The organism is Pseudomonas sp. NPDC089406, from assembly GCF_044900265.1.
In the GTDB taxonomy this organism is placed as follows: domain Bacteria; phylum Pseudomonadota; class Gammaproteobacteria; order Pseudomonadales; family Pseudomonadaceae; genus Aquipseudomonas; species Aquipseudomonas fakonensis.
The window spans coordinates 128,763-241,219 of sequence record NZ_JBJDNC010000002.1 but is presented as its reverse complement, the minus strand read 5'-3'; the positions used below and the strand labels follow the sequence as shown (position 1 = coordinate 241,219).

At 64.5% G+C, this 112,457-nt stretch carries 97 protein-coding genes and 2 pseudogenes (2 of these 99 cut by a window edge); 54 read left to right on the top strand and 45 right to left on the bottom strand.

Annotation, left to right across the window (positions count from 1 at the left end):
• Both ACI2KK_RS02430 and ACI2KK_RS02425 read left to right on the top strand, forming a co-directional pair.
• A protein-coding gene (locus ACI2KK_RS02430) for a YcgN family cysteine cluster protein (RefSeq protein WP_404667738.1) crosses the window boundary here: on the top strand, positions 1-376 show its 3' portion. Its footprint begins 74 nt before the window's first position; the window shows 376 of its 450 coding nt (coding positions 75-450); its start codon lies off the left edge, out of view; the stop codon is at positions 374-376.
• A gap of 34 nt (positions 377-410) precedes the next feature.
• Complete coding sequence (locus ACI2KK_RS02425) at positions 411-1,619, top strand: hypothetical protein (RefSeq protein WP_404667737.1); 1,209 nt, start codon at positions 411-413, stop codon at positions 1,617-1,619.
• Positions 1,620-1,955: 336 nt separating this feature from the next.
• Here ACI2KK_RS02425 and ACI2KK_RS02420 read toward each other — a convergent pair whose 3' ends face one another.
• Positions 1,956-2,297 (bottom strand): DUF2892 domain-containing protein, encoded by a 342-nt coding sequence (locus tag ACI2KK_RS02420; protein ID WP_404667736.1) that lies wholly within the window; start codon positions 2,295-2,297, stop codon positions 1,956-1,958.
• 257 nt (positions 2,298-2,554) lie between these two features.
• On the opposite strand from ACI2KK_RS02420, the gene gabP reads away from it, so the two are divergent.
• Positions 2,555-3,952 (top strand): GABA permease, encoded by a 1,398-nt coding sequence (gene gabP / locus ACI2KK_RS02415; protein ID WP_404667735.1) that lies wholly within the window; start codon positions 2,555-2,557, stop codon positions 3,950-3,952.
• A 134-nt stretch (positions 3,953-4,086) separates the two neighbouring features.
• On the opposite strand, the gene ACI2KK_RS02410 is transcribed toward gabP, so the two are convergent.
• From ACI2KK_RS02410 to ACI2KK_RS02385, 6 genes are all read right to left on the bottom strand, one after another.
• Positions 4,087-5,127, bottom strand: coding sequence for a GlxA family transcriptional regulator (locus ACI2KK_RS02410; protein ID WP_404667734.1), 1,041 nt, complete (start codon positions 5,125-5,127; stop codon positions 4,087-4,089).
• Positions 5,128-5,189: 62 nt separating this feature from the next.
• Complete coding sequence (locus tag ACI2KK_RS02405) at positions 5,190-6,044, bottom strand: ABC transporter permease (protein ID WP_369987677.1); 855 nt, start codon at positions 6,042-6,044, stop codon at positions 5,190-5,192.
• A complete protein-coding gene (locus ACI2KK_RS02400; RefSeq protein ID WP_217886082.1) occupies positions 6,031-6,882 on the bottom strand; it encodes a proline/glycine betaine ABC transporter permease in 852 nt (283 codons plus the stop codon). Before ACI2KK_RS02400 ends, ACI2KK_RS02405 begins: the two co-directional genes overlap by 14 nt.
• The gene (locus tag ACI2KK_RS02395) at positions 6,879-7,973 is read right to left on the bottom strand and encodes a glycine betaine/L-proline ABC transporter ATP-binding protein (protein WP_404667733.1); all 1,095 of its coding nucleotides are present in this window, start codon (positions 7,971-7,973) and stop codon (positions 6,879-6,881) included. Before ACI2KK_RS02395 ends, ACI2KK_RS02400 begins: the two co-directional genes overlap by 4 nt.
• A gap of 77 nt (positions 7,974-8,050) precedes the next feature.
• Positions 8,051-8,908 carry a glycine betaine ABC transporter substrate-binding protein gene (locus tag ACI2KK_RS02390; protein ID WP_404667732.1) on the bottom strand — a complete coding sequence of 286 codons (858 nt, stop codon included), beginning with the start codon at positions 8,906-8,908 and terminating at the stop codon, positions 8,051-8,053.
• Positions 8,909-9,062: 154 nt separating this feature from the next.
• Positions 9,063-9,755, bottom strand: coding sequence for a GntR family transcriptional regulator (locus ACI2KK_RS02385; protein ID WP_404667731.1), 693 nt, complete (start codon positions 9,753-9,755; stop codon positions 9,063-9,065).
• A 418-nt stretch (positions 9,756-10,173) separates the two neighbouring features.
• Here ACI2KK_RS02385 and ACI2KK_RS02380 point away from each other — a divergent pair, with 418 nt between their 5' ends.
• From ACI2KK_RS02380 to ACI2KK_RS02360, 5 genes are all read left to right on the top strand, one after another.
• A complete protein-coding gene (locus ACI2KK_RS02380) occupies positions 10,174-10,896 on the top strand; it encodes a GntR family transcriptional regulator (protein ID WP_404667730.1) in 723 nt (240 codons plus the stop codon).
• A gap of 76 nt (positions 10,897-10,972) precedes the next feature.
• Entirely contained in the window at positions 10,973-12,292 is a 1,320-nt protein-coding gene (locus ACI2KK_RS02375; RefSeq protein ID WP_404667729.1) for an NAD(P)/FAD-dependent oxidoreductase, read from the top strand.
• 186 nt (positions 12,293-12,478) lie between these two features.
• Positions 12,479-13,807 (top strand): MFS transporter, encoded by a 1,329-nt coding sequence (locus ACI2KK_RS02370; protein ID WP_404667728.1) that lies wholly within the window; start codon positions 12,479-12,481, stop codon positions 13,805-13,807.
• Between the two features lie 71 nt (positions 13,808-13,878).
• Complete coding sequence (locus tag ACI2KK_RS02365) at positions 13,879-14,772, top strand: dihydrodipicolinate synthase family protein (protein ID WP_404667727.1); 894 nt, start codon at positions 13,879-13,881, stop codon at positions 14,770-14,772.
• A 13-nt stretch (positions 14,773-14,785) separates the two neighbouring features.
• Positions 14,786-16,276: an aldehyde dehydrogenase gene (locus ACI2KK_RS02360; protein WP_404667726.1), complete on the top strand. Its 1,491-nt coding sequence runs from the start codon at positions 14,786-14,788 to the stop codon at positions 16,274-16,276.
• 122 nt (positions 16,277-16,398) lie between these two features.
• Here ACI2KK_RS02360 and ACI2KK_RS02355 read toward each other — a convergent pair whose 3' ends face one another.
• Complete coding sequence (locus ACI2KK_RS02355) at positions 16,399-16,869, bottom strand: RNA methyltransferase (protein WP_167059483.1); 471 nt, start codon at positions 16,867-16,869, stop codon at positions 16,399-16,401.
• A gap of 261 nt (positions 16,870-17,130) precedes the next feature.
• On the opposite strand from ACI2KK_RS02355, the gene ACI2KK_RS02350 reads away from it, so the two are divergent.
• Positions 17,131-21,612, top strand: coding sequence for a beta strand repeat-containing protein (locus ACI2KK_RS02350; protein ID WP_404667725.1), 4,482 nt, complete (start codon positions 17,131-17,133; stop codon positions 21,610-21,612).
• A 166-nt stretch (positions 21,613-21,778) separates the two neighbouring features.
• Here ACI2KK_RS02350 and ACI2KK_RS02345 read toward each other — a convergent pair whose 3' ends face one another.
• A complete protein-coding gene (locus ACI2KK_RS02345; RefSeq protein WP_404667724.1) occupies positions 21,779-22,141 on the bottom strand; it encodes a YajD family HNH nuclease in 363 nt (120 codons plus the stop codon).
• A gap of 134 nt (positions 22,142-22,275) precedes the next feature.
• Between ACI2KK_RS02345 and ACI2KK_RS02340 the strand changes: the two genes are divergently transcribed.
• Complete coding sequence (locus ACI2KK_RS02340) at positions 22,276-22,557, top strand: hypothetical protein (RefSeq protein WP_404667723.1); 282 nt, start codon at positions 22,276-22,278, stop codon at positions 22,555-22,557.
• Between the two features lie 100 nt (positions 22,558-22,657).
• Here ACI2KK_RS02340 and ACI2KK_RS02335 read toward each other — a convergent pair whose 3' ends face one another.
• Positions 22,658-23,122 (bottom strand): cyclic nucleotide-binding domain-containing protein, encoded by a 465-nt coding sequence (locus tag ACI2KK_RS02335; RefSeq protein WP_404667722.1) that lies wholly within the window; start codon positions 23,120-23,122, stop codon positions 22,658-22,660.
• Positions 23,123-23,387: 265 nt separating this feature from the next.
• The gene (locus ACI2KK_RS02330) at positions 23,388-25,424 is read right to left on the bottom strand and encodes a S9 family peptidase (RefSeq protein ID WP_404667721.1); all 2,037 of its coding nucleotides are present in this window, start codon (positions 25,422-25,424) and stop codon (positions 23,388-23,390) included.
• A gap of 212 nt (positions 25,425-25,636) precedes the next feature.
• Between ACI2KK_RS02330 and ACI2KK_RS02325 the strand changes: the two genes are divergently transcribed.
• The 3 genes from ACI2KK_RS02325 to ACI2KK_RS02315 are packed head-to-tail and all read left to right on the top strand — an operon-like array spanning position 25,637 to position 27,466.
• The gene (locus ACI2KK_RS02325; RefSeq protein ID WP_404667720.1) at positions 25,637-26,146 is read left to right on the top strand and encodes an MFS transporter; all 510 of its coding nucleotides are present in this window, start codon (positions 25,637-25,639) and stop codon (positions 26,144-26,146) included.
• 15 nt (positions 26,147-26,161) lie between these two features.
• A complete protein-coding gene (locus tag ACI2KK_RS02320) occupies positions 26,162-26,944 on the top strand; it encodes a class II glutamine amidotransferase (protein ID WP_404667719.1) in 783 nt (260 codons plus the stop codon).
• A complete protein-coding gene (locus tag ACI2KK_RS02315; RefSeq protein ID WP_369987664.1) occupies positions 26,945-27,466 on the top strand; it encodes a DUF2937 family protein in 522 nt (173 codons plus the stop codon).
• 163 nt (positions 27,467-27,629) lie between these two features.
• On the opposite strand, the gene ACI2KK_RS02310 is transcribed toward ACI2KK_RS02315, so the two are convergent.
• The 3 genes from ACI2KK_RS02310 to ACI2KK_RS02300 form a co-directional block, all read right to left on the bottom strand.
• Positions 27,630-28,808, bottom strand: coding sequence for a VWA domain-containing protein (locus ACI2KK_RS02310; RefSeq protein WP_404667718.1), 1,179 nt, complete (start codon positions 28,806-28,808; stop codon positions 27,630-27,632).
• Positions 28,809-28,821: 13 nt separating this feature from the next.
• A complete protein-coding gene (locus ACI2KK_RS02305; RefSeq protein ID WP_217886067.1) occupies positions 28,822-29,667 on the bottom strand; it encodes a MoxR family ATPase in 846 nt (281 codons plus the stop codon).
• Positions 29,668-29,897: 230 nt separating this feature from the next.
• Complete coding sequence (locus ACI2KK_RS02300; protein WP_404667717.1) at positions 29,898-30,971, bottom strand: DUF748 domain-containing protein; 1,074 nt, start codon at positions 30,969-30,971, stop codon at positions 29,898-29,900.
• Between the two features lie 135 nt (positions 30,972-31,106).
• Here ACI2KK_RS02300 and cysK point away from each other — a divergent pair, with 135 nt between their 5' ends.
• Both cysK and ACI2KK_RS02290 read left to right on the top strand, forming a co-directional pair.
• Complete coding sequence (gene cysK / locus ACI2KK_RS02295; RefSeq protein WP_404667716.1) at positions 31,107-32,081, top strand: cysteine synthase A; 975 nt, start codon at positions 31,107-31,109, stop codon at positions 32,079-32,081.
• Positions 32,082-32,366: 285 nt separating this feature from the next.
• The gene (locus ACI2KK_RS02290; protein ID WP_404667715.1) at positions 32,367-33,302 is read left to right on the top strand and encodes an aspartyl/asparaginyl beta-hydroxylase domain-containing protein; all 936 of its coding nucleotides are present in this window, start codon (positions 32,367-32,369) and stop codon (positions 33,300-33,302) included.
• 103 nt (positions 33,303-33,405) lie between these two features.
• On the opposite strand, the gene ACI2KK_RS02285 is transcribed toward ACI2KK_RS02290, so the two are convergent.
• A complete protein-coding gene (locus ACI2KK_RS02285) occupies positions 33,406-33,564 on the bottom strand; it encodes a hypothetical protein (protein WP_404667714.1) in 159 nt (52 codons plus the stop codon).
• 169 nt (positions 33,565-33,733) lie between these two features.
• On the opposite strand from ACI2KK_RS02285, the gene ACI2KK_RS02280 reads away from it, so the two are divergent.
• Positions 33,734-34,615 carry a DMT family transporter gene (locus ACI2KK_RS02280; protein ID WP_404667713.1) on the top strand — a complete coding sequence of 294 codons (882 nt, stop codon included), beginning with the start codon at positions 33,734-33,736 and terminating at the stop codon, positions 34,613-34,615.
• Positions 34,616-34,749: 134 nt separating this feature from the next.
• Here ACI2KK_RS02280 and ACI2KK_RS02275 read toward each other — a convergent pair whose 3' ends face one another.
• On the bottom strand, positions 34,750-35,625 hold the full coding sequence (locus ACI2KK_RS02275; RefSeq protein WP_404667712.1) for a DMT family transporter: 876 nt from the start codon (positions 35,623-35,625) through the stop codon (positions 34,750-34,752).
• Between the two features lie 305 nt (positions 35,626-35,930).
• Between ACI2KK_RS02275 and aceK the strand changes: the two genes are divergently transcribed.
• Positions 35,931-37,646, top strand: a complete 1,716-nt coding sequence (gene aceK / locus ACI2KK_RS02270) for a bifunctional isocitrate dehydrogenase kinase/phosphatase (protein ID WP_404667711.1) — start codon at positions 35,931-35,933, stop codon at positions 37,644-37,646.
• A 245-nt stretch (positions 37,647-37,891) separates the two neighbouring features.
• On the opposite strand, the gene ACI2KK_RS02265 is transcribed toward aceK, so the two are convergent.
• The gene (locus ACI2KK_RS02265; protein ID WP_404667710.1) at positions 37,892-38,752 is read right to left on the bottom strand and encodes a DUF6279 family lipoprotein; all 861 of its coding nucleotides are present in this window, start codon (positions 38,750-38,752) and stop codon (positions 37,892-37,894) included.
• Between the two features lie 130 nt (positions 38,753-38,882).
• Between ACI2KK_RS02265 and ACI2KK_RS02260 the strand changes: the two genes are divergently transcribed.
• Positions 38,883-39,719 (top strand): S1 RNA-binding domain-containing protein, encoded by an 837-nt coding sequence (locus ACI2KK_RS02260; protein WP_217839807.1) that lies wholly within the window; start codon positions 38,883-38,885, stop codon positions 39,717-39,719.
• Here ACI2KK_RS02260 and ACI2KK_RS02255 read toward each other — a convergent pair whose 3' ends face one another.
• Both ACI2KK_RS02255 and ACI2KK_RS02250 read right to left on the bottom strand, forming a co-directional pair.
• Positions 39,720-40,100 (bottom strand): hypothetical protein, encoded by a 381-nt coding sequence (locus ACI2KK_RS02255; RefSeq protein ID WP_404667709.1) that lies wholly within the window; start codon positions 40,098-40,100, stop codon positions 39,720-39,722.
• A 136-nt stretch (positions 40,101-40,236) separates the two neighbouring features.
• On the bottom strand, positions 40,237-41,706 hold the full coding sequence (locus tag ACI2KK_RS02250; protein WP_404667708.1) for a nitrous oxide reductase family maturation protein NosD: 1,470 nt from the start codon (positions 41,704-41,706) through the stop codon (positions 40,237-40,239).
• A 243-nt stretch (positions 41,707-41,949) separates the two neighbouring features.
• Here ACI2KK_RS02250 and ACI2KK_RS02245 point away from each other — a divergent pair, with 243 nt between their 5' ends.
• The 3 genes from ACI2KK_RS02245 to def all read left to right on the top strand — a co-directional run bounded on the left by ACI2KK_RS02245 (position 41,950) and on the right by def (position 43,889).
• The gene (locus ACI2KK_RS02245) at positions 41,950-42,129 is read left to right on the top strand and encodes a CsbD family protein (protein WP_404667707.1); all 180 of its coding nucleotides are present in this window, start codon (positions 41,950-41,952) and stop codon (positions 42,127-42,129) included.
• 273 nt (positions 42,130-42,402) lie between these two features.
• A complete protein-coding gene (locus tag ACI2KK_RS02240) occupies positions 42,403-43,356 on the top strand; it encodes a YihY/virulence factor BrkB family protein (RefSeq protein ID WP_369987654.1) in 954 nt (317 codons plus the stop codon).
• A complete protein-coding gene (def, locus tag ACI2KK_RS02235; protein WP_404667706.1) occupies positions 43,353-43,889 on the top strand; it encodes a peptide deformylase in 537 nt (178 codons plus the stop codon). The genes ACI2KK_RS02240 and def overlap by 4 nt, the downstream gene beginning before the upstream one ends.
• On the opposite strand, the gene ACI2KK_RS02230 is transcribed toward def, so the two are convergent.
• Positions 43,844-44,212: a GNAT family N-acetyltransferase gene (locus ACI2KK_RS02230; protein ID WP_404667766.1), complete on the bottom strand. Its 369-nt coding sequence runs from the start codon at positions 44,210-44,212 to the stop codon at positions 43,844-43,846. The two genes, def and ACI2KK_RS02230, sit on opposite strands and share 46 nt — an antisense overlap.
• Before the next feature lie 371 nt (positions 44,213-44,583).
• Here ACI2KK_RS02230 and ACI2KK_RS02225 point away from each other — a divergent pair, with 371 nt between their 5' ends.
• Positions 44,584-44,841 carry a DUF2790 domain-containing protein gene (locus ACI2KK_RS02225; protein ID WP_404667705.1) on the top strand — a complete coding sequence of 86 codons (258 nt, stop codon included), beginning with the start codon at positions 44,584-44,586 and terminating at the stop codon, positions 44,839-44,841.
• A gap of 181 nt (positions 44,842-45,022) precedes the next feature.
• Here the strand turns inward: ACI2KK_RS02225 and ACI2KK_RS02220 are convergent, their stop codons facing one another.
• Entirely contained in the window at positions 45,023-46,375 is a 1,353-nt protein-coding gene (locus ACI2KK_RS02220) for a PLP-dependent aminotransferase family protein (RefSeq protein WP_404667704.1), read from the bottom strand.
• Between the two features lie 76 nt (positions 46,376-46,451).
• Here ACI2KK_RS02220 and ACI2KK_RS02215 point away from each other — a divergent pair, with 76 nt between their 5' ends.
• The 8 genes from ACI2KK_RS02215 to ACI2KK_RS02180 all read left to right on the top strand — a co-directional run bounded on the left by ACI2KK_RS02215 (position 46,452) and on the right by ACI2KK_RS02180 (position 51,466).
• On the top strand, positions 46,452-47,417 hold the full coding sequence (locus ACI2KK_RS02215) for a threonine dehydratase (protein ID WP_404667703.1): 966 nt from the start codon (positions 46,452-46,454) through the stop codon (positions 47,415-47,417).
• 48 nt (positions 47,418-47,465) lie between these two features.
• Positions 47,466-47,720 carry a type II toxin-antitoxin system HicA family toxin gene (locus ACI2KK_RS02210; protein ID WP_404667702.1) on the top strand — a complete coding sequence of 85 codons (255 nt, stop codon included), beginning with the start codon at positions 47,466-47,468 and terminating at the stop codon, positions 47,718-47,720.
• Positions 47,717-48,049 carry a type II toxin-antitoxin system HicB family antitoxin gene (locus ACI2KK_RS02205; protein WP_217839799.1) on the top strand — a complete coding sequence of 111 codons (333 nt, stop codon included), beginning with the start codon at positions 47,717-47,719 and terminating at the stop codon, positions 48,047-48,049. Before ACI2KK_RS02210 ends, ACI2KK_RS02205 begins: the two co-directional genes overlap by 4 nt.
• 59 nt (positions 48,050-48,108) lie before the next feature.
• On the top strand, positions 48,109-48,753 hold the full coding sequence (locus tag ACI2KK_RS02200; RefSeq protein ID WP_369987648.1) for a LysE family translocator: 645 nt from the start codon (positions 48,109-48,111) through the stop codon (positions 48,751-48,753).
• 43 nt (positions 48,754-48,796) lie between these two features.
• Positions 48,797-49,273 carry a GyrI-like domain-containing protein gene (locus ACI2KK_RS02195; protein ID WP_404667701.1) on the top strand — a complete coding sequence of 159 codons (477 nt, stop codon included), beginning with the start codon at positions 48,797-48,799 and terminating at the stop codon, positions 49,271-49,273.
• A gap of 103 nt (positions 49,274-49,376) precedes the next feature.
• Complete coding sequence (locus tag ACI2KK_RS02190) at positions 49,377-49,802, top strand: YybH family protein (protein ID WP_404667700.1); 426 nt, start codon at positions 49,377-49,379, stop codon at positions 49,800-49,802.
• Positions 49,803-49,844: 42 nt separating this feature from the next.
• On the top strand, positions 49,845-50,189 hold the full coding sequence (locus tag ACI2KK_RS02185) for a YciI family protein (RefSeq protein ID WP_217886041.1): 345 nt from the start codon (positions 49,845-49,847) through the stop codon (positions 50,187-50,189).
• A gap of 38 nt (positions 50,190-50,227) precedes the next feature.
• Positions 50,228-51,466 (top strand): RNA polymerase sigma factor, encoded by a 1,239-nt coding sequence (locus tag ACI2KK_RS02180; protein WP_404667699.1) that lies wholly within the window; start codon positions 50,228-50,230, stop codon positions 51,464-51,466.
• A 131-nt stretch (positions 51,467-51,597) separates the two neighbouring features.
• Here ACI2KK_RS02180 and ACI2KK_RS02175 read toward each other — a convergent pair whose 3' ends face one another.
• A complete protein-coding gene (locus ACI2KK_RS02175) occupies positions 51,598-52,068 on the bottom strand; it encodes a MaoC family dehydratase (RefSeq protein ID WP_217839787.1) in 471 nt (156 codons plus the stop codon).
• 34 nt (positions 52,069-52,102) lie between these two features.
• Positions 52,103-53,047, bottom strand: a complete 945-nt coding sequence (locus ACI2KK_RS02170) for a lysophospholipase (RefSeq protein ID WP_404667698.1) — start codon at positions 53,045-53,047, stop codon at positions 52,103-52,105.
• 213 nt (positions 53,048-53,260) lie between these two features.
• Here ACI2KK_RS02170 and fadD2 point away from each other — a divergent pair, with 213 nt between their 5' ends.
• Positions 53,261-54,949 carry a long-chain-fatty-acid--CoA ligase FadD2 gene (gene fadD2, locus ACI2KK_RS02165; RefSeq protein WP_404667697.1) on the top strand — a complete coding sequence of 563 codons (1,689 nt, stop codon included), beginning with the start codon at positions 53,261-53,263 and terminating at the stop codon, positions 54,947-54,949.
• A 345-nt stretch (positions 54,950-55,294) separates the two neighbouring features.
• The gene (gene fadD1, locus ACI2KK_RS02160) at positions 55,295-56,992 is read left to right on the top strand and encodes a long-chain-fatty-acid--CoA ligase FadD1 (RefSeq protein WP_404667696.1); all 1,698 of its coding nucleotides are present in this window, start codon (positions 55,295-55,297) and stop codon (positions 56,990-56,992) included.
• Between the two features lie 43 nt (positions 56,993-57,035).
• Here the strand turns inward: fadD1 and ACI2KK_RS02155 are convergent, their stop codons facing one another.
• The 6 genes from ACI2KK_RS02155 to ACI2KK_RS02130 form a co-directional block, all read right to left on the bottom strand.
• Positions 57,036-57,809 carry a hypothetical protein gene (locus tag ACI2KK_RS02155; RefSeq protein ID WP_404667695.1) on the bottom strand — a complete coding sequence of 258 codons (774 nt, stop codon included), beginning with the start codon at positions 57,807-57,809 and terminating at the stop codon, positions 57,036-57,038.
• A 12-nt stretch (positions 57,810-57,821) separates the two neighbouring features.
• Complete coding sequence (locus ACI2KK_RS02150; protein WP_404667694.1) at positions 57,822-58,541, bottom strand: hypothetical protein; 720 nt, start codon at positions 58,539-58,541, stop codon at positions 57,822-57,824.
• Between the two features lie 10 nt (positions 58,542-58,551).
• Positions 58,552-59,373, bottom strand: a complete 822-nt coding sequence (locus ACI2KK_RS02145; RefSeq protein ID WP_404667693.1) for a hypothetical protein — start codon at positions 59,371-59,373, stop codon at positions 58,552-58,554.
• Positions 59,374-59,505: 132 nt separating this feature from the next.
• The gene (locus ACI2KK_RS02140) at positions 59,506-60,813 is read right to left on the bottom strand and encodes an NAD(P)/FAD-dependent oxidoreductase (RefSeq protein WP_404667692.1); all 1,308 of its coding nucleotides are present in this window, start codon (positions 60,811-60,813) and stop codon (positions 59,506-59,508) included.
• A 27-nt stretch (positions 60,814-60,840) separates the two neighbouring features.
• A complete protein-coding gene (locus tag ACI2KK_RS02135) occupies positions 60,841-62,205 on the bottom strand; it encodes a glutamine synthetase family protein (protein WP_404667691.1) in 1,365 nt (454 codons plus the stop codon).
• Between the two features lie 89 nt (positions 62,206-62,294).
• On the bottom strand, positions 62,295-62,459 hold the full coding sequence (locus tag ACI2KK_RS02130; RefSeq protein ID WP_404667690.1) for a hypothetical protein: 165 nt from the start codon (positions 62,457-62,459) through the stop codon (positions 62,295-62,297).
• Between the two features lie 250 nt (positions 62,460-62,709).
• Between ACI2KK_RS02130 and hrpA the strand changes: the two genes are divergently transcribed.
• Positions 62,710-66,615, top strand: a complete 3,906-nt coding sequence (gene hrpA, locus ACI2KK_RS02125) for an ATP-dependent RNA helicase HrpA (protein WP_404667689.1) — start codon at positions 62,710-62,712, stop codon at positions 66,613-66,615.
• Positions 66,616-66,833: 218 nt separating this feature from the next.
• On the top strand, positions 66,834-67,955 hold the full coding sequence (locus ACI2KK_RS02120; RefSeq protein ID WP_404667688.1) for a beta-ketoacyl-ACP synthase III: 1,122 nt from the start codon (positions 66,834-66,836) through the stop codon (positions 67,953-67,955).
• A 177-nt stretch (positions 67,956-68,132) separates the two neighbouring features.
• Here ACI2KK_RS02120 and ACI2KK_RS02115 read toward each other — a convergent pair whose 3' ends face one another.
• A complete protein-coding gene (locus ACI2KK_RS02115; RefSeq protein ID WP_404667687.1) occupies positions 68,133-69,380 on the bottom strand; it encodes a putative porin in 1,248 nt (415 codons plus the stop codon).
• Between the two features lie 252 nt (positions 69,381-69,632).
• Here ACI2KK_RS02115 and ACI2KK_RS02110 point away from each other — a divergent pair, with 252 nt between their 5' ends.
• Positions 69,633-70,760, top strand: a complete 1,128-nt coding sequence (locus tag ACI2KK_RS02110) for a GNAT family N-acetyltransferase (protein WP_404667686.1) — start codon at positions 69,633-69,635, stop codon at positions 70,758-70,760.
• Positions 70,761-70,889: 129 nt separating this feature from the next.
• Here ACI2KK_RS02110 and ACI2KK_RS02105 read toward each other — a convergent pair whose 3' ends face one another.
• The 5 genes from ACI2KK_RS02105 to ACI2KK_RS02085 all read right to left on the bottom strand — a co-directional run bounded on the left by ACI2KK_RS02105 (position 70,890) and on the right by ACI2KK_RS02085 (position 76,804).
• Positions 70,890-72,515 carry a methyl-accepting chemotaxis protein gene (locus ACI2KK_RS02105; RefSeq protein ID WP_369987634.1) on the bottom strand — a complete coding sequence of 542 codons (1,626 nt, stop codon included), beginning with the start codon at positions 72,513-72,515 and terminating at the stop codon, positions 70,890-70,892.
• 91 nt (positions 72,516-72,606) lie between these two features.
• Positions 72,607-74,439 (bottom strand): ABC transporter ATP-binding protein, encoded by a 1,833-nt coding sequence (locus ACI2KK_RS02100; RefSeq protein ID WP_404667685.1) that lies wholly within the window; start codon positions 74,437-74,439, stop codon positions 72,607-72,609.
• A gap of 64 nt (positions 74,440-74,503) precedes the next feature.
• Positions 74,504-75,061 carry a peptidylprolyl isomerase gene (locus tag ACI2KK_RS02095; RefSeq protein ID WP_217839774.1) on the bottom strand — a complete coding sequence of 186 codons (558 nt, stop codon included), beginning with the start codon at positions 75,059-75,061 and terminating at the stop codon, positions 74,504-74,506.
• Positions 75,055-75,867, bottom strand: coding sequence for an alpha/beta fold hydrolase (locus ACI2KK_RS02090; protein WP_404667684.1), 813 nt, complete (start codon positions 75,865-75,867; stop codon positions 75,055-75,057). The genes ACI2KK_RS02095 and ACI2KK_RS02090 overlap by 7 nt, the downstream gene beginning before the upstream one ends.
• A 13-nt stretch (positions 75,868-75,880) precedes the next feature.
• Positions 75,881-76,804, bottom strand: a complete 924-nt coding sequence (locus tag ACI2KK_RS02085; RefSeq protein ID WP_217839772.1) for a LysR family transcriptional regulator — start codon at positions 76,802-76,804, stop codon at positions 75,881-75,883.
• A gap of 49 nt (positions 76,805-76,853) precedes the next feature.
• On the opposite strand from ACI2KK_RS02085, the gene ACI2KK_RS02080 reads away from it, so the two are divergent.
• The 3 genes from ACI2KK_RS02080 (at position 76,854) to ACI2KK_RS02070 (ending at position 79,012) form a co-directional block, all read left to right on the top strand.
• Positions 76,854-77,168, top strand: a complete 315-nt coding sequence (locus ACI2KK_RS02080) for a 3-phosphoglycerate kinase (protein ID WP_217839771.1) — start codon at positions 76,854-76,856, stop codon at positions 77,166-77,168.
• 110 nt (positions 77,169-77,278) lie between these two features.
• Positions 77,279-77,878: an FMN-dependent NADH-azoreductase gene (locus ACI2KK_RS02075; protein ID WP_404667683.1), complete on the top strand. Its 600-nt coding sequence runs from the start codon at positions 77,279-77,281 to the stop codon at positions 77,876-77,878.
• Positions 77,879-78,139: 261 nt separating this feature from the next.
• Positions 78,140-79,012 carry a carboxylate/amino acid/amine transporter gene (locus tag ACI2KK_RS02070; RefSeq protein ID WP_404667682.1) on the top strand — a complete coding sequence of 291 codons (873 nt, stop codon included), beginning with the start codon at positions 78,140-78,142 and terminating at the stop codon, positions 79,010-79,012.
• 54 nt (positions 79,013-79,066) lie between these two features.
• On the opposite strand, the gene ACI2KK_RS02065 is transcribed toward ACI2KK_RS02070, so the two are convergent.
• Positions 79,067-80,341, bottom strand: a complete 1,275-nt coding sequence (locus tag ACI2KK_RS02065; RefSeq protein ID WP_404667681.1) for a mechanosensitive ion channel family protein — start codon at positions 80,339-80,341, stop codon at positions 79,067-79,069.
• A gap of 105 nt (positions 80,342-80,446) precedes the next feature.
• Here ACI2KK_RS02065 and ACI2KK_RS02060 point away from each other — a divergent pair, with 105 nt between their 5' ends.
• The 3 genes from ACI2KK_RS02060 (at position 80,447) to ACI2KK_RS02050 (ending at position 82,507) form a co-directional block, all read left to right on the top strand.
• Positions 80,447-81,808, top strand: coding sequence for a DEAD/DEAH box helicase (locus tag ACI2KK_RS02060; RefSeq protein ID WP_404667680.1), 1,362 nt, complete (start codon positions 80,447-80,449; stop codon positions 81,806-81,808).
• A 197-nt stretch (positions 81,809-82,005) separates the two neighbouring features.
• The gene (locus ACI2KK_RS02055; RefSeq protein ID WP_404667679.1) at positions 82,006-82,287 is read left to right on the top strand and encodes a BrnT family toxin; all 282 of its coding nucleotides are present in this window, start codon (positions 82,006-82,008) and stop codon (positions 82,285-82,287) included.
• Positions 82,262-82,507 (top strand): BrnA antitoxin family protein, encoded by a 246-nt coding sequence (locus ACI2KK_RS02050; RefSeq protein WP_217886016.1) that lies wholly within the window; start codon positions 82,262-82,264, stop codon positions 82,505-82,507. The genes ACI2KK_RS02055 and ACI2KK_RS02050 overlap by 26 nt, the downstream gene beginning before the upstream one ends.
• A 6-nt stretch (positions 82,508-82,513) precedes the next feature.
• On the opposite strand, the gene ACI2KK_RS02045 is transcribed toward ACI2KK_RS02050, so the two are convergent.
• Positions 82,514-82,783, bottom strand: a complete 270-nt coding sequence (locus ACI2KK_RS02045; RefSeq protein ID WP_404667678.1) for a hypothetical protein — start codon at positions 82,781-82,783, stop codon at positions 82,514-82,516.
• 186 nt (positions 82,784-82,969) lie between these two features.
• Between ACI2KK_RS02045 and ACI2KK_RS02040 the strand changes: the two genes are divergently transcribed.
• The 5 genes from ACI2KK_RS02040 (at position 82,970) to ACI2KK_RS02020 (ending at position 87,498) form a co-directional block, all read left to right on the top strand.
• On the top strand, positions 82,970-83,734 hold the full coding sequence (locus ACI2KK_RS02040; RefSeq protein WP_404667677.1) for an SDR family NAD(P)-dependent oxidoreductase: 765 nt from the start codon (positions 82,970-82,972) through the stop codon (positions 83,732-83,734).
• A gap of 105 nt (positions 83,735-83,839) precedes the next feature.
• The gene (eutH, locus tag ACI2KK_RS02035; protein ID WP_404667676.1) at positions 83,840-85,072 is read left to right on the top strand and encodes an ethanolamine utilization protein EutH; all 1,233 of its coding nucleotides are present in this window, start codon (positions 83,840-83,842) and stop codon (positions 85,070-85,072) included.
• A gap of 76 nt (positions 85,073-85,148) precedes the next feature.
• Positions 85,149-85,952 (top strand): LuxR C-terminal-related transcriptional regulator, encoded by an 804-nt coding sequence (locus tag ACI2KK_RS02030; RefSeq protein ID WP_404667675.1) that lies wholly within the window; start codon positions 85,149-85,151, stop codon positions 85,950-85,952.
• 116 nt (positions 85,953-86,068) lie between these two features.
• The gene (locus tag ACI2KK_RS02025) at positions 86,069-86,473 is read left to right on the top strand and encodes a transcriptional regulator (RefSeq protein ID WP_404667674.1); all 405 of its coding nucleotides are present in this window, start codon (positions 86,069-86,071) and stop codon (positions 86,471-86,473) included.
• Positions 86,474-86,571: 98 nt separating this feature from the next.
• Positions 86,572-87,498 carry a DMT family transporter gene (locus ACI2KK_RS02020; protein WP_404667673.1) on the top strand — a complete coding sequence of 309 codons (927 nt, stop codon included), beginning with the start codon at positions 86,572-86,574 and terminating at the stop codon, positions 87,496-87,498.
• Between the two features lie 66 nt (positions 87,499-87,564).
• Here ACI2KK_RS02020 and ACI2KK_RS02015 read toward each other — a convergent pair whose 3' ends face one another.
• Positions 87,565-88,737 carry a YbfB/YjiJ family MFS transporter gene (locus ACI2KK_RS02015; protein ID WP_404667672.1) on the bottom strand — a complete coding sequence of 391 codons (1,173 nt, stop codon included), beginning with the start codon at positions 88,735-88,737 and terminating at the stop codon, positions 87,565-87,567.
• 105 nt (positions 88,738-88,842) lie between these two features.
• On the opposite strand from ACI2KK_RS02015, the gene ACI2KK_RS02010 reads away from it, so the two are divergent.
• Together ACI2KK_RS02010 and ACI2KK_RS02005 are read left to right on the top strand one after the other, a co-directional pair.
• A complete protein-coding gene (locus ACI2KK_RS02010; RefSeq protein WP_217886008.1) occupies positions 88,843-89,736 on the top strand; it encodes a putrescine utilization regulator PtrR in 894 nt (297 codons plus the stop codon).
• A 124-nt stretch (positions 89,737-89,860) separates the two neighbouring features.
• On the top strand, positions 89,861-89,989 hold the full coding sequence (locus ACI2KK_RS02005) for a PA1414 family protein (protein WP_404667671.1): 129 nt from the start codon (positions 89,861-89,863) through the stop codon (positions 89,987-89,989).
• Positions 89,990-90,141: 152 nt separating this feature from the next.
• Here ACI2KK_RS02005 and ACI2KK_RS02000 read toward each other — a convergent pair whose 3' ends face one another.
• Complete coding sequence (locus tag ACI2KK_RS02000; protein ID WP_404667670.1) at positions 90,142-91,521, bottom strand: sodium:solute symporter; 1,380 nt, start codon at positions 91,519-91,521, stop codon at positions 90,142-90,144.
• Positions 91,522-91,805: 284 nt separating this feature from the next.
• A complete protein-coding gene (speB, locus tag ACI2KK_RS01995) occupies positions 91,806-92,756 on the bottom strand; it encodes an agmatinase (protein ID WP_217839758.1) in 951 nt (316 codons plus the stop codon).
• A 226-nt stretch (positions 92,757-92,982) separates the two neighbouring features.
• On the opposite strand from speB, the gene ACI2KK_RS01990 reads away from it, so the two are divergent.
• The 4 genes and pseudogenes from ACI2KK_RS01990 (at position 92,983) to ACI2KK_RS01975 (ending at position 96,425) form a co-directional block, all read left to right on the top strand.
• Positions 92,983-93,876 carry a LysR family transcriptional regulator gene (locus ACI2KK_RS01990; RefSeq protein WP_217839757.1) on the top strand — a complete coding sequence of 298 codons (894 nt, stop codon included), beginning with the start codon at positions 92,983-92,985 and terminating at the stop codon, positions 93,874-93,876.
• Positions 93,877-93,963: 87 nt separating this feature from the next.
• Positions 93,964-94,308 (top strand): annotated as a pseudogene (locus ACI2KK_RS01985) (PAS domain-containing protein); the annotation flags it as partial.
• A 288-nt stretch (positions 94,309-94,596) separates the two neighbouring features.
• A pseudogene (locus tag ACI2KK_RS01980) lies at positions 94,597-95,571 on the top strand (methyl-accepting chemotaxis protein); the annotation flags it as partial.
• 254 nt (positions 95,572-95,825) lie between these two features.
• Positions 95,826-96,425 carry a tRNA-uridine aminocarboxypropyltransferase gene (locus tag ACI2KK_RS01975; RefSeq protein WP_404667669.1) on the top strand — a complete coding sequence of 200 codons (600 nt, stop codon included), beginning with the start codon at positions 95,826-95,828 and terminating at the stop codon, positions 96,423-96,425.
• 126 nt (positions 96,426-96,551) lie between these two features.
• Here ACI2KK_RS01975 and ACI2KK_RS01970 read toward each other — a convergent pair whose 3' ends face one another.
• From ACI2KK_RS01970 to ACI2KK_RS01960, 3 genes are all read right to left on the bottom strand, one after another.
• Positions 96,552-97,907, bottom strand: coding sequence for an HlyD family type I secretion periplasmic adaptor subunit (locus tag ACI2KK_RS01970; protein WP_404667668.1), 1,356 nt, complete (start codon positions 97,905-97,907; stop codon positions 96,552-96,554).
• A gap of 346 nt (positions 97,908-98,253) precedes the next feature.
• The gene (locus tag ACI2KK_RS01965) at positions 98,254-100,389 is read right to left on the bottom strand and encodes a type I secretion system permease/ATPase (RefSeq protein ID WP_404667765.1); all 2,136 of its coding nucleotides are present in this window, start codon (positions 100,387-100,389) and stop codon (positions 98,254-98,256) included.
• Positions 100,390-100,467: 78 nt separating this feature from the next.
• Positions 100,468-101,841, bottom strand: a complete 1,374-nt coding sequence (locus tag ACI2KK_RS01960) for a TolC family outer membrane protein (protein ID WP_217839753.1) — start codon at positions 101,839-101,841, stop codon at positions 100,468-100,470.
• A 488-nt stretch (positions 101,842-102,329) separates the two neighbouring features.
• Between ACI2KK_RS01960 and ACI2KK_RS01955 the strand changes: the two genes are divergently transcribed.
• Entirely contained in the window at positions 102,330-110,159 is a 7,830-nt protein-coding gene (locus ACI2KK_RS01955) for a retention module-containing protein (protein ID WP_404667667.1), read from the top strand.
• A gap of 116 nt (positions 110,160-110,275) precedes the next feature.
• Here the strand turns inward: ACI2KK_RS01955 and ACI2KK_RS01950 are convergent, their stop codons facing one another.
• Together ACI2KK_RS01950 and ACI2KK_RS01945 are read right to left on the bottom strand one after the other, a co-directional pair.
• Positions 110,276-110,635 (bottom strand): YbaN family protein, encoded by a 360-nt coding sequence (locus ACI2KK_RS01950; RefSeq protein ID WP_217886002.1) that lies wholly within the window; start codon positions 110,633-110,635, stop codon positions 110,276-110,278.
• Between the two features lie 8 nt (positions 110,636-110,643).
• Positions 110,644-111,231 (bottom strand): YecA family protein, encoded by a 588-nt coding sequence (locus ACI2KK_RS01945; RefSeq protein WP_217839750.1) that lies wholly within the window; start codon positions 111,229-111,231, stop codon positions 110,644-110,646.
• 244 nt (positions 111,232-111,475) lie between these two features.
• Here ACI2KK_RS01945 and recQ point away from each other — a divergent pair, with 244 nt between their 5' ends.
• A protein-coding gene (gene recQ / locus ACI2KK_RS01940; RefSeq protein WP_404667666.1) for a DNA helicase RecQ crosses the window boundary here: on the top strand, positions 111,476-112,457 show its start. 1,166 nt of this gene lie beyond the right edge of the window; the window shows 982 of its 2,148 coding nt (coding positions 1-982); it begins with the start codon at positions 111,476-111,478; its stop codon lies beyond the right edge, outside the window.

Genomic DNA, 112,457 nt, shown 5'->3' with positions numbered 1-112,457 from the left:
GTGCGACGGCTGCGGCCTGTGCTGCCTGCAAAAGCTCGAGGACGAAGAGGACAACGCCGTCTACTACACCAGCATCGCCTGCAAGTTGCTGGACCTGCAGACCTGCCAGTGCAGCGACTACCCCAACCGCTTCGAGCATGTGCCGGACTGCATCCAGTTAACGCCCGGCAAGGCCGACCAGTTCAAGTGGCTGCCGCCCACCTGCGGCTACCGCCTGGTCAGCGAGGGCAAGGACCTGCCGGCCTGGCACCACCTGGTCAGCGGCGACCGCAAGCAGGTGCATGAGCAGCGCATTTCCCGGTCGGGGCGCATGCTCAGCGAAAACGATGTGGATGAAGACGACTGGGAAGACCACCTGATTTTCCGCGCCGGCTGAAAATCTTCGCCTCTGGGGAACAAGGAGTTTCTGTATGCGTCGCCCGCTGTTGTTGCTTGTCGGCCTGCTGGCCAGTACCCAGGTACTGGCAAAGAAGGTCGACCTCGATTACCAGGTACGTTTGCTGCCGCAAAGCGGCCAGGCCGAGGTGCGCCTGACCCTGGCCGACGGCAGCGCGGTGCGCAGCCTGGACTTCGACCTGGGCAACGGCAACAGCTACAGCGACTTTTTGGCCGACGGCCAATGGCAGGTGCAGAACGGCCGTGGCCTGTGGCACCCGGCGCCGGGCAAGACCAGCCTGAGCTACCGCGTCCAGCTCGACCAGCAACCCGGCGGGGCGGCCCATGAAACCCGCATCACCGCACACTGGGCGCTGTTCCGTGGCGACCAGCTGGTGCCGCCGGCGCGCCTCGACCAGCAGGACGGCACCGAGCTGGTGTCGCGCCTGGCCTTTGATTTGCCTGCCGGCTGGAAAAGCGTTGAAACCGCCTGGCCGCGCATTGGCCGGCAGAAGTTTCGCATCGACGACGTATCACGCCTGTTCGACCGCCCCACCGGTTGGATGCTCGCCGGCAACCTCGGCAGCCGCCGCGCGCGCCTGGGGGAAACCGAAGTCACCGTGGCCGCACCGCAAGGGCAGGGCATGCGGCGCATGGACACCCTGACGCTGCTGACCTTCGTCTGGCCGCAACTGCAGGCGGTGTTCCCGCGCAACCCGCCCAAGCTGCTGATTGTCGGCGCCCGTGACGGCATGTGGCGCGGGGCGCTGGCCGGCAACAACTCGCTGTACCTGTACAGCGCAGGGCCGTTGATCGGTGAAAGCGGCAACAGCCCGCTGCTGCGCGAAGTCGTGCAGCAGTTCGCCCGGATCAACGACCGCGAGCGCAGTGACTGGCTGGGCGAAAGCTTCACCGAGTATTACGCCACCGAGTTGCTGCGCCGTGCAGGCGGTATCAGCGACGACCGCTACGCCACCTTGCAGGCGCGGCTGAACAAGCTCGGCGCCAAGGTCACCCAGCTCAAGGGCGCCAAGGCCGATGCCGCCCAGGTGGCCCGTGGCGTGCTGCTGCTGCAGGCGCTGGACCGCGAGATCCGCCTGCACACCCACGACAAGCGCTCGCTGGACGACGTGGCCCGGGCGCTGATGCGCCTGTCCAGCGTGAGCACCGACGAGTTCGTGCAGATCAGCGAGAACGTGCTCGGGCGCCAGTCCGAGGTGTTGCAGAGCAAGGTGTTGCGCTGAACACGGCTGCGGTGCGATCCCTGTAGGAAATCACCCAGCCCTTTGGGCTGCGCTGTCGCGCAGAGAATGGGGCACGAGCCAACCGCGGCCCCTGTGGGAGCGGGCTTGCCCGCGAACACCGGCGAAGCCGGTGCCAGACACCGCGTTGCCTGCTTCGCGGGCAAGCCCGCTCCCACAGGTCCCTGCTAAGTCAATGAGTTATGTGCAGTTCCATGAGGGCCGGCTTGTCGGCGATAGGGCCGGAGCAGGCAGTGCAGGGCACCGGCGTTGCCGGTGATCGCCGGCAAGCCGGCTCCTACAAGGGCAGCATAAGCCTGAAGATTACACGATCCCTGTTCAACCGCCCGCCAACGGATCCTTCCCGGTCACGGTCACCGCACGGGTGGCCGCCTCGGCACTGGCCTTGAGCGCCTTCAGCTCCCGCGCGCCGCGTTCGATGTCGCGGTGCAGGCGGTGATATTCGGCGCGGTGGCGCTGCCACCAGGCTTTGGTCGAGCAGCGCCCGCTCACGCCGCGGGCCAGGGCCAGGCCGCCGACGGCCACCTGCAGCATGCCCAGCAGGCCACCATGGCGCAGCCCCTTGCTGATCATCAGCGCGCCACCGGCCAGCGAACTCAGGCGTTCCAGGCCATGGACGTTGTGTTCGGGGGTGGCCTGGGAGGTAGGGATTTCGAACATCGCACGGTCTCCTGTGTGCATGGGTTATGCAGCTGACCCCGTCTTTACGCTGACTGTTCAATCCCCCTGCCGAGTGGCGCAACCGCTCTAGCATGACCTTTCTGGCCAACTGAGGGTCCGCCAGGGGCAACTTGGCCACCCGGGGCTGGACTAGTTTTGGCTGGCGCGAAGCCCTGGCTTGCCAGGTTTCGGCTGTATTTTTGCTGTGGCATCCCAGGCTTCGCGCCCTCCCATAACAAGTCCAAGAAGGGATCAGGATGACTAATTCAACTGCGGGTAGCGCCGGCAACCAGCTGGCGCAAGGTTTCAAGCCGCGGCATGTGACCATGCTGTCGATCGCCGGGGTGATCGGCGCCGGGCTGTTCGTCGGCTCCGGCCATGCCATCGCCGCTGCCGGCCCTGCGGCCATCGTCGCCTATGCCCTGGCCGGCACCCTGGTGGTGCTGGTGATGCGCATGCTCGGTGAAATGGCCGTGGCCAGCCCCGACACCGGCTCGTTCTCCACCTACGCCGACCGTGCCATCGGCCGCTGGGCCGGCTTCACCATCGGTTGGCTGTACTGGTGGTTCTGGGTGCTGGTGATCCCCATCGAGGCCATCGCCGCCGGGGTGGTGCTGAACAACTGGTTCCCGCACATCGAGCCCTGGTTCTTCGCCCTGGCCATGACCGTGGCACTGACCGCCACCAACCTGTTCAGCGTGGCCAAGTACGGCGAGTTCGAGTTCTGGTTCGCCATGCTCAAGGTGATCGCCATCGTCGCCTTCATCGGCCTGGGCGCCTTTGCCCTGGCCGGCGCCCTGCCTGATCGCCAGGTCAGCGGCCTGGCGCAGCTGATGGCCAGCCACGGCGGCTTCATGCCCAACGGCTGGACGGCGATCATCGGCGCCTTGCTCACCACCATGTTCAGCTACCTGGGCACGGAAGCGGTGACCATCGCTGCCTCTGAGTCCTCGGACCCGGCGCGCAACATCGCCAAGGCCACCCGCTCGGTGATCTGGCGCATCAGCGTGTTCTACCTGCTGTCGATTTTCGTGATCATCTCGGTGGTGCCATGGAACGACCCGCTGCTGCCGGTGCAGGGCTCGTACCAGCGGGCGCTGGAAATCATGCACATCCCCTATGCCAAGTTCCTGGTCGACATGGTGGTGCTGGTGGCGGTGGCCAGTTGCCTGAACTCGTCGATTTATATTTCCTCGCGCATGCTGTTCTCCCTGGCCAAGCGCGGTGATGCGCCGGCGGCCATCGGCCGAACCTCGAAAGTGGGTGTACCGCGGGCGGCGGTGGTCGGCAGCACGCTGATCGGCATGCTCACCACCATCGTCAACTACTTCGCACCGGCCGAGGTGTTCGGCTTCTTGCTGGCCAGTTCCGGCTCCATCGCCTTGCTGGTGTACCTGGCCATCGCGTTCTCGCAGCTGCGCATGCGTGCGGTGCTGGAGAAGCAGAACCAGCCTATTGCCTTCAAGATGTGGCTGTACCCCTACCTGACCTGGGCGGTGATCGGCTTCATCATCTTTGCCCTGGGGGTGATGTTCGTGATGCCGCAGCACCGGTTGGAGGTGTCGCTGACCATTGGGTTGGCGTTGGTGATTTTGCTGATCGGGGTGGTGAATCAGCGCAGGCACAAGCCGGTACCTGTGCTGGCGCAAGCCTGACCCGTGTAGGAGCGGCCTTGTGCCGCGAAAGGGCTGCGTAGCAGCCCCGGCGATCTTGCATGATGTCGAGATCTTTGGGGCCGCTGCGCGACCCTTTCGCGGCACAAGGCCGCTCCTACAGGTGGGCGCGCGGCTCAGAGGGTTTCGCGCTTGGGTGCCTTCACGCAGCCGAAGCGCTTTTCCCGCGATGGGCTGTAGCCGAAGAACGACGCATAGCACTTGCTGAAATGGCTGGCCGAGACAAACCCGCAGGCCACCGCCACATCCAGTATCGGCAAGTCCGAATACTGCAGCAGCCGACGGCTTTCGGTGATGCGCAGCTCCAGGTAGTAGCGCACCGGCGTGGTACCCAGCTGGTGCTGGAACAGCCGGCCGATCTGGCGCTTTGAGCGCCCGACATAGTCCGCCAGTTGATCCTGGCTCAGCGGCTCTTCCAGGTTGGCATTCATCAGGTTGATCGCCTCGCGCAAAGGCTCGCTGATATTCGTCTGCGGCGCGGCAGTGGTGCGCTTGTAGCGTGAGGCCTCGAACGCCAGGATCGCCCCGATGCCTTCGGCCAGACCCTGGCCGCGCAAACGCCCGAGCCATTCCAGCACCATGCTGAAGGCCCCGCCGGGGCTGGCCGCGCTGAGCCGGTCACCGTCCACCACGAAGCTGTCGGTGGACACCTGGCTGTGCCGGGCAATTTCGGCCACGGCGCCGCGGTGCTCGGGGTGTACCGCGCAGCGGTGGCCGTCGAGCAGCCCGGCCTGGCCGAGAAACCACGCCCCGTTCCACAGCCCGCCCAGGGCCACGCCCTTGCGCGCCAGGGCCTGCAGCAGGGTGGTCAGTTCGGGTGTGGCGGTCAGCGCGGTACGCAGCCCGCCACACACCACGAACAGGTCCAGCGGCTGCTCCAGGCTTTGTGGTGCGGCCCCGGCCGGGCAGATGACGATGCCCAGGTCGCTGCTCACCGAGCCGCCGTCGAGGGTAAAGGTAATGCTGCTGCAGGCCTGGGGCTGGATCAGGTTGGCGGTAACCAGGGTGTCCAGGGCCTGGGTGAAGGCTGGCAGCGAAAAGTGCTCCAGCAGCAGAAAGCCCACGCGCGCCTGTTGGCCGGTGGGCTGTGCTGCCTGGCTGGTGAACCGCGAGTTGTGCCCTTGCAGGGCATTGCTGAAATTTCGAGTCGGGAGCAACGGGTGTTTCTCTTGCATGCAGGTTGAAAGACGGCGGGCGATCCTGCCCGCCGGGTATGGGTTCAATGGGCGGGCAGGGCCCCCCGGCGACGTTCCAGCAGGCCACGGGACAGGCGGTCGAGCAGCAGCGCCACGGCAACGATCGCAAGGCCGGCGCGCAGGCCCAGGCCCATCTCCATGCGGGTCAGGCCGCGGGTCACTTCGGCGCCCAGGCCACCGGCGCCGACCAGCCCGGCCAGCACCACCATGGCCAGCGACAGCAAAATGCACTGGTTCAGGCCCACCAGCAGGGTGGGCAGGGCGCTGGGCAGTTCGATCTTGAGCAGAATGGTGGCCGGCTTGGCGCCGGTGGCCTGGCCCAGCTCCAGCAGGTCCTTGGGCACCTGGCGAAAGCCAAGGCTGGTCAGGCGCAACATCGGCGGGATGCCATAAATGACCGTGGCGATGATCGCCGGCACCTTGCCCAGGCTGAAGATGATCACCGCCGGTATCAGGTACACCCATGGCGGCACGGTCTGCATGATGTTCATCACCGGGCCTATGGCATTGTCGAAGCGCTTGACCCGTGCTGCCAGGATGCCCAGCGGGAAGGCGATGGCCACGGCGATCAGCACCGCCACCGACACCAGTGCGATGGTCTGCATCGAGGCGGCCCAGAAGCCGCTGATCCAGCAAAAGCCCAGCAGCACGCCGGCCAGCACGGCGTTGCGCAGGCTGATGAACACCGCGGTCAAGCCGCACACCACGGCGATCAGCGCCCAGGCCGGCGGCAGCAGCAGGGCGGCTTCGATCGCCCCGAGTACCGCTTCGACGAAGTGGCTGATGGCGACGAACAGGCCGTGCAGGTTGGCGTTGAGCCAGTCGAATACTGGCGCCAGGTAGGCCCCGGGCGAGACGTTCAGCTCAGTGAGATTCATGGCGGGCCTCCTGGGCGCTGCCGCTCTGGGCAAGGCGGTCGAGGATCAGGGTCAGCACCACGATGGCGATGGCGGCGTTGATCGAACGGGCGATGTCCAGGGTGCGGATGGCGTTGTAGATCACCTCGCCCAGCCCGCCGGAGCCGACGATGCCGGCGATCACCACCATGCCGAAGGCCATCATCAGGCTCTGGTTGATGCCGGTCATGATGCTCGGCAGGGCGAATGGCAGGCGGATCTTGACGAACTGCTGCCAGCCGGTGGTGCCACTGGCGTGGCCCAGTTCGATAAACACCTTGGGGGTCATGCGGATGCCCAGCGCAGTCAGGCGCAGCACCGGCGGCACGGCGACGATGAAGGTGGCTACCAGCGCGGTGCCGGCGCCAAAGCCGAGCAGGGCGATGGCCGGCAGCAGGTAGATGTACGGCGGCAGGGTCTGGATCAGGTCCAGCACCGGTTCGCTGATGCGGTACAGGGTGGGCGACAGGCCCGCCGCCACACCGCAGGGGATGCCCACCAGCAGCGCCAGGCTGGTGGCGGTGAGCACCAGGGCCAGGGTGCTCATGGTCTGCGGCCACAGGCCCATCACCGCGCACAGCAGCAGCGCGGCCAGGGTGCCGATGGCGAAGCGCCGCCCGGCCAGGCGCCAGGCCAGCAGGGCGAACAACAGCGCGGCGACGTAGAAGGGCGGCAGGCTCAGCACCCACAGCACCGCCTGGTACAGCGCCTTGAGCACGTCGTTCAGCGCATCGAAGATATGCGAGGCGTTGTCCGAGAGCCACATCAGGCCGTTGTCGACGGTGGCATCGAAGGCATCGGCAAAGTCGGACGGGTTCATGCCGAGCCCTCCCGTGGCGAGGGTACCGCGCGCAGCGGGGTTTCCGGCGGCACGCCCTGCACGGCGCGCAGCAGCGCGCGCTGGCTGATCACGCCGACCAGCGCACCGTTGTCGCGAATACCCACGGCGTCCTGGCCGGAGCGGATCAGCAGGTTGATCAGGGTGTCCAGGTCGCTGTCGGGGCTGGCGCACTCCAGGTGTTCGAGGTTTTCGCCACGGGCCGGCGGCTGCATGATCGAGTGGGCCTTGACCAGGTGCAGGCGCGAGATGCCGGCGACGAATTCGGCCACGTAATCGTCGGCCGGGCTGAGCACGATATCCTCGGCGGTGCCTTCCTGGATGATCACGCCATCTTTCATGATGGCGATGCGATCGCCGATGCGAATGGCTTCTTCGAGGTCATGGGTGATGAACACCGCCGACTTGCCCAGCGACTTGGTCAGCTCGCGGAACTCGTCCTGCAACTGGCGGCGGATCAGCGGGTCGAGGGCGCTGAAGGGCTCGTCCATGAGGATCACTTCGGGGTCCGAGGCGATGGCCCGGGCCAGGCCCACGCGCTGCTGCATGCCGCCGGACAGCTCTGCGGGGTAGCGGTTGGCCCAGTCGCTCAAACCGACCTTGGCCAGGGCGCGGCCGGCCACTTCATGGCGTTCGGCCTTGCCCACGCCTTGCACTTCAAGGCCGAAGGCTGCGTTTTCCAGCACCGAGCGGTGCGGCAGCAGGGCGACGCTCTGGAACACCATGCCGATATGTTTGGCGCGCACCTCGCGCAGGGCGGCGGCATCGAGCCGGGAAATATCCCGGCCCTTGACCAGCACCTCGCCGCTGGTGGGCGTGATCAGACGGTTGAGCAGGCGGATCAGGGTGGACTTGCCACTGCCGGACAGGCCCATGATGCAGAAGATCTCCCCGCGGCGAACCTGCAGGCTGACGTCACTGACGCCCACCACGCAGCCGTATTCCTGGAGGATCTGGGTTTTGCTCAGGCCGCGCTCGCGGTAGGCCTGCAGGGCGGCCGGCGCGCGGTCGCCGAAAATCTTCCAGACGCCGCGGCAATCGACCAGGGTTTCAACAGCATTATCGGTATTCATATGTGCACCCGAACCAGAGGTTTTCTGGTGTGTTCTTGTGTTCAAGTTCGGCAGTGGCAAAGGCAGTGATGCCTGAATCAGTACTTCTTCATGCTGGCCCAGCGTTTGAGCAGGTCGCCGTGACTGTCGGTCCAGTCCTTGATCGCCTGGTCCATGGTCTTGCCGTCGTTGACTGCCTGGTTGATGTCGCCAATGTCCTTGAGCGGCACGTAGACGCTGGCCAGCACTTCGCGGGCTTCGGCGTTGGCTTCGTTTGCGCTGAAGCCTTTCTGGCCGATCCAGTAGTAGGTTTGTGGCGGGGCGAAGATGCCTTTGGGGTCGGCGAGGAACTTGGTGTCGTACTTGATCGCCATCCAGGTCGGCTCCCACAGGGTCACGGCCACCCACTCCTTGCGGTCGACCGCCGATTTGAGCGCGGCAGTCATGGCCGCGGTGCTGCCCTCGACCAGGTTGAGCTTGAGGTCGTAGTCCTTCACCGCCTTGGCCGCTTCACCCATCAGGCCCGCACCGGGCTCGATGCCGATGATCTTGCCGCCGAACTTGTCGGCGTTGGCGTTGAGCTGCTCGACCGAATCGATGTTCACGTACTTGGGCACGGCGATGCCCTGGTACAGGCCGTGGGACACTGGAGAGATCTTCTCCAGGCGGTTTCGGTTCTTGTCCCAGTAGTCCTTGGCCACGTAGTTGATCTGCGAGGCGAGGATCTGCACATCGCCCTTGGTCAGCGCCGCGTAGGCGATGCCCCATTCGGAGAAGGTGGTCAGCTCGACCTTGTAGCCGGCGTTTTCCAGGGCCTTTTTGGTGATGCCGCTGATCGGCATGATGTCTTCCCAGGCCATGGTGCCCATCTTGATGACCTTCTCGTCGGCATGGGCCTGGCACAGCCCGAGGCCGACCATTGCCAATGCGCACAGCGCCTTGCGGATACGATTCATGTAGTGCTCCTTCGAGGTGTGGAAACGGGCGTTAGCGGCCCTTTGTTGTTGTCGTTGTCGAATTTCACCTGCGCGAATCCTCAGCCGGGCAAAACAGCCCGTCAGGGTTGCGTACTACTCAATCGGTATTGCACCGGGCACTGCCCGGGGGCCATCAACCGCCCTTGATGCTGGCGGCCAGGTCGTCCACCAACCCCTGGGGGGCGATGTACAGCTGCATGTTGCAGCGCGACAGTTCCCAGTGTTCGAACACCAGGTCGACCACCGCGCCTTCGTCGTGGCGGCCGAAGGCTTCGATGAAGCTGTCGTGGTGCGCCACGGCCAAGGCCAGGTCGCGTTCCATCTCGCTGTTGCGCGGGCGGAAAAACGTGTTGCCGATGCGCGCATGGTCGATCAGCAGGCGCCCCAGGCTCGGTTCGAGGTAGGGGTTGCCGGACATCTGGCCCATGATTTCGTGAAAGCGGTTGTTCTCCACCACCAGGGCGCGGGCGTCGTGCTCGGTGCTGGCGCGGCGAAAGCGCTCTTGCGTGGCACACAGCTCGCGCAACTGGCCGGGCTTGTAGTTGTGCACCGCCAGGCGGCCGATGGCGGCGTAGACCATCGGCGCCACCAAAAAGAAGTTGCGCAGCGTCGAGTGGTTCATCGGCGCCACCCGGGCGCCGCGGTGTTCCTGGATGTCCAGGTAGCCTTCACCGGCCAGGCGGCGGAACACTTCACGCACCGGGGTACGCGACAGGCCATAACGCGCGCTCAGGCCCAGTTCGTCGAGCAACTGGTCGGGGTCCAGCTCCATGGTCAGGATCTGGTGCTTCAAGTCTTCGTACAGGTCGTTCTTGCCGCTTCTCATGAAGACCCCCGTTGCGCTGGCAGTCGGAGTGATGGCTGTTGCGAAGCAGGTTGGCACGGGATCGGAGGGTGGTCAATCAGGTTGTATTCTTTGTGTATACCTAAAAAATTCAGCCAGAATACCCAGCGACCCAACAGATACATGGCTTTGCGCCGCTGAACTTGTCTGATTGTAGTACGCAAAACCGTCGCATTTGGACACGAGCCTGTCGTCAGCGGATAAGCGTCGCTTTACCGATATCGTTCCATGGTCGCGGGCACGGTCGCCGCTGTATGTGGTGAAATAGCCGCAGTCTCACAAAGGGCTTCTGCCCGGCTGAAACCGCTCATCGAAAAAGCTGTAGACACATTGTCTAACGCTCACCTATAGTCATTATACAAACAGTAGACACAAGCCAATGACAACTAAAAAGGCCGCCATGAAAGCCACTGCTGATGTCCACCCACTGACCGGCGATGTGCCGCTCGACCGCAAGGGCGTGCTCGCCGACGCGTTGCGCCGGCGCATCCTGAGCATGGAGCTGGCACCGGGCGCAGTGGTTGACGAACTGGCGCTTTGCGAAGAGTTCGGCCTGTCGCGGCCACCAGTGCGCGAGCTGCTGCGCCAGATCGCCGCCGAAGGCTACATCGAGCTGGAAACCAACCGCGCGCCCCGGGTGGCGGCGATGAACCACGACTCGCTGCACAGCTTCTTCCTGGCCGCGCCGCTGCTCTACGTGGCCACCACGCAACTGGCGGCAACCTACGCCACGGCTGCCGAGATCAAGGTGCTGAAGGCGATTCAGGAGCAATTCCGCCAGGCCATCGTCGAGCGCGACGTGGAAAACCGGGTGATCTACAACGACGCCTTCCACCTGGAAATCGGCAAGATGGCGCACAACGAGTACCTGATGCCGAGCCTGCGCCGGGTGCTGATCGACCACACCCGCCTGGGCACCATCTTCTACCGTCACCCGACCACCAGCGACATGCAGGCCGACCTTGAGCTGGCCTGCCTGCAACACGACCAGATGATCGAGGCGATCGAACGCCGCGACCCGGAAACCGCCGGGCGCCTGGTACGTGAACACATGGAACTGTCGCGCCGGCGCATGGCCGAGTACGCAGCGCCGCAAGGCATGGATGTGGCTTTGAACCTGTAGCACCGACGCTCTCCACCGCCCCTTGCTGCAAGGGGCAGGTGAGGAACAGACCTAACAACAATATCTGGTTCCTGAAATGACGAAGATCACCTCGTTGCCCGCCGATGACAGTACCTGCGGCTGGTACCACCTGAGCAAAGGCCGGCGCATCCAACCTGCGCACAGCGGCCATAGCCACGCCCGCTGGGTGGTGGTCGGCGCCGGCTTTACCGGCCTGGCTGCCGCACGCCAGCTGGCCGAGCACTTCCCGGACGAGCAGATCGTATTGCTCGAAGCCCAGGAAGTGGGCTTCGGCTCGTCAGGTCGCAACGCGGGCTTTGCCATCGACTTGCCCCACGATATTGGCGCCGACGACTACATCGGCGATATCGGCATCGCCAAGACCGTGCTCAAGCTCAACCTGAGCGGCCAGAACTTGCTCAAGCAGCTGGTCGAGCGCTACGCCATCGACTGCCAGATGAAGCACTGCGGCAAGTACCAGGCCGCCGTGGAGCCACGCGGCATCGCCGTGCTCGACGCCTACCGCCGCGGCCTCGACAAGCTCGGCCAGCCCTGGCAGATGATCGAGCAGAACGAGCTGCCCGAGCACATCGGCACGCACTTCTACCGCAAGGCCCTGTTCACCCCCGGCACCTCGTTGATCCAGCCTGCGGCGCTGGTCAAGGGCCTGGCCGACAGCCTGCCAACCAACGTCAGCCTGTACGAGAACACCCCGATCACTGAGGTGGAGTACGGCGCCAAGACCGTGCTCAAGCACGCCAACGGCTCGATCACCGCCGACAAGCTGCTGCTCACCACCAACGCCTTCGGCATGAGCTTTGGCTTTCTCAAGGGCCGCATGCTGCCGGTGTTCACCTACGCCAGCCTGACCCGGCCGATGACCACCGAGGAGCAGGCGCGCCTGGGCGGCAAGCCTTACTGGGGGCTGATTCCGGCCGACCCGTTCGGCACCACGGTGCGGCGCACCCCGGACAACCGCCTGCTGGTGCGCAACAGTTTCAGCTTCAACCCCGACGGGCGCGCCCAGAGCAAATACCTGGAGCGCTTTGCCCCACGCCACCGCGACTCGTTCGAGCGGCGCTTCCCGATGCTCTCGGGCATGCCGTTCGAATACACCTGGGGCGGGGCGCTGGCGATGTCGCGTAACCACCTGGGGTATTTCGGGCAGTTGGCGCCGAACGTCTACGGCGCCTTGTGCTGCAACGGCCTGGGGGTGACCCGCGGTACCGCCACCGGCAAGTTGCTGGCCGACTGGCTGGCCGGTGAAAAGAACGAGCTGATCGACTTTGTGCTGAATTCGCCGGGGCCGTGCGCCAACCCGCCGGCAGCGCTGACCTCACTGGGTTTGAACTTCAACTTGAAATGGGGCCAGTTCCGCGCCGGCAAAGAAAGTTAATTAAAGCAAGGCAGTAAAGGTAAGGAAGTATCGGCTGGGTATTGATGACCCGGCGCAAGCGTTCTATTGCGTGCTGTTTCTGTTCGAAGGGCAACTTCGAACTTCACGGGGCTGAAAGTCTATTTCGGCATCGCGGGTTCGTTCGCCCTGAAAACAGGCTGCGTTTGATGTTGGCTGGAGAAAACAATGACAACCACCCCTGTATCGATCGAAGATGTTCCGCTTAACCGCTTTCACCAATTTCTGACTATCCGTTCGGGCGGTGGCTCGTTTGTCGACGGTTATGTACTGAGCATCATCGGCGTGGCCATGGTGCAGATGGCCGCAGGCCTGTCCCTGAGCAGCTTCTGGCAGGGCATGATCGCAGCCTCGGCACTGATCGGGATTTTCTTCGGCGGCTTTTTCGGCGGTTGGCTGACCGACCGCTTCGGCCGCAAGCGCGTGTTCTTCGTGGGCCCGACCCTGTTCATCCTCGCCTCCTTGGCCCAGCTGTGGGTGGAGTCGGCGCTGGCGCTGTTCCTGTTGCGCTTTGTCATCGGCATTGCCGTGGGCATCGAGTACCCGGTGGCCACCTCGCTGCTGGTGGAATTCCTGCCCAAGAAGAACCGCGGCCCGCGCCTGGCCACCCTGACCGTGCTGTGGTTTGCCGGCGCCGCCACGGCCTACGTGGTGGGCGAGGCGCTGCTGCGCCATGGCGGTGACGATGCCTGGCGCCTGGTGCTGGCCAGCGCTGCGGTAATCGGTGCGATTCTGTTCATCATTCGCCTGGGCACCCCGGAGTCGCCGCGCTGGCTGCTCAGCAAGGGCCGTAGCCAAGAGGCCGAGCAGGTGATCAAGGCGGTGTACGGCGAGCAGTTCTCGCTGCGCAACCTGCCCGAAGAGCCCAAGACCCGCAAGCTGTCGTTCTTGAGCCTGCTGCACGCCGGCTACGGCAAGCGCATGCTGTTCGTCACCATGTTCTGGACCTGCTCGGTGATCCCGGTGTTCGCCGTCTACGCCTTCGCACCGAAAGTATTGGGCGCGCTCAACCTCAAGGGCGACTGGGCCTCCATCGGCTCGGTGGCGATCACCTTCCTGTTCGTGGTCGGCTGCATCATCGGCACCCGCCTTTTGAACACCCTTGGGCGGCGCACCACGCTGCTGCACAGCTTCTTCTGGTCGGGCCTGGCCCTGCTGGGTTTGGGCGCGTTCAGCAATGGCGCCGAGATGCTCATCCTGGTGCTGTTCGGCGCCTACGCGCTGTTCATCGGCGGCGCCCAGGTGCTGCAACTGGTCTACCCCAACGAACTGTTCCCCACCGAAATCCGCGCCTGCGCGGTGGGTGTGGGCACCTCGATGTCGCGTATCGGCGCGGCGGTGGGCACTTGGCTTGTGCCCATGGCGCTGGATAGCTACGGCATTGGCGCCACCATGTACGCCGCGGCGGTGGTGACATTCGTCGGTTTGGCGTTCTCCATTGCCCTGGCGCCGGAAACCCGCTCGCTGAACCTGCAACAAGCTGCTTCGCTGAATTGAGCCACCCTTGCCGGGGTGGCCCCGGCAAGTTCCGAAAACGAACAACTGCACAAGAAACAACGGAGATCCCCATGAAATTCGAAGGCATCTACACCCCGGCAATCACCCCCCTGGCCGCTGACGGCTCGATCGACAAGGCGGCCTTCGCCGAGGTGCTCGAGTACCTGGTGGAATCGAAGATCCACGGTGTGATCATCGGTGGCTCCACCGGCGAGTACTACGCCCACACCACCCAGGAGCGCATCGAACTGGCCGCCCAGGCCAAGGACGTGCTGAACGGCCGCCTGCCGCTGATCGTCGGCACCGGTGGCATCCGCACCGAAGACGCCGTGGCCTTCGCCAGCCACGCCAAGGAAATCAAGGCCGACGCGCTGCTGGTGGGCACCCCGCCGTACGCCCTGCCAACCCAGCAGGAAATCGCCCTGCACGTCAAAGCCGTGGATGCTGCCGCAGGCCTGCCGATCATGCTCTACAACTACCCAGGCCGCATGAGCGTGAGCATGGGCGAGGAGTTCTTCGACGCCGTGGCCGACGTGAAGAACATCGTCGCCATCAAGGAGAGTTCCGGTGACATGGCCCAGCTGCACCGCCTGGCCATCAAGCGCCCGAACATCCAGCTGTCCTGTGGCTGGGACGACCAGGCCCTGGAATTCTTCGCCTGGGGCGCGCAGAGCTGGGTGTGCGCCGGTTCCAACTTCATCCCGCGCGAACACGTAGCCCTGTATGAGGCCTGCGTGCTGGAGAAGAACTTCGACAAGGGCCGCAAGATCATGGCCGCGATGATGCCGCTGATGGACTTCCTCGAAGGTGGCAAGTTCGTCCAGGCGATCAAGAACGGCGTGGCCCTCAACGGCCTGAAAACCGGTGGCGTGCGCAAGCCGCTGTACGACCTCGACGCTGGCGAGAAAGAAGAACTCAAGCGCGTGGTCAGCGAACTCAAGGCCACCATCGCACAGATCAAATAAGGAGCCTGCAGACATGGCTGATTTGCTGAGCAAGGAACAATACGCGGCCATCGCCGCCGACCTGCAACTGCGCACCAAGGCGTTCATCGACGGTGAATTCCGCGATGCCATTTCGGGCAAGACCTTCGTCACCACCAACCCGGCGACCGGCGAAAAGCTCGCTGAAGTTGCCGCCTGTGATGTCAACGACGTCAACGTTGCCGTGGCTGCCGCCAAGCGCGTGTTCGAAGAAGGCACCTGGTCGAAGATGCAGCCGAACGACCGCAAGCACGTGCTGCAGAAGTTCGCCCAACTGCTCGAAGACAACGCCCACGAACTGGCGGTGCTGGAAGCGCTGGACAGCGGCAAGCCGGTCAGCGAGTGCCAGAACGTCGATGTGCCGGAAACCATCCACACCATTCGCTGGCACGCCGAGCTGATCGACAAGATCTACGACGCTACCGCCCCGACCGGCAATGCTGCCGTGACCATGGTGGTGCGTGAAGCCATCGGCGTGGTCGGCCTGGTGCTGCCGTGGAACTTCCCGCTGCTGATGCTGGCCTGGAAGATCGCCCCGTCGCTGGCCGCCGGTTGCTCGATCGTGGTCAAGCCGGCCAAGGAAACCACCCTCAGCGCCCTGCGCGTGGTGGAGCTGGCGCACCAGGCCGGCATTCCGCCAGGCGTGTTCAACCTGGTGCCTGGCGGTGGCCGTGAAGTGGGCGAGGCCATCGGCCGCCACATGGACATCCCGATGGTCAGCTTCACCGGCTCCACCGACACTGGCCGCCTGTTCCTCAAGTACGCTGCCGAGTCCAACCTCAAGCGCATCGTCCTGGAGCTGGGTGGCAAGAACCCGGCCGTGGTCATGAACGACTGTGAAGACCTGAACGAAGTCGCCGAGTTCGTCACCGCCGGTGCGTTCTGGAACATGGGCGAGAACTGCTCGGCGTCCTCGCGCCTGATCGTGCACAAGGATGTGAAGGACGAGCTGCTGAGCCTGATGGCCAAGCACCTCAAGGACTGGAAACTGGGCGACCCGATGGACCCGGACAACCGCCTGGGCGCGATGGTCAGCAAGTCGCACTTCGAGAAGGTCAAGTCGTACCTGGACTACGCCGCCGAGCACAAGCTCAACGTGGTGCAGGGCGGCCAGACCGAAGAAGGCCTGCGCGTGCAGCCGACCATCGTCGATGGCGTTACCCGCGACAACAAGCTGTTCGTCGAGGAGATCTTCGGGCCGATCCTGAGCGTGACCACGTTCGAGACCATCGACGAGGCCATTGAACTGGCCAACGACACCGTCTACGGCCTGGCGGCTTCGGCCTACACCGGCAGCCTGCGCAATGCGCTGCGTTTGTCGCGTGAGATCCGTGCCGGTGTGGTGACGGTCAACTGCTTCGGCGAGGGCGATGTCTCGACACCGTTCGGTGGTTACAAGGAGTCTGGCTTTGGTGGGCGTGACAAGTCGATCTGGGCCCACGACCAGTACACCGAGCTCAAGACCATCTGGATCAACGCCTCGTAATCCGGGCTGATTCCCTGTAGAAGCCGGCTTGCCGGCGATGGCGTCCGGCCAGGCAACCACGCTGCCTGGGCCGGCCTCATCGCCGGCAAGCCGGCTCCTACAAGGGGTCAAATACCGGCCTGCTACTTGAACTTCGGCCCCGAGCGGGTATTGAGCCCCTTGGCCATGCGGTCATACAGCACCACATTCACCGTCGCGGCCAGGTTCATGCAGCCCTGGGTCGGGATGTAGATGGTCTCTTCGCACCACCCCCGCACCTCTTCGCTCAGCGAGCCATCCTCTGGCCCGAAGATATAGATCGCCCGGTCCGGGTGGGTGTATTCAGGCAGCGGCCGCGCGCCGTCCACCAGTTCTACCGCCACCGGCGTGCAACCCAGCGGGATGATGCGCTGCAAATCGTCGATGCCGATCAGCGGGATGTCGTAGTGCACGCGCTTGGTGTCGGTGACGAAGTCACGGGCACGCTCGTAGCGCTTGCCGGTGTAGAACACCGAATTGACCCCATAGCAGCCCGCCGCCCGCATCACCGAGCCTACGTTTTCGGCAGATTTGGGGTTGAACAGGCCGATGCAGCTGTACCGTTTGTTCGCCACGAGTCGGGGCCCTTCGCAAAAAAGAGCGCGATTATACGGGCTTGCCGACCCCGGGGGCGACCGTCAGTCCTTCTTCGGCCGCGCGTCGTGGTAGCAGGCTATTGTCGGCACGCAGGTGAAGCCAAGCGGCGGCGTGGATTGCCACTGCATTCCACGGGTGGTGGCTTATTGATGGCGTCGGCCTTTTCTGATAGATACACCACACAATATGCCAGGGCACGTCTGTCGACTCTTTTGTCAAAACGTCCGTTGTTTTTGCGCATGGTCATCGCCAAAAACGCTCTGGGAAACGCTTGGAATGCAAGGAAATGGACTATGAGCATAACCACCAATATCCCAGGAAATTTGAAGGATTACAGTTTCAGCAAGGTCGGCAGCGACATCCTCATTCGTGAAATAAACAACCCGACCAATACCTACACAGCCAGCGGCGGCCTCAAGATCTCATTCGCCGACGCCAGCATTTCCACCATGGTCAGGGCGGGTAACACCTACATCTATGGCGATGAGACTGGCAACACCATCACCTGGGACGGCGATACGCTAGGTGCGGTCTATGGGGGGGCAGGCAATGACACGCTCATCAGTGGTGCGTTCGGTGATTCTCTAGACGGCCGGGATGGCAACGACACACTCTACGGCGGCTTGGGCAATGACTCCCTGCAAGGCGGTGCGGGCGATGACATCGTCTACGGCGACGAAGGCGATGACGTTATCCAGGGCGGTGTAGGCAATGACACCCTGTACGGCGGCGAAGGCAATGACAGCATGTGGGGCGACGAAGGTGATGACATCATCTACGGCGGTGCAGGGGATGACAAACTCTACAGCGGCGACGGCCTCTATGGTAATGACATCCTGGACGGCGGCGAAGGCAATGACTTCCTCAAAGGCGGCGTAGGCAATGACAAACTCTATGGCGGCGCAGGCGATGACTACCTCAACGGCGGGGCGGGTGACAACATCCTTGTCGGCGGCGCGGGCAACGACACCTATGTAGTCAACGGTGCCAACGAGCAGATCATCGAAAATGCCGGCGAAGGCACCGATCGCGTCGAGTCCTCGATCACCTGGGCCCTTGGCGACAATCTGGAAAACCTCACGCTTACCGGCAACAACGCCATCAACGGCACGGGTAACGCGCAGGACAACGTCATTATCGGCAATGATGCCGCCAATATCCTCATCGGCGGTGCAGGCGATGACACCCTTGACGGTGGCAACGGCGATGACTACCTCGATGGCGGGGTAGGCGCCGATATCATCAAGGGCGGCGCAGGCAATGACACCTACGTTGTCGACAACGTCAACGACCAGGTCAGCGAAAATGCCGACGAAGGCACCGATGCAGTCTATGCCTCAGTCACCTGGACGCTTGGCGACAACCTCGAAAACCTCACCCTGACTGGCGAAAACGCCATCAACGGTACCGGTAACGGGCTGGATAACATCATCACCGGCAACGATGCTGGCAACATCCTCAATGGCGGAGCAGGTGATGATTACCTCGACGGTGGTGCGGGTGCCGACACCCTTGTCGGCGGTACTGGCAATGATTCCTACGTTGTCGAGAACGCCCGCGACCAGATCATCGAGTTAGCCGATGAAGGCATCGACTCCGTTGAGTCATCAGTCAGCTGGACGCTTGGTGAAAATCTGGAACACCTCACCCTTGTGGGTGACCAGGCCATCAATGGCACGGGTAACGACCTGGACAATGTCATCTTTGGCAACGATGCCAGCAACACCCTCAGTGGCGGCGCAGGCAATGACATCCTTGATGGCGGCAAGGGCGCGGACAAGCTGATCGGCGGCGCAGGCGATGACGCCTACACCGTTGACCTGATCGTCAAAGGTAAAGGCGCGTCCGCGACCTTGGTGCTGGAAGATACAGTCACCGAAAACGTCAATGGCGGTGATGACACCCTGAAACTGCGTGTTGAAGGCGATGTGCTGGCTCAGCTCAAGGATGACCTGAAAACGGCCAAAACCAGTGTGGTGACCCTGGCTGCCAACCTGGAGCACCTCGACGCCAGTGGCACCGGTGATATCGCCCTCAACCTGGTTGGCCACAAGAACGCCAAGTCCCTGACCGGTAATGCCGGGGCCAACACCCTTGATGGCAAAGGCGGAGCAGCCGAGCTGGCCGGCCTCGCTGGCGATGACACCTATGTCATCAATACCCAGAGCGACCTGGCCCGTGTTGTCGAAAACGCCGGCGAAGGTAACGACACCTTGCAGGTCGTTTTCAAAAGTACTGCCGCCAAGGGCGAACGAACCGTCATCGACCTTGCAGATACCCACGTCGAGAACATCAACCTGACCGGTGCGGGCCTGTTCCAGTTGCTTGGTAACGAGGCCGATAACCGGCTGTCCGCCAACAGCTCGGGCACCGTGATGGCCGGGGGGCTGGGGGATGACACCTACGTGCTCAAGCACAAGGACGATGTGATCACTGAAAACGAAGGTGAAGGCAACGACACCGTCGAAACGTCGTTGTTGAGCATCGACCTGACGCTTGCCAAGTTTGCCAACGTGGAAAACGTCACCCTGAGCGGCAAGGCCGCCCTCAACGCTACCGGTAATGCTCAAGCCAACATCCTGATCGGCAACGATGGCAACAACACCCTCGACGGTGGCCTCAACAGCAGCGGTTTTGACACCTTGCGCGGCGGCAAGGGCAACGATACCTACGTGTTGCATAACGCCGGTGACGTGGTGGAAGAACTTGCCAATGAGGGCATCGATACCCTTGTCAGCAACACGCTCGACATAGAGCTTGCAGGCTACGCCAACGTCGAAAACGTCACCCTGACTGGCGGTCTCGACCTCAACGCCACTGGCAGTGATCTGGCCAATACCCTGATCGGTAACGAGGGCGCGAACAAGCTCGACGGCGGCAAGGGGGTGGACAAGTTGATCGGCGGCGCAGGCGATGACGCCTACACCGTTGACCTGATCGTCAAAGGCAAAGGCGCGTCCGCGACCTTGGTGCTGGAAGATACAGTCACCGAAAACGTCAATGGCGGTGATGACACCCTGAAACTGCGTGTTGAAGGCGATGTGCTGGCTCAGCTCAAGGATGACCTGAAAACGGCCAAAACCAGTGTGGTGACCCTGGCTGCCAACCTGGAGCACCTCGACGCCAGTGGCACCGGTGATATCGCCCTCAACCTGGTTGGCCACAAGAACGCCAAGTCCCTGACCGGTAATGCCGGGGCCAACACCCTTGATGGCAAAGGCGGTGCAGCCGAGCTGGCCGGCCTCGCTGGCGATGACACCTATGTCATCAATACCCAGAGCGACCTGGCCCGTGTTGTCGAAAACGCCGGCGAAGGTAACGACACCTTGCAGGTTGTTTTCAAAAGTACTGCCGCCAAGGGCGAACGAACCGTCATCGACCTTGCAGATACCCACGTCGAGAACATCAACCTGACCGGTGCGGGCCTGTTCCAGTTGCTTGGTAACGAGGCCGATAACCGGCTGTCCGCCAACAGCTCGGGCACCGTGATGGCCGGGGGGCTGGGGGATGACACCTACGTGCTCAAGCACAAGGACGATGTGATCACTGAAAACGAAGGTGAAGGCAACGACACCGTCGAAACGTCGTTGTTGAGCATCGACCTGGCGCTTGCCAAGTTTGCCAACGTGGAAAACGTCACCCTGAGCGGCAAGGCCGCCCTCAACGCTACTGGTAATGCTCAAGCCAACATCCTGATCGGCAACGATGGCAACAACACCCTCGACGGTGGCCTCAACAGCAGCGGTTTTGACACCTTGCGCGGCGGCAAGGGCAACGATACCTACGTGTTGCATAACGCCGGTGACGTGGTGGAAGAACTTGCCAATGAGGGCATCGATACCCTTGTCAGCAACACGCTCGACATAGAGCTTGCAGGCTACGCCAACGTCGAAAACGTCACCCTGACTGGCGGTCTCGACCTCAACGCCACTGGCAATGAGCTGGCCAATACCCTCTCGGGTAACGATGGCCGCAACATTCTTGACGGTGGCAGGGGCGTGGACAAGCTGATCGGCGGCAAGGGCGACGATACCTACGTGGTTGACCTGGTCACCAAGGGTAAACCCGGTAGCTACAGCGTCGCTCTCGAAGACAGCATCATCGAGAAAGCCGGCAAAGACGAAGGTGCTAACGACACCCTGCAATTGCGCGGTGAAGCAAACCTTGAGAAAGCCACTACCCTGACCCTGGCTGCCAACCTGGAGCATCTTGACGCCAGCCAGACAGGCAGCACCAAACTGAACCTGGCCGGCAACGCAGCGAACAATATCCTCACCGGTAACGCCGCCGACAACATCCTCAACGGCGGTGCTGGTAATGACACGTTGTACGGTGGCGATGGTGACGACATCCTGATTGGCGGTGCCGGAACCGACCACATGACAGGCGGTGCGGGCAAAGACATCTTCAAGTTCGCTTCGCTCATCGATCTGGGGCTTGCCGCCAAAGGCACCCAGGATGTCATTGAAGACTTCAGCAGAGCCGACGGTGACAAGATCGACTTTTCGGCACTCAAGGGTTTCACCTGGCTAGACCAGAACAACGACGGATTGCTCGGCAAAGCTGCCAAGCAGCTGTGGTGGGAAACCTTGAAGGATGACAACGGAAATGACTACGTCATGCTGCATGGCAGCACTGACAAGGATGCCGATGCAGAGTTTTCCATCCAGCTGGTCGGTATTTCCGACTTGAGCAAAGAGGACTTTATCGGATTGTTGTAACCCACCCCGACCGATGGCTGCCGAGCAAGCGGCCCGCACTTAAAAACCGGCAAACTTGCGTTTGCCGGTTTTTTTGTAAGTGTCCGATGGTTGTCTCTCGCACAGCCGTGGCTTGGCAACGCCAAAGAGTATTGAAGACTTCAATACTCGACGTTTCTTTTTGTGCTCACTTCTTCATCAGTTCAGCGAGCGCTGCGAATGGATTATGGGTTGCGACCGCGGCTTTGGGCGAGCTCAGGGATGATTCCGAGAAATACTGCTGGTCGGTGTAGCGCGAGTGTTCGTTGTCGTGGCAGTACAGGCACAGCAGCTCCCAGTTGGAGCCGTCCTGGGGGTTGTTGTCGTGGTTGTGGTCACGGTGGTGCACGGTCAGCTCCGACAGGCGCTTGCCGGAGAACTCGCGGGCGCAGCGGCCGCACACGTGGGGGTACATTTTCAGCGCCTTGTCGCGGTAACCCATTTCCTTGTCGCGCTTGGCGTCGGCGAGGATGCGGTCGAGGCGGGCGGTGGCGGCGGAGGGGGAGCTCATGGTGTTACCTTTTTGATTATCAGGCTTGAATGACGGTTATGCCCTTGAGTCTAGCGCGCCAGTGGCGTGGACGGACAGGCGAAAACGCCGGAGTCGGCATAGCCTGTAACCAGGTTCCCGACAGGAGGCTGCCGATGTTGCCTGCAATCCTCGCCGCGTTGCTGCTGGCGGCTGTGCCCATGGCCCAGGCCGCCGGCCAGCAGGTCCGGCCGCTCACCCCCGCGCCCGGTGCCCCGGGTACACCCACGCCCACGCCTTACCCGCAGATCACCCCCAGCACGCCGCCCAAGGCCGGCGCCGGCCAGCCAGGGGCACCGCTGTTGCCGCCGATGCCCGTGCCCGGGCCGCCGAAGGACCAGCCGTTGCCGGGGTTGCAGCCGGAGCCGGCCAAGCAACCCGAGCGAGCGCCCCTGTAGGAGCCGGCTTGCCGGCGATAGGGCCGGTGAAGGTTATGGATGGCACCGGCTGCGCCGGTGATCGCCGGCAAGCCGGCTCCTACAGTGGGAGTGTCAGGCTTTACGCCAGGCGTTGGCCATCTTGCATGCGCAAGCGCTTCGACAGCGTCACCGCCAGCGCGCGGATGATCCGCGCGGCTATGCGCGGCGCTTCGTTGAGCATCTTGTCCAGCGAGTCCTTGCCCAGGGTCAGCAACTGGCACTGGCTGGCCGCCACGCACGTAGCCGAGCGCCGCTCGCCGTCAAGCACGGCCATTTCACCGAACGCCCGGCCGCTGCGCAGGGTGGCGACTTCGCCTTGCGCGCCATGGCCGTCGGTCTTGCGTACCGACACCACGCCGTGGTGCAGGATGCACATGAAGGTACCGGCATCGCCTTCGCTGAAGATGGTTTGGCCTTCGTCGATGGTGCTCAGGCTGAAATAGCCGGCGGCGGTGAGAAAGTCGCCGGGCTGGAGGGTGTCGAACAGGCCGCAATCCATGAGCATGTCGCGGATTTCGGCGTGCAGGTGCAGTTCTTCTGGCATGGGTTGTTCTTCTTCGAATGTCTGGGAGGCACTGCAGGGCCCCTGTGGCAGCAACTGGCTTGTGCTGCCTGAACCGGCCTCATCGCCGGCAAGCCGGCTCCTACAGTGAAGCTCATGCAATCCCTGTGGGAGCGGGTTTACCCGCGAACACGGGCGAAGCCCGTGCCATCCACAGCGGCGTCTGCTTCGCGGGCAAGCCCGCTCCCACAGGGACTGCGTCACCTCAGCTCGGGTGACCGAAGCCTATGACAACGAAAAACCCGTTTTACACAACGCCCAGCTCATTGAAGACGAACGCGTACTCCAGTGCCACGTCGCGCAGCCCCTGGTAGCGCCCGCTCATGCCGCCGTGGCCGGCGCCCATCTCGGTCTTGAGCAGCAACAGGTGGTTGTCGGTCTTAAGGGTGCGCAGGCGCGCCACCCACTTGGCTGCTTCCCAGTACTGCACGCGGCTGTCGTTGTAGCCGGCGATCACCAGCATGGCCGGGTAGGGCTGGGCCTTGACGTTCTCGTACGGGGCGTAGGCCTTGATCCGCGCGTACACCTCGGGCTCCTCGGGGTTGCCCCATTCGTCGTACTCGGTGACGGTCAGCGGCAGCTCGGGGTCGAGCATGGTGTTGAGCACATCGACGAACGGCACCTCGGCGATGGCGCAACGGAACAGCTCGGGGCGCAGGTTGAGTACCGCGCCCATCAGCAGGCCGCCAGCGCTGCCGCCGCTGATGGCCAGGTGTTGGCTGTCGGTAACGCCGCTTTCGATCAAATGCTCGGCGCAGGCGATGAAGTCGTCGAAGCTGTTGTGCTTGTGCTCCTGCTTGCCGGCCCGGTACCAGGCTTCGCCCAGCTCGCCGCCGCCGCGCACATGCGCGATGGCAAAGGCCACGCCGCGCTCCAGCAGGCTCAGGCGGGCGTGGGAGAACCATGGGTCGAGGCTCTCGCCGTAGGCGCCGTAGCCGTACAGATAAAGCGGTACGCGCTTGCCCAGGTCGCTGCGGCGGCGCACCAGGCTGATCGGCACCCGGGTGCCGTCCTTGGCCTGTGCCCAAAGACGCTCGCTGACGTAGTCGTCGGCATCGAAGGCGCCGAGCACCGGGGTTTGCTTGAGCACCTGCTGCGCGCCCGTGGCCAGGTCCAGCTGGCGCACCTGGGCCGGGCGGTTGAGCGCCTCATAGCGCAGGCGGATGCGCGTGCTGGCGAACTCCAGGCTGTCCTGTACGTACAGGCTGTAGGCGGCGTCGGGCAGTTCGACCCGGTAAGGCGCCAGGCCCTCGGGGCGTACCTCGATGATCGGCAGGCCGCCTTCGCGCAGGCTCAGGGTCAGTGCCGAGGCGTTCAGGCTCAGGCCCTCGAGCATCACATCATCGCGGTGCGCCACCAGCACCTGCCAGTCGTCGCGGGTCGGTATCGCACTGGCGGGGGCGTGGTACAGGGCGAAGTTGATGCCTTGCTGGTTGCTGCGGATGAACCAGTGCCACTGGCCGTCGAGCTGGCCGTGGTCGGGGAAGTATTCATGGCCTTCGACCCGTGGTGCCAGGCAGGCAAAGGCGGCCTGCGGGGTGGCGGCGTCGAGCACCCAGGCTTCGCTGGTGGTCTTGCTGTTGAGCAGCAGCACCAATTGGCGCTCGGAGCTTGCCCGGTAGCAGTGCAGGAAGAAGCGCCCGTCGGGCTCTTCGAACACGGTGCTGGCGCCGGTTTCGCCGAGGGTGTGGCGGCGCAGGCGCCAGGGGCGGTGGGTGTCGTCCAGTTCGGCAAAAAACAGCGTCTGGTTGTCGTTGGCCCAGGTCATGCTGCCGTCGCAGTCGTCGAAGGGCAGGGTGGTCAGGGCGCCGCTGGCCAAATCTTTTACGTACAGGGTGTAGACCTCGTCGCCGCTGGTGTCGAGGCTGTAGGCCAGCAGGCGGTGGTCGGGGCTTATGTTGAACGCGCCCAGCGACAGGAAGCCGCCGTTGGCCAGGGCGTTAGGGTCGAGCAGCAGCTCTTCGCGGCTTTGGTCGACGCTGTTGCTGTCGTCGGCCGGGCGCGGGCAGCGGTAGTGGCGCGGGTATTCGTCGCCGGCGGTGGTGCGGGTGTAGTAGAGGTACGGGCCCCAGGGCGAGGGCAGCGACAGGTCGGTTTCGAGGATGCGGCCCTTGATCTCTTCGAACAGCTGTTCGCGCAAGGGCGCCTGGTCGGCCAGGCAGGCTTGCTGGTAGGCGTTTTCCTGTTCCAGGTAGGCCAGTACTTCGGGGGTGTCGCGTTGTTGCAGCCAGGCGTAGGGGTCGTTGCCGGGGGCCTGGTGGGCGATGGGGGGCTTGATGGGCATTCGCTGTCTCATGATTGGGGGCAGCCTGTGCCGGCCTCATCGCGGGCAAGCCCGCTCCTACAGGGGGTCAGTGCTATCGAGGCCTGTGCAATCCTGTGGGAGCGGGCTTGCCCGCGAATGGGGCCGGCGCGGTCCTGAACGGGTATAGGGGGCGCCTGCGCCGGTAAAAGTGTTTATCATAGGCGTCTCTTTGCCTGGCTTGCACGAACACCATGACCGAACACGACTATCTGTTGGCCTGGGGCCTATACGCCGTCGCCGCCCTGGGTTGCCTGCTGGTGGCTTTCAAGTTCACCGGCTGGATGTGGCGCTGGCTGCGCGAGCCGCTGCGGGTGATCGTCGCCGTGCTGTTGCTCAGCCCGACCATCGTCGACCCGGTCAAGGAAAGCTTCGCCCCGGCCATCGCCATCACCGCGCTGGACGTTGCTTTCAAGGTGGGCAACAACGCCTGGCGCGCCGCCTCCGACCTTGCCATGTACGGCATGTTCGCCTTCGCCCTTTACATTGTCTTCGTGCTGATTCGCTGGCCGCTGGAAAAACGCGCCCGCGAGCGCCGCGCACTGCGTGAAGCCGCCGCCAAGCGCCAGACCCAGGAAGACGACGAAGTGATGGTCGACGCCCCGGTGGCCGCCGCGCGGCAGGACCGCTACCGCGAAGAACCTGCTGCCGAGCCGGTACGCCGCAGCGGCCCCGGCCAGGGCCGGGTCGAACCCCGTCTGTAACCAGGAGCCGCGAACATGTGCGAACTGCTGGGCATGAGCGCCAACGTCCCCACCGACATCGTCTTCAGCTTCACCGGCCTGATGCAGCGCGGTGGCCGCACCGGCCCGCACCGTGACGGCTGGGGCATCGGCTTCTACGAAGGGCGCGGCCTGCGCCTGTTCCAGGACCCGGCGGCGAGCAGCGAGTCGGAGGTGGCCAACCTGGTGCAACGCTACCCGATCAAGAGCGAAGTGGTCATCGGCCATATCCGCCAGGCCAACGTCGGCAAGGTCTGCCTGTCCAACACCCACCCGTTCGTGCGCGAGCTGTGGGGCCGCAACTGGTGCTTTGCGCACAACGGCCAGCTGGGCCAGTTCAGCGGCCTGCGTACCTTCTACCGGCCGATTGGCGACACCGACAGCGAAGCGGCCTTCTGCGACTTGCTCAACCGCATTCGTGAAGCCTTCCCCGAGCCTGTGGAGGCCGAGCAACTGCTGCCGGTGCTGGTCGAGGCCTGCGCCGAATACCGCGGCAAGGGCGTGTTCAACTGCCTGCTCAGCGACGGCGACTGGCTGTTCTGCTTCTGCTCGACCAAGCTGGTGCACATTACCCGCCGCGCGCCGTTTGGCGCCGCACGGCTCAAGGATGTCGACCTGATCGTCGACTTTCACACGCAAACAACCCCCAACGACGTGGTCACGGTGATCGCCACCGAGGCGTTGACCGAAAACGAGACCTGGAACCGCTACGAGCCCGGCCAATGGGCGCTGTGGCGCCATGGCGAGTGCGTCGCCCACGGGCAAAGCCAAGGACGCTGAATGTTCAGAAGTTACCTGCGGTTGCTGTTGTTCACCTTCGGCCTGCTGGCTGGTATTCAGGTGCCTGGGCTGGTCAATGACTACAGCCAGCGGGTCGAGGCGCATTTGCTCGAGTCGCGCCAGGCGCTCGATGGCTTCAAGCAGACCGCCCAGCGCTTCTTCAACGGCGACCTGCAGGCGCTGGTGCGGCATTACCGCAGCAGTGACGACCCGGTGTTCAACAGCGATGCCAACAGCATCGACAGCCTGCTGATCCGCAACCAGCTGCTGGAGCACGAGTGGCAGGCGCTGCAAGGCTCGTGGTTTGGTCGCACCTGGCATGTGCTGGTGCAGCCGGAGCCGGCGCTGCGTGAAGAGACGCTAAAGGGCTACAGCTACCAGGTGCTGCTGGTGCCCGAGGCGATTGGTTGGGGCGTGGGTGCCGGCTTTGTGCTGGCGTTCGTGGTCGAAAGCCTGTTGCTGGTGATTGGCTGGGTGGTGCTGGGCGGGCGGCGCAAGGCCGTCAAAGAGAGCTGGCGCTAAAAGTATCGGATGCAACGCGGCCTGTGTAGGAGCGGCCTTGTGTCGCGAAAGGGTCGCGCAGCGGCCCCAGATTCTTTGCATCATGCAAGACGGTCGGGGCCGCTGCGCAGCCCTTTCGCGACACAAGGCCGCTCCTACCAAGGCGAGTGGTGCACCGGCCTGACTACTTGGACAGATACCTCATGCCGTCCTCCAACCCCTGCAAGGTCAGCGGGAACATCCGGTCCTCGATCAAGTCCCGCACCAGGTGGGTGGAGGCTGTGTAATCCCAGGTTTGCCTGGGGTACGGGTTGATCCAGATGATCTTTTTGAATTTCTCCATGAAGCGCTGCATCCACACATAGCCGGCTTCTTCGTTCCAGTGCTCGACGCTGCCGCCCGGCTGGGTGATCTCGTAGGGCGCCATGGCCGCGTCGCCGACGAACACCACCTTGTAGTCATCGCCGTACTTGTGCAGCAAGTCGAAGGTGGAGTACCGCTCCGAGGTGCGGCGCAGGTTGTTCTTCCACACCGACTCATAGATGAAGTTGTGGAAGTAGTAGTACTCCAGGTGCTTGAACTCGGTCTTGCAGGCCGAGAACAGCTCTTCGCACACCTTCACGTGGGCGTCCATCGAGCCGCCGATGTCGAACAGCAACAGCAGCTTCACCGTATTGCGCCGCTCGGGGCGCATCTGGATGTTCAGCAAACCTGCGTCACGCGCGGTGTGGTCGATGGTGCCGTCGATGTCCAGCTCTTCGGCTGCGCCTTCGCGGGCGAACTTGCGCAGCCGGCGCAGGGCCAGCTTGATGTTGCGCGTGCCCAGTTCGACCTGGTCGTCGAGGTTCTTGTACTCGCGCTGGTCCCACACCTTCACCGCCTTGCCCTGGCGCTTGCCGGCCTCGCCCACGCGGATCCCCTCGGGGTTGAAACCGCCGGAGCCGAACGGGCTGGTGCCGCCGGTGCCGATCCACTTGTTGCCGCCGGCGTGGCGTTCCTTTTGCTCTTCGAGGCGCTTTTTGAACTCTTCGATGAGTTTGTCCAGCCCGCCCAGGGATTGGATCTGCGCGCGTTCCTCGTCGCTCAGCGAGCGTTCGAACTCCTTGCGCAGCCATTCGTCGGGGATCAGCGCCTCGATATGCCGGTCGAGGTTTTCAAGGCCCTTGAAGTAGGCGGCAAAAGCCCGGTCGAACTTGTCGAAGTGGCGTTCGTCCTTCACCAGGATGGCGCGGGCGAGGTAGTAGAACTCGTCCATGTCGGCAAACACCACGCGCTTTTGCAGGGCGTGGTGCAGGTCGAGCAGCTCGCGCACCGACACCGGCACCTTGGCCGCGCGCATTTCATTGAACAGGTTGAGCAGCATGGCCCGGCTCCTGTCAGCGGTTGCCGCGCCGGCTCATGAAGGCCAGGCGCTCGAGCAACTGCACGTCCTGTTCGTTCTTCACCAGGGCGCCGGCCAGTGGCGGAATGGCCTTGGTCGGGTCGCGTTCGCGCAGCACCGCCTCGCCGATATTGTCGGCCATCAGCAGTTTCAGCCAGTCGACCAGCTCGGAGGTGGAGGGCTTTTTCTTCAGGCCCGGCACCTTGCGCACGTCGAAGAACACGTCCAGCGCCTCGCTGACCAGCGACTGGCTGATGTTGGGGTAGTGCACGTCGACGATCTGCTGCAGGGTGTTGCGGTCGGGGAAGGCGATGTAGTGGAAGAAGCAGCGGCGCAGGAAGGCGTCGGGCAGCTCTTTTTCGTTGTTGGAGGTGATGATGATGATCGGGCGCTGTTTGGCCTTGATGGTCTCGTCGATTTCGTAGACGTAGAACTCCATCTTGTCGAGTTCCTGCAACAGGTCGTTAGGGAACTCGATGTCGGCCTTGTCGATTTCGTCGATCAGCAGGATCACCCGCTCATCGGCCTCGAAGGCCTCCCACAGCTTGCCCTTTTTCAGGTAGTTGCGTACGTCGTGGACCTTGTCCACGCCCAGTTGCGAGTCGCGCAGGCGGCTGACCGCGTCGTACTCGTACAGGCCCTGGTGGGCCTTGGTGGTGGACTTGATGTGCCAGGTGATCAGGCGCGCGCCGAAGGAAGCCGCCAGCTGTTCGGCGAGCATGGTCTTGCCGGTGCCCGGCTCGCCCTTGACCAGCAGCGGGCGTTCCAGGGTGATGGCCGCGTTCACCGCCAGTTTCAGGTCGTCTGTGGCGACGTAGTCGCGGGTGCCTTCGAACTTCATGAAGCGATCCTCAGAGGTAGGCCTGTGCGGGCCCTTTCGCGGGTAAACCCGCTCCCACAGGTATTGCGCCGCTTCAAGCGAATGCACCGTACCTGTGGGAGCGGGTTTACCCGCGAAGGGGCCCGCACAGACGACACGATATTCAAGATTTCAAACGACTATAACGTGCGGTTCGGCGACTGAAAACGCAGACCGGGTATTCAGTCCCTGAATGGCCCGTCACCCGCGCTTCAGTCGGAATCAGGCTTGGGCTGCTCATAGCGTGCATTGAACGCCTGGATGAACCCGTTGCGCAGGATCTGCAAAAACGCCTCGAAGGCGCTGATATCCTGCTGGTGCACGCTGCCGCTGAGCTCTACGCGGGTGGCGAACTGGTTCTTGCGCTGGTTCTTCAGCACGGTCTCGCTGGCCCCCACCAGCGCCTCCCACACCGAACGCAAGATGCCTTTGTTGCGGTTCTCGACGTCCTGCTGCCAGTTGAACACGTCCACATCCCGCAGCAGCGGCTTGATATAGCCATTGAGCCGGCCGTCCAGCGCATCGGCTTCGATCACCAGGTCACCGTGCCCGGCATTGAAGTCGAACTTGCCATAGGCGCTGGCAAAGTCGTTGAGCCGGCGCAGCTCGATGCCGGTGGCGCGCAGGCGGAACTGAAAGTCGTCGAAGTCGCTGAACGGGTCGAAGGTTGCGCTGCTTTCGACCCGGGCATCGCCCAACAGCACGGCGGTGGCGTCGAAGCTGGCGTCGCGCCGGCCCTTCGGGTCGCGCACGTTGGTCAGGTTGCGGATGCTGGCGTCCAGCTGGGTGGCCTTGAGATTGACCGGCGGCTGCGAGGTGAAGTTGCGAAAGCTCAGGGTGCCTTGTTCGATGCGTACTTCATCGAGGGTGATGGGTACCAGCTTTTCCAATTGCTGGCGCCAGTCGGTGCCCTGGCCGGTCTGGGAGTCCTGCTGGTTGCCGCCGTCGACGAAGTTGAGTTGTGGCTGCGCGAAGATGACCTTGGCCACCACCGCGTGGTCGTACCACAGCGAATGCCAGCTCACCGACAGGTCGATCAGCGGCGCGTCCAGCAGCGGCACCGGCACCTTGCCGGTCACCTTGACGATTTTCAGGCCGTTGATCTTGTAGGCCCCGCGCCACCAGGCCAGGTCCACGTCGGCCACCTGGCCGTGGTAGTCGCCCATGCTGGCAAGTTTGTCGTTCAGATAGTCGCGCACCAGGTACGGCAGCGCCAGGTGCAGCGCCACCAGCAGCACCAGCAGGCTGCCCAGGGTGATCAGCGGCCAGCGGTAGCGGGCTTTCATCGGTGCGTTCTCCGCGCCAGGGTGAGCGGTTGACCGCAGGTGGCGTCGGCGAGTTCGAACGGGCTTTACGCACCTGTGCTGCAGGCTTAACCTTTCGTATTCAGTTGCATCACTCGAACCCCCAAGGACCCTGCCATGAGCCGTATCTACGCAGACAACGCCCACTCCATCGGCAACACGCCGCTGGTGCAGATCAACCGCATCGCCCCGCGCGGGGTGACCATCCTGGCCAAGATCGAAGGGCGCAACCCGGGCTACTCGGTCAAATGCCGGATCGGCGCGAACATGGTCTGGGACGCCGAAAGCAGCGGCAAGCTCAAGCCGGGCATGACCATCGTCGAGCCCACCTCGGGCAACACCGGCATTGGCCTGGCCTTCGTCGCCGCCGCCCGTGGTTACAAGCTGATGCTGACCATGCCGGCCTCGATGAGCCTGGAGCGGCGCAAGGTGCTCAAGGCCCTGGGCGCTGAACTGGTGCTGACCGAGCCTGCCAAGGGCATGAAGGGCGCCATCGAGAAGGCCAACGAGATCGTCGCCTCGGACCCTGCCCAGTACTTCCTGCCGGGCCAGTTTGAAAACCCGGCCAACCCGGCCATTCACGAAAAGACCACCGGCCCGGAAATCTGGAATGACACCGACGGCGCGGTGGACGTGCTGGTGGCTGGCGTGGGTACCGGCGGTACCATTACCGGCGTGTCGCGCTACATCAAGCACACCCAGGGCAAGTCGATCCTGTCGGTGGCGGTGGAGCCGGCAAGCTCGCCGCTGATCAGCCAGACCCTGGCCGGCGCAGAGCTCACGCCCAGCCCGCACAAGATCCAGGGCATTGGCGCAGGTTTTGTGCCGAAGAACCTCGACCTGTCGATCGTCGACCAGGTGGAGACGGTGACCGATGAAGAGTCCAAGGCCATGGCCATCCGCCTGATGCAGGAGGAGGGGATTCTGTGTGGTATTTCCTGCGGCGCGGCCATGGCGGTGGCGGTACGCCTGGCCGAGAAGCCGGAGATGCAGGGCAAGACCATCGTGGTGATTTTGCCGGACTCCGGCGAGCGCTACCTGTCGAGCATGCTGTTCAGCGACCTGTTCAGCGAGCAGGAAACCCAGCAGTAACCCTGTAGGAGCCGGCTTGCCGGCGATCACCGGCGCAGCCGGTGCCCTGTACCGGGTTGCCTGCTTCGCGGTGGTCCGGCACTCCGGAAACCCGCTCCCACAGAAAAGCCGGGCAGTGGTTTCGATCAGTCCTCACCGCTGATCCGGCGCAATATCCCTTCCTGCCGTTTATTGCACAATCTGTGACTAAAGCCTTGCGCCCCCGGTGGTTTGTCCCGGGGGCGGATGGGTTTATGATGTCCGGCTATCCGGGGATGGCCTGATTTCCCCTCCAAGGAGTGTTGCATGACCTTTTCCTTCGTCGCCAAGGCCGGTGTGCTGCTGGTGTTCATCGCCAGCGTGCTGTTCGTGCACCTGCGCGGCAAGGCGCGCCTGCCGGTGCTGCGCCAGTTCGTCAACCATTCGGCGCTGTTCGCCCCGTACAACGCGCTGATGTACCTGTTCTCGGGTGTGCCGTCCAAGCCCTACCTCGACCGCCAGCGCTTCCCCGAGCTGGACGTGCTCAAGGATAACTGGCAAACCATCCGCGAGGAGGCCATGCGCCTGTTCGACGAGGGCTACATCCGCGCCGCAGAAAAAGACAACGACGCAGGCTTTGGCTCGTTCTTCAAGAAGGGCTGGAAGCGCTTTTACCTGAAGTGGTACGACAAACCGCTGCCCTCGGCCGAAGCGCTGTGCCCGAAAACTGTCGAGCTGGTCAGCAGCATCCCCAACGTCAAGGGCGCGATGTTCGCCCTGTTGCCCGGCGGCAGCCACCTGAACCCGCACCGCGACCCGTTCGCCGGTTCCCTGCGTTACCACCTGGGCCTGACCACGCCGAACTCCGATGCCTGCCGCATCTACGTCGACGGCCAGCCCTACGCCTGGCGTGACGGTGAGGATGTGATGTTCGATGAAACCTACGTGCACTGGGTGAAGAACGAGACCGACGTCACCCGGGTGATCCTGTTCTGCGACGTCGAGCGCCCGCTCAACAGCCCGCTGATGACCCGCATCAACCGCCAGGTCAGCGCCTTCCTTGGCCGCGCCACCGCGCCGCAGAACACCGACGACGAGCGCGTGGGCGGGATCAACCAGGCCTATGCCTGGAGCAAGCGCTTCAGCAATGTCATCAGCGCGCGGGTGAAAACCTTCAAGCGCGCGAACCCCAAGGCCTACCGCGTGCTGCGGCCGGTGCTGGCGGTGGTGGTGGCTTACTTGTTGTACCGTTGGTTGTTCTGATTCGGTTGTAGTCTGCCCCGGCCTCATCGCCAGCAAGCCGGCTCCTACAGATTATGCACTTCCCCTGTAGGAGCCGGCTTGCCGGCGATGAGGCCCTGACAGGCTATTGCCGGATCCTGGATTCACCGTTATATTCCGAAACATTCCACTTCCCCTGAAGACCCACCCAATGCCAGCCACGCCAACCACCACCGCTTTTGCCCTTGCGCCAGTCGCGGGCATGGTCGTGCGCGGCAGCCAGCAGCCGGTCTTCATCAGTCACTATCCACCACCTGTCAGTGGCGTCGTAGGCGGCGTAGCTCCGCCTCCTTGCGTGGTCGTGCTGGGCTGAGCCCATTCACACCCGCAACCTACTGAACACGGTCGGCTATCCCTTCATTACGCGATAGATCCGCCCGTACGGCTTTCCTTGCCCATACAGGTGGCAATACATGTCTGTCTTCAACAAAGCATCCGTGGCCTCGGCGGCCACCACCAGCCTGTTCGTCCTGCTGTGGAGCAGCGGCGCGATCGTCTCCAAGCTTGGCCTGGCCCAGGCCAGCCCGTTCGCCTTCCTGCTGCTGCGCTCGGCGCTGGCGCTCAGCGGCCTGCTGCTGATCGGCCCGTTGCTGGGGCTGCGCTGGCCGCGCAGCCGTGGCGCGATTCTGCGGGCCCTGGGCACCGGCTGCGTGCTGCTGGGGGCCTACCAGATCTTCTACCTGCTGGCGCTCAATACCCATGTCACGCCGGGCGTGATGGCCACGGTGATGGGCGTGCAACCGATCCTTACCGTGGTGCTGATGGAGCGCCAGCGCTCATGGAGCCGGCTGTTCGGCCTGGCGCTGGGGCTCGGCGGGCTGGTGATGGTGGTGTACCAGGGCATCAACCTGGGCGGCGTGTCGCTGGCCGGCATGCTGTTCGCCCTGCTGGCGCTGGCCAGCATGACCGCAGGTTCCATCCTGCAAAAGCGCATCACCGACAACCCCATGGGCACCTTGCCGCTGCAATACCTTGCAGGCTTTGCCATGTGCGCGGTGTTTGCCCCGTTGCAGCCGCTGCAGGTGCAGTGGAGCGCCAGCTTCGTTGGCGCGCTGCTGTGGATGGGGCTGGTGGTGTCGTTGCTGGCGACCCTGCTGCTGTACCGGTTGATCGCCCGGGGCAACCTGGTCAATGTCACCAGCCTGTTCTACCTGGTGCCGGCGGTGACCGCGGTGATGGACTTCATCATCTTCGGTAACCGCCTGGCGCCGCTGAGCCTGCTGGGGATGGGGTTGATCGTGGTGGGGTTGTTGTTTGTGTTCCGTAAGCCGGCATTGAAGCCTGCCCAGGCCTGAAGGGCCTCTGTAGGAGCGGCCTTGTGTCGCGAAAGGACCGCAACGCGGTCCCACGGTCCATGCGTTGACGCAGAATCGGCGGGGCCGCTTTGCGGCCTTTTCGCGACACAAGGCCGCTCCTACACGACGGCGTTTCACTGCCGAGCGGGGCGCAACACCAGCCACAACGCCACACCAATCAGCACCCCGCCATACAGGTGCGCCATCGACAGCGGCTCGTCCAGCAGCCACGCCCCCCACAACACGCCGAACGCCGGGATCAGGAAGGTCACGGTGCTGGCCTTGACCGGGCCGATTTCGGCCAGCAGGCGGAAGTACAGGATGTAGGCAAAGGACGTGCACACCAGGCCCAGGCCCAGCAGCGACGCCCACACCTGCCAGCCGCCCCAGCTGGCAGGTGGCTGGGCCAGGGCGCTCCAGGCGAACAGCGGGGTCAGCAGCAAGGTGGCGCCGAGAATGCTGCCCAGTGCCGACAGGCGGCTGTCCAGCCCGCTGACCCAGCGCCGGGCAAGAAAACCGGCAAAGCCGTAGCAGGTGGTCGCTGCCAGGCACGCCAGGGCGCCCTGCAGCAGGGCCCAGTCCAGCGCCACGGGGCCGGCACCGCTGAGAATGCCGACGCCGAACAGGCCGAGGAAGATGCCGCACAGCTTGGGCAGGGTCATGGCTTCGCGGAAGAACAAGGCGCCGATCAGTACGCCCATCAGCGGCGTGGTGGCGTTGAAGATCGCCGAGTAGCCGGCCGGCAGTACCTGGGCGGCCACCGAATAGAAGGTCGCGGGGATGCCTGAGTTGATCATGCCCAGCACCAGGCAGGCGCCGAGCTTGCCCTGAAAGTCCCAGCGCACCCGCGCGGCGGCGAGGATTGCCACCAGCCCCAGGCAGGCGATCGACACCCGGAAGAACGCTGTGGGCACGGTGCCGAGTTCCGGGGCGATGATGCGCATGAACAGGAAACTCGCGCCCCAGACAGCGGCAAGGGTCAGCAGGCGGGCAAGGGCGATGGGGCTCACGGTGGTCTCCGGCGGTAGGGCAGGGGCGCGAGTGTACGTGAGGGAACGGGGGGATTCTTGTGCTTTCTTGCGGTGTATCACCCTACCGGCCCTATCGCGGGGCAAGCCCGCTCCCACATGGACCGCATGGCCTTAACGTCTGCGCGGTACCTGTAGGAGCCGGCTTGCCGGCGATGGGGCCGCTACGGGAAGCACAAGACAGTCTGCCTCGCATCGATCCGTGGGAGCGGGCTTGCCCCGCGATAGGGCCGAAACCCCTGCAGGCGGCTAAGCTCTGTGACTTACCCTGCATCGAGGCTTCGCGCATGACCCCCACCTGGCCCGCCGCCGATATCGCGCGGATGATCCTCGACGGCTTCGACGACTACCGCGAGCACTTCAGGTGTATCACCCTGGGCGCCCGCGAGCGCTTCGAACAGGCGCGCTGGCAAGACATCCAGCAGGCTGCGGCGGCGCGCATCAACCTGTACGAAGAACAGGTCGTCGAGGCGCGCGACCGGCTGCGCCAGGGTTTCGAGGCGCAGGTGCTGCTGGACGTCGAGCAATGGCCGCTGGTGAAGAACGCCTACATTCGCCTGATCGACCCGCGGCTGGACGATGAACTGTCGGAAACCTGGTACAACTCGCTGTTCTGCAGCCTGTTCAGCCATGACCTGATCAACGACGGCTGCATGTTCATCCACACCACCCGGCCATCGATGCGCGGCCGCGAGCGCGCTGCGCAAACCCGCACCTATCGCCCGGATGGCGGGCTTGACGGGCTGCTCAGGGCGGTTTTTGCCGATTACGTATTCGGCACGCCGTTCGCTGACCTGGAGGGCGACCTGGCCCGGCTGCAAGCGCAACTGCGTGAGTGCCTGCCGGACTGGGTGTGCAAGGACCCAACCCTGGCCCTGGAACTGTTCACCCCGGTGCTGTACCGCAACAAGGGCGCTTATCTTGTGGGCCGGTTGTACAACAGCGACGAGCAGTGGCCGCTGGTGATCCCGTTGCTGCACCGCGAGGGCCATGGCATCGAGGCCGACGCGCTGATCACCGATGAGGCCGAGGTGTCGATCATCTTCTCCTTCACCCGCTCGTACTTCATGGTCGATGTGCCGGTGCCGGCGGAGTTCGTCAACTTCCTCAAACGCATTCTGCCGGGCAAGCACATCGCCGAGCTGTACACCTCCATCGGCTTCTACAAGCATGGCAAGTCGGAGTTCTACCGTGCACTGATCAACCACCTGGCCGGCAGCGACGACCGCTTCGTCATGGCCCCGGGGGTGCGCGGTATGGTGATGAGCGTGTTCACCCTGCCGGGCTTCAACACCGTATTCAAGATCATCAAGGACCGCTTCTCGCCATCGAAGACGGTCGACCGGGCCACGGTGATCGAGAAATACCGCCTGGTGAAAAGCGTCGACCGTGTCGGGCGCATGGCCGATACCCAGGAGTTCGCCGATTTTCGCTTCCCGTTAGCCAAGTTCGAGCCCGAATGCCTGGCCGAGCTGCTGGAGGTGGCACCGTCCACAGTGGCGCTGGAGGGCGACACGGTGTTGATCCGCCACTGCTGGACCGAGCGGCGCATGACCCCGCTCAACCTATACCTGGAGCACGCCAGCGAAGCCCAGGTACTGGAGGCGCTTGAGGACTACGGGCTGGCGATCAAGCAACTGGCAGCGGCCAACATATTCCCCGGCGACATGCTGCTGAAAAACTTCGGCGTCACCCGCCATGGCCGGGTGGTGTTCTACGACTATGACGAGATCAGCTACCTGACCGAGGTGAACTTTCGCCATATTCCGCCGCCGCGCTACCCCGAGGACGAGATGTCTGGCGAGCCTTGGTATTCGATCGGGCCCCTAGACGTGTTCCCCGAGGAATTCCCGCCGTTCTTGTTTGCCGATATCGGCCAGCGGCGGCTGTTCAGCCGATTACATGGCGAGCTTTACGATGCCGATTATTGGCAGGGGCTGCAGGGGGCGATCCGGTCGGGGAAGGTGATCGATGTGTTTCCGTATCGGCGCAAGGGGCGTTAGGTAAAGCCCGAATGCGCTGGCGCGGAGTGTGGGAACAACTGTCTTGTCCAATTTTTGAAGGCAGACGCGCGCCCTGTGGGAGCGGGTGTACCGGAGTGCCGGACCACCGCGAAGCAGGCGACGCGATAGCTGGCACCGGCTCCGCCGGTGTTCGCGGGTAAACCCGCTCCCACAGGGATCGCATTACCTTCAGGTCCATGCCATCCCTGTAGGAGCCGGCTTGCCGGCGATGAGGCCAGTAGCCTTTACCCCTTCAGGCACTTCAACTCGCTGAAATCCGTACGCACCTTGCCCAGCCGCTGCTGCAACAACGCCTTCTGCTGCGGGCTGCTCTGCTTCATCAGGTCCACCAGCAGGCTGCGCGCCTGCTGCTCGGTGTTCTGGAAGGCCACCTTGTACTCCGGCGTCCACAGGCTTTCCTTGCGTTGCAGCAGTTGCGCCAGGCGTGGCTCGAAGCTTGGCGATGCGCGCTGGTCCATCACCAGCACCAGTTGCTGCTGCCAGTGGGCGCGGTTGGCGATCCACTGGCGGTTCTGGTCGCCCAGGGCCTGGCTCCAGCTCATCACCCGCAGGCGCTGTTGGGCGTTGAGCTCGCCCAGCCACGGCTCCAGGCGCTTTTGCATGCGCGTGGCGCGCTGTTCGACCTGTTTGGCCAGCGGCGTGTCGACGTATTCCTTCTGCCGTTCGGCAATGTCATCGCGAAACGCCTGGCGCATCTCGGCCACCTGGCTGTCGTTCATGCCGCGCAGCAGTTCGGTGGCGGAGGGGGTGATTTCTTCGGCGACCCGGCCGATGGCCTGGCGGGCCTCGTCGGTGCGCTGCTGCAGGGCCTGGTCGGTGACCGCGTCGTTGGCCACCATCAGGCGGACGCGGTCGAGCCAGTCGAGGTAGCCGGGTAGCTGGGTTTTGCAGTGCCAGGCCAGGTGCTCCTTCAGCCGTTCGTCGAGCAGGCTTTTTTGCTGGCGGTTCATGGCCAGGTAGTCGCCCAGCGACCAGGGCACCAGGCGGTCGAGATTGCGGTAGGCCAGGTCGATGCGGCTGCAGGCGCCGAGCGCCAGGGCGATGGCTAGAAAAGTGAGCAGGGTTTTGATCAGGCGTAGGGGCATGAGCGATTCCTTGCAAAAGCTTGCCAGGCGGTAGACGCAAGGTGGGCGTGGCGGTTCCGGCAGATGTGCCCGCAGGCGGGCGAACGGGTCAGGTGTTAGAATAGCCGCCTTGTCTTGAGGATCTTCACAAATGGCTCTGCTTGGGCGTTACAACAGTTTGCAAATCGTGAAACACGTGGAATTCGGCCTGTACCTGGACGGCGGTGCCGACGGCGAAATCCTGCTGCCACGGCGCTACTTCCCCAAGGATGCCGAGCTTGAGCTGGACGATTGGCTGAACGTGTTCATATACCTGGACAGCGAAGACCAGCTGATCGCCACCACCGAAAAACCCAAGATGCAGGTGGGCGAGTTCGCCAGCCTCAAGGTCAAGGACATCAACGGCGCAGGCATTTTCCTCGACTGGGGCCTGTCCAAGGACCTACTGATGCCCTATTCGGAAGAGTCGCGGCCGCTGAAGATCGGCGACTATTGCGTGGTACACGCGTACCTCGACAAGCGCACCCGGCGTATCACCGCTACCGCCAAGCTGGACCGCTATCTGGACACCACGCCTGCCGACTACAAGCCCGGCCAGCCGGTGGAACTGCTGGTGGCCGGCGAGACGCCGATGGGCTTCAAGGCCATCATCAACAACCGCCACTGGGGCCTGATCCACAAGAACGAGGTGTTCAAGTTCCTGCGTTCGGGCATGCACGAGAAGGGCTTCATCAAGGAAGTGCGTCACGACGGCAAGATCGCCCTGAGCCTGCAGCCGGTGGGCCAGGCCTTGGCCGACGGCCTGCACGAGCAGATCATGCAGCGCCTGGAAGCCGCCGGTGGGGTGCTGCCGGTGTGCGACAAGAGCGACCCGGCGGTGATCAGCCAGATGTTCAACGTCAGCAAGGGCAACTTCAAGAAGGCGATTGGCGCGTTGTTCAAGCAGGGCAAGATCGTCATCCATGACGACCGCATCGAGCGGGCCTGATCAGGCCTGCACGAAGGTACGGAAATCCAGCTGCTCGCCGCCCGGGCGGGTGTCGCGCAGCAGTGAGTCGCGGTCGGCGCTCAGGGCCAGGCTGATGGTCGAGCGGCGCTTGCCGGGGTTGCGCACTTCCATCTGCTCCTGATGAGCCCGCAGGAAGTTGACCGGCACCTTCAAGTGCTGCAACGCGTCGGTTTCGGGCGTGTGCAGCAGCAGGTTGACCCAGTCGGGCTGGCCCTTGCGCAGCAAGGCTACGGGGACTTCGAACCACCACAGGTTGCGCTTCTTGTCGAGAATCGCGAACAGGGTGTTGGCACTGGAGAGCACCGGGTTGGCCAGGGCCAGGTTACGGCGGGCGATGGCACTGGGTTTGTCGAGTTTCATGCAGGTTCCTGCGGGTTGACGCCAGAAAGGCCTGACATTGTGCGGCTGAGCTCATCGCGGGGCAAGCCCGCTCCCACAGGTTGCAGGCGGCGCGATCCCTGTAGGAGCCGGCTTGCCGGCGATAGGGCCATAAGCCTCAACGACGAAGCGGCTGGCTAAGCTCCGAGGTCGCCCCATCCACGCGGGTTACCGTCGCGGTAAAGCTCTGCAACCCACCCACCTGCTCCAGCAACTGGGCAAACCGCGCCTGCCCCTGGGCATCGCTGTTCACCAGCACCTCACCCAGGTACTGCTCGGCCTCGCGCCCTTCAGCGGCCGCATTGCCGAACAACTCCACCCGCAACAGGCTCGACGCAGGCCCCTGCACCTCGCCACGCAGCACATTGCCCGCAAACCCGGTCAGCTTCGGTGGCTGCTGGTTGTGGTTGGGCAACGGCTGGCACGGCTTGGGCTCGCCCTTGGCGTCACAGATGATCGCCTGGTCCTTCTTTGGCAAGTCCGCCCCGACACCCCGCGAGCCCACATACAGCGCATGGGCCTGGGCCGGCACGCCGAACACGATGGCGCCGGTACGCTGGCCCGGTACGCACGAGCCCCCGGCCTGGCAGCGGAGGATGTCCTGGCTGTTGCCCCAGATACGGTTGGCGGTGAGGCGCGTGGCGGTGGTGTCGGGTTCCGGGCGCAGGGCCACGCCGATGCGGTTGCCGTGGATCAGGTTGCCATCGAGGATATTGCCCTCGCCGGTGACGCTGACGCCGATGGAGTTGCCGCTGAAGGTGTTGGCGGCCAGGTAGTTGCGCTTGCCCCAGTTGATCTGCAGGCCGTCGGAATAGTTCTCGAAACGGTTGCGTACCACGCTGTTGTCGTTGCCCAGCAGAATCTCGATGCCTTGCGACGGCTCGGGGTTGGCGGGCGTTGAGCGGAACAGGTTGTCGGCCACCAGGTTGAACGCCGCGCCGCGGGTCAGCTCCAGGCCGTCGCCGTTGTCCAGCAACTGGTTGCGCAGCACCTTGTTGTTGTTCGTGGTGGTGGCGGTGGGGTTGCCGGCGCCGTCGTCGCCGGTGAGCATGATGCCTGCGCCGCCCTTGTTGGCGGTGATGCGGTTGTCTTCGATGACGTTGTTGCTGGCGCGGTTGAGCAAGATGCCGATGCAGAAGTTACGCACCTCCAGGCCCTGGATATGCACGCCCTGGGTGTCGCGCAGCACCAGGCCGGGGTGGGTGGTGGTGCGCACGTTGGTGCCGAACTGCCCGGGCACGGCGCCAGGGCAGGTGCGCACGCCTTCATCCTTGATGTAGCCGCTGCCATCGATGGCCACGTACTGGCCGTCGCGGGCCCAGGGCTGGCCGCTCAGGCTGACCGGGCCCTTGATTTCGGGCAGCGCGCGGGTGGGTTTGATCACGTAGGGCGGCTTGCCCACTGCGGCGATCTCGATGCGGTAATGGCCGGGGTTCTGGTTGCTGGTCTCGATGGCCCAGCGCAGGGTGCCGGGCTGGCCGTCGTCGGCGTAGCGCTCGACGGTGAGGGTTTGTACGGGGTTTGCGGCGGCAAGGGCGGGCAAGGGGAGCAGCGGCAGCAGGGCTGCCAGCGCAGGCATCAGGCGCATGGTGCGGGTTTCCACTGACTGTTTGTTGTTATGTGGCGCGCCTCGGGCGGGCGGCCTGTCTGGGCGCGATTCTAGGGCAAGGGCAGGCCGGGGCGGCATGCCGGGCGGCGATTCGGTGCGATATTCGCCCGCTGTTTGCCGTTCGGCTGATGGCAACGCAAGCCATTGAAACTCTGGCGAGTGGCGGCGGGTCGATCTGTTGTCGACACGATTCCCCGTGTCTTTCTTGCAAGGAGACATCCCATGAGTGGCACCAAGGACAAAGCGAAGGGCCTGGCCAACGAGGCCGTGGGCAATATCAAGCAAGGCGTCGGTAAAGCGACCGGCAATGACAAACTGCGCGCCGAAGGCAAGGCCCAGGAGCTCAAGGGCGAGGCGCAACAGGCCGTGGGCAAGGTCAAGGATGCCGTGAAAAAGCCCTGATTGGCTGTGGCTCCTGCAACCCGAGACCTTGTGGGAGCAACTGTCTTGTGCTGCATGCCCCGGCCTCATCGCCGGCAAGCCGGCTCCTACAGGTACGGCACTGGCCTGAAGCTTATGCCAACCCTGTGGGAGCGGGCTTCATGCAGGGCTTTTCTTTACCTGCACACTGAGCAGTCACACTTGCCGCGCGGTCTATTAGACTTGTTGCCATAGACAAGGCCTTCCCGTGGAGTCGGCCAGCCCCTCGATGATCAAGCGGCGAAAGGAGACGCTATGATTTTCCCCGACCTGCGCGGCCTGCCCCTGCACCGTGTGCTGGTGCGCACCGTCAAGGAATTCCTCGACGACGAGATGTCCACCTACGCCTCCGCGCTGGCCTACCAGATGCTGTTCTCGCTGTTCCCCTTCCTGCTGTTTCTGATTGCCCTGATCGGTTTTTTGCACCTGCCGGACTTCTTCTCCTGGCTGCGCCTGCAATCCGAACTGGTGCTGCCGCCCCAGGCTCTGGAGCAGGTGAACCCGGTGATCGACCAGTTGCAGCAGTCCAAGGGCGGCTTGCTGTCGGTGGGTATCGTCATCGCCCTGTGGACCGCCTCGGCCGGCGTGCGCCTGATGATGAGCGCGATGAACGCCGCCTATGACGTGCCCGAAGGGCGCCCGGTGTGGAAGCGCATCCCGCTGTCGGTGGTGTACACCATCGGCATCGCCGGCATGCTGCTGGCCGCCGCCGCGCTGATGGTACTCGGGCCCCAGGTGATGGAGTGGATTGCCGGGCAGGTGGGCTTGCAGGAGGCGGTGGTCACCTTGTGGACCGTGCTGCGCTGGCCGGCGATCATCATCCTGATGATGGTGGCGGTGGCGCTGATCTACTACGTGATGCCCGACGTGAAGCAGAAATTTCGCTTTATCACCCCAGGCTCGGTGCTGGCGGTGGTGGTGTGGATCATCGCCTCGCTGGGCTTTGCCTACTACGTGAAAACCTTCGCCGACTACAACGCCATGTACGGCAGCATCGGCGCGATCATCGTGCTGCTGCTGTATTTCTACATCTCGGCCGCGGTACTGTTGCTGGGCGCGGAGATGAACGCCGTGATCGAGCACATGTCGGCCGAGGGCAAGAACCCCGGCGAGAAGGATTTCAGCGGCGAGCAGCCGCAAGAGACCATCACCGTGCTTGGCCACGAACACCCCGCAGACCCCCAGCCCCGTGAGCCGAACCCGCAATGATCCGTGAAATCCTCAAGATGGGCGATGAACGCTTGCTGCGCATCGCCCCGCCCGTACCGGCGCACATGCTCGGTACAGCAGAGCTGCAACAGCTGATCGACGACATGTTCGAAACCATGGCCCATGTGGGCGGGGTGGGCCTTGCCGCGCCGCAGATCGGCATCGACCTGCAACTGGTGATTTTCGGTTTCGAGCGTAGCGAGCGTTACCCCGACGCCGAGCCGGTGCCGCGCACCATCTTGCTCAACCCGGTGATCACGCCGCTGGCCACCGAGGTGGAGGATGGCTGGGAGGGTTGCCTGTCGGTGCCCGGCCTGCGTGGGGTGGTGCCGCGCTACAAGCACATCAGCTATTCAGGCCTGGACCCCCAGGGCAACCCCATCGACCGCTTTGCCGACGGCTTCCATGCGCGGGTGGTGCAGCACGAGTGCGACCATTTGATCGGCCGGCTGTACCCGTCACGCATCCAGGACTTCAGCAAGTTCGGCTACACCGAGGTGCTGTTCCCCGGGCTGGATGTGGCGGACGACTGACCGCGCACCAGGGCGACCAATGGCTTGCTGCGCTGGTAGCGCGCCAGGCGCGAGGCCAGGGCTTCTGGCAGTTGTTCGGCGTTGCTGAACCCTATGCGAGCATAGAAAGGTGCCAGTTGCGGATCGCAGAACAACCACACCGGCCCCGGGGTGGCCTGTAATGCCGCTTCGATCAACTGCGAGCCCACCCGCTGCCCGCGCTGCGAGGGCGCGACGAATAGCCCGGTCAGCCAGTGGCCGCTGGCTACAGGCACCAGGTTCATCCCGCCGACGATCTCACCGCTGCGAGCCACCCACTGCACACCCTCGCCAGCGGCACGCATGCGTGAGCCATGCTGGCGGTAAAACTGGTCGAGCAGGCGGCGCTGTAACCCAGGCAGCAAAGTAAAAGTCAGCAAGGCGTGCGTGTTCCTCTATCGCCGATCTCTCGGCCTTGCGCTGCGCGGTCTACAGCAAACGGGGGGCGTGGGAGCGGGCTTTGTCGCAGATTGTTGCAATTACGGCAAGGGTGAATATCTGACTTCGGGGTTCAACTATTCCGGGCGAGGCGTAGACTTTTCCTCATCCCCCGGCAGTACGACAAAGCGGGATCGGTACTTCGTGCCATCGGTTGTTGCCGATGACAACTTCTCCGCGCCAATGACGGCATCAGAAGTCACTCGATCAGCGTGATACACCTTCAAGGTCGCAACCCATGAAAGCCCTACTGATTCTTGCATTGGTCGGTATGTCCTCGTTCGCCCTCGCCGAAGAGGCCCAGCCCGCCAGCAGCCAGCCTGTGGTCCAGCAGTACGACTACTCCACCAACCTCGACATCAAGCGCGTGATCCACCTGTCGACCATCCCCAACGTCTGCGAAGTGGTGCCCGCCACCATGACCTACGAAGACCACCAGGGCCAGGTGCATACCCTGCAGTACCGGGCCATGGGTGAGGGGTGCCAGCAAGGGTAACTGGCCTTGCCGATCGGTCTCTGTAGGAGCCGGCTTGCCGGCGATGGCGCCGGGCCTGGAAATGATGTTGCCCGTTCGGGCCTCATCGCCGGCAAGCCGGCTCCTACAGATACGGCGCTGACCTGACGCTCATGCAATCCCTGTGGGAGGCGCGCCGGCAAGGCCGCCCACAGGGCGCGCGTTACAGGGCGTCACGCACGATGTGCAGTGCCTGCTTCAACTGCGCACGGCTTGCCGCCGCTGACAGGCTGACCCGCAGCGCCTGCGGGGTGTGCGTGCCCACCGCGAACACGCTTGCCGGCACCACCTCCACCCCGTGCTCGCGACAGGCCGCCACCACCTGCTCGGCATCCCCGGGCGTCGCCACCCAGGCATGGGGCGACGGCCCGCCATCACTTACCAATGCTGCGCCCAGCACAGCGCGCGCCAAGCGCCAGCGCTCGGCAATTTCCTGGCGCTGCCAGGCCAGCCGTCGCGCCGCAGTACCATCGGCGATCCACTGGCAGGCGATGCGCAGGTTCAGCGGCGACACCGGCCAGTGAGTGGCCTGGGCATGCGGGTCGATGCGTGCCAACAGTGGCGGCCGGGCAACGATCCAGCCCAGGCGCAGGCCGGCAGCCACGGTCTTGGACAGGCTGCTGACCAGCACGCCGCGCCCTTCGAGCAGCGGGTAGAGCGGCGGCTGGTCGGTCAGGGCGCCGTATACATCGTCCTCGATCACCAGCAGCTCATGGCGCCGGACCACCTCGGCCAGGGCCTGGCGGCGGGCTTCGTCCATGCACGTACCCGTTGGGTTGTGCAGGGTTGGCGTGGTCACCAGCACCCGTGCGCCGCTGGCACGTACCATGCGGTCCAGCTCGTCCGGGCGCAGGCCGTAGCGATCCAGGGCCACGCCGTGCACCGGCAGGTGCAACTGGCGGCAGGCGGCCTTGATGCCGGGGGCGGTCAGCGCCTCCACCAGCACCGCATCGCCGGCCTGGCACAGCGACTGCAACACCGTTACCAGTGCCTGCTGGGCGCCGCCGCTCAAGGCCAGTTCGTCCGGGGTCAGTGCAAGGCCGCGGTCGGCCAGCCAGCGCGCGCCGTGCACCCGCCCCAGCAGCAATTGCTGCGGGCCCAGGTAATGGTCGAGCAGGGCGCTGTCACCTTGGGCCAGCAATGCCTGCAGGCTGTCGGCCAGGTCGCGATTGTGCAGGTCGACGACCGGCACGTTGGTCGACAGGTCTATCATCGCTTGCGCGCCGCCCTGGCGTTTCAGGCGGAACAGCGTGGCCTCCTTGCTGCCCGCCAGCACATAGGTGCCGCGGCCCACTTCACCGGCCACCAGGTGCCGTGCTGCTGCCTCCCGGTAAGCCTGCTGGGTGGTGCTGGGGTTCAGCCCCAGCGCCCAGGCCAGGCGCCGCTGCGGCGGCAGGCGTTCGCCGACCTTCAGTTCGCCGCGTTCGATGGCCACGGCAATGGCATCGACCAGGGCCAGGTAGCGGGGTTGGCCGTCGTCGGCCAGGGCTGGAGTCCACACGAAATTGCCACCCATGCAATATAACCTTTGGCCCATACAATGCCCGGCCCTTAGCATCGGTTCAACCTCGTACCCATAAAGGATGACCGCCATGTTCGACCTGCCCGCCCTGCGTGAAGCTGCCGCCTTCGTCCACCAGCACGTGCCGCCGACCCCGCAGCACGCCTGGCCGCTGCTGGCCGAGCGGCTGGGTTGCCAGGTGTGGGTCAAGCACGAGAACCACGCGCCCACCGGGGCGTTCAAGGTACGTGGCGGGCTGGTCTACGTGCGTTCGCTGCTGGCTGGCAGCGAGGTGCCGCGCGGGTTGGTCACCGCCACCCGCGGCAACCACGGCCAGAGCATGGCCCTGGCCGCGCGCCAGGCCGGGCTGCCATTGGTGATCGTGGTGCCCGAAGGCAACTCGCGGGAAAAGAACGCCGCCATGCGTGCCCTGGGCGCGGAACTGGTGGAGCACGGTGTGGACTTTGACGTGGCGCGCGAAGAAGCGGCCCGGCTGGCCGAGGCACGTGGCTACGCCATGGTGCCGTCGTTCCACCCCGAATTGGTGCGCGGCGTGGCCACCTATGCCCTGGAGCTGTTCGGCGCGGTGGCCGACCTTGATTGCGTGTATGTACCGATCGGCATGGGCTCGGGCATCTGCGGGCTGATCCAGGCGCGCAACCTGCTGGGCCTGCGCACGGAAATCGTCGGGGTGGTGTCCGCTGCCGCCGACGCCTATGCGCAAAGCTTCGCCCAGGGCCGTATCGTCACCACCGCCACGGCCGACACCTTCGCCGACGGCATGGCCTGCCGCGTGCCGCACCCCGAGGCCTTTGCCCTGGTGCGCGAACATGCCGCGCGCATCGTGCGGGTAACCGACGCAGAGGTGGCCGCCGCCATGCGCCTGTACCACGAAACCACCCACAACACCGCCGAAGGGGCGGGGGCTGCGGCGCTGGCCGCGTTACTGCAGGAGCGCGAGCGCCAGGCTGGGCGGCGAGTGGCGGTGGTGCTCAGCGGGGCGAATGTGGACCGGGCGGTGTATGCGCGAGTGTTGGCCGGGGAAGAAAAATCCTGAATGAATCTGTAGCAGGTTCCTGCTATCTTTATTTGATAGCATTTTTCGATGAACACACGATACCGGAAGATACTGGACAACATCTTCAGAACGCCGACCACGGCATCACTGCCTTTCGCCGAAATCGAAGTGCTGGTGCTGCACCTGGGCGGCGAGGTGCTCGAGCGCCAGGGCTCAAGGGTAAAGCTTGTGCTCGGCGGGCAATGCTGGCGTTGCCATCGCCCCCACCCTGGCAAGGAAGCCAGGCGGTATCAGATTGAAGAAGCCCGCGAGTTCTTGCTGCGGGCGGGAGTCCGACCATGAGTTGCATGCGCTACAACGGCTATGCCGCCCGCATCGAGTACGATGCACGGGATGATATTTTCGTCGGCCGGGTATTGGGCCTGCGTGACATCATCAGTTTCCACGCCAGCTCCGTGCCAGAGCTGCACCAGGCGTTCCGCGAGGCCCTGGACGATTACCTGGCCGACTGCGCCGAGCAAGGCATCACCCCGGAAAAGCCCGCCTCGGGCAAGGTCATGCTGCGCATTCGCCCAGAGGTCCACGCGGCGGCGAGCGTCGCCGCCAAGGCGGCCGGCAAGAGCCTGAACCAGTGGGCCGACGAGGTATTCGAGCAGGCCTCGATGGCCTGACCTGGCACGTTACAAGCGGTGCACGACGCGCCGTCCTTCCCATTCGACATGAGTCCGCAATGCCCTTTTCCAACGGTTTTCTCCTCAGCCTGTCCCTGTGTCTGGACATCGGTATCGCCAACATCGCCATGATCACCCTGGCCATGCAACGCGGCTTTCTGCAGGGCTTCTGGCTGGGCCTGGGCACCTGTGTCGGCGACCTGGTGTACGCCATAGCCGCGCTGGCCGGCATGACCGTACTGCTGCAGTTCGAGAGCGTGCGTTGGGCCTTGTGGCTGGGCGGCTCGGCGCTGCTGGTGTGGTTTGCGCTGAAGATGCTGCTGGCGGCCTGGCGCGGCGGCAAGCTTGAAAGCCGCAGCGAGGTGGTGGTCGAGTCAGGCTGGCGCGAGTTCTTGCGCGGCATCTTCCTGGCCATGTCGTCACCCACCGCCATCTTGTGGTTTGCCGCAGTGGGCGGGGTGCTGATCTCCCGCTCCGGTGGCGGCAGCCTGGGGGATGCCGGGCTGTTTCTGGCCGGCTTCTTCGCCGCCGGGCTGCTGTGGTGCGTATCGCTGTGCGGTATCGCCAGCCATGGCGGGCGACTGCTCGGGGAGCGCCTGCTGACCTGGTCGTACCTGCTGTCGGCGGCGATCTTCTGCTACTTCGCGGTGTACGTGATCGTGTCCGGGTACCGCGAATTCATTCTGGCCAGCCCTGTGGTGTAGGCTAGGCTCTCGGCTCGATAATCTGCCATAGAGGCCATGCACCATGAGCAGCAGCGCCATTGCGCCCTCCCGTTACGAAGACGGCCGAACCCTGACCCTGGTCGGCTTCGCCGAACGCTTCAACATGGCCGACCTCAGCGGCTTGCCGCGCCTGTGGCAGCGCTTCGGCCCGCATATCGGCCAGGTGCCGGGCGCCCATGGGCATGACAGCTATGGGGTGTGCTACAACCCTGACGATCAGGGCGGCTTCGACTACCTGGCCGGGGTCGAAGTAAGCACTGCCGCCAGCCTGCCCGAGGGCTTCAGCCAGCTGACCCTGGCCCCGCAACATTACGCCGTGTTCGAGCACCATGGCAGCCTGCAGGGCCTGCCGGGCACCTTCAATGCCATCTTCCAGCAGTGGCTGCCGGCCTCGGGCGAGCAGCAGGCCAATGCTGCGCTGTTCGAGCGTTACCCGGCAGGTTTCGACCCTGTCGACCCGCAGGCGGTGATGGAAATCTGGCTGCCGCTGGCACGCTGAAAAAATTCCGGCCGTTGTCGATCTGCCCGGCTACCGTTCGACCAGAAGTGAAAGCGGCGCCCATTGCGCCGCCCGACCTTTGACCCCGTTCGGAGAACCCGCCATGAACAGCGCCGCCGAAAACGAAATTCGCCAACTGATCGATCACTGGATGCAGGCCGTGCGCGAGCGCGACGTGGAGCGCATCGTCGCCCCCTACGCCGACGACATCCTCGCCTTCGATGCCATCCAGGCCCTGCAATTCAAGGGCAAGGCCGCCTACCGCGCGCACTGGGAAATGTGCATGGGCATGTGCACCGGGCCCATGGTGTTCGAGCTGGCCGAACTCACCGTGCATGCCGACGGCGACCTGGCCCTGGCCCATTGGCTCAACCGTTGCGGCCCGGGCGATGACGAAAGCCAGTGCGGCTTCATGCGCGCGACCGTCGGCTACCGGCGCAGCGCCGGGCAGTGGCAGGTGATCCACGAGCACTGGTCGGCGCCGTTCGACATGCAGACGCAAAAGGCCCTGTTCGACCTCAAACCCTGAACCACGGCAACCGCCCATCGCCCACCGCGCCTGGAGACGATCATGAAATACCTGTGCCTGGTCTATTGTGAGGAAGCGCTGCTGCACAGCCTGCCCGACAGCCCTGAAGACGCCGAGTGCATGGCTTACGCCGAAACGGTCCACGGCTCCGGGCGCATGCTCGCCGCCGAGGCGCTCAAGCCGGTGCAGACCGCCACCACGGTGCGGGTGCGCGCCGGGCGCATGAGCCTGACCGACGGCCCGTTCGCCGAGACCAAGGAGCAACTGGCCGGCTTTTATCTGGTAGAAGCCCGCGACCTCAACGAGGCGCTGAACATCGCCAGGGGCATCCCGGCGGCGCGGGTGGGCAGCGTCGAGGTGCGCCCGGTGCGTGAACTGCAACCCTGACGGAGCTTGGCGATGAAGCGAAGCGGTGCGGGTGACTGATGGCCAGTGCCGAGCAGGTACGGGCAGAGGTGGACGCCGTCTATCGCCGCGAGTCCCGGCGCATTCTGGCAACCTTGATTCGGCTGCTGGGGGACTTCGACCTGGCCGAGGAGGCGATGCACGATGCGTTCTTCGTGGCTGTGCAGCAGTGGCAGCGCGACGGCATCCCCGACAACCCCAGGGCCTGGCTGGTGTCGGCCGGGCGCTTCAAGGCCATCGACGCCTTGCGCCGGCGTATCCGCTTCGACCGCTCCCAGGCCGACCTGATCCTGCTGCTCGAAGGCCAGTCGCAGGACCCGGCCGACGAAGAGCTGCTGGCCGATGACCGCCTGCGGCTGATCTTCACCTGCTGCCACCCGGCCCTGGCCGCCGATGCCCAGGTGCCGCTGACCCTGCGCGAGGTCTGCGACCTCACCACCGAGCAGATCGCCCGGGCGTTTTTGCAAAGCCCTGCGACCATCGCCCAGCGCATCGTCAGGGCCAAGGCCAAGATTCGCGATGCCGGCATCCCCTACCAGGTGCCCGAACAGCGCGAACTGCCCGAGCGGCTGGAAAGCGTGCTGCGGGTCATCTATCTGGTGTTCAACGAAGGCTATTCGGCGTCGGCGGGCGAGGCGGTGGTCACCCAGGCGCTCACCGATGAGGCGATTCGCCTGGGCCGCCTGCTGGCGCAATTGCTGCCGGATGCCGAGGTGCTTGGGTTGTTGGCGCTGATGCTGTTGCAAGCATCGCGGCAGAACGCGCGCAGCGACAGCGAGGGCGAATTGGTGGTGCTGGACGAGCAGGACCGCAGCCTGTGGGACCGGGCGCAGATCGAGGAAGGCTGCCAGTTGGTGCAGCAGGCGTTGCGCAGCGGCGAAATCGGCCCCTACAGCGTGCAGGCGGCGATTGCTGCGGTGCATGCCGAGGCGCCCAGTGCCCAGGCTACGGACTGGGGTGAGATCGTTGGTTTGTATGAGCTGCTGCTAGGGCACTGGCCGTCGCCGGTGGTCGAGCTCAACCGGGCGGTGGCGCTGTCGCGGCGTGACGGGGCGACGGCGGGGTTGCAGGCGGTAGAGGCGATTCTGGCGCGGGGCGAGCTTGGCGATTACCACCTGGCCCATGCGGCGCGGGCCGAGCTGCATCGGCAGTTGGGCAATGTGCAGCAGGCGCGGGAGGCCTGGCAGCAGGCGCTGGGGCTGACCCGGCAGGGGCCGGAGCGGCGGCATATCGAGCGCTGTCTGCGGCGGCTTGGTTGATCGGCGCATCGCGGGGGCTGGTGCTGGCTGTACTGGCCTCATCGCCGGCAAGCCGGCTCCTACAGGGACCGCATCGCCGTTGAATGCGGCGAAGGGCCTGTAGGAGCCGGCTTGCCGGCGATGGCGGTCGGTCAGCTGGCGACGAAATTCGGCGGGCTGACCAGCTCGACGGTCTGCTGCTTGCGTGGCGCGAGGATCTCGGCCTCACCCTGGACCACCAGCTCGTCGTTCTGGTTGTACACATTGGTGGCGATGCGCACCTTGAACTTGGGCAGCTTTTCGAGAATTTCCAGGCGCACGGTCAGGGTGTCGCCGATCTTCACCGGCTTCTGGAAGCTCATCTGCTGGCCCAGGTAGATGGTGCCGGGGCCTGGCAGGGTGCAGGCCACTGCGGCGCTGATCAGCGCGCCGCTGAACATGCCGTGGGCGATACGTTCGCGGAACATGCTCTTGGCGGCGAACTCGGCATCCAGGTGCACCGGGTTGTGGTCACCGGACATCGCGGCGAACAGCTGGATGTCGCGCTCTTCAACGGACTTCTTGTATTCGGCCTTCTGGCCGACTTCGAGGGCTTCGTAAGGCGTGTTGGTGACCTGGGTCATCGAGGCTTCCTTGGAGGGGCGAGGAGGGCGCCTATCATTCACTGCGGGCAGGGCGGCCAAGGGCCAGCGCCTGTTCCAGCCAGCCGATGATGTCGGCGGTCACCTCGTCGCGATGGGTTTCGTTGAGCACTTCGTGCCGTGCGCCGGGGTACAGGCGCAACTGCACGTGGCGGTTGCCGGTCGCGCGCAAGGCGTCGGCCAGATGGGTGAGACGCTTGCCGGCACTCACCGGATCACATTCGCCGCCAATTACCAGCAGCGGCAGGTTCGGGTCGACCTGCGCCAGCAGCCGGGGCTGGCTGATTTGCGCCAGGCCCAGCAGCAGGTCGAGCCACAGCTGGTTGCTGCAGCGAAAGCCGCACAGCGGGTCGGCGACGTACTTGTCCACCTCGGCCGGGTCGCGGCTGAGCCAGTCGAAGGCGGTGCGGTTGGGCTTGAAGGCCTTGTTGAACGAGCCGAACGACAGCCAGTCGATCAGCGCACTCTTGCCCAGCGGGCCCTGGCGCCAGGCTTCCAGCCGGGCGATCTGCCGGGCGCTGCGGTACAGCAAAGCCGGTTGATAGTTGGAGCCGCTGAGAATCGCCCCCTGCAGGCTGGCACTGTGGTGCAGCAGGTAGGCCTGGGCGATGTAGCTGCCCATGCTGTGGCCGAACAAAAATAGCGGCGTGCCCGGGAACTGCTGGCCGATGTGCTGGGCCAGCACGCCCAGGTCGTTGACCACGGCATTCCAGCCATTGTGCGTGGCGAACAGGCCCAGGCTGCCCAGCTCGGCGGTGCGCCCGTGGCCACGTTGGTCGTGGGCGACCAGGGCGAAGCCGGCCGCGTTCAGGGCATGGCCCAGGCGCTGGTAGCGCCCGGCATGCTCGGCCATGCCATGGGCCAGCAGCACCACGGCCTTGACCGGCGTGGCCGGCAGCCATTGGTGCACGTACAGGCTGCAATGCTCGCTGGCAGGCAGCCAGAAGGCGTCATGGGGCATGGCGGGTCCTTCGCGGGGGTTGGTTCAACAGTGTATGCACAAAGCGCCAGATTGCAGGAAGGGCACAAATAAGATTCACAATGTTAATGGCGGCACTTGGCGTATTTGCCACCACCTGCCGAGCTGCTAACGTCCGCTGCTGTAGGAGCCGGCTTGCCGGCGATCGAGGGCATTGCCCTCGCAAGGACTCTCCAGGCAGAGGAACAACAATAAATGCAAGCCGAATTCTGGAACGACAAGCGCCCACCGGGCGTCCCCAGTACCCTCGACATGACCGCCTACCAGTCGGTGGTCGAGGTCTTCGAACGCTCATGCAAGCGTTTCGCCGACCGCCCGGCCTTCAGCAACCTGGGGGTCACCCTCAGCTACGCCGAGCTCGAGCGCCACTCGGCGGCCTTCGCCGCCTGGCTGCAGCAGCACACCGACCTCAAGCCGGGTGACCGCATCGCGGTGCAGATGCCCAACGTGCTGCAGTACCCCATCGCCGTGTTCGGTGCAATGCGCGCGGGGTTGGTAGTGGTCAACACCAACCCGCTGTACACCGAGCGCGAGATGCGCCACCAGTTCAAGGACTCCGGTGCCCGCGCGCTGGTGTACCTGAACATGTTCGGCAGCCGCGTGCAGGCGGTGCTGGCCGACACCGGCATCGACTATCTGATCGAGGCGAAGATGGGCGACCTGCTGCCCGCCGCCAAGGGCTGGCTGGTCAACACCGTGGTCGACAAGGTGAAGAAAATGGTGCCGGCCTACCGCCTGCCCCAGGCGGTGTCGTTCAAGCAGGTGCTGCGCCAGGGCCGCGGGCAGGCGCACCAGGCGGTGCCGCAGGCGCTGGATGACGTTGCCGTGCTGCAGTACACCGGCGGCACCACCGGCCTTGCCAAGGGCGCCATGCTCACCCACGGCAACCTGGTAGCCAACATGCTGCAGGTGCTGGCCTGCTTTGCCCAGCACGGGCCCGACGGCCAGCCGCTGATCAAGGAAGGGCAGGAGGTGATGATCGCGCCGCTGCCGCTGTACCACATCTACGCGTTCACCGCGAACTGCATGTGCATGATGGTCACCGGCAACCACAACGTGCTGATCACCAACCCGCGGGACATTCCGGGCTTCATCAAGGAGCTGGGCAAGTGGCGTTTCTCGGCGTTGCTGGGGCTCAACACGCTGTTCGTCGCGCTGATGGACAACCCCGGCTTCAAGGCGCTGGATTTCTCGGCCTTGAAGGTCACCAACTCCGGCGGCACCGCGCTGGTGAAGGCCACTGCCGAGCGCTGGGAGGCGCTGACGGGCTGCCGTATCGTCGAGGGCTACGGCCTTACCGAAACCTCGCCTGTGGCCAGCACCAACCCTTACGGCAAGCTGGCGCGCCTGGGGACCGTGGGCATTCCGGTGGTGGGCACGGCGTTCAAGGTGGTCGACGACGAGGGCAACGAGCAGCCGCTGGGCGAGCGTGGCGAGCTGTGCATCCAGGGCCCGCAGGTGATGAAGGGCTACTGGCAGCAGCCCGAGGCCACGGCCCAGGCGCTGGACGCCGAGGGCTGGTTCAAGACCGGCGACATCGCCATCATCGACCCGGACGGCTTCACCCGCATCGTCGACCGCAAGAAGGACATGATCATCGTCTCGGGCTTCAACGTGTACCCCAATGAAATCGAGGACGTGGTGATGAACCACCCGCAGGTGGCCAGTTGCGCGGCCATCGGCGTGCCGGACGAGCGCGCCGGCGAGGCGGTCAAGCTGTTCGTGGTGGCGCGGGCGGGCGGGGTGAGCGTGGAGGAGCTCAAGGCCTACTGCAAGGCCAACTTCACCGGCTACAAGGTGCCCAAGTACATCGTGCTGCGTGATTCGCTGCCGATGACCCCGGTGGGCAAGATCCTGCGCCGCGAGCTGCGCGATATCGCATAAACACGCCCCTGTAGGAGCCGGCTTGCCGGCGATGAGGCCCGATCAGGCAACGATGTTTGCACATCAGGCCCCATCGCCGCCAAGCCGGCTCCTACAGAGGCTCTATTTCGGACCTTTCAGCCAGTTACGCGACATTTTGGTTAAATACTCTAAAAATGACTTATATATTTCTTTGAGTCATTTTTGTGACCATTCGGCCTGTTTCGGCCTCTAGGCGACCCCTGGCAAAGCTGTTACTCTCGGCGCGCTTTCTGAGGATCCGGTTTGCAATGAGCCGGGCTTCCATATCAATAATAAGCGCATCGACGCGTACCGAATTCGCTGTTGCTGAAGGAGCGGGCTTCCATGATCGAACATTTTTGGAAGGATAAGTACCCAGCCGGGATCACGGCGGACATCAATCCTGACGAATTCCCCAATATCCAGGCCGTACTCAAGCAATCCTGCCAACGTTTTGCCGACAAACCTGCCTTTAGCAACCTGGGCAAGACCATCACCTACGGTGAACTGTACACGCTGTCCGGCGCTTTCGCCGCCTGGCTGCAGCAGCATACCGACCTCAAGCCTGGCGATCGCATCGCCGTGCAACTGCCCAACGTCCTGCAATACCCTGTCGCCGTGTTCGGTGCCATGCGTGCCGGTCTGATCGTGGTCAACACCAACCCGCTGTACACCGCGCGGGAAATGGAACACCAGTTCAACGACTCTGGCGCCAAGGCACTGGTGTGCCTGGCCAACATGGCCCACCTGGCAGAAAAGGTAGTACCCAAGACCCAGGTCAAGCACGTCATTGTCACCGAAGTGGCCGACTTGCTGCCACCGCTCAAGCGCCTGCTGATCAACAGCGTGATCAAGTACGTGAAGAAGATGGTGCCAGCCTACAACCTGCCCAACGCCGTGCGTTTCAATGATGCGCTGGCCCTGGGCAAGGGCGGGGCGGTCACCGAGGCCAACCCGCAGGCCAACGACGTGGCGGTGCTGCAGTACACCGGCGGCACCACCGGGGTGGCCAAGGGCGCCATGCTCACCCACCGCAACCTGGTGGCCAACATGCTGCAGTGCCGCGCACTGATGGGCGCCAACCTGCACGAAGGCTGCGAGATTCTGATCACCCCGCTGCCGCTGTACCACATCTATGCGTTCACCTTCCATTGCATGGCCATGATGCTGATCGGCAACCACAACGTGCTGATCAGCAACCCGCGCGACCTGCCGGCCATGGTCAAGGAACTGGGCAAGTGGAAGTTCAGCGGCTTCGTCGGCCTGAACACCTTGTTCGTTGCCCTGTGCAACAACGAGGGGTTCCGCAGCCTGGACTTCTCCTCGCTGAAAATCACCTTGTCCGGCGGCATGGCCCTGCAATTGAGCGTGGCCGAGCGCTGGAAGGCGGTCACCGGCTGCGCCATCTGCGAAGGCTACGGCATGACCGAGACCAGCCCGGTGGCGGCGGTCAACCCGGCCGAAGCCAACCAGGTCGGCACCATCGGTATTCCGGTGCCTTCGACGCTGTGCAAGGTCATCGACGACAACGGCCAGGAACTGCCCCTGGGCGAAGTCGGCGAGCTGTGCGTGAAGGGCCCGCAGGTGATGAAGGGCTACTGGCAGCGTGAAGACGCCACCGCCGAGATTCTCGACAGCAATGGCTGGCTGAAGACCGGTGACATCGCGCTGATCCAGCCGGACGGCTACATGCGCATCGTCGACCGCAAGAAGGACATGATCCTGGTGTCGGGCTTCAACGTGTACCCGAACGAGCTCGAAGACGTGCTCGCCGCCTTGCCGGGCGTGCTGCAGTGCGCCGCCATCGGCGTACCGGATGAAAAGTCCGGCGAGGTGATCAAGGTGTTCATCGTGGTCAAGCCGGGCATGACCCTGACCAAGGAGCAGGTGATGGAGCACATGCGCGCCAACGTCACCGGCTACAAGGTGCCCAAGGCCATCGAGTTCCGCGACGCGCTGCCGACCACCAACGTCGGCAAGATCCTGCGCCGCGAACTGCGTGACGAAGAGCTGAAGAAGCAGGGCCTCAAGCAAACTGCTTGAGCCCAGGGCAGGCTGTGACAGTACAGGTCACAGCCTGCCGCTTTCAGCCAGCCTGACAATCGTCCGTGGTGAACGACGCCCTGCTGTGATCGAGCACGTCGAGTTTTTCCGCGACGGCTTCGGCCGTCACGGCCTGCAGTTCGTCCTCGAGCCTGGCCATGCTTTCGTCGACCAGCATCTTCACCAGTTCGCGCTGCTGGGTGCTTTCTACGGCCCGGTACAGCTGAGAGCGTTGCATCAGCGCCAAGGACGTTTCAAGGGCGATGGTGTGGCGCTCGAGCACTTCGCTCTTGCGCCATGCCTGGTTCAGGGTCAGGCGCAAGGCCTGCATTTCGACGATCATCGCCTGCAACTTGGGCTTCTCGATCGCCCCTATGATCGCCGCCTTCACTGCCTCGGCGGCTGCTCCGGCCACTAACTGCCCGGTCAGGGCGCCCAAGGGTAGCCAGGCGGGTACCGTCAGCAAGCGCACCATCGAAGGCAGGGCTTTGCCCATCAACCCCGCGACCGCACGGGCGGCAGTGGTGATGACGTATTTGACGGTGTGCTTGGCGCCTTGCTTGCAACACCAGGTGAACAGTTCGTTGGTGTGTGGCAGGTCGCTCTTGTCGAGCTTGCGGAATTTTTCGGGTGCGTCGATCACCGGCAGGTGCAGTTGCTCCTGCAACAACTGGATCACCCGTTGGGCAACGGTTTCGGTGTGCTGGGCGACGCGCGTCAGGTTCAAGAAGTACTGGTTGCTGTCATGGGCCAGTTCGACGATGCGCTGGGTTCTTGCCGGGTTGTCGGGGTAGATCAACTGCGGTTGTGCTTTCATGGCATTTCTCGCCTAGGCGTAGTTATCTTCATGGGTCCAGGCCGAGCGGCGCTCGTCCAGCACCTGCAGCCAGTCCAGGGTCTGTCGGCTGGCCTGCTCCATCGTCTGCAGTTCGAGGCTGTCAATGTAGCTGCGGATGACCTGTTCGCTTGTGACCTGCGCAGGCGACGGCCCCAGCGACGCGATTGTGCGCAACTGGATCGAGGCGAAGCTCTTGGTGTTGAGCAGGTCGTCAGTGGCGCGGCGCAGCGTGCGCCAGGCGCACGCCAGGCGCAGCCGGTCGCGGCGCAGCCGGCCAATCTGTTTGCGCAACTCCTCGCGAACGCTCGCACCGTCGAATGCTGCCGGGATCAGTCCGAAGTAATCGCGGATGTCGAACCACGGCTTGTTCGGTGTTTTTTCGAACAGGTCCAGCCCGGCCAGGCCAGCCTCTTGCTGGCGCCCGACTTCGAAGGCGAGTGCCAGCCGAACGTGCGCCTCCAGATCCTGTATACGCTCGGTGAGGTAAGCCGGGGCCTCGAAGCACTGCTGCGTGTTACCGACGAGGCACCAGCCAACGTAGCTTTGCGCGTCGTTGTGCAGGTCTTTCAGGCCTTGGCTGGCTTTGCCCAACTCTGCGTAGACAATGCGCAGCGAACTGACGAAAAAACGGCAGTCCAGTGCCAACTGGGCCTGGCGCTCTGCCCGGTAGGGGTTGTCTGGGTACAGCAGGTCCTGAAACAGGCCGGACATGATGGATGCCTCAGATTTTTACAACGTCGGGGCTGTCGGTTTTGTGCAGCACCAAGCTGGTGTCCGGCTTACCGTCTTCGTTGAGCCATGAACCACGCGTGCTATCGATTTGCGCCAGCGCTGCGATGACTGCCTCGTCGTTGATCTCAGCGATCTTGTTCTGCGCCTCGATGATGAATTCCTCGGTGAAGGTTTCCAGCATGCTGTTCTTGACGTCATCGCTGAGCGCCATCTTTTTCAGGAAACGCACCTGGGTATCGTAGGCTGCAGCCATGCCGGTGAGTACGGCGATCAGTACATCGTTGACCATTTCGGCACGCTTGAGCTGAAAGCGCGGGGTGCTCATATCCTTGATCGCTTGTTGCATCTTGTCTCGCACCAGCGCGCCGTTAACGGCGTCGATCGCAGCCTCGAACACCAGGCTGATAACCAATGCCGCACCCATGCTGCTGCCGAAGCGGCGGATGTTGAACCATTTAGGTGCCTTGAACACGCTGCCCAGTTCCTCGGCAGTGATCTTCCCTGCTTCAAGCTGAGCACGTGCGAATGTCTGCATGAAGACCCGGTCGACCAGCGCACTGCCGATGATGCTGGCAATACCCGGCGCCGCACTGACGTACCAGGCCTTGGTCAGGTCCAACCTTTCGAACTGTACGGGTTTGCCAACAGAGCCGAAGGCATTCTTGAACGACTCGTTGACCTTGGCCATTGCGCTTTCGAGCAAGACTTTCTGGTTCAGCAGGGCGTTGGAGGAGTGAACGCAGTCGCTGCCCAGATCGGTTACGCGCTTGGTACGGTTTTCGTTATCGGGATACATCAGTGCTTCGAACATGCTTCGTGCTCCGGTTCCGTGGATGAATAACGCTCTGAAGAACCATCGGCGCGCACGGGCCGAGCTTTAGGGGTAGGTGATATTATTTTGCCTTCATCCCGACCGGTGGCACTTACGCTCGCGGGCCTCGCCTCAACGCAGTTTCTCGAGCATCTGGTAATACCACATCCCCGCCGCCAACAGCGGATTGCCCAGCAAGTCGCCCATCGGCACCTTGATGTGCTTGCAGCCGGCAAAGGTGTCGAACTTCTCCAGCGTGCCGGTCAGTGCCTCGGCCATGATCTCGCCCATGATGTGGCTGGTGGCGATGCCGTGCCCGGAATACCCCTGGCAGTACCAGACGTTGTCCGACAGCTTGCCCAACTGCGGGATGCGGTTGACCACGATGCCCATGGCGCAGCTCCACTGGAACTCGATCGGCACGCCCTTGAGCGCCGGGAAGGTGCGCTCGATGCACGGGCGCAGCTCGGCTTCGATGTCCCGCGAATCACGCCCTGAGTAGTTGGCGCCGCCGCCGAACAGCAGGCGTTTGTCGGCGGTCAGGCGGTAGTAGTCGAGGACGAACCGGCAGTCGTAGACGGCCAGGTCTTGCGGGTTGATCTGCGTGGCCAGCTCGCCCAGTGGCGCGGTGGTGACGATGCCGCCCATGGCCGGGAAGATCTTGCCCTTGAGCTGGCGCTTTTCCAGCTTGTGGTACACATCGCCCGCCAGCATCACCTGGCGTGCCTCGATCCGCCCCTGGGCGGTGACCACCGCCGGGCGCGGGCCGTGGAAGATCTCCAGTACCTCAGAGTTTTCGAAGATCAGCGCCCCCAGATCGGCCGCCGCACGGGCTTCGCCCAGGCACAGGTTGAGCGGGTGCAGGTGCAGGTTGCGCAGGTTCTTCAGTGCGCCCAGGTACAGCGGGCTTTGCAGGTGCTCGGACATGGCGGCGCGGTCGAGCAGTTGTACCTGCTCGCCCATGCCGCGGCGCTGGGCCTCGGCTTCGAAGGCGCGCAGTTCGGTCAGGTGCGCAGGTTTCATCGCCGCGTGCAGGTGGCCGTGCTTGAGGTCGCAGTCGATGCCGTAGCGGGCCACGCGCTGCTCGATGATCTGGTGGCCGCGCCAGCGCAGGTGCCAGATGAAATCGTCCACCTCGCTACCGAGCCGCTCGCGCATTTGCGTGCGCATGGCCTCGTCGCCCGACAGGCTGCCGGTCACCTGCCCGCCATTGCGCCCGCTGGCGCCCCAGCCGATGCGGTTGGTTTCGACGATGGCCACCTTCAGGCCGCGCTCGGCCAGCTCCACTGCGGTGGCGACGCCGGTAAAGCCTCCGCCGATGATCGCCACGTCCACCTGCACTGTGCCCTTGAGGGTGGGGTACTCGGTGCGGTCGTTGAGGGTGGCGCTGTAGTAGGACGGCGCGCGCTGGGCGGGCCCGGTGTTGACTGCTGCGTTCATGGGTATTCCTTGTTGTAATTCGGGGGCTCAGGCCTGGTGCAGGTACCAGCGCCAGTCCTGCTCGCTGACTTCGGCCATGAACTGGCGGTACTCGGCGCGCTTGACCTTCAGGTACACGCCGACGAAGGCCTCGCCGAGCATTTCGCGGGCCCAGGCCGAACGCTCCAGGGCGTCGAGGGTGGTCAGCCAGTCGGTGGGCAGGTGCTCGGTGGCCTGGGCATAGCCGTTGCCTTGCACGGGCGCGCCGGGGTCGAGTTGCTGGCGAATGCCGGCATGGCTGGCGGCCAGAATGGCGGCAGCGGCCAGGTAGGGGTTGGCGTCGGCGCCGCAGATGCGGTGCTCCACATGCCGGCTGGCGGCCGGCCCGCCCGGCACGCGCAGGCTCACGGTGCGGTTGTCCACGCCCCAGGTCGGCGCCAGCGGCGCGTAGCTGTTGGCCTGGAAGCGCCGGTACGAGTTGGCGTTGGGGCAGAACAGCAGCAGCGACTCGCGCAAGTGCTGCAGCATGCCGCCCACCGCCTGGCGCAGCAGCGGCGTGCCGGCCGGGTCGCTGCTGGCGAACAGGTTGTTGCCGTCGGCATCGGCCAGGCTCAGGTGTATGTGCATGCCGGTGCCGGCCAAATGGTCGAACGGCTTGGCCATGAAACAGGCCTGCATGCCGTGGGCATGGGCCACGCCCTTGACCAGGCGCTTGTAGCGCACGGCCTGGTCCATGGCCAGCAGGGCGTCGCCGTGCTCCAGGGTGATCTCCACCTGGCCCGGGGCGTATTCGGAAATCGCCGTGCGCGCCGGGATGCCTTGCGCCTTGCAGGCGGCGTACAGGTCGGCGAGGAACGGCTCGATCTGCTCCAGCTCGCGCAACCCGTACACCTGGGTGCTGCGCGGTCGGCCGCCGTCGTTGTCCAGTGCTGGCTGCGGGTGGCCATGGGCGTTGCGCTTCTGGTCGAGCAGGTAGAACTCCAGCTCGCAGGCCATCACCGGGTGGTAGCCATCGGCCTTGAGCGCCTCGATCACTCGCAGCAGCACGTGGCGCGGGTCGGCGACGCTGGCCGGCAGGCCTTCTGTGGGGTGCATGCTCACCTGCAGCGCGGCGGTCGGCACCCGGCGCCATGGCAGGCGCACCAGGCTGGCGTCCAGCGGGTAGGCGCGGCAGTCGATGTCGCCGACGTCCCACACCAGGCCGGAGTTCTCCACATCGTCGCCGTTCAGGGTCAGGCCGAGGATGGTGCTGGGCAGTGGCCGGCCGCTGTCGTACACCGCCAGCAGCTCGTCGCGGTGCAGCAGCTTGCCGCGGGGCACGCCATTGGCGTCGAGGATGAACAGCTCGATCAGTTCGATATCGGGGTTGTCGGCCAGAAAACGTCGGGCCTGCTCTGCTGGGGCAAAGTGCATGTTGATTCGCTCGCGCCCACGGGCGCACGGGACCGCCCTGGTTGAGGTTGCGGTCGGACTGATTGGGCCGGCGCCGGGGCCGGTGGGTTTCAGTGCTGGGCGGGCGAGGTGTCCGGTGGGCGTGCGTGGCGGCAGTGCCACAGGGCCCAGAAGGCGAGGATGATGTGCACCAGCGGGTTCTCGCCGGCGCGGGTCCGGGCCTTCGGTAGCGAAGGGCGCGAGTGCGGTGGGGCGATGGGCTGGGCGGGGGTCATGCCTTTGATACTCGCATGCGCTGTAAGGTTGATTAAAGCAGTGAATGGCAACCTTCACATCGGGCTTGGCTAAACATTTGTGCTGCCCTTACCGGCCTTATCGCCGGCAAGCCGGCTCCTACAGGGACGGCACGACATTCACCCCTGCGGGCGGTACAGGCGGCACCAAGCCGGCAAATCTGCGACAATCGCAGCCCATACCAATGCCGATCATGTACAAGCAGGCCCACCTGCATCACTAAAAAGCCCCATGACAGACCACGCCATCGACCAACTGCTGAACAACCTCGACCACGCCATGATTGCCGACCGCCATCGCCTGCGCCGGCAATTGCACGAACTGCGCAAGCGCCCGGACGAGGCCAAGCTCGCGCAGTGGGTGGAAAAGGTCCAGGCCTCCTTCGCCCAGGTCACCGCGCGCCAGCAGAGCGTGCCGAACATCCGTTACGACGACAGCCTGCCGATTGCGGCCAAGCGTGACGAGATCAAAAAAGCCCTGGCCGAACACCAGGTACTGGTGATCGCCGGCGAAACCGGCTCGGGCAAGACCACCCAGTTGCCAAAGATCTGCCTGGAGCTTGGCCGTGGCAGCCACGGCCTGATCGCCCACACGCAACCGCGGCGTATCGCTGCGCGCAGCGTGGCGGCGCGGGTTGCCGAAGAACTGGGCACGCCGCTGGGGGCACTGGTGGGCTACCAGGTGCGCTTCGAAGACCAAAGCGATTCGAACACCCTGGTCAAGCTGATGACCGACGGCATCCTGCTGGCCGAAACCCAGCACGACCGCTTTCTCGAACGCTACGACACGATCATCGTCGACGAGGCCCACGAGCGCAGCCTGAACATCGACTTCTTGCTCGGCTACCTCAAGACCCTGCTGCACCGGCGCCCCGAGCTCAAGCTGATCATCACCTCGGCGACCATCGACCTGGAGCGCTTCTCCAAGCACTTCGACGGCGCGCCGATCATCGAGGTGTCGGGCCGTACCTACCCGGTGGACACCTGGTACCGCCCGCTGACCCGCGAGCAGGACGAGGAGGGCAACCAGGTCGAGGACGATATCTCCGTCGACCAGGCGATCCTCGCCACCCTGGACGAAATCGCCCACCACGAGCGCAGCCAAGGCAAGGGCCCGGGCGATGTGCTGGTGTTCCTGCCCGGCGAGCGCGAGATTCGCGACGCGGCAGACATGCTGCGCAAGGCGCAATTGCGTCACACCGAGATCTTGCCGCTGTATGCGCGCCTGACCCCGGCCGAGCAGCAGAAGATCTTCCAGTCCCACAGCGGCCGGCGGGTGGTATTGGCGACCAACGTTGCCGAAACCTCGCTGACCGTGCCGGGCATCCGCTACGTGATCGACAGTGGTACCGCGCGCATCAGCCGCTACAGCTACCGCGCCAAGGTGCAGCGCCTGCCCATCGAGGCGGTGTCGCAGGCCAGCGCCAACCAGCGTAAGGGCCGTTGCGGCCGGGTCGAGCCGGGCATCTGCATCCGCCTGTACAGCGAGGACGACTTCAACGGGCGCCCGGCGTTCACCGACCCGGAGATCCTGCGCACCAACCTGGCGGCGGTGATCCTGCAGATGCTGCACCTGCGCCTGGGCGCCATCGATGCCTTCCCGTTCATCGAGCCGCCGGATGGCAAGGCTATCAGCGACGGCTTCAACCTGCTGCAGGAGCTGTCGGCGGTCAACCGCGAAAACCAGCTCACCCCGCTGGGCCGCCAGCTGGCACGCCTGCCGATCGACCCGCGCATGGGCCGCATGCTGCTCGAAGGCGCGCGCCAGGGCAGCCTGCAGGAAGTGCTGATCGTCGCCAGTGCCCTGTCGGTGCAAGACCCCCGCGAGCGCCCGCCGGAGCGCCAGCAGGCCGCCGACCAGGCCCATGCGCAATGGAAGGACGTCGACTCGGACTTCGCCGCCCTGGTGAACCTGTGGCGCGGCTTCGAGGAACAGCGCCAGGCGCTGACCGCCAGCCCCCTGCGCAACTGGTGCCGCAAGAACTTCCTCAACTACCTGCGCCTGCGCGAATGGCGCGATGCGCACCGCCAGCTGTCGCTGATCTGCCGCGAGCTGCAACTGGCGGTCAATAAAGAGCCGTGCGACTACCTGCGCATGCACAAGGCCATCCTCAGCGGCCTGCTCAGCCAGATCGGCCAAAAGACTGAAGAAGGCGACTACCAGGGCGCGCGCCAGCGCAGGTTCTGGGTGCACCCTTCGTCGGGCATCGGCCGCAAGCGCCCGCAGTGGGTGATGACCGCAGAACTGGTGGAAACCACCAAGCTGTACGCGCGCATGGTGGCGAAAATCGAACCGGACTGGATCGAGCCGCTGGCCGGCCACCTGATCAAGAAAAATCACTTCGAGCCGCACTGGGAGAAGAAGCGCGGCCAGGTGGTGGCTTACGAGCAGATCACCCTGTACGGGCTGATCCTGGTGGGCCGCCGCCCGGTGCACTATGGCCCGATCGACCCGGCTACCTCCCGCGAGCTGTTCATCCGCGAGGCTCTGGTGGGCGGTGAAATCCAGTCCCGGGCCAAGTGCCTGGCAGCCAACAAACGCCTGCTCGAACAGCTCGACGAACTGGAAGCCAAGGCGCGCCGGCGCGACATCCTCGCCGATGAAGAAACCCTGTACGCCTTCTACGAGGCGCGCCTGCCCGAAGAGATCCACCAGACCGCGACCTTCGACAGCTGGTACCGCACCACCAGCCAGAAAGACGCCAATCTGCTGATCATGCGCGAAGAAGACGTGCTGGCCCGCGAGGCCAGCGAGGTCACCGCCGCGCAGTATCCCGACCACCTGCAGGTGGGCGAGCTGCGCCTGTCGCTGAGCTACCACTTCGAGCCCAACCACCCGCGCGACGGCGTGACCGTGCGGGTACCGGCCCCACTGTTGCCGAACCTGCCGGGCGAGCGCCTGGAATGGCTGGTGCCGGGGCTGCTGGAGGCCAAGTGCATCGCCCTGGTGCGCAACCTGCCCAAGGCCCTGCGCAAGAACTTCGTGCCGGTGCCGGACTTCGTCAAGGCGGCGCTGTCGCGCATGAGTTTCGCCCAGGGCGCGCTGCCCCAGGCCCTGGGCCAGGAACTGCTGCGCATGACCGGCGCGCGGGTGTCCGACGAGGCCTGGGCCGAAGCCGCCTCGCTGGTAGAAGGGCACCTGCGGATGAACATCGAGGTGGTCGACGGCCAGGGCAAGTTCCTGGGTGAAGGCCGTGACCTGGCCGAGCTGACCGCACGCTTTGCTGCCGCCAGCCAGGCAGCGCTGGCGATGCCGCGCAGCGAAAAGGCCGACCAGCCGGTGCAGGCCAAGGCCTTCACCGAGGTGGCGCAGACCGCCCAGCAGAAGATCGCCGGGCTGTCGATGACCGTCTACCCGGCACTGGTCGAAGAAAACGGCACGGTGCGCGAGGGGCGTTTCTCCACCCAGGCCGAGGCCGAATTCCAGCACCGCCGCGCCTTGCAGCGCCTGCTGCTGCAACAGCTGGCGGAGCCGGCCAAGTTTCTGCGCAGCAAGCTGCCGGGGCTGACCGAGCTGGGCCTGCTGTACCGCGAGCTGGGCCGGGTCGATGCGTTGGTCGAAGACATTCTGCTGGCCAGCCTGGACAGCTGCGTGCTGGAAGGTGAAGACCCGCTGCCGCGCGACGGCGCCGGCCTGGCTTCGCTGGCCGAGCGCAAGCGCGGCGACTGGGCTGAACATGCCGAGCGCCTGGCCCGCCTTACGCTTGAAGTGCTCAAGCTGTGGCATGGCCTGCAAAAGCGCTTCAAGGGCAAGATCGACCTTAGCCAGGCCGTGGCGCTGAACGATATCAAGCAGCAACTGGCCAACCTGGTGTACCCGGGCTTTGTGCGCGAAACCCCGGGCACCTGGCTCAAGGAGCTGCCGCGCTACCTTAAAGCAGTGGAACTGCGCCTGGAGAAACTTGGCTCGCAGGTGCAGAAGGACCGGGTGTGGAGCGCCGAGCTGAACAACTGCTGGGCGCAATACAAGGCCCGCGCCGACAAGCATGCCCAGGAGGGCAAGCGTGACGAGCAACTGGCCCTGTACCGCTGGCTGCTGGAGGAATACCGGGTGTCGTTGTTCGCCCAGCAGTTGGGCACCAAGGTGGCGGTTTCCGACAAACGCCTGAGCAAGCAGTGGAGTCAGGTGGAAGCCTAACGCCCTCGACTTGTGGCAAACTTGGCGGAATTTGGGCCGCTTTGCGGCCCATCGCAGGCAAGCCTGCTCCTACAGTGGAAACGCGTATTCATGTAGGAGCAGGCTTGCCTGCGATCGAGGGCAAAGCCCTCGCCTTTGAGTTGGCACCAAGGTGCCATTATGTTGCCCTTTTCCCGGCCAGCGCCGCGTGGCGATGGCCTCTGACCAGAGGAACGACCGTGCATAACGTCGTGATCAGCGGCACCGGCCTGTATACCCCGGCCCAAAGTATCTCCAACGAAGAACTGGTGGCCTCCTTCAACACCTGGTCGCAGCAGTTCAACCAGGACAACGCCGCCGCCATCGAGCGCGGCGAAATCGAAGCGGCGCCGCTGTCCGATGCGGCCTTCATTGAAAAAGCCTCGGGCATCAAGAGCCGCTTCGTCATGGACAAGGCCGGCATCCTCGACCCGCAGCGCATGAAGCCGCGCCTGCCCGAGCGCGGCAACGACGAGCAATCGATCCTCTGCGAAATGGGCGTGGCTGCCGCCCGCCAGGCTCTGGAGCGCGCTGGCCGCACCGCCGCCGATGTCGACGGCGTGCTGGTGGCTTGCTCCAACCTGCAGCGCCCGTACCCGGCCATCGCCATCGAAGTACAGCAGGCGCTGGGCATCGAAGGCTTTGCCTTCGACATGAACGTGGCCTGCTCGTCGGCCACCTTCGGCATCCAGACCGCCGCTAACAGCGTGCAGCTGGGCCAGGCCCGTTCGGTGCTGGTGGTCAGCCCGGAGATCTGCACCGGCCACCTGAATTTCCGCGACCGCGACAGCCACTTCATCTTCGGTGACGCCGCCACTGCCGTGCTGGTGGAGCGCGCTGATCTTGCCACCTCCAAGCACCAGTTCGACATTGTCAGCACCAAGCTGGCGACGGTGTTCTCCAACAACATCCGCAACAACTTCGGCTTCCTCAACCGCGCGGCGGAGGAAGGCGAAGGTGCCCGCGACAAGCTGTTCGTGCAAGAAGGCCGCAAGGTGTTCAAGGAAGTCTGCCCGATGGTCGCCAAACTGATCGACGAGCACCTGGGCGAGAACGATTTGCAGGCGTCGGACGTCAAGCGCTTCTGGCTGCACCAGGCCAACCTCAGCATGAACCACCTGATCGTCAAGAAGCTGCTGGGGCGTGAGGTGAATGAAGAAGAGGCACCGGTGATCCTGGACCGTTACGCCAACACCAGTTCGGCAGGTTCGGTAATTGCCTTCCACCTGTACCAGGATGACCTGGCCGAAGGCTCGGTGGCGGTGCTCAGCTCGTTCGGGGCGGGGTATTCGATTGGTAGCGTGATTCTGCGCAAGCACTGACGTTTTTCGGCGCCTGGTCGGGCCTCATCGCCGGCAAGCCGGCTCCTACAGACGGACGCGATTCCTGTAGGAGCCGGCTTGCCGGCGATTGCTTTTCAGGCGTGCAAAAAAAAAGGCAGGAAATGCTGGATGGGGTCAGCATTTCCTGCCTCAGAGTGAAGCAGAGGAGGGTGTTGCTTAGAACTTGGCTTCCAGATCCAGCTGCAGCGTGTCGACGTCGGCATCGCTGTTCGGCAGGTTGGAGTAGTCGGTCTTGGCCATCAGGTAGGCCGCGCCCAACGAGAAGTTCTTGTCGATTTCGTAACCGACCTTGAACTTGTGGCCGCGCGAGCCGGTGAAGCCGTTGCCGAAGTCGGAGTCGGTGAACAGGCTCACCACAGCGTTACGCTGCACGTCGCGGTAGTTGTAGTCCAGGCTCCAGGCGCCGAGCTTGGTCTTCACACCAGCCAGCCAGGCTTTGTCCTTGCCATCGGTGCTCTCGGTGTTCTTGACCATCTGGCCGTAGGCCGACAGCGGGATGGCGAAGCCGGTGAAGTCGATCTGACCGAAGCCTTCAACCAGGTTGAATTCGTTGGTGGTGTTACCCAGCGAACGCAGCAGGGTCGATTCCTTGTCGTTGTCGTAGCCGTAGATGCTGCCGCCGACGGTGACTTTCACAGTGTCGGCTGCGTTGAACTTGGCGCCCAACTGAGCGTGGTACAGCTGTGCGTCGTGCTTGTACTGCACGCCGTCGCCGTCGACGTTGTCCTGCAGGGTGTACTGACCGGCGCTACCGAATACTTCGGCTGGGCCCAGGTTGGTCTTGTAGGTGAGCGCCACGCCTTCTGGGTTGATGTCGCTATCCCAGATGATGTCGCCCATGCTCACCCAGGGCTGCGCCATCTTGCCGCCGATGATGTGCAGGTTCGGGACGGCGGTCGGGTGCCAGTCCAGGTAGGCCAGGTCGACCCACAGGTTCTTCTTGTCGAAGTAGTTCTCCAGGCTCACGTTGGTGGAACGACGATCACCGTTGTTGCCGCCAGTGGCGATACGAATGCCAGCGTCTACTTGCGGGTTGATCTCGCTGTAGAAACCAACGCGGGCACGTACGCGCTGACGGTCCTGGTTCTTGCTGTTGTTGTTCGGGTCTTCAACGTTGACGTCTTCGTAACGCAGGCGCACATCACCCTTGATCTGGGTCTTGGCGGCCCATGCCACTTTCTGTTCGAAGGAGCTCATGCGGTCGGACTGAGCTTTTTGAGCGGCCTTTTCCTTGGTTTCTGCTGCCAGGTCGCCTTGCAGTTCGGTGTACTGCGCCTGGTTGATCGAGCCGTTGGCGCGGAGCATTTCGAGCAGCTTGGCGTCGACCGCGGCACTGGCCGGAGTACTCAGAGCCAGCATCATGCCGGTGAGGCTCACTCCGGTAAGTGTGGAAACAAGACGCATAACGTTCTCCCTGTTGGAAAGGTTGGGGGAGGCTAAAGCGCTCGCCCCCGAGTTGGCATGTCTTCGGAAAGGGCCTGAATAGACAGGTTCTGGGGTTTCGGAAAACAGGCGCAAGTATTGCGGGGGTGGATGACAGAATAATGTCTAAACAGTGGCACTGCGGTTAAGAAAGGGGGTAGTAAACGGGCTGTCATTTGAGTGTCTGGCGCGCTTTGGCAATACTGGCGTTCTTCTTTCAAGCGAGCCGCCACCGTGATCAGCCTGCACAGCATTGCCCACCTGCGCGACCTGCCGGCCAGCACCTGGGATGCCCTGGTGCCTGAGGGCCAGCCGTTTTTGCGCCATGCCTTCCTCTGCGCCATGGAGGACAGTGGCAGCGTCACCCCGAACACCGGCTGGGCGGCCGAACACCTGGTGCTGGAGCGTGACGGCCAGGTGCGTGCGTTGCTGCCGGCCTACCGCAAATGGCATTCGTTCGGCGAGTACGTGTTCGACCATGGCTGGGCCGACGCCTGCGAGCGTGCCGGCATCGCCTACTACCCCAAGCTGCTGGGGGCGGTGCCGTTCAGCCCGGTCAGCGGGCCGCGCCTGCTGTGCGACGACCCGGCCGACGGCCTGTTGCTGTTGCAGGCCATGCCTGAATACCTGGGCAAGGGCGGGTTGTCCGGCGCCCATATCAACTTCACCGACAGCGCGCTGGATGACGCCATAGCCGGCCTGCCCGGCTGGATGGAGCGGCTGGGTTGCCAGTTCCATTGGCAAAACCGTGGCTACCGGGACTTTCAGGATTTTCTCGATACCCTCAGCTCGCGCAAGCGCAAGCAGATGCGCAAGGAGCGCGAGCAGGTGGCGGGACAGGGCATCGACTTCGCCTGGTACCGGGGGGACGAGCTGAGCGAGGCGCAGTGGGACTTCGTTTACCTGTGCTACGCCAACACCTATGCCGTACGCCGCCGCGCGCCCTACCTCACCCGCGAGTTCTTCAGCCTGCTGGCCGAGCGCATGCCCGAGGCGCTGCGGGTGGTGATTGCCAGTCAGCACGGGCGCGAGGTGGCCATGGCCTTGAGCCTGGTGGGCGGTGACAGTTTGTATGGCCGCTACTGGGGCTGCCTGGACGAATTCGACCGGCTGCATTTTGAAACCTGCTTCTACCAGGGCATGGACTTTGCCATCGCCGAGGGCCTGCAGCGCTTTGACGCCGGGGCGCAGGGCGAGCACAAGCTGATCCGCGGCTTTGAGCCGGTGATCACGCGCTCATGGCATTACCTGCTGCACCCGGGGCTGCGCCGGGCAGTGGAGGATTTTCTGGCGCAAGAGCGGGAGGGAGTGCGGGCGTATGCCGAGCAGGCGTGCACGGCGTTGCCCTATCGCAAGGGCTGAGTCCCATCGATGCACCCTGTAGGAGCCGGCTTGCCGGCGATAGGGCCATAAGCCACAGCACAGCCCTGAAGCCAGGTTTGCAGGCCTGGCCTCATCGCCGGCAAGCCGGCTCCTACAGGGGATGTGTGGCTACAGCGTGAAGCGCTTCACCAGCCCGTTCAGCCCGCTGGCCAGGCGCGACAGCTCCTGGCTCGAGGCGTTGGTCTGCTGCGCCCCGGTGGCGCTTTGCACCGACAGGTCGCGGATGTTGGTGAGGTTGCGGTCCACCTCGCGGGCCACCTGGGCCTGCTCTTCGGCGGCGCTGGCGATGACCAGGTTGCGCTCGTACATCTCGCTGATCCCCGAGGTGATTTCCTGCAGGGCGTGCCCGGCGCTCTGGGCCAGTTCCTGGGTGTTGCGTGCCCGGCTGCTGCTGGTTTGCATGGCGCTCAGCGCCTGGCTGGCGCCGGTGCGCATCAGGGTGACCATCTGCTCGATTTCCTGGGTGGAGTTCTGCGTGCGGTGCGCCAGTGCGCGTACCTCGTCGGCGACCACGGCAAAGCCGCGCCCGGACTCGCCGGCACGGGCAGCCTCGATGGCGGCGTTGAGCGCCAGCAGGTTGGTCTGCTCGGCGATGGCGCGGATCACGTCCAGCACCTTGCCCACTTCCTGGGACTGCTCGGCCAACTGCTCCACCAGCGACGCCGAGGCGGTGACTTCTTCGGCCAGGTCGCTGATGGCCTCGATGGTCTGCGACACCCGGGCCTGGCCCTGTTGCGCCGATTGGGTGGAAGCTCGCGAGGCTTCGGATGTGGACACGGCATTGCGCGCCACTTCATCCACCGCCGCGCTCATTTCGTTGACTGCGGTGGCGGCCTGCTCGATTTCGTCGTGCTGGCGGGTGATGCCGCGCCCGGCCTCTTCGGTGACCGCGTGCAGCTCTTCGGAGGCGGCGGCCAACTGAGTGGACGAGCCGGAGATTTCGCGCAAGGTGTCGCGCAGGCGGTCGCGCATCTGCGCCAGCGAGTGCTGCAACTGGCTCACTTCGTCATTGCCGCTGGCGACGATGGCGTTGCTGAGGTTGCCTTCGGCCACCTGTTTGGCCGCCAGTACCGCGTCTTTGAGCGGTTGCACGATACTGCGGGTAAGCAGCCAGGCCAGCGCCACGGTGAACAGTGCAGCCAGCAGGATCACGCCGATGACGATGGCACGGGATTGCTCGTAGCGTTCGGCCGACAGGTTGCCCTCACGCTCGATGCCCTTGCCGTACAGGTCGCCCAGCTCGGCCAGCTGCGCGCCGGTGCCGTCGACCACCGGCTTCATGTCCACCAGCACCAGCTTGTGCAGGGCTGCGGTGTCGCCGCGCCGGGCCAGGGCGAAGGAGTCGGCCATGCCTTTCTGGTACACCGCGAAATCGCGCTGGAACTGCTGGTAAATGCGGGTTTCTTCCGGGGTGTCGATGAACGCCTCGTAGTCCTTGATGTTCTGCATCAGGACCTTGTTGCGGGCATCGTACTGGCCGACGTAGGTGTCGACGTTGGCCGGGTTCGGGTCCAGCGCCACACGTAGCGAGATGGTGCGGATGCGCAGCATGTTCTCGCGGATGGTGTCGACGATGCGGATGCTCGGCACCCAGTCCTTCTCCATGGCCGTGGCCGAGTCGCGGATGTCCTCCATCTTGGCGAGGGAGAACAGGCCCAGCAGGGCCACCATCAGTGCGATGCATGCAAACCCCGATGTAGCCCGGGGCGCGATACTCCATTGGCGTAAAAGCATTACCACCTCGCCGGCCCTTCAGGGCCATTTAGTTGTTGTACGACAACTGGTTATCGGCGAGGCGGGCGTTGGCTTGAGGGGGAGAAAGGGGTCAATCTACGCCGACGAAACCGCCGGTCTGGTGGTGCCACAAACGTGCATAGAGCCCACGCTGGGCGAGCAGTTCGGCGTGGCTGCCGCTTTCGACGATATGGCCTTTGTCCAGCACCACCAGGCGGTCCATGCGGGCGATGGTGGACAGGCGGTGGGCGATGGCGATCACCGTCTTGCCCTGCATCAGGGTTTCGAGGCTCTCCTGGATGGCGGCTTCGACCTCCGAGTCCAGCGCCGAGGTGGCTTCGTCCATGATCAGGATCGGCGCGTTCTTCAGCAGCACCCGGGCGATGGCGATGCGCTGGCGCTGGCCGCCCGACAGCTTGACCCCGCGTTCACCCACATGGGCATCGAAGCCGGTACGGCCCTGGGCGTCGGACAACTGTGGGATGAACTCGTCGGCGCGGGCCCGGCGCACCGCCTCCCAGACTTCCTCTTCGCTGGCATCGGGGCGCCCGTACAACAGGTTGTCGCGGATAGAACGGTGCAGCAGCGAAGTGTCCTGGGTGATCATGCCGATCTGCGCGCGCAGGCTGGCCTGGTTGACCTCGGCGATGTTCTGCCCGTCGATCAGGATGCGCCCGCTGTCAACGTCGTACAGGCGCAGCAGCAGGTTGACCAGGGTCGACTTGCCGGCGCCGGACGGGCCGATCAGGCCGATCTTCTCGCCGGGGCGGATGTCCAGGTTCAGCGCATCGATCACCTTGCTGCCCTTGCCGTAGTGGAAATCGACATGCTCGAAGTGCACGGCGCCACGGCTGACCTTGAGTGGCTGCGCGTTGGGCTTGTCGCTGACGGTGACCGGCTGGGCGATGGTCTGCAGGCCGTCCTGGACCATGCCGATGTTCTCGAAGATGCCGTTGACCACCCACATGATCCAGCCCGACATGTTGACGATGCGGATCACCAGGCCGGTGGCCAGGGCGATGGCGCCGACGCTGATCAGCGACTGGCTCCACAGCCACAGGGCAAGGCCGGTGGTACTGACCACCAGCAGGCCGTTGAGGGTGGTGATGACCACGTCCATGCTGGTGACCACCCGCGCGGCCAGCTGGGTTTTTTCGGTCTGCTCGCGAATGGCTTCGCGGGCGTAGTGCTGTTCATGGTCGGTGTGGGCGAACAGCTTGAGGGTGGCGATGTTGGTGTAGCCATCGACGATGCGCCCCATCAGCTTGGAGCGGGCGTCGGACGAAACCACCGAACGCTCCTTCACCCGGGGTACGAAGTAGTACAGCGAGGCGATGTAGCAGCCGATCCACACCAGCAGCGGCAGCATCAGCCGCCAGTCGGCCTCGGCGAACAGCACCAGCGAGCTGATGGCGTAGATCAGTACGTGCCACAGCGCGTCGACCGCCTGCACCGCCGAATCGCGCAGCGAGTTGCCGGTTTGCATGATGCGCTGGGCAATACGCCCGGCGAAGTCGCTCTGGAAGAAGTTCAGGCTCTGCTTGAGCACGTAGGTGTGGTTTTGCCAGCGGATCAGGCTGGTCATGCCGGGGCTGATGGTCTGGTGCACCAGCAGGTCGTGCAGGCCGAAGAACAGTGGCCGCAGCAGCAGGACCACCACCAGCATCCAGGCCAGCTCGCCGGCGTGGTCGCTGAAGAAGTTGGCGTTGGGGGTGCCCTGGGCCAGGTCGATGATGCGGCTCAGGTAGCTGAACATCGCCACCTCGATCAGCGAGGCGAACAGCCCGACGATCAGCAGGGCGAGAAAGCTCGGCCAGACCTGGCGCAGGTAATAGATATAGAAGGGCCAGACTTTGCCAGGGGGCGCCTCGGTGGGCGCCTCGCGGAAGATGTCGATCAACTGCTCGAAACGACGGTACAGCATGGGTTTGCAAACTCCTGTTTCATCCGACCCTCAGGCGGTTTCACGTCCCTGTGAAGCCTTGCGGTCAGTCGATGCGTTTGGCTGACTTGATGAACACCGGGTCGGCCGGTACGTCACGCATGCCCTTTTTCACGGTAGTGGGCGAGTTGACGATCTGGTCGACCACTTCCATGCCCTTGGTAACCTTGCCGAACACCGCATAGCCACGGTCGCGGCCCGGGTTGAGGAAGTCGTTGTCGGCCACGTTGATGAAGAACTGGCTGGTGGCCGAGTTCGGGTCGGAGGTACGGGCCATGGACAACGTGCCGCGGGTGTTCTGCAGGCCATTGCTGGCCTCGTTGCGGATCGGGTCCTGGGTAGGCTTTTGCACCATCTGCTCGGTGAAGCCGCCGCCCTGGACCATGAAGCCCGGGATCACCCGGTGGAAGATCGTATTGTTGTAGAAACCGCTGTCGACGTATGCCAGGAAATTCTTCGTACTGATCGGCGCCTTTTCCGCGTTCAGTTCGATCTCGACCTGGCCGAAGCTGGTATCGAGCAGCACGTGCGGGGTCTTGTCGGAGGCCATGACGCTGGTGGCGAAGGCGACCGAGCAGGCGGTGAGCAGGAGTTTTTTCAGCATGGGCTCAAAGATCCTTGAGGGGTGGAAGCGGCTGCGAGGAACTGCAGCACGGTGAGGTTGAAGACCTCGGGTTGGTCCAGGGGCGTAGCGTGCCGCGAATCGTCGATCACCGCCAGCCTGGCGTTGGGCATCAGCGCCACGTAGCGCTCTTTCAGTTGTATCGGTGTGTAATCATGGTCGGCCGCCACCACCAGCGTGGGACAGCGGATCTGCCCGATGCGTTCCTGCACGCCCCAGTCGACGATGGCGTCGAAGCTTTTCAAATACGCACGCTTGTCGTTGCGCGCCCAGCGCTCGGCCATCTTGCGCCGCAGTTCGGCCTGTTCAGGCTTGGGGAACAGCCTTGCAGCCAGGCCCTTGCCCACGGTCTCGACGCTGAGCAGGCGCGCCAGGCCCCAGCGCTTGAGCCACCACAGCCAGTCGCTGCGCGTGCGGCGCTTGACTTCGGGGGCGCTGTTGACGATGCACAGGCTGCGCAGCCAGGTGGGGTGGTCGACGGCGAACTGAAAGCCGACCATGCCGCCCATGGACAGGCCGACGAAGTGCACGGGGCCGGTGCCCAGGTGGTAGAGCAGGGCCAGCAGGTCCTGGCTGAAGGTCTTGATGCGGTAGCCCTTGCGCGGCTTGGAGGACTGGCCGTGGCCGCGGATGTCCATGAGGATCACCCGGTAGTGGCGGGCGAATTCATTGATCTGCAGTTCCCAGTCCTGGCTGCTCGAGCCCAGCCCGTGCAGCAGCACCAGGGGTTCGCCCTGGCCGTGCACCTCGTAATGCAACTGGCATCCGTCGTGTTCGAAACAGGCCATGGGCGCGGTCCTCTCAGGCTTGCGGGGGGGCTGCGAAGGGCACGTCCAGCGGTGCGGTGTCGAAGTTGCGCAGCAGGTCGATGAGGATCTGCGTGGCCGGGCCCAGGGTCTTTTCCTTGCTCGAATAAAGGTAGAACAGCGGGTGGCGGCTGCCACCCTGATCCAGCGGCAGGGGCTTTAGCACGCCATCGCTCAGCTCACGCTCGATCATGTGCCGGGGCAGCCAGGCAAAGCCCAGGCCGCTGCTGACGAAGGTCGCAGCGGTGCCCAGGCTGCCGACGGTCCAGCGCTGTTCGGCGCCCAGCCAGCCGACGTCGCGTGGCTGCGCGCGGCCAGAGTCGCGGATCACCACCTGCAGCTGGCTTTCCAGGTCCTGGAAGGTCAGCTCGCGGCCCAGGCGGTGCAGGCTGTGTTCGGGGTGGGCGACGGCGACGAACTCCACGGCACTGAGCTCGGCCCCCAGGTAGCCACCGATGCTGTAGCTGCTGATGGCAAGGTCAGCGATACCTTCGTGCATCACTTCTTCCACGCCAGAGAGCACTTCTTCACGCAGGCGCACCCGGCAGCCGCGGCTTTGCGGCATGAACGCGGCCAGCGCACGCACCAGGCGGGCGCTGGGGTAGGCGGCGTCGACCACCAGGCGCACCTCGGCCTCCCAGCCCTGCTCCATGTGGTGGGCCAGGTCTTCGAGCTGGCTGGCCTGCTTGACCAGGTGCCGCGAGCGGCGCAGCAGCACATTACCCGCTTCGGTTAGCACCGCCTTGCGCCCGTCGATGCGCAGCAGCGGCACCCCCAGCTGCTCCTGCATGCGTGCCACGGTGTAGCTCACCGACGACTGCGAGCGGTGCAGCGCCTCGGCGGCCTGGGCGAACCCGCCATGGTCGACCACTGCCTGCAGGGTTCGCCACTGATCCAGGGTTACGCGCGGCGCTTTCATCTATGGCTCCTGTTGTCCTAAGCTGCGCTCTTCTCAAGGAGAGCGCGCTATGAAGAAATGTTGTGTGGCCTTGCTGCTGTGCCTGCCCTTCACGGCCATGGCCTACCCCATCGATGTGCAAAAGCAGGTGGACGGTGTAAAGCTGGACTACACCGCCTACGACACGGCCTATGACATTGGTGCGATCACCCTGAACAACTACGGCCAGGTGCCGGCGGCGTGCCGGGTGAGCTTTCGCAACGGCCCCGAGGCCCCGCGGGTGCGCCGGGTCAACGTGCCGGCCGGCAAAAGCGTGGATGTGACCGCCAAGTTCAACCGGCAGATCATCAAGCTGCGCATCGACCTGGACTGCAAAGCGGAATAAACGGATAAATCGATAGATTGATCCCACTTTTTACGCTTTTTTATCGATAGGTCAACATTTAATCTCACCTCCATCGAATCGCAACCCTTTACCGCCGATGGAGGCACCCCATGTCCCGCGTACTGATCATCGAAAGCAGCGCCCGCCAGCAGGATTCCGTTTCCCGTCAACTGACCCGCGACTTCATCGAGCAGTGGCAGGCCGCTCACCCGGCTGATCAGATCACCGTCCGCGACCTGGCCGTCAACCCGGTGCCGCACCTGGACGCCAACCTGCTCGGTGGCTGGATGAAGCCTGAAGAACAGCGTAGCGCCGCAGAGCTCGAAGCCCTGGCCCGTTCCAACGAACTCACCGATGAACTGCTGGCCGCCGACGTGCTGGTGATGGCCGCACCGATGTACAACTTCACCATCCCCAGCACCCTCAAGGCCTGGCTGGACCACGTGCTGCGCGCCGGCATCACCTTCAAGTACACCCCCACCGGGCCGCAGGGCCTGCTGGCCGGCAAGCGCGCCATCGTGCTGACCGCCCGTGGCGGCATCCACGCCGGTGCCACCAGCGACCACCAGGAACCCTACCTGCGCCAGGTGATGGCCTTCATCGGTATTCATGACGTGGACTTCATCCACGCCGAAGGCCTGAACATGAGCGGCGACTTCCACGAGAAGGGCCTGAACCAGGCCAAGGCCAAGCTGGCCGCGGTGGCCTGAGGCTCCCCGAATTCCCAACCCTGACACCTCTTTGCTCCTTGGGTGTACCTGCCCGGCCTTCATGGCCGGGCTTTTTTATGGCTGTACCGGCCCCATCGCCGGCAAGCCGGCTCCTACAGGAACAGCGCGAGCTCGAAGCAAGCGCTTTACCTGTAGGAGCCGGCTTGCCGGCGATGAGGCCAGCACAGCCTTACATTCCTCATGGTTGAACTGCCCGAACCCACCCGCTAAGGTCGCCGCCTTGATTCACGAGAGGCAACCATGGGCTACCTGATAATCGTCGCGCTGATCCAGGCGTTTTCCTTCAACCTGATCGGTGAGTACCTGGCCGGCCAGGTCGACAGCTACTTCGCCGTGCTGGCCCGGGTGGTGCTGGCGCTGCTGGTGTTCCTGCCGCTGACCCGCTGGCGCCAGGTCGAGCCGCGCTTCATGCGCTCGATGCTGCTGATCGGCGCGCTGCAATACGGCATCACCTACGTGTGCCTGTACCTGAGCTTCCGCGTGCTGACCGTGCCGGAGGTGTTGCTGTTCACCATCCTCACGCCGCTGCACGTGACCCTGATCGAAGACGCGCTGAACCGCCGCTTCAACCCCTGGGCGCTGCTGGCTGCGCTGGTGGCGGTGGCCGGGGCTGCGGTAATCCGCTTCGACAGCGTCACCGGCGAGTTCTTCATCGGCTTTTTGCTGCTGCAACTGGCCAACTTCACCTATGCCGCCGGGCAGGTGCTGTACCGCCACCTGGTGGCCCGCTACCCCAGCGACCTGCCGCACTACAAGCGCTTTGGCTACTTCTACCTGGGCGCGTTGCTGGTGGTACTGCCGGCGTTCCTGCTGTTCGGCAACGCCCAGCACCTGCCGAGCACCGACACCCAGTGGCTGGTGCTGCTGTTCCTCGGGCTGGTGCCGACGGCGCTGGGGCTGTACTGGTGGAACAAGGGCGCGTGCCTGGTTTCCGGCGGCACCCTAGCGGTGATGAACAACCTGCATGTGCCGGTGGGGTTGCTGCTGAACCTGCTGATCTGGAACCAGGACGAGCCGCTGGGGCGGCTGGCCATTGGCGGCGGGATCATCTTGGCGTCGGTGTGGATGAGCCGGTTGGGCGGGCAGGGCAGGGTGTTGCCCGCCTCGCGTTGACCTGAAGGCCCTTTCGCCTGTAGGAGCCGGCTTGCCGGCGATAGGGCCCTCGAGTCAGGCCGTCTCTGAATGTGAAACCCGAGCCGCCAACCCCGCCCGCATGTCATTGCCACTGGGCTGCTGATAAAGGCTCAGCCCAAACTCCGGCAACACCGCCAGCAGGTAATCGAAGATATCCCCCTGAATGCGCTCGTACTCCGCCCACACCGTGGTGGTGGTGAAGCAGTAGATCTCCAGCGGCACGCCTTCGGCGGTGGTTTGCAGCTGGCGGACCATGCAGGTCATGTTGGCGTGCACGTTGGGGTGGTTTTTCAGGTACGCCAGGGCGAAGGCGCGGAAGGTGCCGATGTTGGTCAGTTGCCGGCGGTTGGCCGACAGCCCGGCGTTGTGGCCCTGGGCCTGGTTCCATTCGTGCAGCTCCTGGCGCTTGCCGGCCAGGTAGTCGCCGAGCAGGCGAACCTGGCCCAGGCGTTGTTCTTCCTCAGTGGTGAGAAAGCGCACACCGGCGGCGTCGATGAACAGGCTGCGCTTGATGCGCCGCCCGCCGGACTGCTGCATGCCGCGGTAGTTGCGGAATGACTCGCTCATCAGGCGCCAGGTGGGGATGGAGACGATGGTCTTGTCGAAGTTCTGCACCTTCACCGTATGCAGGGTGATGTCCACCACATCGCCGTCGGCGCCGGCCTGGGGCATCTCGATCCAGTCGCCGACATGCAGCATGTCGTTGCTGGTCAACTGCACGCTGGCAACGAACGACAGCAGGGTGTCCTTGTACACCAACAACAGCACCGCCGACATGGCGCCCAGGCCCGACAGCAACAGCAGCGGCGAGCGGTCGATCAGGGTGGCGACGATGACGATGGCGGCGAAGATCCACAGCATCATCTTGGCCAGCTGCATGTAGCCCTTGATCGAGCGGGTGCGGGCGTGCTCGGTGCGCGCGTAGATGTCCAGCAGCGCGTCCAGCAGGCAGGACAGCGCGCGGGTCATGAACAGCAGGGTCACCGCCAGGGCGACGTTGCCGAGAAAATGCTGGGCGGTGCTGGACAGCTCCGGCACCAGTTTCAGGCCCGACTGTACCGCCAGCGACGGGGTGGTCTGTGCCAGGCGGTGGAACACCTTGTTGTGGCGCAGGTCGTCCAGCCACCTGAGCGCCGGCTGGCGGCCCAGCAGGCGGCTGGCGTGCAGCACCAGAAAACGGGTCACCCGGCCGATCAGCAGCGAGACCAACAGCAATACCACCAGGCCGATGGTGGCATGCAGCAGCGGGTGTTGGTCCAGGGTACCCCAGAGGTCGAAGGCGTCACGCCAGAATCGTTGCAGGTCCATAAATGTTCAAAGCGGTCTGTATTGCGGTACGAAGCGGCATTAGAGCGCGGATCGGCGCAAAGTTGCCAAAAGAAATTCGGCTCCGGCCACGGAAAACGTTACCCTATGCAACTTGAATTTTTGCACTTGCCCGAGGTTACCCCCGTGTTTTCCCAATTCGCCCTGCACGAACGCCTGCTCAAAGCCGTGGCCGAGCTGAAATTTGTCGAGCCGACCCCGGTGCAGGCAGCGGCCATTCCCCTGGCCCTGCAAGGGCGTGACCTGCGGGTGACGGCACAGACCGGCAGCGGCAAGACCGCGGCCTTCGTGCTGCCGATGCTCAACCGCCTGGTCGACCGCAGTGGCCCGAGCGTGGAAATCCGTGCGCTGATCCTGCTGCCGACCCGCGAGCTGGCCCAGCAGACCCTCAAGCAGGTGAAGCTGTTCTCGCAGTTCACCTACATCAAGTCGGGCCTGGTTACCGGCGGTGAGGACTTCAAGGAACAAGCAGCAATGCTGCGCAAGGTGCCAGACGTGCTGATCGGCACCCCGGGCCGCCTGCTCGAGCAGCTCAACGCCGGCAACCTCGACCTGTCCCACGTGCAGGTGCTGGTGCTCGACGAAGCCGACCGCATGCTCGACATGGGCTTTGCCGAAGACATGGAGCGCCTGTGCAAGGAGTGCGAGAACCGCGAGCAGACCCTGCTGTTCTCGGCCACCACCGGTGGCGCGGCGCTGCGCGACATCATCGGCAAGGTACTCAAAGACCCTGAGCACCTGATGCTCAACAGCGTCTCGCAACTGGCCGAGGGCACTCGCCAGCAGGTCATCACCGCCGACCACGACCAGCACAAAGAGCAGATCGTCCAGTGGCTGCTGGCCAACGAGACCTACCAGAAGGCGATCATCTTCACCAACTACCGCGCCATGGCCGACCGTATCTACGGTCACCTGGTGGCCAAGGAAGTGAAGGCCTTCGTGCTGCACGGCGACAAGGACCAGAAAGACCGCAAGCTAGCCATCGACCGCTTCAAGGAAGGCGGCTCGAAGGTGCTGGTGGCCACCGACGTCGCCGCCCGCGGCCTGGACATCGACGGCCTGGACCTGGTGATCAACTTCGACATGCCGCGCAGCGGTGACGAGTACGTGCACCGTATCGGCCGCACCGGCCGTGCCGGTGGCGAGGGCCTGGCCATCTCGCTGATCACCCACAACGACTGGAACCTGATGTCCAGCGTCGAGCGCTACCTCAAGCAGCAGTTCGAGCGCCGTGTCATCAAGGAAGTCAAAGGCACCTACAGCGGGCCGAAAAAGGTCAAGGCCTCGGGCAAGGCTGTTGGTAGCAAGAAGAAAAAGGGCGACAAGAAGACCGGCGACAAGAAAACCGCAGCCAAGCGCAAGCCAACGGCCAAGCCGCGGCCTAACGCCCCGCTGGCCAGCGCCGATGGTTTGGCACCGCTGAAAAAGCGCAAGCCAGCGGCTGAGTAAGCCTCTTCCTGCAGTACCCCGCCACCGCAACGGTGGCGGGGGTCATCACGTTGTTCCCCGCCTGTTGTAGCTCTTTTCTGAAAGCGCATTTTCGCCGGGCAAATCGTCCGAAACCTTCCAGACTGCTCTGGCATGTCGCAGTCAGGAGGAGTAGCGTATGTACATCTGTAAATACATGAGGCCCGGCCGAGAACCCCATGCGGTTTGAGTGGGACGAGGACAAGAACCGTCTCAACATTCGCAAGCACGGCCTGGATTTCAATGATGTACCCAGAATGTTCCAGCGCCCGATGCTGGTACTGGAAGATGACCGGTTCATTTACGACGAAACCCGCTGGATCGCCATGGGCTGGCTCGATGCCCTGGTCGGCGTGGTCGTCTATACCGAGCGGCAGGGCGATGTGATTCGCATCATCTCTGCCCGCAGGGCCACCGAACGTGAGGTAATGCGCTATGCCCAAACCATCAGCCGACGATGACCGCAACCTGCCCGTCAACGACCAGGTCGACACTTCTGACATCCCCGAACTCGACGACGACTTCTTCGAACGCGCCGAACTGCGCCTGCCCGCCAAGCAGACCGTGACCATTCGCCTGGACAGCGACGTGCTGGCCTGGTTCAAGGCCCAGGGCGCCGGCTATCAGACCCGCATCAACCAGCTGCTGCGCCAGTACATGGAAGCCCGGCAGCGGCGCTGAAGGGCATCAGGTCTTTTTCTCGGCTGCTTTCAGCTCTTTGATCCGCTTGTCGATGAGCTGGCATTTGTCGGGCAGGTCCTTGCTCGCCGTGCCCAGGTCCATGCCCTGCAGCTCGTCGTTGATCTCCTTGGCTTTTTGCGGGTTCTGTTCGGTCAGCTGGCTGACCAGCCCGGCCAGTTCCTCGCGTTTCTGGGTGGCTTCTTCCGGCGTACAGGCCCAGGCGGGCAAGGCGCTGCACAGGGCGGCGGCGCAGGCGATACGCAGCAGGGTTTTCATCCGTTGAACCTCCGGCGGTGGGTATGCGCGGTGGAGCAGTGCATCAAGCGATAAGTTCAGCGTCGGCGACGGGCTGCCCATCACCGTTTGCGACACCTATACCCGGGGGTATATGGACCCTCCCGCTGCCTGGCTCCAGCATGTGGCCACAACCACAACAGCTGATGACAGCCAGGAGCACAGGGTATGGACCGATTGAAAGGCAAGGTGGCACTGATTACCGGCGGCGCCGGTGGCTGCGGCCTGGCGGCCTCGGAACTGTTCGCCGCCGAAGGCGCCAAGGTGGTCATTCTCGACCTGCCGAGCAGCCAGGGCGAAGCGGTGGCCGCGCGTATCAATGCCGCTGGTGGCCAGGCGCTGTTCGTTGCCGCTGACGTTTCCGTAGCCGACCAGGTGCACCGCGCTGTCACCCAGGCCCAGGCGCACTTTGGCCCGATCACCGTGCTGATGAACCACGCCGGCATCATTGCCGCCGGCCCCTTCCTCGAAACCAGCGAGGCCGAGTGGGACCGCCTGATGAGCGTCAACGTCAAGAGCATGTTCCTGGTGACCAAGGCCGTGCTGCCGGGCATGCTCGCCGCCGGTGGCGGCAGCGTGATCTGCACCTCGTCGATTTCTGCCGTGGTGGGTACGCCGATGGAGGTGCTGTATTGCACCACCAAGGGCGCCTGCCACATGTTCGCCCGCGCGCTGGCGGTGGAGTACCGCGACCAGCACATCCGCAGCAATGCCATCTGCCCGGGCTTTATCGGCACCGCCCATGGCCGGCGCGAGCTCGACCTGCTGCGCGGCTACGGGGTCGATGCCTCTGACGAGGCCATCAAGACCATGCAGGGGCGCCTGTGCGACCCGGGCGAAGTGGCCAGTGCCGCGCTGTTTCTGGCCAGCGACGAGTCGAGCTTCGTCAGTGGCTCGCACCTGTTCGTCGATAACGCCTACACCGCCATGTGACACCCGGCCGGCAGCCAGCTGCCGGCCCCTCTACCAGAACACCACAAGAACAATCAGCGATACCTTTCGATTCTGCCCACCAACTCAAACAACACGAGGCAGCAGATGGAAAACATAGGCACTTACGTCATTTACGTGATCATGGCCTGCGCCGTGGTCGGGGCCATTGCCTCGATCATCGACGCCGAGTCCGAGCTGGGCAAGGAGTTCACCGCCGGCCTGCACAGCATTGGCCCGATCTTCATCCCGGTGGCTGGCATCATGGCCGCCATTCCGTTCATTTCCAGCTTCATCAGCCACTTCATCGGCCCGTTGTTCAACGCCATGGGCGCCGATGCCGGTATCGCCGGGCCGATCTTCATCGCCTCCGACCTTGGCGGTTACCAGCTGGCCCAGGCCCTGTCGAGCAGCCCTGAAGGGTGGATTCTCGGGCTGATCACCGGTTTTCAGTGCGGTTCGACGGTGATCTTCGTCATTCCGGTGGGGCTGGCCATGCTCAACAAGGCCGACCACAAGTACATGGCCCTGGGGATCATGGCCGGGCTGCTGAGCATCCCGATCAGTATCGTTGCCATTGCCATGGGCATGCAGCTGATGGGCCTGGGCGTGCGCCCGGACATCGCCACCAGCGGCGCCGCCACCCAGGCCCTGCATTTCACCTTGCCGACCCTGCTGCGCAACCTGTCGCCGCTGATCCTGTTCTGCATTGCCCTGGCCGCGGCGCTGCGCTACTTCCCCAACCTGATGGTGCGCCTGTTCCTCAAGCTCGGGCAGTTGATGTACATGGCGGTGACCCTGGTGCTGGTGGCTTCTATCGTCGAGTACTTCACCGGGGCGTTCACCGCCGTGTTCGGCAGTTGGGGCTTCGCGCCGATCATCGCCGACAAGGCCGACCAGTTCCGCGCCCTGGAAATCGCAGGTTACGTGGGCATCATGCTGTGCGGTGCGTTCCCGATGGTCTACCTGATCAAGCGCTTCCTGTCGCGGCCGATCGAGTCGGTGGCGGCCAAGGTCGGCCTGTCGCCTGTGGGCGCGGCCGGGGTGCTGGCGGCCTCGGCGAACATCCTCGCAATGTTCCGCCTGGTGACCGACATGCCGCCCAAGGACAAGGTGCTGGTGATCGCCTTCGCCGTGTGCGCGGCGTTCACTTTCGGTGACCACCTGGCCTATTCGGCCAACTTCCAGCCCACCCTGATCGGCCCGCTGATCCTCGGCAAGCTCAGTGGCGGCTTGCTGGGCATGCTGTTGGCCTACTGGCTGGCGGTACCCAAAGCCGTCGAACTGGGGCGTCAGGACCAAGACGCAGGCCTGCTGCCGGCTGCGGCACCGTTGCACTGACCGGGCCCGGCGTCGTTCAATGCCGTTGGCGGGCAGCCTGCCCGCCAACGGCTTTCTCCTGCGCAGGCACGCACCTATGAACAACGACAACGCCAGCCGCCTGGGCGCGGTCATCGCCAGTATCGGCAGCGACACACTGGGCCCGGCGGTGGACGCAGCGCTCAAGGCCGTGGTCGACTTCGACATGAGCTGCGCCTACCTGTTTCGTTTCAACCAGCCGGCGCTGCTGGTGCACGACGGCTACCAGCAACGGGTGACCGAGCGCACGCTCAAGGCCTATTTGCGTGGCGGCTATTTGCTCGACCCGTTCTACGTGGCCTGCACCAATCACCACCCCGCCGGCCTGTGGCGCATGAGCGAGCTGGCGCCGGACAGCTTCTTTGCTTCGGGCTTTTCCATCTCCCACGACATTCACCCCTGCGTGTCGTCGCACCACGGCAGCCTGATCGAGGAAATCGGTTTCATCGTGCCGGTGCGGCCACGCACGGCGCTGGTGTTTTCGCTGATGCGCGGCCTGGACAAGGGCGCGTTCACGGCCGCAGAGGCGCAGCGCCTGGCTGCGCTGACGCCGGTGGTCGAGGCCGTGTTCAGCCAGCACCTGCGCCTGGCCCATGGCGACGACCTGGCCGACCCGCAGGACTCGGACAGCCAGCTGGAAGACGCCTTCGTCGACATTCTTCAGGGCCAGTTGACCGAAACCCAGCGGCATGTGGCCAAGCTCATCTTGCAGGGCCACAGCAGCCAGTCGATCTCCCGCGAGCTGGGTATCTCCGAGGGTACGGTCAAGGTGCACCGGCACAACATCTGGCAGCGCCTGGGCATCGCCGGCAATGCCGAGTTGTTTCGCTTGTTCATCAACTACCTGGTGAAGAACAGCTGAGGCCATAGCGGGTATGGGGGGCAATCCACGCCGGGCGAAATTTCGCGGAACGCCTTGAGCCACGCGCAGGTCCACACCCTGTGTACCCCATCCGTCCACAGCAGGAGGCCCGCTCCATGAGCAGCTACGACTGGGACCTGATCGAGCGCTTGTTGCACGAAGTACAGAACGGCGCCGGCCACAGCTTCACTCCGCGCCCCTACGCCGAACAGCACGCCGCGGCACTGGCCGCCAAAGGCGAGGCGCCGGGTGATCTGGACCACCTGAAAACCCGTGCCTGCGAGTACGAAAAGCTGTTGTTCGAGCGCGGCTACATCGAGAGCCGCCCCGAAGAGGACGGCGGCAACGGCGAGAACTTCGTGCTCACCGAGCGCGGTTCGCGCCTGCTCAGCCTGATCGACAGCAGCATCCCTGGCTTCGAACACCCGCGCCATGTGCTCGACGAGCAGGAGGACGGGCTGGACGAAACCACCTTCGAACAGGTGTCGGCCAAGGCGCAGATTGCCGGTGGCGCCATCTAGAGGTGGCGCTGGCAGGGCCGGGGCATGAATAATCGGGGTTGAATTTCATTCGACTGCCGAGCCTTGCCGATGAACAAGCATGCAAAAGGGGCCCGCCCATGAGCGAGGCCCGCAAGAACCCCGACGCCTTTGCCCTGCAGGTGATGCTGGTGCTGTGCCTGATCTGGGGCTGCCAGCAGGTGTTGATCAAGTCGGCTGCGGTCGACATCGCGCCGGTGATGCAGGCGGCCTTTCGTAACGGCATCGCAGCCGTGCTGGTGGGGCTGCTGGTGTGTTTTCGCGGCGGCTGGGCGCAGGTGGGCAGCACCTGGCGCGCGGGGTTGCTGGCCGGTGCGTTGTTTGGCCTTGAGTTCTTGTTCATTGCCGAGGGCCTGAAGCTGACCTCGGCGGCGCACATGTCGGTGTTCCTCTACACCGCGCCGATCTTCACCGCGCTGGGGCTGCATTTCATGATGCCCAGCGAGCGCCTGCGGCTGTTGCAGTGGCTGGGCATACTGCTGGCCTTTGCCGGCATTGCCCTGGCCTTTGCCGGCGGGGTGTCGCTGGATCAGTTGGACGGGAAAATGTTGCTGGGCGACGGATTGGCCATTCTTGCTGGCCTGGCCTGGGGCGCGACCACCGTGGTGGTGCGCGGCTCGCGGTTGTCCGAGGCGCCGGCGACCTTGACGCTGTTCTATCAACTGGCGGTGGGCTTTGCCGGGTTGGTGCTGATCGCCCTGTTGAGCGGGCAGATCGGCGACTTCACCCTGACCCCGCTGGCGGTGGGCAGCGTGCTGTTCCAGGGCATTGTGGTTTCGTTCATCAGCTACCTGACCTGGTTCTGGCTGCTGCGCAAATACCTGGCGTCTAACCTGGCGGTGTTTTCGTTCATTACCCCGCTGTTCGGCGTGACCTTCGGCGTGGTGCTGCTGGATGAACCCTTGAGCCTGAACTTCGTGATCGGTGCGGTGATGGTGCTGCTCGGTGTGATCATGGTCAGCGCCGAGCAGTGGCTGCGCCAGCAATTGCGCAAGGTAGTGGGTTAACGAGCAGCCCAATCGCGCATAAGCCCGCTCCCACGTAGCTGGTCAAATCAGTAGGGGCCGGCCCGGTCAACCCACCCGCTGCAGCCCGGCACAGCCTTCGGCACGTCCGGCCCCGGCGCTGATCACCAACACCCCGGCAACCGCCAAGCCCGCAGCCGCCAGCAGCAGTGCCGGCTGCAAACCACCACTGAAATGGCTGCTCAACGCCGCCAGCAGCGGCCCGCTCAACTGCCCCAAGGCAAAGCAGGCGGTCAGCAGCCCGGCATTACGCTGGGTGGCATGGGGTGCCAGCTCCCGCGAGCGCTGCATCACCAGCTGCATGCAAGCCAGAAACGGCCCGCCGCACAGCAACACACCCAGCCCCAGCCCGATGCCGCCGCCCAACAGGCAGGCCAGCACCCCCAGGCCCTGCAGCCACAAGGTAATGGTCAGCCACCCGGACGTGCGGCCCGGCCTGCGCAGGCTCACCAGCACCACGCCCAGGGCCGCCGCCAGACCGAATGCCGGCCAGAACAGATCGGCCTGCCACTGGCCGTGAAACTGCTGGCTGGCCATCTGCGACAGGAAGGTGGCCGGCAAGATGTAGCCGATGCCATACAAACCGTACACTAGCCCCAGGCGGCCAATACCGCTGCCTCGCGTCGGGTTGTTGGGCACTGCCGCTGCTGCCGGTGCAGCTTCCATCGCCCGCGGCAGCCATGGCAGCACGGCCAACAGCAGCACCAGCGCGGCCACCCCGTAGATCAGCCACAGTGCCGAAGAGCCAAGCCCCAGCAAGTGAGCGGCCAGCGCCAGCAGGCCGGTCAGCGCAATACCGGCGCCGGGCCCGGCGAACACCTGGGCGCCCAGGCGCTGGCGGCCATGGGCATTGGCCAGTTGCTGGCTGAGGCTGGTGATCATCACCAGCACCCAGGCGCTGGCAACGCCGGTGCCGAAGCGCAGCAGCAAGTGGCTCCAGAACCCGTCGGCCGCCGCCGAGGCCAGGGTCAGCAGCACGCACAACCACAGCCCGCCATGCAGGCGCAGGCGCACCTGGGCGGGCTTGCGGGCGAACATGCCGTCCACCGCGCCCAGCAAGTAACCGAGGTAGTTGGCCGCAGCGATCAGGCCGCCGGCGGTCAGGTCGAACTGGCCCTCGGCGATCAGCTGGGGCAATTGCGGGGTGAGGGCGAAGCGGCCGATCCCCATGGCCATCATCAGGGCCACGGCGCTGGCCAGCAGTTGCACGAAGGGGGGCATGGCGAGTCTCCTGCCGAAGGTGAGCGATGGATGGCAGGGTAGGGCGAGTTGACTTTCAATAAAATTGAATAATGATGATCAAGTTGTTCTGTTTTGGAGAATGTTATGGAGTTCAGCCAACTGCGCATCTTCCAGGCCGTGGCCGAGGAGGGCTCGGTAACCCGCGCCGCCGAGCGCCTGCACCGGGTGCCGTCGAACCTCAGCACGCGCCTGCGCCAGCTCGAGGAGCAACTGGGAGTGGAGCTGTTCCTGCGTGAACGCCAGCGCTTGCAGTTATCGCCGGCCGGCAAGGTGCTGCTCGACTACGCCAGCCGCCTGTCGGCGCTGCGCGACGAAGCGGTGGCGGCGGTGCAGGGCGGCCAGCCTGCGGGTGACTTTGTGCTGGGCACCATGTACAGCACGGCGGCCATCCACCTGCCCGGGTTGCTGGCGCGCTACCACCAGGCTTACCCGGCCGTGAACCTGCAAGTGCAGGCCGCGCCCAGCGGTGAACTGCTCGAAGGGCTGCTCAGCCACAAGCTCGATGCCGCGCTGGTGGATGGCCCGCCCAGCCTGGCCGGCCTGGATGGCGTGCCGCTATGCGACGAAACCCTGGTGCTGATTACCAGCCCCGAGCACCCGCCGGTACGCACTGCGCGTGACGTCGCCGGCAAGGCGGTGTTCACCTTCCGCCAGGGCTGCTCGTACCGCATGCGCCTGGAGGCCTGGTACGCCCATGCACATACGCCCATGGGCCGGGTGATGGAAATCGAGTCCTACCAGAGCATGCTGGCCTGTGTGATCGCCGGGGCCGGGGTGGCGCTGATGGCCCAGTCGATGCTCGACAGCCTGCCGGGCCGCGACCGGGTGCGTGCCCATCGCTTGCAGGCGCCCTTCGATCAGGCGGTCACCTGGCTGATGTGGCGTCAGGGCATGCGCGGGGCGAATTTGCAGGCGTGGATCGACTTGCAACAAAGCGAAACGATTGACCGACCGTCGGAAGCTGCGGCCAGTGCTTGATCCGGGTCAAAATCGCCCCTATCTGTAAGAACAGGCGTATGCGCAATGCAGGACATCGGACTATGATCTGTATGAAGCATCGCAGAATTGATTGACCGTGAGGCTGACCCGTCAAGGGGGCATTATGAACCGACACCTGTACAACTGGCTCCACGACCTTGCCGTCGCCCTGGGCTTGCTGCCACCACCGCTGCAGCCGGTGCCTATCCCCAGCGACGAAGAACAGCGCAAGCGCCAGCCGCGCCGCCGCTGATTCAGAGCAAGCAAAAAGGCCGCCGCATCTTTTCGATGCAGCGGCCTTTTGCGTTTTTGCCGAGGGCCTCATCGCCGGCAAGCCGGCTCCTACACGAATACCTGTAGGAGCCGGCTTGCCGGCGATGAGGCCAGTCCAGCCACAGCTATCCCTCAGGCCAGGTTAACCGCCGCAGCCGGCTTGCGCGAAGCCAGGCTGACCACCACGAAGCTCACCAGGCCGATGGCCAGGCTGTAGTAGATCGGCGTGTTGGCATCCAGGCCATCCTTGAACATGAACAACAGCGCGGTGGCAAAGCCCAGCGACATGCTGGCGATGGCCCCGGCGGTGGTGGCGCGCTTCCAGAAGATCGCGCCGATCAGCGGGACCAGCATGCCGCCCACCAGCAGGTTGTAGGCCAGGGTCAGGGCGCTGATCACATCGTTCACCGCCAGGGCGATGCCCAGCACCACCAGGCCGGTAAGCAGGGTGAACAGGCGGTTGATGCCCAGGCTCGACTGCTTGCCGCCGCGCAGCTTGGGCAGCAGGTCTTCGGTCAGGGTGGTGGACGCTGCCAGCAGGCCGGCGCTGGCGGTGGACATCATCGCGGCCAGGGCGGCGGCCATCAGCAGGCCACGGATGCCCTCGGGCAACTGGCCCTTGATCATTTCGGCGAAGGCATTGTTGGGGTTGGCAAGGTCCGGCATCAGCACATGGGCGGCCATGCCGATCATCGCGCAGGCCAGGCCATACAGCACGCAGTACACGCCGGCGGTGGTGCCGGCACGCTGGCAGACCTTCTCGTCACGGGCGGTGAATACCCGCTGCCAGATGTCCTGGCCGATCAGGATGCCGAAGAAGTAGATCAGGAAGTAGGTGATGATGGTGTCCCAGCCGATGGTGGTCCAGCTGAAGCTGGCTGCTGGAAGCTTGGTGACCAGGGCGTCCCAGCCGCCGGCCTTGTACAGGCACACCGGCAGCAGGATGAACATCAGGCCCACGGTCTTGATCACGAACTGGACGATGTCGGTCAGGGTCAGCGACCACATGCCGCCGATGGTCGAGTACACCACCACCACGCCGCCGCCGAACAGCAACGCCATCCAGAACGGCACATCCAGCAGCACCTGCAGCACGGTGCCCATGGCCAGGGTCGAGGTGACGCCGATCATCAGCGCGTAGGCCAGCATGATCGCCGCGCTGGCCTGGCGTGCCATGGGGTTGTAGCGGCGCTCCAGCACCTGGGTCACGGTGAAGATCTTCAGGCGCAGCAGCGGCTTGGCCAGGAACAGGTTCAGGGCGATGATGCCCAGGCCCAGTGCCGCGCACAGCCAGAAGCCGGAAATGCCATGCACATAGCCCAGGCGCACGGTACCGACGGTGGAGGCACCGCCCAGCACGGTGGTGGCCATGGTGCCCATGTACAGGGTAGGCCCGAGGTTGCGCCCGGCCACCAGGTAGTCTTCATGGGTTTTCGCGCGCCGCATGCCGTACCAGCCCAACGCAAGCATACCGGCGGCATAGATCAGTACAACGATGATGTCCAAGGCCATTGGGGGTCTCCCGATTATCTTTATTATGGCGAGATCGGCCGCCCGGGCTTGTCACGGCGCCCGACGGCTCTGTCTTGTGTTGGCGGGCCTCTATGGCCCTCCCGGATGGCTCCTGCCGGGGTGAAGCAAGTCGTTGCAGCTGGGTTTTCTGTAGGAGCGGCCTTGTGTCGCGATGGGCTGCGCAGCAGCCCCGGCAATTTTGCATGAGGCTAAGGCCTTGGGGCCGCTTCGCGCCCCGTCGCGACACGAGGCCGCTCCTACAAAAAGCAGGTAGGGCGCTGCCGTCAGCGGCGCACCACGCCCGGCAGCACGCAGAGCATTTCGAACAGCAGGTTGGCGCCCAGCAGCGAGGTGTTGCCGGTGGTGTCGTAAGGTGGGGAGACTTCGACCAGGTCACAGCCGATCAGGTCCAGGCCGTGGCAGCCGCGGATGATCTCCATCGCCTGGATGGTGGTCAAGCCGCCGATTTCCGGGGTGCCGGTGCCAGGCGCCCAGGCCGGGTCGATGCCGTCGATGTCGAACGACAGGTACACCGGGCCGCCGCCGACCTTTTCCCGTACTTCGGCCATCAGCGGTTCCAGCGACTTGTGCCAGCACTCTTCGGCCTGTACTACGCGAAAGCCCTGGCGACGGCTCCAGTTGAAGTCGTCGGCGGTGTAGCCCTGGGCGCGCAGGCCGATCTGCACCACGCGTTCGCAATCGAGCAGGCCCTCTTCCACGGCGCGGCGGAAGGTGGTGCCGTGGGCGATCTTCTCGCCGAACATATGGTCGTTGACGTCGGCGTGGGCATCGATGTGCACCAGGCCGATCTTGCCGTGTTTCTTGTGCAGGGCACGCAGGATCGGCAGGGTGATGGTGTGGTCGCCACCCAGGGTCATCGGGATCACGTTGTGCTCGACGATCTGGTCGTAGGCCTCTTCGATGATGCGCACGGCGTCCAGCAGGTTGAAGGTGTTGATCGCCACGTCACCGATATCGGCCACCGACAGCGAGTCGAACGGGGCGGCGCCGGTGGCCATGTTGTACGGGCGGATCATCACCGATTCGGCGCGGATCTGCCGCGGGCCGAAGCGGGTGCCCGAGCGCAGCGAGGTACCGATGTCCAGCGGCACGCCAATGAAGGCGGCGTCCAGGCCCTCGGGGCTTTGCAGGTGGGGAAGGCGAAGCATGGTGGCGATGCCGCCGAAACGCGGCATTTCGTTGCCGCCCAGTGGTTGGTGGAGAATCTTGTCCACGGTGGGCCTCATCAGTCGGTCGATTGTTCTGTTTGTTCGAACCTGTTCCGCCGCGCGCCTCGAACTGTGACGAATGCCGGCGGGCAGGGACATTTCGCCGCAGTCTGCGCAAGGTAGTGCCGGGGAAGAATCGCTACCGACAAAAACTTACTTCAGAGATTTCTGAACTATCGGCCGGCAAGCGCGTTAGACTCTGCGCATTTCCACCCTGCCGGACCCTCGCGCCATGGCTTCATCGTTGCCCGACCTGAAACTGCTGCGCATCTTCGCCAGCGTGGTGCGCCACCAGGGCTTCGCCAATGCCCAGCGCGACCTCAACCTGTCCACCTCGGCCATCAGCACCTACATGAGCCAGCTGGAAGGCGCCCTGGGCATCGTGCTGTGCCACCGTGGCCGTGGCGGCTTCAGCCTGACCAGCAAGGGCGAGCTGTTCCATCAGGAGACCCTGCGCCTGCTGGCCGAGCTGGACGGCTTCGAGCAATACGCGGCGGCGCTCAAGGGCGAACTGCGCGGCACCCTCAACCTGGGGGTGATCGACTCCACCGTCGGCGACCGCGCCCTGCCTTTGGCCGAGGCCATCGGCGCCTACAGCCAGGAGCACCCGGCGGTGCACCTGCACCTGTCGGTGTCCAGTCCCTACGAGCTGCAACTGGGGGTACAGGACAACCGCCTGGACCTCGCCATCGGCGCGTTTTCGTCGCGCATGAGCGGCCTTTTGTACCAGCCGCTGTACCGCGAGCAGCACTGGCTGTACTGCAGCAGCCGCCACCCGCTGTTCGCCGAGCGGCGCATCCCGGAGCCGGTGGTCACCCAGCAGCGTATGGTCGGGCGCGGCTACTGGAGCCAGGCCGAGCTGGCCCGGCATGGCTTCAAGCACAGTGCGGCAACGGTGGAGAGCATGGAGGCGCAGTTGATCCTGATTCTCTCCGGCGCCTACATCGGCTACCTGCCCGAGCATTACGCCCAGGCCTGGGTCGACAAGGGCGATTTGCGCGTGCTGTCGCCGGCCACCTTCGGCTACCAGGCACCGTTTTCGCTGATCATCCGCCGTGGCCGCAGCCGCGAACCCTTGATCCAGACCTTCCGCGACCTGCTCAAGAGCCAGCTCAACGTAGGCTGAATACCCACGTTCCGTCAGGACGAGCGAATTTCCTACAAAACTTGACCGCTGCGGTGCTGGCCTTCTGCTAAACCTCTACTTGCTTTGATGATTTTCCCACTCATCTGGATAAGCAAGGGATCGCCAACGATGCGCATGAATTTGCCCGTCACCGAACGTGAGAGAACGTTTCCAAACGAGCAGCGGCTGATTTCCACCACCGACCTGAGCAGCCGCATCACCTACTGCAACGACGCCTTCGTGGCCATCAGCGGCTTCACCTACGACGAACTGGTGGGCCAGCCGCACAACCTGGTGCGCCACCCCGACATGCCGCCGTCGGTGTTCGGGCACATGTGGGACACCATCAAGCAAGGCAAGCCGTGGATGGGCGTGGTCAAGAACCGCGCCAAGAACGGCGATTTCTACTGGGTCAGCGCCTATGTGACGGCGGTGTACGAGAACGGCCGCATCAGCGGTTACGAGTCGGTGCGCTCGGTGCCCACCCGCGAGCAGATCCGCCGTGCCGAGGCGCTGTACGCGCGCTTGCGCGGCGGGCGCTCGCCGGTGGCCCTGGCGGCGCGGCTGGCCAATGGCGTGGGCAGTGGCTGGCCGCTGCTCGGCGCCGGGCTGCTGTCAGCTGGTGCCTACCTGTGGCTGGCGCCCTACGCGGCGCTGGGTGTGCTGATGGCCAGCCTGCTTGCGGCCTGGTACCTGATCGAGAACCAGCAGAACCGCGCCATCCGCCGCACCCTGGACGAACACCCCAAGGCCTTCACCAGCCCGCTGGTGGCCCTGACCTACAGCGACAACCCCGGCCTGCGCGGCCAGTTGGATCTGGCCATCCTCAGCGAAGAGGCCCGCCTGCAGACCGCGCTGACGCGCCTGGTGGATGCCGGCGTCGGGGTCAAGTCGCGGGCCGCGCAGTCCGCCGACTTGTCCGATGCCCAGGCGCAGATGCTCGACCGCCAGCGCAGCGAAACTGACCAGTCGGCCACCGCCATCGCGCAGATGGCCGCGACCATCCAGCAGGTCACCCACAACGTGCAGAGCACCGCCCACGCCGCCAGCGATGCAGACCAGCTGGCCCAGCAGGGCAGCGACCTGGCGCAGCAGAGCCTGCGCGCCATGGGCAGCATGAGCGAGGCGGTGAGCGACATCGGCCAGGCGGTCAACGCCCTGGCCGAGCAGACCCAGTCGATCGGCAGCGTGGTGGACGTGATCACCTCGATTGCCGAGCAGACCAACCTGCTGGCGCTCAATGCCGCCATCGAGGCGGCCCGGGCTGGTGAGCAGGGCAGGGGCTTTGCGGTGGTTGCCGACGAGGTGCGCTCGCTGGCCCAGCGCACCCGTTCCTCCACCGAGGAGATTCACCACATCATCGCCACCCTGCGTTCCGGTGCCGACCGTGCGGTGGCCAGCGCCAGCCGTGGCCAGCAGATCTCCCAGGACAGCGTGCACAGTGTCGAGGCGGTGCAGGCGGCGTTGGCAGGTATCGCCCAGGCGGTCAGCCGCATCACTGGCATGAGCCAGCAGATGGCCACGGCCTCGGAGCAGCAAAGCCACGTGGCCGAAGACATCAACCAGCAGATCGTGCGCATCGCCCACTTGTGTGATGAAAGCGCAGGGCAAGCCCGCCAGGGCGCCGAAATCAGCCAGGACCTGGAACGCATGGCCGAGTACCTGCATAGCCTGGCGGAGCGCTTCAACCGCTGAGTGCATGCCAATGGCGGGGGCCGCGTTGCGGCCCATCGCGACACAAGGCCGCTTCCCACAGCCACCGCGCAGCTCAGCAGGCCGGCGCGATCCCTGTAGGAGCGGGCTTGCCCGCGAACACCGGCGCAGCCGGTGCCAGCCACCGTGCTGTACCTGTGGGAGCAGCCTTGTGTCGCCATGGCCCGCAGCGCGGGCCCGGGATTCCCGCCTGGGCACCACCCTGTGGCAAACTGCGCGCCCCGAAGGAGCCCGCCATGCCCAGACCCCGCTGCGAGCGCTGCCAGCGCCCGCTCGCCCATTGCCTCTGCCCGCTGATCCCAAGCCTGGCCAGCCGCACCCGCGTGGTCCTGTTGCAGCACCCCAGCGAAACCTCCCATGCCCTGAACACCGCACGCCTGGCCGCCCTCGGCCTGCGCAACGCCGAACTGCGGGTGGGCGAGGTGTTCGATGACCTGCAGGCGCTGCTGGCCACCCCAGGCTACCGGCCAGCGCTGCTGTTCCCCGGGGATGGGGCCGAGGTACTGCAGCCTTATGCTCAAAGCGATGACCTGCCGCTACTGCTGATCGTCCCCGACGGCACCTGGCGCAAGGCGCGCAAGATGCTCTACCTCAACCCGCTGCTGGACGCCTTACCCCGGGTGACCCTGGCGCAGGTGACGGCTTCGCGCTACCGGCTGCGCAAGGCACCGGAACCGGGGGCGCTTTCGACCATCGAGGCGGTGGTGCAGGGGTTGAATGCGCTGGAGGCGCCCGGCAATTTCGATGAGTTGCTGCGGCCGTTCGAGGCGTTGATCGAGGGGCAGATCACGGCGATGGGCGTAGAGACTTTCACGCGAAATCATGGCGAAGGTTGAAGCCAGGCTTTTGCTGTGCCGGCCTCTTCGCGGGTAAACCCGCTCCCACAGGGATATCAGTGCCCGTGAGCGCTGCGCAGTACCTGTGGGAGCGGGTTTACCCGCGAAGAGGCCGGCACAGGTAACCTAACGCTCGCGCAACGCCTCGGTGCGCGCCTTGAACACCGGCTTCAACAGATAATCCAGCACGCTCTTCTGCCCGGTGATGATATCCACCGTGGCCACCATGCCGGGGATGATCAAGAGCGGCTTGTTGTCCCCGCCCAGGTGGTTCTTGTCGGTGCGCACCTGGATCAGGTAGAACGCGTTGCCTTTGTCGTCGGTGACGGTGTCGGCACCGATCAGCTCGAGCTTGGCCTTCAGGCCGCCGTAGATGCTGTAGTCATAGGCGCTGAACTTGACCATCGCCGTCTGCCCCGGGTGCAGGAAGGCCACGTCCTGCGGGCGCACCCGCGCTTCGATCAGCAGGTTGTCTTCTATCGGCACGATCTCCACCAGGTCGCTGCCCGGCTGCACCACGCCGCCGATGGTGTTGACCTTGAGCAGCTTGACGATGCCACGCACCGGCGACACCACGGTGGTGCGGTTGACCCGGTCGTCGATGGCGATGCTGGTGGCGGTGATCTTCGACAGCTCCGTGCGCTTGTCATTGAGGTCCTTGGCGGCCTCGGAGCGGAAGGTGGCATCGGACTCCTGCACCTTGCTGCGGATTTCGGCAATCGCCGCCTCGGCCCGGGGGATGGCCAGGTTGGTGGCGTTGAGCTGGCCGCGGGCCTCGACGGTGCGCTGCTTGAGGCGCAGGATTTCCACCGGCGAAATCGCCCCCTTGCTCACCAGCGGGGCGGACATGTCCAGCTCCTGCTGCAGCAGGCCGACCGCCGAGCGGTACTGGTCGGCCTTGGAGCGGAACTCGGCCAGCTCCTGGGTTTTCTGGCGCAATTGCTCGTTGAGGGTCTGTTTTTCGCTGGCCAGGCGGCGCTGGCGCGAGTCGTACAACGCCAGTTCGTCCTCGGCCACCTGCGGCGCCTTGGCGCGTACTTCGTCGGAGACCACGAACGGCTTGCCCTCGGCCTCGGCCGACAGGCGCTCGACCTGGGCGGTGAGGGCGTAGCGGTCGGCCTCGCTTTCGCCCTTGTTGGACTTGAAACGGGTGTCGTCCAGGCGCAGCAGGGTGGCGCCCTTGTCGACCATCTGGCCCTCGCGCACCAGAATCTCGGTGACGATACCACCCTCAAGGTTCTGCACCACCTGCACCTTGCTTGAAGGGATGGCCTTGCCCTCGCCGACGGTGACCTCGTCGAGCACCGCGAAGTTGGCCCAGACCACGGCCACCAGCAGCAGGATGGCGGCCAGCCACACGGTCAGGCGCGACAGGCTTGGCGAGTCCTGCAGGGTGGCGCCGGCAAGCTCGGGCATGTAGTCGCGCTCGGCGCGTGAGTCGGGGCCCTGGAGGTAGCTGCGGATGCTGTGGGTGATGGACATGGGCTACCTCGTTGGAGGGAGAGTTGTTGGTGCAACTTTCTTGTGTTGCCTGTGCCGGCCTCATCGCCGGCGAGCCGGCTCCTACAGGTACAGCGCAGGCCTGAAGGTCAGGTGGTACCTGTAGGAGCAACTGTCTTGCTCGATTTCTAAAAGCTGGCTCGTTCCCTGTGGGAGCGGGCTTGCCCGCGAACACCGGCGCAGCCGGTGCCAGCCACCGCGTCGTCTGCTTCGCGGCTAAAGCCGCTCCCACAGGATCGAGCAGAACCTGGATCAGGCGCTGTACCTGTAGGAGCGGCTTTAGCCGCGAACACCGGCGAAGCCGGTGCCATGTCATGGCCAATGCCTGTTAAAACGCCGAACCGATGCGCCCCTTGCGCAGTGCATCGATCACTGCATCCTTCGGCCCGTCGGCGACGATCTTGCCGTTGTCCAGCACCAGCAACCGGTCCACCAGGCTCAGCATCGAGGTGCGGTGGGTGACCAGCAGCAGGGTCTTGCCCGGCACCCAGGCCAGCAGGCGCTGGCGCAGCTGGTCTTCGCTGCTGTTGTCCATGTGGCTGGTGGGCTCATCAAGCACCAGCAGCGGCGGCTCCAGCAGCAGCGCGCGGGCCAGCAGCACGGCCTGGCGCTGGCCACCGGAAAGCAACTGGCCGCGCTCGCCCACCGGGCGGTCGAAGCCCTGCGGGTGTTGGCGGGCCAGCTCGCTGACGCCGGTCAGCTCGGCCACTTCGAGCATGCGTGCGTCGCTGACATGGCGGGCGCCGAGGGTGAGGTTGTCGCGCAGGCTACCGGCCAAAAGCGGCAGGTCGTGGGCCACATAGCCCAGCTGGCTGCGCAGGTCGGCGATGTCCAGTTGGCGCAGGTCGAGGTTGTCCAGCAGCACCTGGCCTTCGTCGGGGTGATGAAAGCCCATGATCAGCCGCGCCAGGGTGCTCTTGCCCGAGCCGCTGCGGCCGATGATGCCGATGCGCTCGCCGGGGGTGAGGCTGAAGTGCACATCGTTGAGCGCCGGGGCGGTTTGCCCGGGGTAGCGAAAACTCGCGTGGCTGATGCTCAGGCCGCCCTGCAGCGCGGTGTGCTCCAGGGCTTGTTGCTCGGCTTGGCGCTCCTGGGGCAGGCTCATCAGCGCGTCGGTGCTGCGCATGGTCAGCTGCGCCTGCTGGTAGCGGGTGATCAGCCCGGCGATCTGCCCCAGCGGGGCCAGCACCCGGCTGCCGAGCATGTAGCTGGCCACCAGCGCGCCGACGCTGAGATTGCCGGCGATGATGCTGTACACCCCGGCAACGATGGTGGCCATGCCGCAGAACTGCTGGATGAACAGCGTGCCGTTGCTGGCCAGCGACGACAGGTTGCGGGCGTGGGCGTCGAGGCGGGCGATGGCGCCGTTGGTGTGCTCCCACTGGTATTGGCGCTCGCTTTCGGCGCCGCAGGCTTTCAGGGTTTCCAGCCCGCCGAGGGTCTCGATCAGCAGGGCCTGGCGCACCGCGCCCAGGCTCAGGCTTTTTTGCACGGTGTCGCGCAGGCGCACCTGGATGAACAGCGCCAGGCCCACCGCCACCGGGAAGGCGATCAGCGGGATCAGCACCAGCCAGCCGCCGAGCAGGCCGATCACCAACAGCATGAGGGCGACGAAGGGCAGGTCGATGATGCTGGTGAGGGTGACTGCGGTAAGGAATTCACGCAGCCCCTGGAAGTCGTGGATGCTCTGGGCGAAGCCGCCGATGCTGGCCGGGCGGGCCTTCATGCTCATGCCGGTGATGCGCTCGAACAGGGTGGCAGAGAGGATCAGGTCGGTCTTCTTGCCGGCCTGGTCCAGCAGGTGGGCGCGCACCATGCGCAACACCAGCTCGAAGGCGGTGCCGATGAACAAGCCGGCCACCAATACCCACAAGGTCGACAGCGCCTGGTTGGGCACCACGCGGTCGTAAGTCTGCATGACGAACAGCGGCACCATCAGGCCCAGCAGGTTGATCAACAGGCTCGCCAGCAGGGCGTCGCCGTACAGCCAGCGCGAGTGGCGCAAGGTATCGCGAAACCAGGCGTTGACCCGCGGCAGCAGCGGCGCGCGCGCATCTTCCAGAGCGTGGCGGGGGCGGGCGAACAACGCCTGGCCGCTGTAGGCCTCGGCCAGGGTCTGGGTTTCGACCCACTGCTCGCCGCCTTCGGCCTCGCACGGCAGCAGCAGCGCCCGGCCATCATCACCCCAGCGGCGCAGCACGGCGCTGCGGCCGTCGTTCAGGATCAGCAGCACCGGCAGGTTGAGGGCGGAAATTGCCGACAGTTCGCGGCGTAGCACACGCGCCTGCAAGCCTGCGCGGGCGGCGGCCCGGGGCAGCAGGGCCAGGCCCAGGCCTTGCCCGGCCAGCGGCAGGCCGCTGCACAGGCTGGCGCGGCTGGCGGTGCAGCCATGCAGCTTGCATAAAATCAGCAGGCCATCGAGCAGTGGATCATCAACATCCTGGCGCGGTTGCGCACTTTGCATACTGGTCACGATGGCCTACTCCTGCCGCAGTGGACGGGGAACGGGCGCTGGCTGAAAGGTCCGTGTTTCGTCCAGTGCTTAACGCATGTCGGGCAAGCGGGCCTCATTCCTCACTTCGGTCTTGGCGATCGCCTCCGGCGGCAGCGAAATGCGCTGCTTGCTCAGCAGCTCGCCCATGTTGGCCAGCAGGCGGTACATGGAGAACTCCTCGGTGTAACGCACCTCGGTGTAGCGGCGGTTGGCGTTGTACAGCTCGTTCTCGCTGTCGAGTACGTCCAGCAGGGTGCGCTGGCCCAGGCCGAACTGGTCCTGGTAGGCGGCACGCACGCGCTGGGTGGTTTCGGCGTATTCGCGGGCGCTGGGGGTTTGCTTGCGTGCGTTGTTCATGGCGTTCCAGGCCAGGTTCAGGTTCTCGTTGAGCTGGCGCAGGGCGTTGTTGCGGATGTCCATGGCCTGGTTGATCTTGTGCGCATCGGACTGCAGGCGGGCCTTGTCGCTGCCACCGCGGAACAGGTTGTAGCTGAGCTCGACGCCGGCCTGCCAGTCGTTGTTGGCGTGGCCTTTCTGGCCGCCGGTGTTGTTGTCGGCGCCGGTGGCCAGCACTGCGTCCAGGCGCGGGTAGAAGGGCGACTTGGCCACTTCGTATTGCTGCTCGGCTGACTGCACGTCGGCCTGGGCCGACTTCAGGTAGGGGTTGTTCTCCAGCATGCCCTGGCGCGCGGCCTGCAGGTCGGCGGGCACTTCGGGCTTGATGGAGGTGGGTGCTTCCAGCTCGTCGGGCACGCGCCCGATCACGCTGAAGAAGTTGGCCTCGGCATCGGCCAGGTCCACCTCGGCGGTGTCCAGGTTGTTCTCGGCCAGGGCGCGGCGGGCGCTGGACTGGTCAAGGTCGGCGGTGCTGCCCACGCCGCGTTCGCTGCGCAGGCCGATCTGGTCGTTGACCCGCAGGTGCGCCTGCAGGTTGTTGCGCGCCAGGGTCACCAGCTCGCGGCGCTTGAGCACCTCGAGGTACACCTCGACGGCGCGCAGGGCCACGGTTTCGGCGGTGGCCTGGGTGTAGTAGGCGCGCGAAGCGGCAACTGCCTCGGTGCGGCCGACTTCGTTGGAGGTGTTGAAGCCGTCGAACAGCATCTGCCGCAGGCGCAGTTCGGACTGGGTGTAGTTGAGGGTTTCTTTATTGTGGTTGCGGGTGCCGTCGGGGTTGAAGCCGCGGGTGTTGGTGTTGTCCGAGCGCTGGCGGCCATAGCCTGCCACCAGGTCGACGGTGGGGTAGTAGCCCCCGCGAGCGAACTTCACATCCTCGTCGGCCGACAGCCTGCTGTTGCGGCTGGCGCTGATTTCGGGGTGCTGGTCTACCGCGTTTTGAACGGCCTCGTTAATCGACATCGCCTGGCTGTTGGCGCATGCCATGGCCAACAGAATTGCACTGGTGATGGGGGTTAAAGCGCGCATGGGGTACTTCTCCCTGGTCTCTCAAAAATGTCCTGCGATCGCCAAAAAAATGACGAAATATAGGTATCAAACCGTTTCAGGCTTGTAACAACAGAGCTAAGAACATTTATGGGGCGAGCTAAGAAGAATTTTTCATAAGGTATATGCGAAAAAAAACTTATGAGGTCTAAGGAATCCACGACATTGTTGCATTCAGGTGGCTCGGCGCACCGGCTGAAAGATGCGGGCTTCGGGCTTCGGCGAAAGTTCCAGTTTTTTTGCAGCTAAGGACACAGGGGAGGAAGGCGAAAGCGGTATTTGGCGACAATAAATTGTCACTTATTGATGGCCACTACCTATTACCGCTATCGCGGCAGTCGTCACAAGGAGCGTGAAATTCACGAACGTGACAGCGACGGTCCGACAACCACAACACCCGGGCCGTCGTGTGTTTTTACCCGCCATGCCTTGATCTGCAAAAAGCCCATCGGCAGGGGAGGCGTGCACTCATGGCCAAATTAGTTGGCGTGGTCAGCAAGGTGGTCGGGCAGGTATTTGCGGTCAGTGATGACGGCCACCGCCGCCTGCTGGTGGAGGGCGACCGGTTGTATGCCGGCGAACAGCTGCAAACCGGCAACAGCGGCGCGGTGGCGGTGCACCTGCAGAACGGTGCCGAACTGACCCTGGGCCGCGACAGCAGCCTTGAGATGTCCCCTGAGCTTTTGGCCAACCGAGCCCCCCATGTGCAGGCGCCCGACCCGGTACCCAGCGAGGCGCAACTGAGCGATGTGGAGCAGTTGCAACGGGCCATCGCCGCGGGCAGCGACCCGACCCAGGACGCCGAGGCGACCGCTGCCGGCGGCAACCCCGGTGGTGTCGGGGCATTGGGTGGCGGGCACAGCTTCGTGCTGCTGACCGAGGTGGCCGGGCGTGTCGACCCCACCATCGGCTTCCCCACGGCCGGCTTCAACAATATCCCGGAGCTGGCCAATGACCGCCTCGGTGTACTGGACGGTGACCGCGACGGCGTCGCCAACCTACCGCCGGATCGCCCGGTGCAACTCGAAGGCCTGAGCGTGGAGCCCGGCGAGCTGACCTTGAACGAGGCCAACCTGCCCGATGGCTCGGCCAGCGCGCCGGGGCAACTGACGCAGAGCGGCAGTTTCACCGTGGTGGCCCCCGACGGGGTGTTCAACCTCAGCGTTGGCGGCATCAATGTGGTGACTGCGGGGGCGGTGACCGGTGTCGGGCAGTCCATCACTACCGCGCTGGGTAATACCCTGACCATCACCGGCTACAACCCGGCCACTGGCGTGGTCAGCTACAGCTACACCCTCAACGGTGCCGAGCATCACCCGGATGGCGCCGGCAACAATGTGCTGGGTGAGCACTTCCCGGTGCTGGTCAGCGACACCGATGGTGATGTGGCCAGCGGTTCGCTGGATGTACGAATCATCGATGACGTGCCCAAGGCGGTGGACGACCACAACGCCACGCCGGCAACCGAGCTGCACACCGAACTGACCGGCAACGTGCTGGACAACGACACCCAGGGCGCCGACCGCGTGCCGGGCGGTATGGTCCAGGGCGGCACCTTCACCGGCACCTACGGCACCTTGGTGCTGAATGCCGACGGCTCCTACACCTACACCCTCAACACCAGCGACCCGGACTTCAAGAACCTGTTCGGTGGTGGCACCGGCGTCGAGCACTTCACCTACACGCTCAAGGACGCCGACGGCGACACCAGCAGCGCCACCCTGACTATCGACGTGAAGAACCTCGACGACCCGGTGAAGCTGGGCGGCCTGGACGTCGCCAATGGCGAGGTGACGGTGTACGAGAAATTCCTCGGTGATGGCAGCACACCGAATGCCGCCCAGCTGACCCAGGGCGGTACCTTCACCGTGGACGCCCCGGACGGTTTGAAAACCCTGACCGTGGCTGGCGTCAACCTGGTGGTGGATGGCACGCCGGTGGGCTTCCCGCAGTCGGTCACCACGCCGCTGGGCAGTACCCTGACCATCACCGGCTACAACCCCGACACCGGGGTGGTCAGCTACACCTACCAACTGCTGGACAACGAAACCCACGCCAACGCCGACGGCACCAACAGCCTGACCGAGCACTTCACCGTCACTGCCACCGACATGGACGGCAGCACTGCCAGCGGCACGCTGGACGTGAACATCGTCGACGACGTGCCCAAGGCCGAAGACGACCACAACGCCACCCCGGCGACCGAACTGCACACCGAACTGACCGGCAACGTGCTGGACAACGACACCCAGGGCGCCGACCGCGTACCGGGCGGTATGGTGCAGGGCGGCACCTTCACCGGTACCTACGGCACCCTGGTGCTCAATGCCGACGGCTCCTACACCTACACCCTCAACACCAGCGACCCGGACTTCAAGAACCTGTTCGGTGGTGGCACTGGCGTCGAGCACTTCACCTACACGCTCAAGGACGCCGACGGCGACACCAGCAGCGCCACCCTGACCATCGATGTGAAGAATCTCGACGACCCGGTAAAACTGGGCGGCCTGGACGTCGCCAATGGCGAAGTGACGGTCTACGAGAAATTCCTCGGTGATGGCAGCACACCGAATGCTGCCCAGCTCACCCAGGGCGGCACCTTCACCGTGGACGCCCCGGACGGTTTGAAAACCCTGACCGTGGCCGGGCTTAACCTGGTAGTGGACGGCACGCCGGCAGGCTTCCCGCAGTCAGTCACCACGCCGCTGGGCAACACCCTGACCATCACCGGCTACAACCCCGACACCGGCGTGGTCAGCTACACCTACCAATTGCTGGACAACGAAACCCATGCCAACGCTGACGGCACCAACAGCCTGACCGAGCACTTCACCGTCACCGCCACCGACATGGACGGCAGCACTGCCAGCGGCACGCTGGATGTGAATATCGTCGACGATGTGCCTAAGGCCGAAGACGACCACAACGCCACCCCGGCGACCGAACTGCACACCGAACTGACCGGCAACGTGCTGGACAACGACACCCAGGGCGCCGACCGCGTACCGGGCGGTATGGTGCAGGGCGGCACCTTCACCGGCACCTACGGCACCCTGGTGCTCAATGCCGACGGCTCCTACACCTACACCCTCAACACCAGCGACCCGGACTTCAAGAACCTGTTCGGCGGCGGCACCGGCGTCGAGCATTTCAACTACACGCTAAAAGACGCCGACGGCGACACCAGCAGCGCCACCCTGACCCTCGACGTGAAGAACCTCGACGACCCGGTGAAACTGGGCGGCCTGGACGTCGCCAATGGCGAAGTGACGGTGTACGAGAAGTTCCTCGGCGATGGCAGCACACCGAATGCCGCCCAACTGACCCAGGGCGGCACCTTCACCGTGGACGCCCCGGACGGTTTGAAAACCCTGACCGTGGCCGGGCTCAACCTGGTGGTGGACGGCACGCCGGCAGGCTTCCCGCAGTCGGTCACCACGCCGCTGGGCAACACCCTGACCATCACCGGCTACAACCCCGACACCGGGGTGGTCAGCTACACCTACCAACTATTGGACAACGAAACCCACGCCAACGCCGACGGCACCAACAGCCTGACCGAGCACTTCACCGTCACTGCCACCGACATGGATGGCAGCACCGCCAGCGGCACCCTGGACGTGAATATCGTCGACGATGTGCCCCAGGCCCGGTGCGATTTCGCCGAGGTCACGGAAGGTGGGAGCGTTAGCGGCAATGTGCTGGACAACGACACCACCGGCGCCGATGTGCGTGCCGATGGCCAATACGTGGTCGGCGTGCGCGCGGGCAGCGACACTTCGTCCTCGGCCATTGGCCATGTGGGCGAACAGATCATGGGGCAGTACGGCTATTTGACTCTCGATGCCAACGGCGTTGGCACCTACCACGCCAACCCCAACCAGGACCTGCCGCAATGGGCCACCGATACCTTCGTCTACACCATTCGCGATGCCGACGGTGACGAGAGCACCACCACCATCAACATCAAGGTGCAGGACTGCAAGCTGGTGGCGGGCGAGGACGACGTAACGGTCTACGAAAAAGCCCTGGACCTGTGCAAGACCGGCGACGACCTGGCCCCCGGCAACGTGGTCGGCAGCGACCCGCATTCACCTGGCGAAACGGCGACGGGTTCGCTGGCTGATGCGGTGCAGGGCGGGGTCGGGGCGCTGACTTTCACCCTGGTGGGCAATGCCAACGGGCAGTACGGGCAGATTCACCTGAACGCCGACGGCAGCTACACCTACACCCTGACCTCGGCGCCGAGCTCGCCAACCCCTGGCAACGATGGCCCGAACATCGTCACCGAGAGCTTCACCTACCAGGTGAAGGATTCCCTGGGCAACACCACCACCAGCACCATCGTCATCAATATCGTCGACGACGTACCCAAGGCCCATTGCGATTACGCCGATGTCACCGAAGGCGGCACGGTCAGCGGCAACGTGCTGGACAACGATGTGGTGGGCGCCGATGTGCGCGCCTACGGCCAGTACGTGGTCGGTGTGCGCGCCGGCAACGATACCTCCACCTCGGCCATCGGCCATGTGGGCGATGCGATCAACGGCCAGTACGGCTACCTGACCCTCGATTCCCAGGGCAACGCCAGCTACCACGCCTACGCCAACCAGGACCTGTCGCAGTGGGCCAGCGATACCTTCGTCTACACCATCCGCGATGCCGATGGCGACGAGAGCACCGCAACCATCACCGTCAATGTGCAGGACAGCAAGCTGATGGCGGGTGTGGACGATGTGACGGTGTACGAAAACGCCCTGGACCTGTGCAAGACCGGTGCCGACCTGGCACCCGGTAATGTGATGGGCAGTGACCCGCATTCGCCCGGCGAAACCGCGACCGGCTCGCTCGCAGACGCAGTGCACGGCGGTGTTGGTGCTCTGAGCTTTACCCTGGTGGGCAATGCCACGGGGCAATACGGGCAGATTCTGCTGAATGCCGATGGCTCGTACACCTACACCCTGACCTCGGCACCCAACTCGCCGAACCACGTCAACGACGGCCCGAACATCGTCACCGAGAGCTTCACCTACCAGGTGAAGGATTCGCTGGGCAATACCACCACCAGCACCATCGTCATCAACATCGTCGACGACGTGCCCAAGGCCCATTGCGACTACGCCGACGTGAACCAGGGTGGCGCGGTCAGCGGCAACGTGCTGGACAACGATGTGGTGGGCGCCGATGTGCGCGCCGACGGCCAGTACGTGGTGGGCGTGCGCGCCGGCCATGACACCTCGACCTCGGCCGTGGGCCACGTCGGTGAGCAGGTGATGGGGCTGTACGGCTACCTGACCCTGGATGCCCAGGGCAACGCCACCTACCACGCCAACCCCGACAGCGTGCTGCCGCCATGGGCCGCCGACAGCTTCACCTACACCATCCGCGACGCCGACGGTGATGAAAGCACCACCACCATTCGCATCAGCGTGCAGGACAGCAAGCTGATGGCCAGCGACAATCACGACGTCACGGTGTACGAAAAAGCCCTCGACCTGCACCAGGACGGCAATGACCTGGCTGCCGGCAACACCACCGGCAGCGACCCGACCTCCACCGGCGAGACCGCCAGCGGCAACCTGGCCGGCTCGGTCAGCGGCGGTATCGGTGGCCTCACCTACAGCCTGGTGGGCAGCGCCAGCGGTGCTTACGGGCAGATCCAGGTCAAGGCCGACGGCAGCTACACCTACACCCTGACTTCGGCACCGAAAACCCCGGGCGGGGCCGACGACGGTGCCAACACCCTGAACGACCATTTCACCTACAAGGCCACCGACGCGCTTGGCAACAGCGTCACCGGCAGCATCACCATCAATATCGTCGACGATGTACCGCAGGTGCAGAACGCGGTGCGCAGCATCACCCCGGGCCAGGTCGACAGCAACCTGCTGCTGGTGATCGATGTGTCCGGCAGCATGGACTCGCCCTCGGGCGTGTCCGGCCTGAGCCGGCTGGACCTGGCCAAGCAGGCGATCAACGCACTGCTCGACAAGTACGACGCCATGGGCGACATCAAGGTGCAGGTGGTCACCTTCTCCAGCGGTGCCACCGACAAGACCCCGGTGTGGGTGTCGATCGGCGAGGCCAAGAGCCTGATCGCCGGGCTCAGTGCCGGCGGCACCACCCACTACGATGCAGCGGCCAGCACCGCGCAACAGGCCTTTGACACCAGCGGCAAGATCGCCGGGGCGCAGAACATCGGCTACTTCTTCTCTGATGGCGAGCCCACCGCCGGCCACGGCATGACCAGCAGCCTGGAAAACAACTGGGAGAGCTTCCTCGACCAGAACGGCATCAAGAGCTACGCCATCGGCCTGGGCAACGGGGTCAACACCGGCAACCTCGACCCGCTGGCCTATGACGGCAGCAGCCATGTCGATACCGGTTCGGTGGTGGTCACCGACCTTGGCCAGCTCAACGCGGTTCTGTCCGGCACCGTGCAGGGCTCGCCGATCACCGGCAGCCTGATGAGCGGCGGCACGTTCGGCGCCGACGGCGGTTTCATCAAGGCGCTACTGGTGGACGGCACCACCTACAGCTTCGACCCCAACGCCCATGGCGGGCAGGGCGGCTACAGCGTCACGGGCGGCGCCGACAAGGCGACCTTCGACACCGTCAGCAACAGCCTGGCGATCAAGACCGGGCTGGGCGGCACCTTGCTGGTGGACATGGACAACGGCGAGTTCACCTACACGCCGCCCAAAGGTGGTAACGCCAACCAGGCCGAGCAGTTCGGCTTCACCGCCAGTGACAACGACGGCGATACCCGCAGCGCCACGTTGACGGTGAACATCAATGCCAACACCGCGCCCGTGGCTGGCGCCGACCACATCATCACCAACATCACCGGCGCCAGCATCAGCCTGCCGGCTGCCGCCTTGCTGGCCAACGACAGCGACGCCGACCACGATCGCCTGAGCGCCGCCCCCATCACCTTCAACACCGGCTTCGCCGACAAGGGCGAGGGCTTCACTCCTGGCGCCCAGGCCCGCACCATCACCTTCGATGCGCCCGGCAACAAGGCCGAGAACCAGTACCGTGACCTGGCCCGCAGCGAGTTCACCAGCCTGTCGGGGGGCATGACGGCAGCCTTGGTGGTGGCCGGTTACCTGGGCGCGATCAGCAACAGTAACGCCAACGATGCGGACACCTTCACCGTCACCCTGCGCAAGGGTGAAACCCTGACCCTCGACCACAACCAGCCTGCCGGCAACCTGATGATGGAGTGGAAGGACGCCGGCGGCAGCTACCAGGGCATCGCCGATGGCGGCAGCTTTACCGCCAGCCACGACGGGGTGTACAGCATTCATGTGGTCAACAGCGAGAACGCCATCGGCAACAGCAAGGCGGCGGAGAACTACAAGCTGAGCCTGGTGGTGGACTACAGCCAGGCCAGCAACCCGGTGGTCCACGATACCTACACCCTCAGCGACAACCACGGCGGTACGGCTACGGGTAACGTCGATATCAGCTACCAGGCCGGGCATACCCTCAACGGCACGGCCGGCGACGATGTGCTGCTGGCGGGCACGGGCGAGAACACCCTGAACGGCGGCGACGGCAACGACGTGCTGGTGGCAGGCAATGGCACCAGCAGCCTGTATGGCGGGGCGGGGGACGACCTGCTGCTGGCCGGCGCCGGCAACGACCTGTTCGACGGCGGTAGCGGCATCGACACGGTCAGCTTTGCCAAGGCCGGCGCCGGGGTGGTGGTCGACCTCGGCATCGTCGGGCAGCAGAACACCGTGGGGGCCGGGCAGGATACCTTCGTCAGCATCGAGAACCTGATCGGCTCGGACTACAACGACACGCTGATCGGCAATGCCGGTGACAACCTGCTCAACGGCGGGGCCGGCAATGATGTGCTCAAGGGCGGTGCGGGCAATGACACGCTGATCGGCGGCCCGGGTGACGACATCATGACCGGCGGGCCGGGCAACGACACCTTCGTGTGGCAGAAGGGCGACACCGGGCACGATACCGTGACCGATTTCACCCCCGGCAGCGACCACCTTGACCTGTCGCAATTGCTGCAGGGCGAGAATGCCACCAGCGCGTCACTGGATGACTACCTGCACTTCAAGGTCAGCGGCAGCGGGGCCGGCGTGGTGTCGACCATCGAGGTCAGCAGCATCGCCGGTGCGGCACCCACCCAGACCATCGAGCTGGCCGGGGTGGACCTGGCCCAGCATTACGGGGTGACGGCAGGGGCGGGCGGGGTGATCGCAGCGGGGCATGATACTGCGACCATCATCAACGGCATGCTCAGTGACCATTCGTTGAAGGTGGATACGGTGTAAGGCAGGCCTGGCCCCATCGCCGGCAAGCCGGCTCCTACAGGTGTTGTGTGATGGTGGCGCGAACCCTGTAGGAGCCGGCTTGCCGGCGATAGGGCCGGAACAGGCGAAACCTGCTCTCAGCGCTGCAAAGTCTTCTGCTTGAGAATCCACGCACTCACCAGCACCGCGCTGGTGAGCATGAACGCGCGCGCCCAGAACAAGGGCACCAGGTAACACGAAAGGCCGATGCTCGCCCACATCAAACCAATGGCGTACACCTTGCCCTTGAGCGGTATGCCCTCGCCACTGAGGTAGTCGCGGATCCACGGCCCGAGTTTCGGGTGGTTGACCAGCCAGGCATGAAAACGCGGGGAGCTGCGGGCAAAGCACGCCGCAGCCAGCAGCAGAAACGGGGTGGTCGGCAATACCGGCAGGAAGATCCCCACCACCCCCAGCGCAACGCTGAGCCAGCCTGCGGCCAGCAGCAGGTAGCGCACCACGTTGATCAGTGGTGGCGTGGCTTGAGCAGGGCAGGTTTTTCGTCCGGGGCGTGCAGCAGCAGGAACAGCGCGCTCAACGCTTCAGGAATTTGCACGATCATGTCGTCCTGCAGGTTGGCGTTGCTGGCGATATCGGCAAATTCAGGCTGCTCGTCGAACAGGCCCGAACCGACCATGATCGGCAGTAGCATTTCGCTGACTTCTTCCTCGGCGTTCTCGAACCAGGCTTCTTCACGCAGGAACACCCCTTCCATGAAGCCGATGCACCAGCCGCGCAGGTCGGAGTCGTCCGGCTCGTCGGTCAGGTCCAGCTCGCAAGGCAGGTCGAATTCTTCGTCGCTGGCCAGCTGACGGGCGATGTGGCCCTTCAGCGCCACCAGCGTGGCTTCGATTTCGGTGCGCTGGGCGTCGCTGGCGTAGTGGGGTTCTTCGGCGAACAGCGCGTCGATCCATTCGCGGTCCGGCACGTCCTCGGAGCAGATCGACAGCGCGGTCAGGTAGCCGTGTGCGGCGACGTAGTCCAGCGCTTCTTCGTGCAGCTCGTCGGCGTCGAGGAAGGCTTGCAGGCGGGTCAGTTGCTCGGCGAAGGACATTACGGGGCTACCTTGGGGAATAAACGATAACGAATTCTAGCACCTTGCAGCGCGCACGGGGCAAAGGGAACGTCTGTCACTGGGGCATGCCGGGGGGCAGGGCAGTCGGGTATACTGCGCGGCTTTCATGCTGGGGGGCATTTTTCGGCCGCCTGGCAAAAACCGCTTACGCATTTGGCGTGTGCGCGGCGGATTTATCGTCCAGCCTGTGTGACGGGGTGGTACGGCGATTTTGGAGTGGCAAATGCTCGAACAGGCTCAGCGCGTTCTCAAGGATGTCTTCGGTTACGACAGTTTCCGGGGCCGCCAGGCCGCGATCATCGAATGCGTGGCCAATGGCGGCGATGCCCTGGTGCTGATGCCCACCGGCGGCGGCAAGTCGCTGTGCTTCCAGGTACCGGGGCTGCTGCGCCCGGGCCTGACGGTGGTGGTGTCGCCGCTGATCGCGCTGATGGACGACCAGGTCGCCACCCTCGACGAACTCGGCGTGGCCGCCGCTGCGCTCAACTCCACCTTGAGCGCCGAGCAGCAGCGTGACCTGGCCGGGCGCCTGCGCCGGGGCGAGGTGAAAATGCTCTACCTGGCCCCCGAGCGCCTGGTGCAGCCGCGCATGCTCGATTTTTTGCGTGGCCTGGACGTGTCGCTGTTCGCCATCGACGAAGCGCACTGCGTATCGCAATGGGGCCACGACTTCCGCCCCGAATACCTGCAACTGGGCCAGTTGGCCGAGCTGTTCCCCCATGTGCCGCGCATCGCCCTGACCGCCACCGCCGACATGCGTACCCGCGAGGAAATCGTCCAGCGCCTGCATCTGCAGGGCGCCGAGCGTTTTCTGTCGAGTTTCGACCGGCCGAACATCTTCTACCGCATCGTGCCCAAGGAATCGCCGCGCAAGCAGTTGATGGCGTTCCTTGGCGAGCGCCGCGGCAACGCCGGCATCGTCTACTGCCTGTCGCGCAAGAAGGTTGACGAAACCGCCGCTTTTCTTTGCGACCAAGGCTTCCCGGCGCTGCCGTACCACGCCGGCCTTGCCGCCGAGACCCGCGCCTCCAACCAGCACCGCTTCCTCAACGAGGAAGGGCTGATCATGGTTGCCACCATCGCCTTCGGCATGGGCATCGACAAGCCCAACGTGCGCTTTGTCGCCCATTTGGACCTGCCCAAGTCGCTCGAGGCCTACTACCAGGAAACCGGCCGTGCCGGCCGTGACGGCCTGCCGTCGGACG

Excerpts from the sequence above, each read along its gene's own strand:
- ACI2KK_RS02185 (WP_217886041.1), top strand. The coding sequence starts at position 49,845 with ATGAAATACCTGTGCCTGGTCTATTGTGAGGAAGCGCTGCTGCACAGC.
- ACI2KK_RS02225 (WP_404667705.1), top strand. The coding sequence starts at position 44,584 with ATGAAAGCCCTACTGATTCTTGCATTGGTCGGTATGTCCTCGTTCGCC.
- ACI2KK_RS02075 (WP_404667683.1), top strand. The coding sequence starts at position 77,279 with ATGTCCCGCGTACTGATCATCGAAAGCAGCGCCCGCCAGCAGGATTCC.
- ACI2KK_RS02045 (WP_404667678.1), bottom strand. The coding sequence starts at position 82,783 with ATGAAAACCCTGCTGCGTATCGCCTGCGCCGCCGCCCTGTGCAGCGCC.
- ACI2KK_RS02395 (WP_404667733.1), bottom strand. The coding sequence starts at position 7,973 with ATGAATACCGATAATGCTGTTGAAACCCTGGTCGATTGCCGCGGCGTC.
- ACI2KK_RS02340 (WP_404667723.1), top strand. The coding sequence starts at position 22,276 with ATGTTGCCTGCAATCCTCGCCGCGTTGCTGCTGGCGGCTGTGCCCATG.
- ACI2KK_RS01970 (WP_404667668.1), bottom strand. The coding sequence starts at position 97,907 with ATGTCCATCACCCACAGCATCCGCAGCTACCTCCAGGGCCCCGACTCA.
- ACI2KK_RS02100 (WP_404667685.1), bottom strand. The coding sequence starts at position 74,439 with ATGCTGTACCGTCGTTTCGAGCAGTTGATCGACATCTTCCGCGAGGCG.
- ACI2KK_RS02105 (WP_369987634.1), bottom strand. The coding sequence starts at position 72,515 with ATGCTTTTACGCCAATGGAGTATCGCGCCCCGGGCTACATCGGGGTTT.
- ACI2KK_RS02300 (WP_404667717.1), bottom strand. The coding sequence starts at position 30,971 with ATGAAAGCCCGCTACCGCTGGCCGCTGATCACCCTGGGCAGCCTGCTG.
- ACI2KK_RS02230 (WP_404667766.1), bottom strand. The coding sequence starts at position 44,212 with ATGCGTGCCGCTGGCGAGGGTGTGCAGTGGGTGGCTCGCAGCGGTGAG.
- ACI2KK_RS02055 (WP_404667679.1), top strand. The coding sequence starts at position 82,006 with ATGCGGTTTGAGTGGGACGAGGACAAGAACCGTCTCAACATTCGCAAG.
- ACI2KK_RS02095 (WP_217839774.1), bottom strand. The coding sequence starts at position 75,061 with ATGCTGAAAAAACTCCTGCTCACCGCCTGCTCGGTCGCCTTCGCCACC.
- fadD2 (WP_404667697.1), top strand. The coding sequence starts at position 53,261 with ATGCAAGCCGAATTCTGGAACGACAAGCGCCCACCGGGCGTCCCCAGT.
- ACI2KK_RS02255 (WP_404667709.1), bottom strand. The coding sequence starts at position 40,100 with ATGAAACTCGACAAACCCAGTGCCATCGCCCGCCGTAACCTGGCCCTG.
- ACI2KK_RS02010 (WP_217886008.1), top strand. The coding sequence starts at position 88,843 with ATGGAGTTCAGCCAACTGCGCATCTTCCAGGCCGTGGCCGAGGAGGGC.
- ACI2KK_RS02265 (WP_404667710.1), bottom strand. The coding sequence starts at position 38,752 with ATGCCCCTACGCCTGATCAAAACCCTGCTCACTTTTCTAGCCATCGCC.
- ACI2KK_RS01990 (WP_217839757.1), top strand. The coding sequence starts at position 92,983 with ATGGCTTCATCGTTGCCCGACCTGAAACTGCTGCGCATCTTCGCCAGC.
- ACI2KK_RS02180 (WP_404667699.1), top strand. The coding sequence starts at position 50,228 with ATGGCCAGTGCCGAGCAGGTACGGGCAGAGGTGGACGCCGTCTATCGC.
- def (WP_404667706.1), top strand. The coding sequence starts at position 43,353 with ATGATCCGTGAAATCCTCAAGATGGGCGATGAACGCTTGCTGCGCATC.
- ACI2KK_RS02210 (WP_404667702.1), top strand. The coding sequence starts at position 47,466 with ATGAACACACGATACCGGAAGATACTGGACAACATCTTCAGAACGCCG.
- ACI2KK_RS02205 (WP_217839799.1), top strand. The coding sequence starts at position 47,717 with ATGAGTTGCATGCGCTACAACGGCTATGCCGCCCGCATCGAGTACGAT.
- cysK (WP_404667716.1), top strand. The coding sequence starts at position 31,107 with ATGAGCCGTATCTACGCAGACAACGCCCACTCCATCGGCAACACGCCG.
- ACI2KK_RS02315 (WP_369987664.1), top strand. The coding sequence starts at position 26,945 with ATGTTCAGAAGTTACCTGCGGTTGCTGTTGTTCACCTTCGGCCTGCTG.
- ACI2KK_RS02065 (WP_404667681.1), bottom strand. The coding sequence starts at position 80,341 with ATGGACCTGCAACGATTCTGGCGTGACGCCTTCGACCTCTGGGGTACC.
- ACI2KK_RS02280 (WP_404667713.1), top strand. The coding sequence starts at position 33,734 with ATGTCTGTCTTCAACAAAGCATCCGTGGCCTCGGCGGCCACCACCAGC.
- ACI2KK_RS02365 (WP_404667727.1), top strand. The coding sequence starts at position 13,879 with ATGAAATTCGAAGGCATCTACACCCCGGCAATCACCCCCCTGGCCGCT.
- ACI2KK_RS02330 (WP_404667721.1), bottom strand. The coding sequence starts at position 25,424 with ATGCCCATCAAGCCCCCCATCGCCCACCAGGCCCCCGGCAACGACCCC.
- ACI2KK_RS02310 (WP_404667718.1), bottom strand. The coding sequence starts at position 28,808 with ATGCTGCTCAACCTGTTCAATGAAATGCGCGCGGCCAAGGTGCCGGTG.
- ACI2KK_RS02085 (WP_217839772.1), bottom strand. The coding sequence starts at position 76,804 with ATGAAAGCGCCGCGCGTAACCCTGGATCAGTGGCGAACCCTGCAGGCA.
- ACI2KK_RS02350 (WP_404667725.1), top strand. The coding sequence starts at position 17,131 with ATGGTCATCGCCAAAAACGCTCTGGGAAACGCTTGGAATGCAAGGAAA.
- ACI2KK_RS02030 (WP_404667675.1), top strand. The coding sequence starts at position 85,149 with ATGAACAACGACAACGCCAGCCGCCTGGGCGCGGTCATCGCCAGTATC.
- ACI2KK_RS02020 (WP_404667673.1), top strand. The coding sequence starts at position 86,572 with ATGAGCGAGGCCCGCAAGAACCCCGACGCCTTTGCCCTGCAGGTGATG.
- ACI2KK_RS02380 (WP_404667730.1), top strand. The coding sequence starts at position 10,174 with ATGAAAGCCACTGCTGATGTCCACCCACTGACCGGCGATGTGCCGCTC.
- ACI2KK_RS02190 (WP_404667700.1), top strand. The coding sequence starts at position 49,377 with ATGAACAGCGCCGCCGAAAACGAAATTCGCCAACTGATCGATCACTGG.
- ACI2KK_RS02015 (WP_404667672.1), bottom strand. The coding sequence starts at position 88,737 with ATGCCCCCCTTCGTGCAACTGCTGGCCAGCGCCGTGGCCCTGATGATG.
- ACI2KK_RS02060 (WP_404667680.1), top strand. The coding sequence starts at position 80,447 with ATGCAACTTGAATTTTTGCACTTGCCCGAGGTTACCCCCGTGTTTTCC.
- ACI2KK_RS02245 (WP_404667707.1), top strand. The coding sequence starts at position 41,950 with ATGAGTGGCACCAAGGACAAAGCGAAGGGCCTGGCCAACGAGGCCGTG.
- ACI2KK_RS02135 (WP_404667691.1), bottom strand. The coding sequence starts at position 62,205 with ATGCACTTTGCCCCAGCAGAGCAGGCCCGACGTTTTCTGGCCGACAAC.
- ACI2KK_RS02370 (WP_404667728.1), top strand. The coding sequence starts at position 12,479 with ATGACAACCACCCCTGTATCGATCGAAGATGTTCCGCTTAACCGCTTT.
- ACI2KK_RS02050 (WP_217886016.1), top strand. The coding sequence starts at position 82,262 with ATGCCCAAACCATCAGCCGACGATGACCGCAACCTGCCCGTCAACGAC.
- ACI2KK_RS01955 (WP_404667667.1), top strand. The coding sequence starts at position 102,330 with ATGGCCAAATTAGTTGGCGTGGTCAGCAAGGTGGTCGGGCAGGTATTT.
- ACI2KK_RS02320 (WP_404667719.1), top strand. The coding sequence starts at position 26,162 with ATGTGCGAACTGCTGGGCATGAGCGCCAACGTCCCCACCGACATCGTC.
- ACI2KK_RS02090 (WP_404667684.1), bottom strand. The coding sequence starts at position 75,867 with ATGGCCTGTTTCGAACACGACGGATGCCAGTTGCATTACGAGGTGCAC.
- ACI2KK_RS02140 (WP_404667692.1), bottom strand. The coding sequence starts at position 60,813 with ATGAACGCAGCAGTCAACACCGGGCCCGCCCAGCGCGCGCCGTCCTAC.
- ACI2KK_RS01965 (WP_404667765.1), bottom strand. The coding sequence starts at position 100,389 with ATGCAAAGTGCGCAACCGCGCCAGGATGTTGATGATCCACTGCTCGAT.
- ACI2KK_RS02220 (WP_404667704.1), bottom strand. The coding sequence starts at position 46,375 with ATGGGTGGCAATTTCGTGTGGACTCCAGCCCTGGCCGACGACGGCCAA.
- ACI2KK_RS02420 (WP_404667736.1), bottom strand. The coding sequence starts at position 2,297 with ATGTTCGAAATCCCTACCTCCCAGGCCACCCCCGAACACAACGTCCAT.
- ACI2KK_RS02150 (WP_404667694.1), bottom strand. The coding sequence starts at position 58,541 with ATGTCCGGCCTGTTTCAGGACCTGCTGTACCCAGACAACCCCTACCGG.
- ACI2KK_RS02385 (WP_404667731.1), bottom strand. The coding sequence starts at position 9,755 with ATGAGAAGCGGCAAGAACGACCTGTACGAAGACTTGAAGCACCAGATC.
- ACI2KK_RS02145 (WP_404667693.1), bottom strand. The coding sequence starts at position 59,373 with ATGTTCGAAGCACTGATGTATCCCGATAACGAAAACCGTACCAAGCGC.
- ACI2KK_RS02345 (WP_404667724.1), bottom strand. The coding sequence starts at position 22,141 with ATGAGCTCCCCCTCCGCCGCCACCGCCCGCCTCGACCGCATCCTCGCC.
- ACI2KK_RS02115 (WP_404667687.1), bottom strand. The coding sequence starts at position 69,380 with ATGCGTCTTGTTTCCACACTTACCGGAGTGAGCCTCACCGGCATGATG.
- ACI2KK_RS02005 (WP_404667671.1), top strand. The coding sequence starts at position 89,861 with ATGAACCGACACCTGTACAACTGGCTCCACGACCTTGCCGTCGCCCTG.
- ACI2KK_RS02305 (WP_217886067.1), bottom strand. The coding sequence starts at position 29,667 with ATGAAGTTCGAAGGCACCCGCGACTACGTCGCCACAGACGACCTGAAA.
- ACI2KK_RS02000 (WP_404667670.1), bottom strand. The coding sequence starts at position 91,521 with ATGGCCTTGGACATCATCGTTGTACTGATCTATGCCGCCGGTATGCTT.
- ACI2KK_RS02400 (WP_217886082.1), bottom strand. The coding sequence starts at position 6,882 with ATGAACCCGTCCGACTTTGCCGATGCCTTCGATGCCACCGTCGACAAC.
- ACI2KK_RS02375 (WP_404667729.1), top strand. The coding sequence starts at position 10,973 with ATGACGAAGATCACCTCGTTGCCCGCCGATGACAGTACCTGCGGCTGG.
- ACI2KK_RS02360 (WP_404667726.1), top strand. The coding sequence starts at position 14,786 with ATGGCTGATTTGCTGAGCAAGGAACAATACGCGGCCATCGCCGCCGAC.
- ACI2KK_RS02200 (WP_369987648.1), top strand. The coding sequence starts at position 48,109 with ATGCCCTTTTCCAACGGTTTTCTCCTCAGCCTGTCCCTGTGTCTGGAC.
- ACI2KK_RS02325 (WP_404667720.1), top strand. The coding sequence starts at position 25,637 with ATGACCGAACACGACTATCTGTTGGCCTGGGGCCTATACGCCGTCGCC.
- ACI2KK_RS02130 (WP_404667690.1), bottom strand. The coding sequence starts at position 62,459 with ATGACCCCCGCCCAGCCCATCGCCCCACCGCACTCGCGCCCTTCGCTA.
- ACI2KK_RS02335 (WP_404667722.1), bottom strand. The coding sequence starts at position 23,122 with ATGCCAGAAGAACTGCACCTGCACGCCGAAATCCGCGACATGCTCATG.
- ACI2KK_RS02070 (WP_404667682.1), top strand. The coding sequence starts at position 78,140 with ATGGGCTACCTGATAATCGTCGCGCTGATCCAGGCGTTTTCCTTCAAC.
- ACI2KK_RS02290 (WP_404667715.1), top strand. The coding sequence starts at position 32,367 with ATGACCTTTTCCTTCGTCGCCAAGGCCGGTGTGCTGCTGGTGTTCATC.
- fadD1 (WP_404667696.1), top strand. The coding sequence starts at position 55,295 with ATGATCGAACATTTTTGGAAGGATAAGTACCCAGCCGGGATCACGGCG.
- ACI2KK_RS02040 (WP_404667677.1), top strand. The coding sequence starts at position 82,970 with ATGGACCGATTGAAAGGCAAGGTGGCACTGATTACCGGCGGCGCCGGT.
- ACI2KK_RS02215 (WP_404667703.1), top strand. The coding sequence starts at position 46,452 with ATGTTCGACCTGCCCGCCCTGCGTGAAGCTGCCGCCTTCGTCCACCAG.
- ACI2KK_RS02155 (WP_404667695.1), bottom strand. The coding sequence starts at position 57,809 with ATGAAAGCACAACCGCAGTTGATCTACCCCGACAACCCGGCAAGAACC.
- ACI2KK_RS02260 (WP_217839807.1), top strand. The coding sequence starts at position 38,883 with ATGGCTCTGCTTGGGCGTTACAACAGTTTGCAAATCGTGAAACACGTG.
- ACI2KK_RS02195 (WP_404667701.1), top strand. The coding sequence starts at position 48,797 with ATGAGCAGCAGCGCCATTGCGCCCTCCCGTTACGAAGACGGCCGAACC.
- aceK (WP_404667711.1), top strand. The coding sequence starts at position 35,931 with ATGACCCCCACCTGGCCCGCCGCCGATATCGCGCGGATGATCCTCGAC.
- ACI2KK_RS01945 (WP_217839750.1), bottom strand. The coding sequence starts at position 111,231 with ATGTCCTTCGCCGAGCAACTGACCCGCCTGCAAGCCTTCCTCGACGCC.
- ACI2KK_RS02175 (WP_217839787.1), bottom strand. The coding sequence starts at position 52,068 with ATGACCCAGGTCACCAACACGCCTTACGAAGCCCTCGAAGTCGGCCAG.
- ACI2KK_RS02170 (WP_404667698.1), bottom strand. The coding sequence starts at position 53,047 with ATGCCCCATGACGCCTTCTGGCTGCCTGCCAGCGAGCATTGCAGCCTG.
- ACI2KK_RS02390 (WP_404667732.1), bottom strand. The coding sequence starts at position 8,908 with ATGAATCGTATCCGCAAGGCGCTGTGCGCATTGGCAATGGTCGGCCTC.
- eutH (WP_404667676.1), top strand. The coding sequence starts at position 83,840 with ATGGAAAACATAGGCACTTACGTCATTTACGTGATCATGGCCTGCGCC.
- ACI2KK_RS02240 (WP_369987654.1), top strand. The coding sequence starts at position 42,403 with ATGATTTTCCCCGACCTGCGCGGCCTGCCCCTGCACCGTGTGCTGGTG.
- ACI2KK_RS01975 (WP_404667669.1), top strand. The coding sequence starts at position 95,826 with ATGCCCAGACCCCGCTGCGAGCGCTGCCAGCGCCCGCTCGCCCATTGC.
- gabP (WP_404667735.1), top strand. The coding sequence starts at position 2,555 with ATGACTAATTCAACTGCGGGTAGCGCCGGCAACCAGCTGGCGCAAGGT.
- ACI2KK_RS02250 (WP_404667708.1), bottom strand. The coding sequence starts at position 41,706 with ATGCGCCTGATGCCTGCGCTGGCAGCCCTGCTGCCGCTGCTCCCCTTG.
- ACI2KK_RS01960 (WP_217839753.1), bottom strand. The coding sequence starts at position 101,841 with ATGCGCGCTTTAACCCCCATCACCAGTGCAATTCTGTTGGCCATGGCA.
- ACI2KK_RS02425 (WP_404667737.1), top strand. The coding sequence starts at position 411 with ATGCGTCGCCCGCTGTTGTTGCTTGTCGGCCTGCTGGCCAGTACCCAG.
- ACI2KK_RS02080 (WP_217839771.1), top strand. The coding sequence starts at position 76,854 with ATGAAGAAATGTTGTGTGGCCTTGCTGCTGTGCCTGCCCTTCACGGCC.
- ACI2KK_RS02405 (WP_369987677.1), bottom strand. The coding sequence starts at position 6,044 with ATGAATCTCACTGAGCTGAACGTCTCGCCCGGGGCCTACCTGGCGCCA.
- hrpA (WP_404667689.1), top strand. The coding sequence starts at position 62,710 with ATGACAGACCACGCCATCGACCAACTGCTGAACAACCTCGACCACGCC.
- ACI2KK_RS02025 (WP_404667674.1), top strand. The coding sequence starts at position 86,069 with ATGAGCAGCTACGACTGGGACCTGATCGAGCGCTTGTTGCACGAAGTA.